We start from the raw sequence: 113,278 nt of genomic DNA, 5'->3' as shown, positions 1-113,278 counted from the left end.
ATTTATTCTACTCCTCGTTCTTAACCGGGTATTCAAGGTCATGTGGATGCCGCTCTACTTATTGGGCGGAGTTCTGATGTGGTTTTTTATGTTCAAATCCGGTGTTCATGCCACCATTTCCGGGGTCCTGCTCGCCTTCGCCCTTCCCTTCTCAGCCAAGGCAGAGGACGAAGAATCGCCTTCTCACCGACTTGAAAATTTTCTGCACAAACCGGTGGCTTTTATGATCCTGCCCCTGTTTGCCCTGGCCAATACGGGGTTTATCATCGGACCCGCATGGCAAAACAGCCTGGCGAGCAGGAACAGTTGGGGAATTATCGCAGGCCTGGTGATCGGCAAACCAGCGGGTATTACCCTGGCGTGCTTCCTGGCTGTCGTAATAAACGTCTGTCAACTTCCCCTCGACTTGAAGTGGCGGCACATTTTCGGAGCCGGTCTCCTAGGGGGAATTGGCTTCACGATGTCCATCTTCATCGCCAATCTGGCCTTTTCCGGCAAGGCGGAAATCATCGATGCATCAAAATTGGCGATTCTTCTATCGTCCCTTGCTGCAGGGACACTCGGTTTTCTTTGGTTGAAACTGTCCAACTCTGAAATTCAGAGTATGGAGTAGCGAACCCACAGGTGATGTTCAGCCCCCGGAGCCAGGGTGATCACGTCCTCAGCCGCGTTGGCATTTTCCACACAGACCATGTGAAGATAGCCTTCCTCTCCCATATCGCCCAATTTTGCCGACTTTTCAATCCAGGGATTCCAGACCACTGTGGATGCGCTCCCGTTCTTGGTAATCCGGATTTGGCGTTTCATCAGAGGATCCTCAATCAGAATATCCTGTGTGGCCCCCAGATAGATACGGTCGGTTTCCTGCGTAAAATTCACCGACCCTTTCTGAACCTTGCGATCCCCACCCTCCACCTTGTCAAGGTAGATGCATTCTTCCAATCCAAGCAAGCGAACGGTACGGACATCTTCCACCCGAAAGTAGGTATGGAGGGCTTGTCCAATGATTATCGGTTGGCTTCCCAAGTTGTGGGTCACAAGATCCACTTCCATGTGAGAACCGATTGTGATCTGGCTCTTCAGGGTGGTGGCATAAGGCCATTGATTTTTTGGAAATGCGGTTTCCGGAAGGAGGAAGGTGAGTTGAGTGGTTCCGTCTGTCTGCGTTTCCACGCGCAATATTTCCCACAGGGCAGTGCGCGCAAAGCCGTGGGCAGGGAAATCCCCTTGCGATTCGTGCGGTCCGAACCATGGCCAGCATACAGGAGCACCCCCCCGGATCGACTTTCCCTTCAAGAAGGAAGCTTCTTTTGACAGCCAGATGACCGGTTCTTCGCCCTTCGGCACCCAACTCGTCAGTTGAGCACCCTGAAGAGCAATGCGCGCAGAGGCCCATGGGTTGTTCACATCCACATGAATGAAACCGTTGGAGTCTTGACAAAAACTCACTTGATTCGGAATACCATGGCGATGATTCAATTCGGCAATACTTTCCACCTTTCCTCCTCAACAAATGGACGGACGATCCTGTTTCAGGGTCATCGTCTCACAATTGGATCCTGAAGACCAGAATTTTGGAAAACCTCTCCCAGACCTACCGAACCGTTCTGGTCTCCGTATCCTAGAGGGCAAGAATCCATTTTTTCCATACCGGTGGCGCGTGGATCCACCTCTATGGCTTATCATAAGCCCCATGGACAAAAAAGAATCTTGGGATGTGATCGTCATCGGTGCAGGCGCAGCGGGCATGATGTGTGCTGCTCAGGCGGGACAACGGGGTCGTAAGGTGTTACTGATCGATCACGGTCGAAAGTTGGCCGAGAAAATCCGTATCTCCGGGGGCGGGCACTGCAATTTCACCAATCTTCACTGTGCACCGGATAATTATCTTTCCCAGAATCCACACTTCTGCCGTTCTGCCCTCACGCGCTTTACTCCCCAACATTTCATTGCTCTGGTGGAACGTTACGGCATCCGCTACCACGAAAAAACCCTGGGACAATTATTTTGTGATGGCAGCGCCCAGCAGATCATCGCCTTGTTACAGAGTGAATGTGGACAGGGGCGGGTAAATTGGCGCATGCCCTGCGAAGTGCAAACGGTGGGCCGAAATGAAGAAGGATTTCAGGTGGCGACGAACCAGGGCCTTTATCAGACCCAGGCGCTGGTCATGGCCACTGGGGGACTGGCCGTCCCAGCCATTGGCTCGACCCCGATGGCTTATCAAATCGCCGAACAATTTGGCCTGACGGTGATCTCGCCCCGTCCGGCCCTGGTACCGCTGGCCCTGGAACCTGAAACCCTGAGACAGTTTGGCGATTTGTCCGGCCTTTCCCTGGAAGTCGAAGTCTCTTGTCGCAAAGGACGTTTTCGCGAGTCCCTGTTATTTACCCATCAAGGAATTTCTGGCCCGGCTGTTCTGCAAATTTCTTCCTATTGGCAAAACGGAGATTTCATCTCCATCGACTTATTGCCAGACAAGGACGCTGAAACCTGGCTCCGCGCCCATGGTTCCAGTCGAGTTCGGATCGATAATTTCCTGGCAGAGGTCTTGCCGCGCAGATTTGCGCAGCAATGGTGTGCCGCCCATAATCTGTCAAAACCACTCTGCCAGTTTACCCCACCGGAACTACGAAAAATCGCGGATGCCCTCGAAAACTGGCGGATCCGACCCTCGGGAACCTTGGGTTATAACAAAGCCGAAGTTACCCTGGGGGGCGTTGCCACGGAGGGCTTATCGTCCAGAACCATGGAATCCAAAGCAGTTCCGGGGCTTTACTTTATCGGGGAAGCCGTGGATGTAACGGGACATCTGGGTGGATTCAATTTTCAATGGGCTTGGGCCAGCGGAAATGCTGCCGGACAGGCGGTATGAATCTTTTGGCTGATTTCCGCACTGACCGAAGAGAATTAGCAGCAAATTTTGGACTTGACCTCCCTTTTCAAGCATAATTGCCTGTCATCGGCAACGATCCAGCCAACATTCCCAATTTAAGAACATGGACAATCCACGTGTCAATCAGTATGTCGTCACGGGGGCAGCACGTCGCGGCGGAGCCGCCATCGTACGATCACTGCATGACGCTGGGTACCGCGTCATCATACATTGCCGTACCTCCTCGCAGGTTGATGCCGACATTCTTTACCATTCCTTGAATGCTCAGCGTGCGCACAGTGCTCGACTCTGGGTGGAGGATCTGTGCAATCCTTTTCCCCCTCCCTTCTTTTGTACGGACATCGATGGCATCGTGGCCAATGCCTCGGATTTTTCCCCGACAGACCTCGATAACTACGAAGACCACCTGGAACGGGATCTGGGCAGCCACCTTTATGGCCATCTACGCCTGATTCGCCAATGTCGTGACTCCTTGGTAAAACGGCAAGGTGCTATTGTCGCCATCGGTGATATTCACTTTCATCGCCCGGCGTCCGGTTACCTGACCTACCACATCGCCAAGAATGCCCTGATGGCCGCAATGCAAGCCCTGGCCGTGGAACTTGCGCCCCAGGTTCGGGTCAACACCGTACTCCCCGGTCACTTTGACTGGCCGCACAAATCCCAGGCGTTTGCCGAAGAAAATCAAAAAAGAATCCTGCATGCAGTGCCCCTGAAGCGCTTGGGCCAGTTTGATGAATTGGCTCGTGCCGTTCGTTTTTTATTGTGCGAAGCCACTTTTACCACCGGCTCCTTTCTGACCGTTGATGGCGGTCTGTCACTCCATATCGAAGGTTAAAATGCCCCTGACCCCTCCCCTTTCTTCTGATTCTCTTACCCGTTTCGTTCTGGAGGGCATTGACCTCGAGTTAGAAATCGGGATCAATGCCTTTGAAATAGGCAAACCCCAGAAGGTCTCTCTCACGGTGAGTGTTGAAGTGCCCGACACCCTCTGCCACATTGCAGATTCACGGGAAGGATTGCTCTCTGGCTACGACTACAACCACGTTTATGATGCCATCAAGCAAGCCATCTCCGAACCTGTGACGCTGATCGAAGTGCTGGCCCAGCGAATCGCCGATCTCCTTTTGCGTAATCCCGAAGTCCGGGTTTGCGAAATCAAGGTAATGAAGTACCGGATGTGGCCAGAAGTGGCTACGGTGTCTGTTTCCATCCGGCGTTCTCAGCCTCTCAGACCTGGGGCCGTATAAAGGAAGGTCGAGAAAGCGCTATCCTTGACAAAAAACAGGGGCCTGTAGGATAATCTCGGGTTCGGGGTGTAGCGTAGTCTGGTAGCGCGCCTGGTTTGGGACCAGGATGTCGGGAGTTCGAATCTCTCCACCCCGACCATAGAGAGTCGACCCGAGCGAGTGCCCGTAGCTCAATCGGATAGAGCACCAGCCTTCTAAGCTGGGGGTTACAGGTTCGATTCCTGTCGGGCACGCCATTCCTATTGAATGACGTCGGCACCCGGAGGGGGAGTGAAATGAAAAGTATCCGGAGTGAATTTTGGATCTTTCTCGAATTGAGTAAACACGATGCTGAGGGTATGTCCAAAACTATCCCTCAACTCCATCCGCGCCAGCGCCTGATCCGTAAATCCCATTTTGACCCATTCAAACCCTGATTCCGTACTTTTGGGTTTGGCCATCACCCATTCCAACCCCTCGCTCTCCCCACCCTCCGTAACCACATACCCTTTCTCCAAGGCATCATCCCCCGCCAGTAAGGCGGCCGGAGTACTGCCCAAACTCTGACTCATTTTTTTTCGGGTCACCTGCTGCAAATCCGGATCCCAGATCCAGAGGGTCTGACCATCTGCCACCAAGGTCTGTGGATAAGGACTACGATACTCCCAACGAAACTTGCCCGGCCGCGAAAACAGGAAGACGCCCCGACTGACGGTTCCTCCCGTATCTCCCTGTCCCTTGAGGTTGCGCTGCTCGAACTGTGCCTCTCCCCGACGCGTGTCGCGCAGAAAAGCATGCAGACGGTCGAGACCGGAGGCGCTGGCCCACCCCATACTTCCCATCCACAAAATTACGCCGAACCACAGTTTCCATTGCTTCATTCCCGCCCTCCTCCCACCAAGACATCCCGACTGCCATTGGTGGCCATACTGGACACCAAACCCGCTTTTTCCATATCTTCAATCAAGCGCGCCGCGCGGTTATAACCAATCCGCAAGTGGCGCTGCACTTGAGAAATCGAGGCTCGCCGCGTTTCCAATACCAATGCCACGGCCTGGTCATACAGAGGATCCTGCTCTCCAGTGGACTGCCCTGGAGCCGTTTCCGGATCCATGCCCTCCTCGATTCCTTGCAACATTCCTTCCACATAGGCCGGTTTGCCCTGCGCCTTCAGATAATGCACGACTTGGTGCACCTCGTCATCGCTCACAAAAGCCCCGTGCAAACGGTGCGGATAACCGGCTCCTGTGGGCATATAAAGCATGTCTCCCTGACCCAGCAACGCTTCTGCACCCATCTGGTCGAGGATGGTGCGTGAGTCTACCCGACTGGAGACCTGAAAGGAGATACGGGTGGGGATATTGGCTTTAATCAGCCCAGTAATCACATCCACCGAAGGACGCTGGGTCGCCAGGATCAGATGAATCCCCGCAGCCCGTGCCTTCTGGGCAATCCGCGCAATCAATTCTTCCACCTTCTTGCCCACCACCATCATCAGATCCGCCAATTCATCGATCACCACCACGATGAAAGGCATCGGTTCCAGTGGCTCCGGAGTATCTGGGGTCAGAGATAAAGGATTCATGAGTGGTTGTCCCTTGTGGAACGCCTCATTGATTTTTTGGTTGGCACTGGAAAGGTTTCGCACTCCCAATTGTGACAAAAGTTTATAACGACGATCCATCTCTGCCACACACCAGTTCAAGGCATGGGCCGCTTCCTTCATGTCTACCACCACCGGTGCCAAAAGATGTGGAATCTCGTCATAAACCGACAATTCCAACATCTTGGGATCCACCAGAACCAGACGAACCTGCTGCGGTGTCGCTTTATACAGCAAACTCAGGATCATGGCATTGATGGCCACGGACTTTCCAGACCCTGTTGTTCCCGCCACCAAAAGATGGGGCATTTTGGCCAGATCCACCACCACCGGATTGCCAGCAATGTCCTTACCCAGCGCCAAGGTAAGGGGCGAAGCCATATCTCCATAGACCGCTGCCCCTAAAATTTCAGAGAGTCGTACGGTTTCGCGCCGCGCATTGGGTATTTCCAAACCCATGCAATTCTTTCCCGGAATGGATTCCACAACCCGGATATTTCCGACGGTCAGAGCACGTGCCAGATCCTTCACCAGATTGATGATCTGACTCCCTTTGACGCCCACTGCCGGTTCAATTTCGTAGCGCGTGATGACAGGACCAGGCAAGGCAGCCAATACCTTCACGCTGACATTAAAATCCGCCAATTTTCGTTCGATCTGGCGCGACGTGAATTCCAGCAATTCCTGGCTCACCGATTCCCGTACAGAATTGGCCTCGTCCAGGAGTTTGAGGGGGGGCAGGGTGGAATCGGGAAGATCCTTGAACAGGGGCACCTGACGTTCCCGTACCGCCTGCATGGAAGGCTCGATTTGGGTAGTGACCGGCAACACCTGCAAAGGCTCGTGATCTTCCTGTAATTTGCGGGCTTCCTGTACCAAGGTCTGGCGTTGCTCACCAGCTCGACGTCCCACGCGCCGATCAATGGCCACACTGCGCTTCGAGTTGAAGCGGCGGAAGAGATTTTCACAGGTCGCTCCCAAGGATTCCGCCAAGTGTAGCCAGGAAATCCCCGTCATGAGTGAAAACCCCAGGGCCCATGCCAACAGCAGAAACATGACCGCCCCACTCAGTCCGACCCCCTGAATGGCCCAACTGGCCAGTTCGCACCCCAGCACGCCACCACCGCCACTACAGGTCCCTTCGCCCATGGCCTGAAGAGGCAACTCGAAATGCATTCCGGCCAGACGCATGGCTTCCAGCCCTGCGCTGGAAACCACCATCAGCAGAAACCCCAGTCCCATCAGAACGAACCAGTACCGAGGTACCGGCGACACAGTTTCTTTTGCCCCGCTGAAGTTCGGTTCGAGTTTGAGATAACGATAGCCTCGCCAGGCCACCCAACCCAGAACGACCACGAACCAACCCGCTGAAAACCCGAACAGATAAAGTAAAAAATCTGCCAACCAAGCCCCCACCCGTCCACCCGCGTTGGCCACATGGGAGATGGAGACTTCCCAGTCAGGGCGATTGACCGCCGATCCCAGGGACCACCCTGGATCGGTCCGATGATAGGTCAACAGGGACAAAGCGAGATAAAGTGCCAGCAATACCACCAGCAACAACAAGGCCTCGCACAACAGACGGGTCAACTTCAGGGCAAGGGGAGAATCACTCATGGGCTGATTATAGCCTTTCTGACTTCGAAACGATTAAGAGTCATCGAAGGGAGGATGGTACAATCATGGGCTGATTTAATTACGGGAGAAGACCATGCCCAAACGCCGTCATTCACGTCTACTGATCCTGGGCTCCGGCCCCGCCGGTTATACTGCGGCAGTTTATGCTGCGCGCGCCAACCTCCAACCGGTATTGATTACCGGGATTGCTCAGGGAGGCCAGTTGATGACCACCACTGAGGTGGACAACTGGCCTGCCGATGTGCATGGTGTCCTGGGACCGGATTTGATGCAACGCTTTCAGGCCCACGCCGAACGTTTTCACACCGAAATCCTCTTTGACCAAATTCATCGGGCGGACCTGAACACCCGTCCCTTCGTCCTGGAAGGGGATGACGGAGTTTACACCTGCGATGCGCTGATCATTGCCACCGGTGCTTCCGCACTTTATCTGGGCCTACCTTCGGAACAAACATTCATGGGACGCGGCGTATCAGGCTGCGCCACCTGTGATGGTTTCTTCTACCGGGGCGAGACAGTCGCCGTGATCGGGGGAGGCAATACGGCAGTGGAAGAAGCGCTGTATCTCAGCAATCTGGCCGCTCACGTCACCCTTGTTCACCGTCGTGACCGCCTTCGTGCCGAACCCATTCTGGTGGATCGACTCATGGAAAAAGTGGCGCAGGGAACCCTGAGTATTCGCTGGGATCATGTACTCGATGAAGTATTGGGAGATGAGTCGGGAGTCACCGGAGTACGTCTGCGCCATACCTCCTCCGGAATCCCTGAAGAATTGACGGTCAAAGGCGTGTTCATCGCCATTGGTCACCGCCCCAACACGGAACTCTTTGTCGGCCAACTGGAAATGGATGGTGGCTACCTGATCACACGTACGGGTCGCACCGGAAACATTACCGAAACCAGTATTCCCGGCGTATTTGCGGCAGGTGATGTGCAGGATTCAGTTTACCGTCAGGCCATCACCAGCGCCGCCACTGGATGTATGGCTGCCCTTGACGCCCAGCGCTATCTGGAAAGTTTGGCCCATGCCGGCTAAGCCACACCCTTGAACGTCAAACCGATCAAAACCTGCGGCATCTGGGTCATCCTGCTGGCGATGATCTGGAGCTTGGGACTGGGGACGCGCGCCCTCACTCGGCCCGATGAAGGGCGCTATGCCGAAATCGGCAGGGAAATGGCCGTTTCGGGAGATTGGGTAACCCCCCACCTGAATGGCATTCCCTACTATGAAAAACCACCCCTGCAATACTGGGCTACGGCATTCAGCATCGACCTGCTGGGGCCTACCCCACTGGCTGCTCGTCTTTGGACCGGTTTGCTCGGCTTTTTGGGAATCCTGGCCAGCGCTTTTTTTGCTCGTCGCCTCTTCGGAACGGAAGCCGGATGGCGTGCGCCCCTACTCCTGGCAGGAACCTTCTATTACACCGCGCTGGGACATATCAACACCCTCGACATGGGGGTTACAGTCTGGATGTTTCTGGCGGTGGGGTGTTTTCTGCTGGCCCAACAGGAATCCTCTCCGCGCTTCTGGATGACCCTAGCCTGGGGTGCCACCGCCGCCGGATTCATGAGCAAGGGTCTCATGGCCTTGGCGCTCCCCGGCGGTACTTTAGTGCTCTACACCCTATTCACCCGTGATCTGAGCCCCTGGAAAAAACTTCACCCATTTCCCGGCCTGCCCTTGTTTTTATTGCTCACCTTACCCTGGTTCTGGCTGGCCAGTCGCGTTCACCCCGAGTTTCTGTGGTTTTTTTTCATACACGAACAGTTTGACCGGTATACCACCACTCTCCATCAACGGGTGGAACCTGTCTGGTATTTTATCCCCATCTTGCTGGCAGGTCTCTTCCCCTGGACTCTGGTGGCTCTGCGCGCCACAGGAAACACCTTGCTTCGCAGCCATGGTCGCCATTTCTCACCCGCCCGATTTCTCGCCATTTATGCCCTCTTCGTCGTCGTCTTCTTCAGTTTGTCCGGCTCCAAGTTACCCGACTATATTCTCCCGGCCTTCCCGGCATTGGTACTGCTCAGCGCCCGCCAACTCAGTTTGCGCCCGGGCCCCTTCCCGCTTAGCCCCCCTCTTCTGCTGACCCTGGGCGGTGCTTTTTTCGGAGTTACTGCGTTACTTTTTAGGTTCCCCACCCTCCCTGAAAGTTTGGGCTGGTCGTTGGGAATGGACCCGGACATGATTCCGGGTTACCAGAATTTTTCTTACTGGATTGCCACTGCTGCCGCACTATCTCTGGTTCTGGGCTACCTGGCCCACCGCCAGCGTGCCCTGCCTGACCACAGTTTGAAAACTGTCGCCATCGGTACGCTGCTCGTCACCCAACTGCTGCTCAGCGGGAGTAACACCCTGGCAGATTTTCAATCCGGGGTCACCCTCGCCCACCGTCTGGGCCCTCGATTCGCAGCGGCCAGCCATCTATACAGTGTGAACACCTACGATCAGACGCTGGATTTTTATCTGCAACGCACCGTCATTCCTGTGGCTTATCAAGATGAAATGGCCTTTGGTCTAAGTCTGGAACCCCAACACTTCATTCCTACCCTGGAAAAGTTCAAACCGCTTTGGGCCTCGGATCTGGGGGCCTTGGCCATTCTTCCTCCACCTTTGTACGACGTCATGAAAAACCAGGGTTTCCCCATGCACCTTCTGTTTCGGGATGCGCACCGTGTTATAGTGGCTCGAACATGAGCCTAGTCAGTTTTTCTCTCATCCTTTCCGGTGTGCTACTCAATGCCGTGGCCCAGTTGCTGCTTAAGGCAGGAACCAACCAGTTGGGGCAGTTTGCATTCACCTGGGAGAACCTCTGGCCCATTGCGCTCAAAATTTGTACTCAATGGCCCATTCTGGCGGGACTGTTCTGCTATGCCGTCAGTGTGGTGGTATGGATTCTGGCACTTTCACGCGTCCCTGTTTCCCAGGCCTACCCCCTGTTGTCCATTGGCTACGTGGTCAATGCTCTGGCGGCGTGGGCGTTGTTGGGAGAAACTCTGACAGGTAGCCGGATTTCAGGCATTGCCGTCATTCTCGTAGGAGTATATTTGATTGTCCGCTCGTAACCTGCCCTATCTGCCCTTTGCCCGCCCCACAATCGATGAATCCATGGTGGAAGCCGTCGGGGATACCCTGCGTTCCCTGTGGATCACTTCAGGGCCTCAGGTTTTGGCTTTCGAAAAAGCCCTGTCCGAGTATCACGGAGGACGCCCGGTCCGGGTCTTTTCTTCGGCCACGGCGGCCCTTGAGGTAGCGGTCCTAACGGCGGGCATCGGCCCCGGCGATGAAGTCATCATCCCTGCCCAGACCTTTTTTGCCTGTGCCAATGCAGTAGCTCGCACGGGTGCCACCCCCGTCTTTGTGGATGTAGACCCCATCACCCGCAATCTGGATCTGAATGCTGCCGAAGCCGCCATTACGCCCCGCACCCGTGCCCTTATGCCAACCCATTTTGCCGGTTGGCCGGTGGCTCCGGAACCCCTCTATGCCTTGGCCCAAGAACATGGACTACGGGTTATCGAAGATGCCGCCCTGGCCATTGGCAGTCGCTGGAAAGGAAAACTCATCGGCAGTTTTGGGGACATGGTGAGTTTCAGTTTTCATCCCAACAAAACCCTCACCACCATCGAGGGAGGGGCACTGATTTTTGCCAGCGAAGAAGAGGCGCGCACCGCCGAGCGTCTGCGCTTCCACGGCATTGTCCGCCTGCCCGACGGGACCCGCGACGTCGTGGTCACCGGCAGCAAATCCAACTTGCCCGATGTCAATGCGCGCCTCGGGTTGATGCAACTGGCCCGTCTCGAGGAATTCATCGCCCGCCGTCATGCCTTGGTCGCCCGCTATTTTGAACGTCTGCACACCGATCCACCCTGTGAACTGCCTTTTCGGGGAGACGAGGGACACAGTTGGAATTTCTTTGCCCCCCTCCTGCCCATCGAGCAGTTGCGCTGGAGCCGCAAGGAAATCATGGACGCTTTGCATCAGGAAGGCATCGGTAGCGGAATCTCCTATGAAGCCTTGCATCTGACCACCCGCTATTCAGCTCTGGGATACCAGGCGGGAGATTTTCCCCATGCCGAGCGCATCGCACGCACAACCCTGACCCTCCCCCTCTATCCCACCCTTACCTTGGAGGAGGTAGACCGGGTCTGCGCAACCCTGGAAAAAATCCTGAAACAGGCTGCCCGATGAATCAAAAACCTGCCCTTTCCGTCGTCATTCCGGTCTATAACGAAGAAACCGGATTGCACCTGCTCTTCGACCGTCTCTATCCAGCCCTCGATGCCCTGCAAATCCCTTACGAAATACTCTTCATCAATGATGGCAGTCGCGACCGCTCCGCTGCCCTGTTGCGCGAGCAATTCCAATTGCGCCCCGAGGTGACCCGCGTCATCCTCTTCAACGGTAACTATGGGCAACACATGGCCATCATGGCAGGGTTTGAACATTGTCGGGGCAAGCGGGTGATCACTCTGGATGCCGACTTGCAAAATCCTCCAGAAGAAATCGTCAATCTTCTTGCCGCCATGAATCAAGGCCATGATTATGTCGGAACCATCCGCCGCACCCGGGAAGACAGTGCCTGGCGCCATTGGGCTTCGCGCCTGATGAATCGCCTGCGTGAAAAGGTCACTCATATCCACATGACCGATCAGGGCTGTATGTTACGGGCCTACGACCAGCGGATCATCCAGGCCATCGTTTCCTGTCGTGAAGTGAACACCTATATTCCTGCCCTGGCCTACAGTTTCTCCTCCAACCCTACGGAAATCGTGGTGGGGCATGAAGAACGTTCAGCGGGGGAATCCAAGTACTCCTTATATAGTTTGATCCGTCTTAATTTTGATCTAATCACCGGGTTTTCCATCCTGCCCCTCCAGTTCTTTTCCTTGCTTGGCATGGGTCTGTCGCTGTTATCCGCCTTGTTTGTCATTTTTCTGGTTCTGCGCCGCCTCATCGTCGGTCCTGAAGCCGAAGGAGTTTTCACCCTTTTTGCCCTTACCTTCTTCCTGATCGGTATTCTGCTGTTCGGTATTGGTCTGTTGGGAGAATACATCGGACGCATCTACCAGCAAGTTCGCGATCGTCCGCGTTTCCTCATCCAGGGCATCCTGGAAGCCCCCTTGCCACCGGAGGAATCTGGCGATGCCTGATAAAGTCAAAAATCCGGTACGTGTTGTGGTGTTTGCCTACCATTCAGTGGGGGTACGTTGCCTCCAGGTGCTCCATCGTTCCGGCCTGGATATTGCTTTGATCGTGACCCACCCGGATGACCCAACTGAAAATCGCTGGTTTGATAGTGTGGCCGAATGGGCATCTCACCAGGGCATTCCTACCCTTACCCCCCCAAACCCCAATGATCCCGCTCTGGTGGAGCGAATTGCCGCCCTTCATACGGATTTCTTTTTCTCTTTCTATTATCGACAGATGCTGGGCGCCGACTTGCTCGCTCTGCCCAAACGCGGCGCCTATAACCTGCATGGTTCGCTTCTGCCCCGGTACCGGGGACGGGTTCCGGTGAATTGGGCGGTCATTTGTGGCGAAACGGAAACTGGTGCCACCCTGCATGTCATGACTCTCAAACCAGACCAAGGCGATATCATCGCCCAGGAAAAAGTGCCCATCGGTCCGGACGACACGGCTCATGATGTTTTCCTGCGCGTCATCGAGGCGGGCGAACGGGCTCTTTCTCGAGTGCTTCCCGCTCTGCTGGCAGGAAAAGCCGTGCATCATCGGCAGGATTTGTCCCAGGGAAATTACTGTGGTGGACGCCGCCCCGAAGATGGAAAAATCGACTGGAGCCAACCTGCCCAGGCCATTCATAATCTGGTGCGAGGCGTGGCCCCTCCCTATCCCGGAGCCTTTACCCTGGTAAACGGGCAACCCCTGCGCGTTCTTAAGACCAGTCTTCATCCCCACCCGGATGCCCTGGCAAGGACTCAGGGCGGGGATGGGCAACCCCTCTACCTGTTACAAGCAGAATGGCGGGGGCAAGGTCTGAACACAGCGCAATTCAAGGCCACGTTTCCCCAAGGCTGCGTACCGGATCCTTGGCCCGCAACAAAAAGCCCTTAAAATACGCCTTTCCCCGTTTATTGGAATGAAGCCTTACCGTATAATGGCGGGATTCTGAAAACAGTCAAAATTTAGATGCCTAATTTTTATATTTGAACAACGGAACCCCCATGAAAAAAATCCTCATCCTTGGCGTCAATGGCTTCATCGGTCACCACCTCAGCCAGCGCATCCTGTCCACCACCGACTGGTCGGTGTACGGAATGGATATGCAGAGCGAACGCGTCAAGGATCTGTTGGACCACCCACGCTTTCACTTCTTCGAAGGGGATATCACCATTAACAAGGAGTGGATCGAGTACCATATTAAGAAGTGTGATGTAGTACTCCCTCTGGTGGCCATTGCCACCCCCGCTACCTATGTTCAGCAACCTTTGCGGGTTTTTGAACTGGATTTCGAAGCCAACCTGCCCATCGTGCGCAGTTGTGTCAAGTATGGCAAACGAATCCTTTTCCCTTCGACCTCGGAAGTCTATGGCATGTGTCGGGATAGCGAATTCGACCCCGACCAATCCGAATTGATCCTGGGCCCCATTGAAAAACAGCGCTGGATCTATTCCTGCAGCAAACAGTTGATGGACCGGGTGATCTGGGGCTACGGCATGCAGGAAGGACTGGACTTCACTCTGTTCCGTCCCTTCAACTGGATCGGTTCCGGACTGGACAGCATCCACACGCCCAAGGAAGGCAGTTCACGGGTCATCACCCAGTTCTTTGGACATATCGTACGAGGAGAGAATATCCAGTTGGTGGATGGAGGTACCCAGAAACGGGCCTTCACCTATATCGACGATGGCGTCTCTGCGCTCATGAAAATTATCGAAAACCCTCAAGGTGTGGCGACGGGAAAAATCTACAACGTGGGCAATCCGAGCAACAACTACTCGGTCAGGGAACTGGCACAAATGATGCTGGATTTGGCGATGGAATACCCCGAATACCGCACCACCGCACAACAGGTCAAACTGGTGGAAACCACCGCCGACACCTATTACGGCAAGGGGTATCAGGATGTCCAGAATCGCGTCCCCAAGATCACCAATACCTGTGAAGAATTGAACTGGGCGCCTGAAGTCGGCATGATGGACGCACTGCGCCGCATCTATGATGCTTACCGCGGCCAAGTGGCAGAAGCACGCGGATTGGTGGACTGACGTTGATGTCGGCAACGCCTTGGGTAGGACTGGTCATGGGAAGCCAGTCAGACTGGACGGTGATGGAAGAGGCCGCCCAAATGCTGACTCGTTTCGAAGTACCCTTCGAGGCACAGGTGATTTCAGCCCATCGCACGCCCGACCGTATGTTTCGCTACGCGGAAGAAGCCCGTGACCGCGGCCTGAACTGTCTGATTGCAGGGGCGGGCGGAGCCGCCCATTTGCCAGGCATGCTGGCCTCCAAGACCACCTTGCCCGTCTTGGGCGTTCCCGTACCTACCCCCTATTTTCAAGGGCAAGACTCTCTTCTGTCCATCGTACAGATGCCCAAGGGAATTCCGGTGGCCACCTTTGCGGTAGGTGCTGCTGGTGCCGCCAATGCCGCTCTTTTTGCGGTCAGTTTGTTGGCTGCACAGCACCCGCACCTGACCGGGCGTTTGAACGCCTATCGCGCCGAGTTGGTTGCACAGGTCACCGCCATGCATCTGCCGCCCGCCCCATGAGTCGACGCAATCGGACCTTGGGTTTGCTGGGTGGTGGGCAATTGGGGAGAATGTTCACCTCGGCTGCCCGCACCATGGGATTTGATGTTTGGGTATTGGACCCCGACCCGGACGCTCCGGCAGCGCATTTTGCCACCCGTCATCTGTGCGCGGCCTTCGATGATGCCACGGCTCTGAAACTGCTGGCAGATTCCTGTCGAGCCGTCACCACCGAATTTGAAAATGTACCCGCCGAGACCCTGTCCGCTCTGGCCAGCCAGGTGATTGTCCGCCCGGGAGCACGCGCCGTATCGATAGCTCAGGATCGCATCCTGGAAAAGACCTTCCTGCGCAACGAAGGCTTCCCCGTAGGTACTTTTGCGCTTATCCCCAACCGGGAATCCTGTGTTAACGCACTGGCCCAGATCAAATTTCCCGCCTTGATCAAAACCGCACGGTTTGGGTACGACGGGAAAGGCCAGGTTCGTGTGGAATCGGCAGAAGAAGTTCAGGAGATCCTGAGCCATAATTCCGATCTCCTGCCTTGTATTCTGGAAGAAATCGTCCCGCTTCGTTTGGAAATATCGGTCATTCTGGCCCGAACTTCCGCCGGTGAAATCAGCCACTGGCCAGTGGCTGAAAATCGTCATCATCAAGGAATTCTGGATATCACCATTGCGCCTGCCCGTATTCGCGACGAACTGGCCGCCCGAGCACGAAAAATGGCCAGTGAAATTGCGGAACGACTGGAGTATGTGGGAGTCATGGCAGTAGAATTTTTTGTAACGGGGATTGACCAGATCCTGGTCAATGAAATAGCGCCGCGCCCTCACAACAGCGGACATTACACCCTCGATGCCTGTATCACCAGTCAATTTGAGCAACAGGTCCGGGTACTCTGTGATCTTCCCCTGGGTAGCACCGAACAGTTGAGACCTGCAGCCATGATCAACCTGCTGGGAGATTTATGGCAGGAAGGAACGCCCCCCTGGACCTTGGTTTTTCAGGAACCAGAAGCCAAATTACATCTCTACGGCAAGGAAAAACCCCGCCCAGGACGAAAGATGGGACACATCACGGTGTTGGGTCCCAGTGCCAATGAAGCACTGGAGCGCGCGCTGCGCCTCAAAAATGCGCTGACCACAACGGCTTCCTGTTCAGTCGCCGTATAAAATCGGTCAGTTGCATAGAAAATTTTCACCCTTTAGAAGAAAGAGAGGAGGTCAAACGGCATCCTCCCCCTGTTCTCCCGTGCGGATCCGTACGGCCTGCTCCACATCGATGACGAAGATCTTACCATCGCCAATTTTACCGGTACGGGCGGAATGGATCACTGCCTCCACTACCTTGTCCACCAGCATATCGGTCACAACCACCTCAATCTTGACCTTGGGCAAAAAATCCACAATATATTCCGCACCCCGGTACAACTCCGTGTGCCCTTTCTGGCGCCCAAAGCCCTTGACCTCTGTAACAGTCAGACCAGATACGCCCACTTCAGAAAGTGCTTCTCTGACTTCATCAAGTTTGAAGGGTTTGACGATGGCCGTAATCAATTTCATAACATACTCCGACGAATTCATTGTTCGAAGTAGTTTAGCAGTCTTTGACTAAATTTTTATAAAATATCTTCAGAAAATAGGTGATGTATGCTATGCCCCCCGATTGCACAATGGGGGGCATAGCACCAAATAATGCTGATTGATATTGAAGACTGGTTCCGTGGCATTGATGGACATGCTGCCTGGAGCCTCATAAGTCGCCGTGCCTTTGCCCGTCACAGACGGGATGGAGGGATCTTCTCCTCCACCCGTGGCAGACACCGTCCCAAGGTCCATGGCCTGAGAATCGGCCAAGGCGGGCAAGGTCCCCAACAAGGATAATACAGAGATCACCGCTTGGTGAACGGCACGTCGTTTAAATTTTGGTTTTATCACAATACTTCCCCCTTTAAAAACTTTTCCCTTGGGGGGTATTGTCGTTACAAATTGTTACAATCCAGAGTAACGCTGATGAAGATTCCGTGAATGATAACCATATTCAAAAGCATTGCCTCGAAATATTCCTCCGCATTAATACCGCACATCGAGTAGGGGACGGAGTTACCCCCGTCGCCCTCTCACACCACCGTACGTGCGGTTCCGCATACGGCGGTTCATTAAACACGCTGAAAGCGTTGCTGTGTGTCCAGCAACGAAACCAACCCCATTTCATCAAAGAAGCATTTTGGATAAGCCGCGTTCATGTGGCTTGCTCCGGCGTTCCACCAAGGGCCACGCCCGTTGCTTGCCGATTTCCACGCACGCGTCTCATCCAGACCTCGCGTTTGTAATCGCTTATTCCGAGTGGCCGGTCGCTTCCATTGCCGCCATAGCAGGCAGCGCAGTTTGCGCCGAATCCATCCGTCCAGTTCCTGCAACACACCTTTTACCTCGGTCAGTCGAAAGTACGATGTCCAGCCACGCAGCACCGGGTTGAGCGCTTCGACCGTTTTGCCGAGATTGCGCGAGGCATTTCCGACAATGATCTCACGCACCTTGTCTTTGAACCGCTTCAAACTGCTGTCGGCGATTTTAAGACGTGCCCGCTTGTGCCAAGTGACACTGTAACCCAGAAACTTCCGCTGCCAAGGCCGCGCGACGGCGCTCTTGTCCCGATTCACCTGAAGTTTTAATTTCTTCTCCAAGTAATCGGTGATTGCCTCCATCGCGTGCTGTCCTGCCACTTTGCTTTTGACGTAAATATTGCAGTCATCCGCATAACGACAGAATCTGTGTCCCCGATGTTCCAGTTCGCGATCCAAATCCGTCAGCAGAATATTCGACAGCAGGGGCGACAATGGCCCGCCTTGCGGCGTCCCTTCTGTTCTCGCGCTGACAATTCCCTCTGACATCATGCCCGCTTCCAAGTAACGCCGGATCAGTTTCAGTACCCGATCATCTTTGACTTGCCGCGCGATCCGTGACATCAAAATGTCGTGGTTCACCCGGTCAAAGAATTTCTCCAAATCGAGGTCAACCACCCAACGGCGGCCATCCCCGATATAGTTCTGCGCTCGTTGCACCGCTTGCCATGCATTGCGGCCCGGTCGGAACCCATAACTGTGCTCGGAGAATTCAGGCTCGAATTCCGGTTGCAGAACTTGCAGCAGCGCTTGCTGGATCAAGCGGTCTAACACCGTCGGGATGCCCAGCGTACGCACCCCGCCATTTGGCTTGGGTATGTCCACTTTGCGAATCACCGCCGGCATGTAGTCGCCCGCCAGAAGTGCTGCCTTGATGCTTGGCCAGTGCTGTTGCAGCCATGCTTTGAACTCGAACACAGTGAGTCCATCGACTCCTGCCGCGCCCTTATTTCGCATGACCCGCTCATACGCTCGCCAGAGGTTACTACGTTCGACCACGGCATCCATCAGCCGCAGTCCTTCCGCTTTCGTTTGCCCATCCGCCGCCGTGCCCATCTCAGCACCCAGCCCGGCCATTGACGAAATCCGTTCGTCTCGCTCCGTTCGGGTATCAGTTCCCTGCTTTGTGGCTTCATCGATTTGCATCGAGGTCGAATGTCCTAATCGCGTTGTTCAATGTTCAGGCCTTCAGTCAGGCATCTTCTCGGTCCGTGCCGCCTCGTCCTTGACCTACTATGCCCTCTGCTGACTTCTGCATGCGCATCCCAACACCTCTCGATGTCGGTAGCACAAGGCACGCATGCAGATCTCCCCGGGTATAACGCACCCACCTTCACGCTTATGCCTGTCGGATTTACGCCGTTGTGTTCCGTACAAGTTTTGGGCTTTGGCGATCCTTGCCGCCTCACCCCACAACGTCGCCTCATATCCGCTTCCTGTTCGTCAGGCCAGCGCTTTGCCTTCGGCTTCCTCCAGATTTCCAGTCACCCAGAACACCCTTGCCGTTCAGCTAACTCTTCCCCTTGTCGGGCGAGTAGAGGACTTTCACCTCCAAGTAAGTGCGCCCTGCCGGGCGCACAAGAAAAAGCCGCCCACAGAGGACTGGGGGCGGCGAAGACCACTTTAGGAGACTGCTACAACACTTTCGAGAAACGTTGATGATCCTGATGCAACCAGAGATATTTATCAAAACTCATGGCCATGGGACGCACGAAGAACCACCCGGCTTTACTGACCTCCAAACCCGCCAACGTACGGGTCAAAAGGCCCTCATGTTCAAATTCCTGCAACCGCTCCAGCGCATCCTGGAAATAGGTTGCAAAGTCGATTCCGTAATTTTGCTCAATGGTCTCAAAAGCAATACGCCCTTGACACATCAAGGACATGATGACTTCGCGCCGCAGAAGATCATCGGATTCCAGTGTCAAGCCTCGCTCCACGGGGAATTTTCCTGCATCCAGAGCCGCATAATAGGCCTCCAGAGTCTTAACGGACTGACTGTAGGCTGCCCCCACCTGGCTGATGGCAGATACTCCGAATCCCAACAGATCCGCCCCCGCATGGGTATGATATCCCTGAAAATTCCGTTGCAACCGTCCATCCCGTTTAACCTTGGCCAGTTGGTCCTCGGGCAGGGCAAAATGGTCCATCCCGATATAATCATAACCATGGGCCATAAAGGCGTGAATTGCCTGATCCATCATCTGCACTTTGGTGGCCACTGCCGGCAAAGTCTCCGCATCGATGCGCCGTTGCGGTTTGAAACGAGCAGGTAAATGAGCGTAGGCGTAAAGAGCAATACGATCCGGCTGGATGGTCAATACCTGATCCACAGTCTTCTGGAAAGATTCCAGCGTCTGGTAGGGTAACCCATAGATAAGATCCAGGTTGATGGAATCGAATCTCAAACGCCGCACTTCCTCCACCAGTGACTGAACCTGCTCAAAGGGCTGAACACGGTGGACGGCTTTCTGGACGCGAGGATCAAAATCCTGCACCCCGAAACTCACCCGATTGAAGCCCAGAGTACGCAAATGTGCCAGTCGTTTCGGCGTAACCGTACGCGGATCGATTTCGATGGAACGTTCCATGTCCGGAAGAAGTTCAAAACGCTGAGCCAGCAGACTCATCAATTGGGTCAGTTCATCATCATCCAGAAAGGTGGGAGATCCCCCACCCAGATGCAACTGGGCCACTTGGCGATGACCTGCACCGATCAAGGGTGCCACCAAATCCATTTCCTGTTCAAGATAACGAAGATATTCCGAAACCTTCCCGTGATCCTTGGTGATTACCTTGTTACAGGCACAGTAGTAGCAAACCGAGGCACAGAAAGGCAAATGGACATACAGGGAAAGCGGCGCATGACCCAACGTCCTTGCACGACTTCCCAAGGCATGGGCTAGGTGCGCACCCCACCCGTCGGGCAGAAAACGATCCGCCGTCGGATAAGAAGTGTACCGCGGCCCCGGAATATCGAAACGCTCCACCAATTCAGGGGAAACGACAAACTCGGAGGTGGGTTTCATACGGTCCATGGGTGCATTATCTCCCCAGCCAATCCCTCAAATGTTGACGAAAATCAACTTTTGGTACGTTACCCCCGGGATCCCGAAAATACGAACGGCTCGGGTTAACCGAGCCGTAACCCCCCGCCAGACAAGGAAAGCGCCACCGCAAAATTACGCCACGGTGGCGAAAGTTCGCCGGCGGAGGGGGAAAGCCGGCTAGAGGACTATGTTAGAAACGGTAGCCAACCCCCACACCAAAGATATAGGGATCCGGATGGAGTTGTAAAAGCGTGCCACCAGTGGCAGCAGAATCCAATCCCACGCTAACCCAGGTTTTCTTGATATCCGCGTTCAACAACCAGTGGTTATCCAGTTTGTAATCTGCGCCCAACTGAACGTCTTCACCCCAGTTATTCTGTTGCAGGCCCAGTGCCCCACCATCCAGCGATGTGTTCATGGTTCTCATGTACATCACGCCCGCTCCCACGTAGGGTACAAAGTTTCCCATCCCGTCGAAGTGGTATTGCAAGTTCAAAATAGGGGGCAACTCCTGGAATCCTCCAATGTACTTACCATTCAGTTGTACCTGATGGCTCAGCGGGTAGGAAGCCACCAATTCCGCAGAAATGTTATGGGTAAAGAAGTAGGAGACATCGACTTCCGGCTGGCTACGATTGGCCGCCTTGATCGAATCGGCTCCAACACCTGCGGCAGCATTAGCATCGTTGCCTTGCTGAGTCTGCACTTCCAGCATCCGAACCCGAACGAGCCAGGGACTGGGCTCACTATCATCAGCAAAGGCGCTGGACGCAGCGAATGGACCGGTCAAAGCGGCCAAGGCGATGGTCGCCACCAGAGTTTTTTTGGTCGAAAATTTCATTACTCCCCTCCTAAGTACGTTGTATGACAGGCATGATTTTTATGCAGTTCCAAGTCCTGCACATGCATGGTAGCGCAGGACACAGGGACGCATTCTGATGCAAATCAATCTTGAATGAAACAATTAGTCACAGGACCGTCACAATCCCGAGAAATATTGTTGCATTTACACAACAAACCGCCGACCAATGAAAAGAAATGAAATCGCAGACCCGGAAGATCTGCTGACCTGCTAATTATGGGTTTCGGTCCTACGCAAGGCCAAGGCGTTTCGATCGAGAATTTTTACCCGTCGTCCCCGTACTTCCAGCACTCCTTCATCATGAAAGCGCGAAAGAAGACGGCTGACCGTTTCCAGTTTAAGTCCCAGATAACTGCCAATATCCTCTCGCGTCATGCGCAGGGTCATCTCCACGGGAGACTGGTGGCGGTGGGCATGGCGATCCGCCAAGTCGATGAGGAAATTGGCCAGGCGCTCCTCCGAACGCATGCTCCCCAGCAACATCATGATATGGTGTTCACGGACGATTTCTCGAGACAAATCCTTGTTGAACCGATGCTGGAGATTGGCCATGACCTGTCCAAGTTCTTCAAACTGGTCAAAAGAGATGGCACACACGGCACTATCTTCCAGAGCAATGGCGTCACACACATGATGATCGCTATGAATGGCCTCCAAACCCAGCAATTCCCCCATCATCTGAAACCCGGTGATCTGCCCCCGACCATCCTCATGAAGCAATACCGTCTTGAAAAAACCGGAACTGACGGCAAAGAGCGAACGAAAAGGATCACCGACACGGTAAAGATAGTCGCCCTTGGGCACAATCTGACGATGATCCATGTGCTGATCGAGCAGATGAACCTCCTCATCGCTCAATCCGGCAGGAAGACACAATTCCCGGATGGTGCAACTACCACATACCGATTTCAAGTCATGAAGATTCATAATGGGAACAATGCCTGATCCGAAAATTATTAATAAAATACCATCAGATTTTGACTTATGTCATTGTACCCTTCCCTATCTTTGAAGGGGAAAGCTTTTATGCCATCCTGTGGCAGAATCGAATCTAACATTCCACAAAAAAACTTGCATCCATGGATGCAAACCCTTATATTGTTCGTGTTCGTACTATTTATCCCCCAGGAGACAATTCATGAAAAAAGCACGACTCATTCTCGCCCTGCTTGCCCCCCTTTCCGCATCGGTGCACGCGGCCATGGATACCTATGCTACCGACCCCCATCACACCTTTGCCCGCTTCTCCTATAACCACCTCGGATTCAGCACCCAGTTGAGCCGCTTTGACAAGGTATCCGGAACGATCATGCTGGACACCGCAGCCAGGAAAGGTGCAGCCGATATCACCATCGATACCCGCTCCGTGAGTACCGGTTCGGATCATTTCAATGAGCATATTCAGGAAGCCGATTTTCTGGACACGGAGAAATTCCCTACCGCCACTTTCAAGGGCGATTCCGTCAAATTTACCGGGGATACGCCCACCGAAATCGACGGGATCCTGACTCTCAAAGGCATCAGCCATCCCGTGGCACTCAAGATCACCTCGTTCACGTGCAAACTCCATCCCATGGTACTCAAGGAAGCCTGTGGTGGCGATGCAGAAACCCATGTCAAACGTTCTGATTTCGGCATGAGCAAATATGTTCCCTACGTGGGTGATGATGTCACCATCACGGTTTCTGTGGAGGCCATCAAACAGTAACAACGGTTCTATCCCCCGAGGCTTGCCCTCGGGGGGATTTCAAACAGACCGCCGTGCGCGCATCAATGCGACTTCGTCCGCACGGCCCAGAGCATAGCCACGACCATCACAGCCACTGCACCCCAGACCACATAAATCCAGGCAGAGTGATCCTCCTCGGCAAAGGGATCAGTCAGTGTCTGTTCAGCATTTGGTGGCAATTGGGCCAGTTGAGTCAGGGAAGCCCCAAAGAGCAGGTTGATTTTTGCCCGGGCATTGATCGCCCACCCATTGGCATCGAGGATCGGACCCAAGGTACGGGAACGCAACTTGAACCATGCCAACAGAAGCGATGGCCCGGAAATCAGAAGCAAAACGCCCAGAAGGACAAACGGAATCTGCCAGAACGCCAAGGAAAATAACCCGACTGCCACCGAAGCCAGAGCAGTACCAATGGCCCCCACCGCCATGCCGATGGCCGCAAAAATTCCCGCAAACTTACCTACGTCAAAAGCCTGTTGTGCCACGCCGGAAGTACCCCCGGCAGCGTTTTTAGTGGTCAAGGTCGCAGAACTGACCAATTTGTCATCAGCAGCCTTGGCTCTACTGGAGGCAAATTTCTCAAACTGGTCGCTGATGGCACGTACCATCTTCTTGTAAGGTGACCAGAACGCTTGACGCAGACTAATGGGTTGCTCGAGGATACGCGTAATGGTGGCGTCCCAATCCTGTCCTTTGGCATCATAGAACACACCGTTTCTTCCCACCCTCAACTGATCAGAATCCCCATCAGTAAATGCAGCCGCAATGGTGGTCTTCTGCCCCGCGCGCGTGCAATCGCAATAAACCAGACAAATGTTCGACGAATTTGCCAACAGTGCATGCTTGGCCGTATCGTTCACCGTGACACACAGTTCACAGGAACGGCTATCCAGATAAAGAGTCCCCGCCTGAAAAATCGCTTGACCCGTACGCGTATAAAAGGCCTTGAATGAAACGAAATTGTTCGCCAGGAGCATGAGATCTCGCACCAGTCGGACCAATTTTTCCAAATCACGAACCGTTTCATTCTCTGTATCCACAGGACCTGCCCCTTGCCAGTCTGCGAATTCTGAAAAAATATCCTTGAGTTGTATCCATTCACTCTCGGCCAGTGTGGTGCGCTCTCCCAATAGTGGAATGACCACCTGGGTCCGAAAAGAAGTCATGGCTCCCGCCCAGACTGGATTGAGCCCTTCGATCAGAGGCAAACACCCCGAACTGTCCACAAGCGCCAGAGGCCACTCCAGTAATACCTCCCGAGCAACACTGGAAGAAGAAAAAACCGCTTGATGTTGCGCCTCTGTAACCAATTCTTCACTTTGCTTTCCTTCAAAGGCCAGAATACGACAGCGCAAGAAATAATCATCCAGTTTATCCGCCACCTTTTTCAGGATCAGGTACCCATCAGGAGTTTTTTCTCCGAGCGGCAAACTTGCAGGGCAGGCGTCTTCCCATGCGGTACGAAGTCGGGCCATGAAACGCGTCTGAGCCTGTTCAACATCGGTGACAGTCAAGGCATCGAATTCGGTTTTGCCCAAGTCCGCAAGCAACCGACGGGCCTGTTCGGCCAGTGCGCAACCTTTCTCATCCTCGCGCAGATGGCTCAGTCTCAAATCCTCCTGGGGGCATGCCAGAATTTCCGGGTCAATCAATCGGTCCGCCGCCCAATCGATGGCAGCCAAAAGTTCAGGGACTCGCACATGCCCATCCTGATCCGTATCGATCAAACTCAGCGTGCGTTCGTCAAATTGCAGTCCCTTGACCGGACAGGACAAAGCGACCCATAACTTTTGGTTCAATTGCTTGAGTTCGAGCAAATCCGAGGCGGTCTCGATTTTGACCTGATCAAATCCACCTGCCCGAAAAAAACGCCAAACCTTGGGGACCTCCACCATACCCGTCTCCATTAAGTTATCCTGACCGGTTCAAGGATTGAGGCATCTCTCCGAAACCCCAATCAGTTCTATCCCATAGAGGGATGTTTGTCGCGCACCATCCGGGCCAGCAATGTCATTACTTCCAAACTGGCTTGTTCGGCTTTTTCCATGGACTGAATGATGTGGTCATGGATATCGAGATCTTCCATCCATTTTCCTTCCATCAGATGACCAACCTCATGAATGTTGTCATGAACTTTGGCATGAGGAGTTTCCAACTGGCGAAAGGCCTGGAGAGAACCGAAATCTTTCCGACCTGCACCGTCATACCACTGCCCCAACCGACAATGGCGATGATCCACCGCCACCGCCTGGGCTGCTGTTGAATCTTCTGTTCGATTGAGCATGACGTAGGCCTGTTGTTTGTAAATGAGGTGATCCACCTTGATCAAGGAGGTAAAACTCAGATCATGAGCGTAAGTTGCATCCTTCAGCGTTTTATTGGCTGAAGCATCGAAAGATGCGAAACGTTCTGCCATCTGACCGATGACGTGTAATGATTGCACTGCGTTCGAGCGCATTTCTTCGGAATCCGCCTGCATCTGATGAGTTTCCTGCTGCAAGGTTTCCATGATCTGACCGATGGACCTCGAAGCATGTTTGGTATTCTCAGCCAACTTTCTCACTTCATCCGCCACCACAGCGAACCCCCTCCCCGCCTCTCCCGCTCGAGCCGCTTCGATCGCCGCATTGAGCGCCAACAGGTTGGTTTGATCGGCAATGGAGGTGATGAGTGCGACTGCTTGACGAATTTCCGTACTGCGTGAATTCAATTGCAGCAAAGTCTGGTTGGCAGAATCCACTCGACGGGCTATATCATCCAAACGTTGGACGACTTCCGCCACCAGTGACTTTCCGACAGTTGCATCGGCGCACGTTTGGGTAGCCTGATCCGTGACCGCGCCCATGCGCTCCGTGATCAGATGCATATCCTCCTGAGTAGAAGCCAGGTTGGGAAGCAAATTACGCGTATTGAGGTCATGGGCCCGTGAAATGAGTCCATGATAAATTGACTTGCGTTTTTGGTCTGCCATAGCAGCCAGCAAAACATTCTGGTTTTCCAATCCCCTTCGAAATCCTCCATGCAACCCTGTGGAAAGAGTCGTACGATAGTATTTACCTTCGATGTTGGCCCGAAAGGTGGTTTCCTGCTCACGAAAGAAAGCACCCAACTGGTCGAGCATATCATTGATATTCCAGCATAGTTCTCCCAGTTCACCCGTATCGTCCACACCCAGAACCCGATTATTGAAGCGTCCCTGAGCGACCTCACGCACTACGACATTGAGTTTGTCGAGCGGACTCATCCATCGGGTCAATATACGCAACGAAAGCCAAGGCAATAACAACGCGGGGAGCAGGAGCACCAACAACCAGGGAGAAACCACCCCAAAGCCCGCCGTCAATACCACCATCAGGCTCACCCAGGCAGCCTGTATCGAGTAAATCAAGGTCATCCTGCCGATCAAGGAGTGGGTCATGGTCCGATATATCCCCAAATAAACAGACAATTAAAGTACTATAGAGGATCAGATCGAGAGAACAAACTCGTCATAACCCACGCCCTTATCCGCCAATATCTTCAACAGCACCTGAGTAGAGGCTTCAATGGCATCCCGCGCGCCCGCCTTTTGTTCAATTTCCAGCAGCGCCTGGTACAGGCCCGCCATCACCTTGACCCCCTCCGCCCTGGGTTTGCGCCGCACGGAAAAATATCCCTCAATTTGACCGGACGGATCAAAGAGCGGAGTAACGTTGGCAAAAACCCAGTAAAAACTTCCGTCCTTGGCCAAATTTTTAACATAGGCATGGCATTCATTCCCCCCGGCAATAACATCCCAGAGCAGTTTGAACACGCATCGGGGCATATCGGGATGACGAATAATATTATGTTGCACTCCTGCCAACTCCTGCCAGGAATAGCCAGAAAACTCGATAAAAATGCGATTCCCGTAGGTAATACGCCCCTTGACGTCGGTCATCGAAACGATAAAGTCATTATCACGCATGACTTTTTCTACCTGTGTCGGAGATAATTTGTTTTTCATGAATCAACCTCTGGTCGGCATGAAAGTTTTGGGATCGTAACGTATTGTCCGTGTGGATTCTAGCATGGTCTTTTTGGAATCCGTGCCGGATCAGGACAGATTTTTCTCATTTTCTGCTATCCTGAGCACTCACCAAAAACTCTATTCGATTGTGTTTTCCATCTTTACCGGATCAGTGTCTCATGCGCTTCAAAAATATTCTTGGTTTCAAGGGTCGCATCCTAAGAATTTACGGTTCCATGATCGACCTCATCGTTGTGTTCCTGATCATGGTGATGCTGATCACCTTGGGGGTTGCGTTGTTCAGCGTTCTGGTGGACCTCTATGATGCACTACGCAACTTGCGACACGAAATCGCCATCCAAACTCTGGTGGAGTCCATTCTGTCTGTTTTCGTCTTGATCGAACTCTTTCGCAGTTTCACTGATTATTTAGAGTTTCATCGCTTGCGTTTGCGCGTCATCTCTGAAGTCGCCATCGTCTTCGTACTGCGCGATGTGTTCATTGGACTCTACAGCCATAGCCTGGAATGGCGTGACATTCTGGCGCTAAGTCTATTGATTGCTGTTCTGGTCGGTACCCGGGTCGCTTCCCTCTTTTTCCCACCTCCTCAGGAGTAAGTATGGCGTCGTTGTTTCGTTGGTTGGGACGTTCCCTGTACTGGATTTGGCGTGGATTGATGGGCCTGGGTCAATTGGGAGTCAGTCTCGTATTTGTGTTTCTTCTGGCCGGCGGCCTGACGACCTATCTGAGCAATCGCATCCCGGCTCCCAAGCCAAAAACCACTCTGGTCATTGATTTGAACGCCCACCTGGTGGAGCAAGCGGCTCCCCGTACCGATAATCTTCTGAGTGCAAGTTTGTTGCATCAAAACGATTCTGGAGATATCGAGTTGCGTAATGTTCTGGAAGCTCTGGATGCAGCAGCCCAGGATCCTGCCATCGATCGCATACTGCTCAAGACCGATGGTCTGCAAGTTTCAGGAATCGCTATCCTGCACGAAGTCGCCCATGCGTTAGACCGTTTCAAAAAAACAGGGAAGCCCGTCATTGCATGGGCTGACCATTACGATCAACGCCAATATTTTCTGGCGGCCCACGCCGACCGTCTCTACCTTGACCCTTTGGGACAAGTACTCTTTCAAGGTTTTGGACGTTACCGCAATTATTACCGTGATGCCCTTGATCGTTTGGGTATCAAGGTCAACTTGATTCGGGTAGGCACATACAAGAGTTTCGGTGAACCTTATGTTGCCAATGGACCTTCTCCAGCCGCCTTGGAGGCGGATCAAACCCTTTACCACGCACTTTGGGCAGATTTTGATCAATCCATAGAAAACGCGCGTCACCAACCCGCTGGCATGATCGACCAATCTATCGATCATCTTCCCCAGGATCTCGCCACGCTACAAGGCAATGCCGCCAAACTGGCCCTTTCCCAGCATTGGGTCGATGCTCTGGTCACCCCCGACGAACTGACCAAATTACTGGAAAAAAATGGCCATGAGGATGACAAGGCCAAGGACTTTCGCCAAATTTCTCTGGATGACTATGTCTCCCGCCTCCCTGATCCCAAAAGTGGGGATGGCATCGCCGTGATCGTCGCCGAAGGAGAAATACAGGACGGAGAAGCACCGGCCGGAACGATTGGGGGAATCACCACCGCAGATCTGGTTCGGGCAGCACGGGAAGACGATCAGGTCAAGGCTGTGGTACTGCGCATTGATTCGCCCGGTGGCAGCGCCCATGCCTCGGAACTGATTCGGCGCGAACTGGCTCTCACCCAGGCAGCGGGGAAGCCGGTGGTGGTATCCATGGGTAATCTAGCGGCTTCCGGCGGCTACTGGCTTTCTTTGTCTGCAGATGAAGTTATTGCCGACCCGGATACGGTAACTGGCTCCATCGGCGTATTTGCCCTGATCCCCACTGCCGATGGTCTCATGAACAAGGCCGGCATTCATACAGGGGGAGTCACCACGACCTGGCTAAGCGACGCCGACAATCTGTTGCGCCCTCTGGATCCACGCTTCACCCAGATCCTGCAAAGCAGCGTGAGTCACCTCTATCAGGACTTCATCCAGCGCACGGCCACTGCCCGCCGGCTTTCTCCTCAAGCCGTCGACACTGTCGCCCAGGGTCGGGTATGGACCGGGACCCAAGCCCTGAACTACCATCTGATCGATCATCTCGGCCTGTTTCAGGACGCCCTGAAGAGCGCCCGTTTGCGGGCACATCTCACGGAAAGTGCCCCTGTTCACTATTACGATCCCAACCCCAGTCCCTGGCAACGGTGGCTCAACCTGATTGGACAAAGTTTGTTACCCAATCCTCTGGTGGCTTGGTTATCTCAGGGAACACTCGCGCTGAATCCTGCCCTGACCATTGCATCGTCCTCCCAAACGCGAACCGACTTGAGTGTCCTGGTCAGCCCACTGCTGAAAGGAACCGCCCCCTTCGTTCCCCTCACCCACTGTTTCTGCCAGATCCCCTGAGCTATGTATATTCACTGGGATAAATCGTACGAAATTGGCAACCCTCTGATCGATACGGAGCATCGTCTCTTGATCATGCTCTTCCGCAAACTGGACGTGGCGATCAAATCGGCAGAACCCGAAGCCACCATCATGCGCATCCTGTTCGAGGTCAAGAAATTTGCGGACTTTCACTTCACCAGCGAAGAGAATCTGATGCATGAGGTGGGCTATCCCGACACCGCCGCCCATGAGGAAATCCATTCGGCCCTATTGGCACAACTGGAGGTCATGATCGGGCGCATAGGCAAGAAAAGAGAAATGCCTGACGATTTGCTTTATTTCCTGAATGAATGGATCCTCCAGCATATTGCTCAAGAAGACCAGAAAATTGCGGACTTTGCCCGTTTTTCCGAGCATCGCCCCCATAGGAGAGTTCACGTACCCCGAGTATATTTGAGCCGCCCCGAGGTTTTCTCCCTCTCTTCTTCCCATGCTGCTCATCCAGAAAAACAGAACAGACCGGACCACACAGAACACGAGTAATAATGGAATTAACCGTTGAATATGGCACATCCATCCTGAGCGAAGTGCGGGGCATGCCCGCCGCGACTTACCGATCATTTCATGTCCTGGTCCAGCGTTCGGATTCACCGCTGTTTCTTCCCATCCGTGCCTTGCAGGTATTGGCCATTCTTGAACACCATGAAATCACCTTTCTCCATCAGGATAACAAACAACAGGCCCTTCTACGCTGGGCTCACTTTCGCCCACAGGACCGTCTGGACCTTCAATCCCCCGTTTATTTCGAAGGACACTACTACCTCCCAGAGGGCGTGGAATTGAAGGTACGGATCCCGGCAGAATTTGAGCGAGCCTTGGCCCAACTCGAAGAAAAAAGCACCATCCGTTCCCTCACACCCTATGTTTCACCGTTCCCTCTGAAAAAATAGCGTTTGCTGCGCCATCTCCCATAAAAACTGCTATACTTGAAAGATTGATAACCCTGCTGATTGAATCCGAGGTCTGAATGCCGAACATCCGCGTCAAAGAAAACGAACCTTTTGATGTTGCCATGCGCCGCTTCAAGCGCGCCGTTGAGAAAACGGGGCTGTTGACCGAGTTGCGTGCCCGCGAATTCTATGAAAAGCCCACCGCCGAACGCAAGCGTAAATTGGCCGCTGCCGTCAAGCGCCGTTACAAGCGTCTACGTAGCCAAATGTTACCGCCCAAGTTGTATTGATTAAAGGACTTTCAATCATTTGACTTCCCCTTCTCGCCGGCACGGGGGTTGGGGTGACAGGGAAGCGAATGATCCCCAACGATTTCATTCAAACCCTGTTGGATCGCACTGATATCGTCGATCTGATCGGGCAATCGGTTCCGCTCAAGAAAGCGGGCGTCAATTACGTTGCCCGTTGCCCTTTTCATCAGGAAAAAACCCCTTCTTTTTCGGTCAACCCCCAACGTCAGTTTTTTCACTGCTTTGGTTGTGGTGCCAGTGGCAATGCCTTGGGCTTTGTGATGCAACATACGGGCGCCGGTTTCGTGGAAGCGGTCCAGCATCTGGCAGATCAAGCCGGACTGACGGTTCCCTCGAGCACAGAACCGGTCCGTCAGGCTCCCTCCAGAAGCGGCCTCGACCTGCTCCAACAAGTTACCCTCCATTACCAGGAAAAACTGACTCAAGTTCCTCATGCTCGGGAATATCTCCAGAGACGGGAGGTAACACCGGAGACTGCACAACATTTTGGTTTGGGCTATGCCCCCGACGCATGGCATGGACTGGAAGAAAAGTTCCCTCAGGTCACCGTCGATACCTGGCTGGCCTTGGGAATGATGGTCCGCAACGAGAATGGCAAGTGTTACGACCGTTTTCGCGACCGCCTCATGTTCCCCATCCATGACCATAAAGGACAGGTCATTGGCTTTGGTGGACGAGTCCTCGATGCCGGGGAACCCAAGTACCTGAATTCACCTGAAACCGAACTATTTGAAAAAGGCAAGGAATTATACGGCTGGCCCCAGGCCCGTCAGGCACTGCGTCAGAACAACCAGATTCTCGTGGTTGAGGGATACATGGATGTCGTCAGCCTTTCCCAGGCAGGGATTGGCAATGTCGTCGCCACCTTGGGGACAGCCACCACAGCCGATCAGGCAAAACGTTTGTTGCGCAGCACGGACCAGATCCTCTTTGCCTTTGACGGCGACAAAGCTGGACGCAAAGCCGCCGAACGAGCCCTGCACCTGATCTTGCCTCTTTTTGAGGAAGGAAAGGAAATCGGCTTCCTGTTTTTCCCGGAAGGAGATGACCCGGATAGTTTCGTGCGCCAGAATGGCCCCGCTGTACTGCGTGCCAAAATTGCCACGGCCCTCCCACTCTCCAATTTCGTCATGGAACTGCTGACCCAAGGACTGATACGCAGCCAACCCGAACATCAGGGCCAATTCCTGCGCCAAGCACGGGAACTTCTGGCTACGCTGACTTCCCCCTGGCTCACCTTCTCACTGAAACGATTGATGGCCGCGTGGTTGGAAATCACCCTGGACCAATTGAATTCATTTCTCGGAACCTCCGCTGCCCCCAGGGTTCAATCACCTCAACCACGGTCTCGCCTCCCTCTCCGGCCGCGCCAGGCCCCCAGTTCCATTGCCCATCAGTTAATAGCCTGTCTACTGGTTGAACCCTCCTTTGCACAGCAGGTCGGCATTCCTGACCCGGATACCCAGACTTCTCCACTTCCGGAAGCACTGGCTCTGCACCATTTGGCCAGTTATCTGCGTCATCAGGACTCCATTCCCAATCTGTCACATATTCTCGAACATTTCCGTGCCCAGGATGAAGAAAAATTGATAGAAGCTGTTCTAAAAAGGGAATTTTTGACCCTACAGGAGACTCCAACGGAGGAACTGGTCGTAGTCTATCAAGATGGTCTGAAGCGCTGGCAGAGTATGGGGCGTCAACAGGAGGCCAAAAGCCTGCTCCAGTTGGCGCAGAGCCGCCCTCTGAATCAACAGGAAAAGGAACGATTGCAGTGGTTGACGCTCAATCGTCTGGCGCAGTGACTGGAAGGATTCTCGATAATAGGCTATAATCCTCTGTTATTTTAACGATTCTGCCTGACAGGAGTACGCCCGCCTATGGCTGCAGATAAACCCGAGACGCGACAATCCGACGTCGACGCGCAACGCACCCGACTTAAAAATCTCATCGTACTGGGAAAGGATCGGGGGTTTCTCACCTACGCTGAAATCAACGATCATCTCCCCGATGAAATGCTCGACTCGGATCAAATCGAGTCCGTCATCGGCATGATCAACGATATGGGTATTGCGGTGTATGACGAGGCACCGGATAGCGAACAGTTGCTCATGTCGGAAGCGCCTCCGCCCATGGCCGATGAGGACGTGGTGGAAGAAGCCGAGGCTGCGCTGTCCACGGTGGATTCGGATTTTGGTCGGACCACGGATCCTGTGCGGATGTACATGCGTGAAATGGGCTCAGTGGAATTGCTGACCCGTGAAGGGGAAATCGAGATTGCCAAGCGCATCGAAGATGGCCTCAAGCACATGATTCAGGCGATTTCTTCCTGTCCTTCCACCATTGATGAAATTCTGGTCCTGGTGGACTCCGTGGTTGAGGGAACTTTACGAATCGACGAAGTCATCGACGGGTTGATCGACAGCGATGGTGCCCTTCTTTCGGACGAGGAGTTGACTGAAGAGGTGGAAATCGACCTCACTCACGATGAGGACGAAGAGGGAGATGAGGATGCCAACGCATCCAATGCCAGTCTCGAACATCTGAAAAACGAAGCTTTGATTCGCTTTTCCCGAGTTCGCGAACTCAATCAGCAATTACAACAGACTCTTGCCAACGCAGGACATGCCAGCGAAGAATATAAATCATTGCAGCAATCCGTCTCGACGGAACTCATGGCCATCCGTTTCACGGCCAAACAAGTGGAATTTTTGTGTAGTAGCCTGCGCCGGTTAGTGGACAGGGTCCGGGCCCATGAACGCAATATCATGCATCTCTGCGTCAGTTCGGCGGGGATGCCACGAAACTACTTCATCAAATCCTTTCCGGGCAATGAGGTCAATCTGCACTGGCTGGCTGATGAAATCAGTGCCAAGCGGAGTCACAGCGCGGCCCTGGAACGTTTCAAGTACGCGATTGTTGAAGAACAGGAACGAATTCTTGCGCTGCAAAGAGAAGTGGGCATCCCCATTCGCGACCTCAAGGAGATCGCGCGCCAGATGTCCACTGGAGAGGCCCGTGCGCGCCGTGCCAAGCGTGAAATGATCGAAGCCAATCTGCGTCTGGTCATTTCCATTGCCAAAAAATACACCAATCGCGGCTTGCAATTCCTTGACCTAATTCAGGAAGGAAATATCGGTCTGATGAAGGCCGTGGACAAGTTTGAATACCGGCGTGGCTACAAGTTTTCCACTTATGCCACCTGGTGGATCCGTCAGGCCATTACCCGGTCCATTGCTGATCAGGCCCGCACCATCCGAATTCCGGTGCACATGATTGAAACCATTAACAAGATGAACCGCATCTCCCGCCAGATTTTGCAAGAAACCGGATTGGAACCGGATGCATCTGAACTGGCACGAAAAATGGAGATGCCTGAGGACAAGATTCGCAAGATCCTCAAAATTTCCAAGGAACCCATTTCCATGGAAACACCCATTGGGGATGATGACGACTCTCATCTGGGCGACTTCATTGAAGACAATGCTACCGTTGCGCCGGCTGACTCTGCCCTGTATGCCAGTTTGCGCGATGCCACCAAAGACGTGCTGGACTCCTTGACGCAACGGGAGGCCAAGGTGTTAAGAATGCGCTTTGGCATCGAAATGAGTACAGACCATACGCTGGAAGAGGTGGGCAAACAATTTGATGTAACACGGGAACGCATTCGTCAAATCGAAGCCAAAGCCCTGCGCAAATTACGCCATCCTTCCCGTTCGGAACGACTGCGTAGTTTCATAGAAAATTCAGAAAATTGAGTTAACCGGGCCTCTAGCTCATGCTTGGTTAGAGCAGCGGACTCATAATCCGTTGGTGCTCGGTTCGACTCCGAGGAGGCCCACCAATAAATCAATAGGTTATAAAGTTTTTTAGATTTTATAAGAAATATTAGTGGGAAATTTTTGACCATTTCACGCCACTTTCCTTCCGATCCTGAATACGGCTTCCGCAAGTCTCTCTGTCGCCAGGTGGCTGTATCGTTTGGTACTGGTCGCAGACCGATGCCCCAGTACCGCACCAACAGTGTACAAATCCACCCCCTGATTGATCATGGCGCTGGCCGCCGAATGTCTCAGATCATGGAACCTCAACCATTCAACTCCCGCCAGCTTTCTTGCTTTCCTGAAATTCTTTTCAATCTGGTCGTAGGATAAATCAACCTTCGCGCTGGCAATCTTTGGATGAATTTGGATCCTTCTCTGATCGCCCTAGCCCGCAAACTGGAGTAGTGGGAGCACAGTCTAAGCATCTCTCGGCGGTCGATGAAATATGACCCCTCGTTTCTGACAACCATCTACAAGGGGGGAACTTCATCGAAAAAAACGGACGGGAAATTTGAGGCATGAGTAGCGCAATCAGCGCCCAATACTTTCCACTTTTGAGAGTTTCTGAGCCTGGTTGATTCCTACATTTCCGAGCAATTCCAGAATCCGACCAAAATTCTGCAATGCAGTCTCGGGCGATGGCTCAAACTGCGCATGAATGATGGCCCCATCCACGGCCAGGGCGATGGCTTGTGCATCCCTGTCTGTGTTGGGGGAGGGCGGCAACAATCCTTGAATGAGTTCGGTCATGTCGCGCTTGTGATGACATGTCATTTCTAATATCTGAGGAAGTACCGTTCCCAGTTCTCCCGTGCTGTTGATAAAGGCACATCCGCGAAAGCCATCACTCTCAAACCAGCTTTTTAAAGTCGGAATCAGCGCCTCCAAATGCCCACCATGACGCTGCAATTCCGCTGCAAACCATTCCATCCAAAGTTGATGCCGGAATTCCAGAAAAGAGAGAATGAGATCGTTCTTGCTGGGGAAATGCCGGTAGAAAGTGACTTTGGTGACGCCGGCTGTGGCAATGATGCGATCGATCCCCGTGGCCCGGATGCCTTCCTGATAAAACAGGCTATGTGCGGTTTGCAGTATGCGGTCGCGAGCCCCCAAAGGAGGCTTTGATTGCTTATCGTTTTTTGGCTTCATGAGCATGATTGTAGACAAGTCTGTCTACATTGACTAGACTTTCGCTTGTCTATATAAAAACTGGAGTCCTCTGATGGAAACAAAACCACCCCTTCCCCCCTTTACGGAAGAGTCTGCCAGACAAAAAGTTCGTCTGGCGGAGGATGCCTGGAATAGCCGTGATCCTGAACGGGTTGCGCTGGTGTATACCGAAGATACGCAATGGCGAAACCGAGCAGAATTTCTGGTCGGGCGTGATCAGGTGCGCAAGTTTCTGACACAAAAATGGGCCCGGGAATTGGACTATCGCTTGATCAAGGAACTCTGGGTCTTTTCGGGGAATCGCTTGGCTGTGCGTTTTGCCTATGAGTGGCACGATGACTCAGGTCATTGGTTTCGTTCCTATGGCAACGAAAACTGGGAATTCAATGAGCAAGGGTTCATGATGCGCCGCTTGGCCAGCATCAACGATCTGCCCATCAATCAGAATGACAGGAAATTCTTCTGGTCATTGGGACGTCGCCCTGATGGGCACCCCGGATTGAGCGAGTTGGGGTTATAGTCTTGGTTGATCCCAGTGAGAAAATATCGTGTATACTCCCCCCAATTCGAAGAATCCCGCGTCGAAGTTTTGCATCAACTGATCCGTTCCCACTCTTTGGGAATTTTGGTAACATTTTCGACTTCCGGGATGGAGGCTGTCAATGGCCAACAGATTTGACCCACTTTTGGTCATTAATTTTGACCCACTCCAGCCCCAGAACCACCGCCTAATTTTTGCCTCAGACGGTAGCTTTCACCACCCAGCATGAATATCTGGGCATGGTGTATCAGTCGATCAACAATTGGAACAGCCACATTTTCATCAATAAAGAAATCTCCTCAGCGTGTCGATGTCGTTTCGGTTCAGCCACCCAGCCAGGTCAGTACCGGCGAAGGCGCTGGGCAGGGTCTTTTCAATGTAATGGCTGTACGGCCGGGAACGGACGGACGGATGGATGGATGGATGGAGTTCCCAACTGGGAGATCTTTTGGCAAAAACAGACACTCCAGCGGGCAAAGTGTTTTGGACAACGATAACGGGTACATCCGCTAATAGTGCGGCATCCATAACTCTGCCGATATTGGTCAGGGAGTGCCGAATATCGGGGTATTCGATGGGCAGGTTGCCGGTAACATATTCGTTCTGCACATCAATGACAAGTAGAGCACGGCGGTGGGATGGCATGGGGATACTCCTTTAGCGAACCCTGACCTTGTCGTCCGTATCAAAGCAGGTGGACCATACAATGTAGTGGACGGGAACACACTTTATGGTGGCGACCACCGTGGATACACAGACTACCCCTTTCTTACCTGCGAGCAAATAGGGGGCATGGTATTTGACGAAAGCAGAAAAAATTTGGCATGATGCATGCCTCTGCAGTTTCCTCCCAACATAAAGAGCAAACCAGTCGACAAAATGCCGTATATAAATATCCAACTCATCAAGGGTGCTACCAGAGAGCAAAAGGCCCAACTGGTCAAGGACATTACCGATTCACTTGTGCGCGTACTTGGTAAGAAGCCGGAACATACCCATATTGTCATTCAGGAAATTAATGAAGAAGACTGGGGATTCGCTGGCCTCCTAACTGATGAATGGAAAAAATTGAAGTAGCCAGCCATCGTTGACCACTAACCATACGCATATCCTTCCTAGATAAATGGGTTGAGCGTGTGGTCAATGTACCACCTTGGAAGTGGAATCCTCCCCGACCTCAGCCTTTGGCTGCCACTCTTGAGAGTTTCTACGCTTCAAAGCCGTTGCACCCCTGCTGAGCCTGATCACAACACACCTACCGGCGGGGTTTCCTGAATTGGACAAGATATGCGATTGTTCCTGCTAGTCGCGGTTAGGTACGTTTCCAGCCATTGATGCGTTCCTGAGAGTGCTAGAAGTTGGGATAGATTCGCTTTTCAATCATCCCTGCTCGGCGACTATCTGTGTTTAAGAAGTTCATCAAGCGCGAGGCCAATGTCTTTAGCGATTTGGCGCAGCAAGATTGGGGAAATATCCCGGCCTTGGTGAAAAGGAACAGTTGTGCAACGACCCGCACTATCGCGGAATTGTTTATGCGATCCTCGTTGGCGGACTTCGGTGAAACCAAGTTTGATCAGAATGGCGATAATTTCACTGGGCTTAAGGACTGGAACGTTGCCCATAAATCAAGCGACTGCGACGTTTTGAACCCCGACAAACTCGGATTCCATGACTGGCTCACCATCTTCAAGTAGCATTTCAATAACATCGTGCAGGTTGTGATTGATTTCATCCAGCGTTTCCCCTTGGGAATGAGCGCCTGGAAAGCCTGGAACAAAACCAACGAACAGGCCTGTTTGTGGACACCGCTCGATCACTGCTGAATAGACTTTCATGCTTCGCTCCAATTAGTGCATCTTGCGATGCCTAGGTGATTATTATACCAGCGGCTAATCAACTGGTATTAATGGGTCGGTTGTAGGGTACTTGTCAGGTTAACCCTCCATGATCAAAAATCCGACATGCCATCCACCCTCAGGCCGAAACGTGTTGGTACTGATGCCAAAGTTTCCGTGTTCGTATTAGGCGATAACAAAAATCAGGGGGAGCAATGAACAAAAAAATCTTATGGTTTTCCCTTTTTGATCCCGAGTTTTTGTTCCCTTACAAAACCAAATTCATGAGCAAGTAGCCCGAATCGATCAGAAGGAGGTTCGCTGGCCCATGAGTTTAAGTGTAGTAGTCGCGATCTGGTCTGACAGTTCCCGGTTTGACTGATGCAACTGTCAGTTCAGATCGTGCAAATGCGCGGCATCATTGAGCCGAAGCACCCTCATCTGCATGTTCGCATCAAAAGTCAGCAGGTTGATACAACAGGGCTCTTGCTGAATCCGCCAGTAGGCAGACAAGGGCAGATCGAGGGCCTGCATCAAAATGACACGATTGACACTGTCATGGGCAACCAGTACCACTGTCTGGCCCCTATGCCGGGCGAATAAAGCACGCAAAGCATCGGTGGTGCGCAAAGCAACGGCTTGCAACGACTCTCCCGCCGGAAATTGCATCCATTGGGGAACCCGCTGCCAACGTTCCAACTCCTCCGGAAATTCAGCCTCCACTTCCGCATGGGTTTTCCACTGCCACTGGCCGTAGTCAAAGTCATCGAATCCCTCCTGAACTTGCGTCAGGATCCCACACTCCCGCGCGACCTCAGCCCCTGTAGCCTGACAACGTTTCCGTGGACTCGTAACGACCGCATCTGGTTGAAACTGCCTGGCGACCGCTTTGGCTAGGGCGGTGGCCTGCTGATGCCCCACAGAAGTCAATTCCAACTCCATGCGCCCTCTGAAACGCGGAGGATCGATGCCTTCGACCTGCCCATGGCGGGTAAGAATAATCTGCATCTCGTTCATCTCCCTCAGAGGTTTTTGAACCATCAATTTACAGTCGGTCAGCCAATAATTTTTCCAACTTTATCTGGTCCACTGTAAATCCGCGAATGCCCTCCGCCAGTTTTTCCGTAGCCATGGCATCCTCATTCATTTCCCATCTGAACTCGGCTTCCGTCAGCGAAGGGGGACGGGGTTTGACTTCTCCCTCAGGTTTCAAGCGCCGCACCAATACACTCCGGGTGTTCTGCAGTTCTTCCAGAAAATTGGGTCCGATCGTCAGCCTGTCACATCCGGCCAGTTCCAGAATCTCGCCGATGTTTCTGAAAGAAGCCCCCATGACCGTGGTGGGATAACCATGTTCCTTGAAGTATTGGTAGATTTTCTGAACCGACAGTACTCCAGGATCTTTCTCAGGTGTAAAAACATCGCCCTTGGCTTTGTACCAATCCATGATGCGTCCCACAAAAGGTGAGATCAGTGTCACACCCGCCTCAGCAGCCGCGCGTGCCTGAGAAAAACCAAACATCAAGGTCAGATTGCAATGAATGCCCTCGTGCTCGAGAATTTCTCCCGCCTTGATTCCTTCCCAGGTTGAAGCGATCTTGATCAGAACCCGCTCATTGCCGATCCCCGCCTCGTGATACAGGCGAATCAGTTTTCTTGCCCGCGCCAGCGTGGCTTGCGTATCAAACGAAAGGCGAGCGTCTACTTCTGTAGAGACACGTCCTGGCACGATTTTGAGTACTTCCAGACCGACATCCACGGCCAACTTGTCCGTGGCATCATGAAGCTGCTGCTCTACCTGGTTGCCCTGCGCCTTTGCCCAACCTATCGCATCATCGATCAGCGGACCGTATTCAGGCAATGCAACCGCTTTCAGCAAAAGGGAGGGATTCGTTGTCGCATCTTCTGGCTGGTGATGCCGAATCGCTTCAATATCACCGGTATCTGCAACAATGGCCGTCATGGACTTCAACTGATCAAGCAGTGTTTCTGCAGTCATTAAGAAACTCCTGATTTATGAATGGGAGTGAATTCGTTGGAAGAGTGAGAGAACTATTCTGTTTTCCAGAACCGGGAAAAAATGAAGGGAAGAATGACGCTTTTTCGCCACGCCTCTCTACCGTTCACTGATTTCCTATACGATGATAAGTCATACTAACCAAACCAGCATCAAATTGTAGAGTATCCTTATTCAGGACTTTGTACCAAACTGTTTCGGTCTCATTGCCTTTTTTGACGGAGACCCCAACTTTTTCCTGACCATTCCCCTCTTTTTCAATTCGGTAGTCACTCACCTTTTCCTCCCTGCTCTCGTCCACACCAAAAGCGGTTGAGGTCGTGATCACAGCGTCCCGTTTGAATTCCAGCGTACTGGAGGCGCCCAGAATGGCTTCTGTTTTCCACTTTCCGAGGAGTGGATTGCTTTCCCCACAGGAAGACAGGGTCAGCGCCAACACCACGTACATGATTGTTTTTTTCACAAAACCTCCATTCCCAAGATTCTCCGTCATGAAAACCAACGCAGAAATGCAGCCGCCGTCAATGCCAGACAGGCCAACCCGGTGGAACCTGCCCAAATCAGCATCCGGCGAGAAGATGACCATGCCCCCCCCCAGACCAGGCAAGAGGTCATCAGTCCTGCTCCTCCACACACACAGGACACTTTGATCATGAGCGCAATCATGGCGATCCCATGGATATCGGGAAGTCGGTGATCCGAACGATACGTCACCCAGCCAAAGGTAGCCCCCGTCAACCCTTGCGCCAACCATGCCAGCAGGACGAAGAGCGCAAAAGTTTGGGAGGGCGAATGACGCAGCAGGGCAACCCGGAATCCATATCCACTCAATCCAACGACCAACAAGGCTCCAAAGTTATGAAGTACTTGAATGAGGGCATATTCGAGCAGGGTGCCCATGCATCACCCTCATTTCACGGTGAAAGAAACACTGCTCTCCACCCCAGTCAAACTGTGACTCGCTGTGGCTTCCTTGATCGTGACCCGATGTTTCCCTGGTCCCAGGTCAGGCAACTGTTCCGAGCACGGACAATGACTCATTTGGTGGCTGATAATGGGTTCATCCTGTTGGTCCACATAGACGTGCAGGTGGTTTCCATTGGGACTGGGATGCACCTGGTACTTCACCACATGGGCACCCGCCGTCCAGATTTCACCTTCCTTGGGTGACAAAATTTCAATACTTGCGCCACCTGCGGCGTAGGATCCCAACGGCAAAACGCAGAGTGCCGCAACCAACATGCCATACATCATTTTTCCTGTTTTATTCATGACTGTCTCCTGTGGGTGGTTATATCATTACGTTTACGGCTTCACCTACCCGAACAAGTGGAACCCAAAGCACGCTCACTTGTCAAGACCAATGATGCGTCGGGGGTCAGCAGTTTTTTCCTGAGGCAACCCTTCTTGATCGGTTATCTGATCGTTCTTTCCCCTGGATGGATTTACTCATCTGATTGAAGCAGTTGATCAAACTTTCAAGTGACCTCTCCCCTGGTTCAACAGGCCTATTCAGACAGTTCCCCCCCCACTGGCTGCTTTTCTGTTCCGAAATCCTGTACCATAGCGGAAAAGGCCCGTCGAACAATAACTCTATTGATTCAATAAGAAATCACGGTATTACCTTGGCTATTGTCAAACCCTCATGAAAAAGATATCCGTCGACGATCTGAGAATCGGAATGTTTGTCCACGAAATCTGTGGGAGTTGGATGGATCATCCCTTTTGGGTATCCTCGTTTGTGATCAGTGACCGAAATGACTTGATCACTTTACAAAAAAGCAGCATCCGAGAGGTATGGATCGATCCCGACAAAGGGAGAGATACGGAACCCTCTGCCCCGGTCGCCTCTCCTTCGCTGGTTCCATCATTATTGATGGAAACAATCAAGGAAGCCAGAGCGATCAAAGTCGCCACTCAAAAAACCAGTTTTGAGGATGAACTGGTTCTGGCACGCGGCATTCATGCCCGGTCTCGCGGCGTGATCCATAGCCTCTTGACGGAAGCCCGCATGGATATCCCGGTCAATCTGACGACTGCCCAGCACCTCGTCGAAGATATCTGCAATTCCGTACTGCGTAATTCAGAAGCGCTCATCAGTCTTCTTCACGCCAAGACCAAAAAAACTTACCCCTATCTTCATGCGGTAGCCGTATGCGCTTTGATGATTGCTCTGGGAAAACAAATGGGGTTTGACAACAATCTGTTGAAACGACTGGGCATGGCCGGACTATTGCTCGATATTGGTAAAACCTTGCTCCCCCTGTCTCTTCTCAACAAACAAGCCCGCTTGACTGACGAGGAATTCGAGATGATGAAATCTCATCCTCTGCTGGGGTACCATCTCTTGCAAAACTTGGGCATCGACGATGAAATCATCCTCGATGTATGCGCCCATCATCACGAAAGGATGGACGGAAAGGGTTACCCGGATTGGTTGCCCGAAGAAAAAATTTCGATCTATGCCAATATGGGCACCTGCTGCGACGTTTATGATGCCATCACTTCGGAACGCAGTTACAAAACCGGGTGGGCATTGGGCCAAGCCATTCGAAAAATGGCCGAATGGCAGGAAGGCCAATTCAATCGCACCGTCTTTCATGCCTTTGTTCGAACGGTGGGACTCTACCCGTCAGGAACGCTCGTCCAGTTAAAATCCGGGCGCTTGGCTTATGTCGTGGAACAACACCCAGACAGCCTGATGACACCGAAGGTCAAGGCGTTCTATTCAACCCGACAAAATGTTTTCATCGAACCGCTCATGCTCGACTTGAGCAAATGCGGTGACACCATTCTGAATGTCGAAGATCCTGCCAAGTGGAATTTCAAGACGTCGCACCTTTGAGGAACCGGACCGAAGATCAATCTGTTATCTGCTGATGAAAAACCAGATCCTCCACGGGCATACCTTCCACCAGATGTTGCTGAACGATCCGCTCGAGATTCTCCGAAGTAACGTTGTAATACCATACCCCATCCGGTTGCACACAGAGAATGGGCCCTCCCTTGCAGGCTGCAAAACATGCCACCCGGGTGCGTTTGACACGCAGCGCCCCTTTGTCGAGTCCTGCCGCCTTGAATTTCTCTCCCAAACTGTCGAAGAGAGTTTGGGACTCCCCTTCCAGGGTACACCGTGGGCCCGTGCACACCAACAGGTGACGTTTGTAGTTCCCGATGGTAGGTTTGACCGGAAAATGATCCACATCCTCACTCATGCGCTTTCTCCTCTGTTTCCATTTTCTTGAATGTCTTCGTTCCTATCGTCGTCAACGCACTGTAAAAACTTTTCCATTCTTCCGCCGACCACTTTCCTTCTCCATTCTTGGTCAAGAGAAAAGACACCACGAAATCCCCATGGGAATCCGTAAAATAGATCCCGGTCTGACGCGTCTCCTGCCATACAAACCAGCCATGGGCCAGGGAGGACACATCTACATGTAAATGAAAATGCTCATGAATCAGATTCAGACGACCTGAATTCAGGGAAAAATCCCGGGCATGAAGCAAGAGTTCCGCAACGCTCCCCCCATGGCGCACCACTGCACGCAACTTCCCCCATTGGCGCATTTCCTGCAAGAGACGTTCGAGTTCCTCTGAGGCAAAATGACGAACCAGAACTCCATTGAGGACATTGTCTTCCACGGTTCCTGCCACGGCTTCCAGAATCTGTGCGAGGGGCGCATCAAAATGGTCTGCCACCTGCCGCAAAGAGTGGTCTGGGTGGGTCTGCAGGTGAATCTGAACGAACTCATGCCATCCCCCCAACCCCAGAGTCAGAGAATGCCCGGCCTGCTCTCCCGGCTTTGTATCCCCCGTCAATCCTTCATATTTATTGGTATACCCCCGGGGCGTCACCATTAATCCAGCGCGCATAAAGGTGCTGCTATTCCCAATCAACACCGTGGTCAGCATGCCGATATCCTGGTCTGCCATGGTTTTCAGGGTAACGAGTTGAATATTCTGGCGGCGACGGTAGGCAGATTTGACTACCGCCACAGGCGTCCCGGGGTCCCGGTATTCCAGCAGCAGACGCTGGGCTTCCACGATCTGCTGGGTGCGCCGACCACTTTTTGGATTGTAGAGGGCGATGACGAAATCTCCTCGCCCAGCCGCCCGCAAACGTTGGGCGATCACCGGCCAGGGCGTCAGGAGATCAGACAGTGAGATGGAACAAAAGTCGTGGGTCAAAGGAGCCCCCACCAGGGATGCACAGGCATTCAAGGCGCTGGCACCGGGAATGACCTCCACCCTGATCTCGCTTTCCGGCGTCCAGCCGGCCTGAAGCAACACTTCATAGGTGGGACCTGCCATCCCGTAAATGCCAATATCCCCCGAAGAAATCAGAGCGACCGTTTTGCCTTGGCACGCCTGTTCGTAGGCTTCGACGCAACGATCGATCTCTTCCGTCATCCCCTTGCGAATAATCTCCTTGCCTACCAGAAGATCCTGCACCAACTTGATATAAGTGGAATACCCAATGACCACATCTGCCTCGGCAATGGCCGCACGCGCACGATAGGTCATATGTTCCGCGGCACCAGGTCCAAAACCCACCATTAAAATTTTTCCTGTTTTCATTCAATTCTCTTCATGAGTGCAATGGACACCGTGGCATGTTTCCGGTCCGCGCCACGATGTTTGAATTTTTCCAGTATCAGACCTTCCAGCCCAACGCCCGCTGCCAATAATGCGGCAGCTTCAGACACCGCCGGAGTCCCCATATACCGGCGCACCGTTTCCGAAGGATTGGGGACCGGGACTTGTGACAGTTGTGCCGCATTAAAAAAAAACAGTGGCCAACCTTTCACTGCAGCCAGTTCCAGCACAGCCACCTCATCGTTCTTTTGGTCGATGGTTGCCAAGCCAACGACGGCATCTTCCGTCAGCCCCGCCTGCTGAAGGCCCAAACTCACCCCTTCCTGCAGGGTAGCGAATGCCACATCCCGATCGCACCCCACGCCCACCATGACTTTCATCTCGCTACTCCAGTGGAGGGCGATACGCGACCAGCCGCTCCTTCAACTGTTCCCATACCGATGCTGAAATTTCACGCCGAGTCACCCAGAGTACGGCTTTGAACGAGCTCAGATCCACCTTCTCGAATTCATCGAACAGGTGAATATTGGAAGGGAGAGGAGTGGGACGCGTCCACCATTGCCGGCTCCCGGCTTCCTGCACGAAAGCGATGGGCTCTCCATTGACCACATGGGCCGAAACCCGGGTAATATTGATCTTGGGGGCCTCCACCTGCCAGCCCAATTCGCGCCCCAAAATATCCACGGGAATGGTTTTCCCCACATCGGATGCAGTGGTCAGGACAACTTCGGCGCCCAGCAGTTCAGCCAGGTGCAAGGCAAAGGCATTGGCTCCTCCCACATGCCCCGACAGAACAGGAATCACGTAGCGGGCCGCATCATCGATCACCACCACCCCAGGGTCTTCATCCTTGGACTTGAGATGAGGAGCCATCAAACGTACCACTGCGCCCAGGGAAATGAACAGGACCAGTTGATCGTAGTTGGAAAACAGGTCTGCCATATGACCACTCAACGCCCCGGACAGGATCTTAACCGGATTGGGCAACGCAGGAGGGATCGCAGGCGCAAATTTTTCCGTCACCACCAGGTGTGCCTCAGGCAATTGAGCAAGTAGGGCAAGAGCGCGAGCCAGGCCATGTTTGGTAATCGCAACAAGCGCGACATGGGGAGCAGTCATATTATTCATGGACAGAAGTATCCGAAAGAGAAGTTTTTTTTCGGCAGCCGCGCAGGATCGTCCCGCGCACCCGCGCCGGATTACGCACCAACATCAAGGACAGATAATTGACTTTTTGCCCACGCAAACGGTTGATTGCACGTTCCACCCGTTCCATCGGGGTGCCCGCCTTTTCGATGAACGCCGCATGGGCCAACAATTCACGCCGTTCGAGCAGGTCCAGAATGTCATCCAGCAAAGGTTTGACTTTGAGCAAAATCAGGGTATCGAAATCCAGCAATAAACGCTCGATCATCTCAATTCCATAACTGGCAGGAATGATGGCAATGGTTTCATCCGTCTCGGCCAAGGGCATACCCACGGTGGCCGCAGCCGCATGGTAGGAGGAAACCCCTGGCAAGGTTTCGATGACCACTTCTGCCTCCAGGGCCCGTACGGTGCGGGACAAGTGGCCAAAGGTGGAGTAGGTCGAGGCATCGCCTTCGACCAAAAATACGACATCCTGTCCCGTCCGTAACCGTTCGAGCACCGCTTCCGCCGCCCGCAACCAATAACCGGCCAAAATTTCCGGATCGTGGGTCATGGGGAAAATCAGCGGACAACTCCTGCCAGGCAACGCCCGTCCAGCGCGCTGGATGATGCCCAGCGCATGACTGTCCGCTCCCTTGCGACGCACCGGATAGGTCCAGTAGAGATTCTCCCGTTGCAGCAACGCCCACACCTGCCGGGTGATCAAACCCGGATCTCCAGGCCCCAGGGAAGCCCCATACAGCCGGCCGAAAGCACTCATACGCCCCCTGCTTCAGACACTGGTTTTTCGGCACAGAGAATCCAGACCGGATTTTCTGCTTGCAGGCGGTGCATTTCCAGAATGGGACGACTCCGCGCTGCCTGTAATTGTGTGACATCCCAAACGGTGGCAGAAGCAGCAAGACACTCCAGAGCGGTTCCCAAATTTTCCAGGGTGGCAAAGTTCATGACCAAGTGCCCACCTGGACTCAGTCTTGCCAGACATATCTGGATCAATTCCCGCAATTCGCCCCCTGAACCGCCGATGAATACAGCATCAGGATCGGGCCATTCTGCCAAACCCGCCGGAGCTTTCCCTTGTACCAGGGTGTAATTGGTCACCTGCAAACTGGCCCGGTTTCTGAGGATGATAGCGCCATCTTCCGTGTTTTTCTCGATGGCATAAACATGCCCCTGAGTACACAACCGAGCTGCTTCCAATCCCACCGACCCCGAACCTGCCCCGATGTCCCAGACCACACTGTCCCGCTGCAAAGCCATCCGGGCCAGGGAAACCGCACGCACTTCGCGCTTGGTGATCAATCCCTTGTCGGGTTTGCGTTGATCAAAGCGCGCATCCTCCAAACCAAACAAGGCATCCTTCGAAACAGCGCAGCGCCGCACCAATACCACATTTGGCTCAGCGAAGCCACGTTGGGACACCACCGTGACATCCATCCAGTCATGAATGCATTCCCCGTCCTGCAAAAGACATTCCGCCACAGCCATCTCAAAATCCCCGGCCACCCCTTCCGCCAACAACATGCGTGCAATCCGTCCGGGCGTATTCTCCGGACTGGTGAGAACTCCCACCAATTTTTCCCGAACGAGCACTTGCAACAACTCATGGAACCCATGCTCGGGACCTGCCCCTACGCTCCATTCGCCCGCATCACGGCTGTGCACGGAGGCAATCCGCAACCCCTGCCAGGGTTGTTTCAAACGGGCACAGGCCACTTGAATCAAGGAAAGATTGGGCAGAATCAGGACAGATGAGCGGCCCAGTTTCTCCACCAGATACCCTCCGACACCATGGCAAAGGGGATCTCCACTGGCCAGAATCGCCACCCGCCGATGTCCCTGCTGGGCCTCAACGACCCACTGGGGCACCTGGGACAAACACCCCGTCAAATCCCTGCATTCGGCATCGTCCCGGATCACCGTCCGAAATAATTCCAGGGTCCGCCTTCCCCCAATGACCAGATCCGCTTCCTGCACGCCCTTGAGGACTGCGGGAGGCAATCCCTCCACTCCGTTGTCCAATACGCCGATCACCAGACAAGGTTCAACCATGCCAATCTCCCCCAGAAACCTGGGCCAATTGATGACCGTCAAAATCACACATCAGCACCTGCAGGGCAAATTTCCCCGGATAACGACCATACAAAGTCTGTATCACCCGTTTCCCCAAAGCCTCATAAAATTCCGTGATCAACCCCAATTCCTCCATTCGTTCACTGGCATAACGCGCCATCTCTGATTGCCGAATGGCGCTGCATACCTCTGCAGAAGCCCCCACCGAGCCTGCAATCTCTGCCAGCAGATCCGTATCCACCGGGTTGCGGTGCGCGTGGGTAATGGTTTCACCCTGGGCGATCTTGGTCAATTTTCCTACCATCCCGCCAATGATGACCCTTGCAATACCGCACTTCACCACCGTATCCAGCGCATATTTCAAAAAATCCCCCATCTGCACGAAACAAGCGGGAGCCAGGTGCGGCAAGACCCCCATGACAAATTTCTCGGTTCTTCCCCCGGTGGTCAGCACCACTGTGTCCTGTCCCTGATTGGCAGCCACTTCGATGCCCTGGATGACGCTGGCACGAAATGCCGCCGTCGAATAAGGATGCACGATGCCTGTCGTCCCCAGAATGGAAATCCCCCCCACGATGCCCAAACGGGAATTTAACGTCCGCTTGGCCAGGATCTCGCCGCCCGGTACGGAGATGCAGACCTCCAGTCCCTGCCGCTCCAGGACTGCCTGCGCCACCTGGCGGACATTGGCCTCGATATTGCGGCGCGGCACCGGATTGATGGCAGGCCCCCCCACTTCCAGTCCAAGGCCGGGCATGGTCACCGTACCCACCCCTGCACCGCCCTTCAGGTGCACGGTACCGGGAAAATCGGGCAACCAGCGGACATCTGCAGTCAATGCGGCCTTATCCGTCACATCCGGATCATCCCCGGCATCCTTGATCACGACCGCATGGGCCGAAGAACCATCCGACTGTCCTTCGGACACAGAAAACCGGACCCGTTCCCCATTGGGCAAATCACATTCCACCACATCCGGAACCGAACCCTGAATCAACCCAAGCACCGCCGCCCGGGCAGCAGCAGCGGAACAAGCGCCGGTGGTGAATCCCTTGCGCGTGCCCTTTGGCTTCTTTTCCATGGACGCGATTCAAAAAGAATCAGTGTGAACTTCAGCCAGAGCCAGCAAGGCGTGGAGTGCAGCCACCACCAGAGTGGATCCTCCTTTTCGCCCTTCTATGAGTATCCAGGGGCAATCCGTGCTCTGACTCAACAAGTTTTTTGATTCGGCCGCAGAGACAAAACCCACGGGCATTCCGATGATCAGAGCGGGCCGAACCTGTTCTTCCCGCACCATCCGCAAAACTTCGAGTAACGCGGTGGGCGCATTCCCAATGGCCACGATACCCCCCTCCAGCAACTGTTGTGCCTGAGCTTTGCGCATGGCCTGGACCGCGCGCGTCGTATGCTGGATTTGGGCTTGGGCGATCACATCTTCATCAGAAATGAACTGATAGGGGTGCATGCCATAGTATTCCAGACGGGGTTTGGACAATCCCACACAGATCATTTCCACATCGGCAACGATGGGTGCCCTGCTTTGAATGGCGTGCAGGCCCGCCCTGATGGCCTGGGGATGGAAATGGGTCAACCCATTGAAGTCAAAATCCGCCGAAGCATGAATCATGCGACGTACCACCTGCCATTGGGCATCGGAGTAAGTATGGGGGCCTGCCTCACGATCCACGATGGCAAAGGAGTCGTGTTCGATGCGTCGTCCTGCATCTGTGAGTTGTTCGGTGATGATCGGAGTTTTCATGGCCCGGATCTATTGTACGGAAGCAACCGCAGAAGGATGGTCGTGCGCATGACTACCCTGTCCATGATCGGCGGAAAATTCGCGGTATTTGCAGCCATCGCATTCCATCATGCGCTGGGCGGTGGGATCCGTCGCCTCTCGGATTCGTTGCTCCAGCAGCACATAGATCTCCTCCTCAAATCCAAAATAACTGGACAAGGCAAAACGCACCTGCGGATATTGTACTTCGATCGCATTGACCTGGCGACGAATACGCTCGATCAGAGTACCGGTGAACAGGTAGAAAGGCAACACGACGATTTGCCGCGCCTCCAGTTTGACCTGCCGTTGGATCACCGATTCCAGACGGGGGTAGGTAATTCCCGTAAAAGCGATATCCACCCAAGGGTGCACTCCCTCTTCGTAGAGCCAGCGTGCCATTTTTGCCACCTCGCCATTGGCTACACGGTCCGAAGAACCCCGTCCCAAGAGAACGATCCCAGTATTGTGCGGATCCGGCATATCCAATTGGGCCAAGGCATGGGCCAGATTGCGTTTGAGAATCGCCAGAATTTTGGTATTGGCTCCCAGATGCGGGCAATAGACAAATTCCACCGCCGGATAACGCAGGCGCGCCTGCTCGAGGTGCTCCGGAATCTCCATTTTTACATGACCTGCGGCATTCAGAATGAGGGGAACGACCACGACCCGCCCACCGCGCCGGGCTGCCTTGCTCAATCCCTCTTCAACCAGAATTTCCGCAAATTCGATGAAACAGACTTCGATGATCCACTGGGGTTGACGGCCGCGCCATTGTTCCGCAAAGAATTCGATTTCCTGATTGCCGCTCTTTTCTCGGGAGCCATGTCCCACCAGCAAAATGGTTTCATTCTTCATGAGAGGTCTCCGGGTTCCTTGTTTGCCTTGCGATAACGGTGGGAAAACGTACCGTCATACAGTTTCGAACGTTTGATCTCGGCCCACCCCCGTGCACCCAAGGCGGGACTGACAATGATCATGGCCTGACTGCCAATTTTTTCCCGCCGACACCGCTCGCGAATATCGGCCAGAGTCCCCCGCACGATCTTTTCTTCTCCCGGCCAACTGGCTTTTTGTACTACCAGAACCGGACTGTCCTCCGCCCATCCTGCCGCGCGCAAGGCGCGCTGGATCTCGGGGAAGAGCGTGATGGAAAGAAAGAGGCATAAGGTACAATGATGCGCGGCCAGAGATTCCAGATCTTCTCCGGCAGGCATGGGTGTGCGTCCAGCCACCCGGGTCAAGATCACGGTCTGGGTAACCTCCGGCAGGGTCAGTGTCTCTCCTGCCGCAGCGGCAGCAGCCAAAGCGGAAGAAACACCGGGCACCACCGCCCACTCGACCTGGGCTTTGTCCAACGCCCGCACCATTTCCACCAATGCGCCATAGAGCCCAGGATCTCCCGTCTGAAGGCGAATCACGATGGCATGGCGAGCCGCCTGTTCGATCAACCAGGCCGTGATCTCCTCCAGTGTCATGTCTTTGGAGTCACGGATTTCACAGTGGCTGGGCGCATAACAGGTGGCGGCTTTATCCACCAAAGACCCTGCATACAAAATGGCGCCTGCCTGCTGCAGCAACTTCACACCCTTGAAGGTCAAAAGTTCCGGATCCCCAGGGCCCGCACCAACAAACCAGACCTTACCCACTCCGGGGTTCCCAATCTTGCCTGAAATGACTCGATGACCCGGACAATGCCCAATACTCAACGTACGAGGGCTTCAACACGGCACTCAAAACAGTGGCGGGAAAGAGATGAATTCCGATGACCTTTGAAAGCAACCAACAGGGTCCAGGTAAATACTGGTTCGATCATGACCAATACCAGATACGAAGCCGCAAAAGCAGCCCAGGCCGAAAATGGCGTAGGAATCTCGCTGAGCGACAGCCAAAATCCCACCATCAAAGTCACGCCACTATAATAAAGCGCATCAAGTTTGAGGAGGGTTTTGAGATCGACTGTTTTCAAACGATGCCCCACCGTAGCATGTAACAGCACCAGGGGTACAGCCAGCGACAGGGTATTCACCCCCAAATGTACGAGATCCGTTGGAACGAACAGGAGCCCTTGGAGCATCAGACCCAGACCAAAGCCCAACAGAGTCGGCACGAAACCAAAAATGAGGTAGATGGGCATGGCCCCAACGAAATGCAATTCCGAGGGTCCAACTGGGAGGTGATACATTTGCATGAACAGGGTGAAAAAAACCGCAGCAATGGCAGTACGAATCACCATCGCGGGCTGGCGTAACAGAGCCAGACTCTGGCTTCCCAAAATTCCAAGCGCGGTCACATTCGCCGCAGCGATTTTGGCGGAGGAAATATAACCTGGTTCGATATGCATGACGAATCCCTTATATGATCAAGACAGTAAGGGAGTGAGGCAGAAACACCGCGTGATCGGCAAACCTCCCGATCTTCAAGCCGCCGCAAAGAACCCAGCCTTCGCTCGACCCGTTACCGCCCACACCCCGTGGCTACAACACATTTCATGGATACAGGCCGGTCTTCTGGCTTACCTTCAACGAAGTACCCACCTTCCCACGTCTTCAACGACGCAGTGGCTCTCAGGTACTCCTCAGGATCACAGCAGCGGGGGCTACGCCGGAATCATGGGGGGTTACCCACATTCACCGAACTTCCCGTTTCACCTCTGGACGCGATAACGCGCACAGCGGCACCTGTATCAAGGGACACAGTATAAACCATTCGCCAAGATCCTCGTAACTTTCGTCCGGGACTTCCCGCCTTACCCAGAGAAGGATTTGATACAACTGGCGCGCTCGGGTTCTGAGATTATGGCGGAGAACAATTTTTCTGCAGATAGTCTGTGAGACTCCACGGAGCAAAGGGAGAAATCGATGAAGAAATGGATCATTCCATGGGCAGGCGCACTGTTGCTCTGTCCTTCCTGGTTATGGGCATGTACCGGGAATTGTGGGGATCAATGGGCAGTATTGACCCCGCGCGGCATGATTGCCAGCCACGAAAAAACCCTGATTTTAACCGCCCTGGGGTTGATGTTGCTGGTGGTGGTTCCCGTCATTGTCATGACCTTCCTGTTTGCCTGGAAATACCGCGCATCCAATCCACGGGCAGACTACGCTCCTGACTGGGATCATTCCACCCTCATCGAGGTAGTGGTCTGGACCATCCCAACCTTGATCGTTGCTGTACTGGGGTATCTCGTTTGGACATCCTCCCATACCTTGAGCCCCTATCGATCCATTGTTTCAAAGCAGCCTCCCCTCGAAGTACAGGTGGTGGCCATGGACTGGAAATGGTTATTCATTTACCCCGAATGGCATATTGCCACCGTCAATCAACTGGTCATTCCCACCGGCGTCCCTGTTCATTTCAGCCTGACCTCCGATGCGGTAATGAGTTCCTTTTTCATCCCTCAACTGGGCGGACAAATCTATGCCATGGCCGGAATGAAAACCCACCTGCATCTGATCGCTGACCAACCCGGAGTCTTTCAGGGCTACAACACCCAGTTCAGTGGGCAAGGGTTTTCCGGCATGATGTTTGAAACCGTGGCAACTTCCCGTGAAGCATTTCTAGAATGGGTTCACCAAGTCAAAACGGGAGGACTGGTGCTCGATCGCATCACCTTCACCGCCCTGGAAAAACCCTCCATCAATGAACCGCCTCGCCTCTACTCCTTGGCGCTGCCGGACCTTTTCGACAACATCCTGTCCCAAGACACCACGCTCAGGACGATGACGATGATGTCTCCTTCCCCTGCACCCATGACTGCCATCGAGGATTAACCCAGTGGAAGAACTCATTTTCGGTCGCCTGACCTTGCGCGAAATCCCCTATGACAACCCCATCATCATGGCGACTCTGGGCGGGTCCACCATGCTCCTGCTGTGTATTGCATTCCTGATCTGGTACCACGGGAAATGGTCCTATTTGTGGAAGGAATGGTTCACCAGCGTCGACCATAAACGGATTGGCATCATGTATGTGGTGCTGGCCCTGATCATGCTCCTGCGCGGCTTTGCCGATGCGCTACTGATGCGTACCCAGCAAGCCCTGGCCGAAGGCAGCGCTCAAGGCTATCTGCCCCCGGACCATTACAATCAGATCTTCAGCGCCCATGGAACGATCATGATCATTTTCGTCGCCATGCCTTTTTTCATCGGCCTGATGAATATCGTCGTACCGTTGCAAATCGGGGCCCGGGACGTGGCCTATCCGTTTCTCAACTCAGTAAGTTTCTGGTTGACCGCCTCCAGCGCCGCTCTGGTCATGCTCTCTCTGGGACTGGGCAATTTTTCCCACGCAGGGTGGTCGGGATACCCGCCCCTCTCGGAAAAACATTATAGTCCCGGACCGGGGGTGGACTACTGGATCTGGGGCTTGCAATTGGGGGGGGTGGGAACCCTCATGACCGGCATCAATTTTTTTGTGACGATCCTGCGCCTGCGTGCGCCCGGCATGACCCTTATGAAAATGCCGATCTTTTCCTGGACCATTCTGGTCACCAATGTACTCATCATGCTGGCCTTCCCTGCCCTCACGGTGGTTCTTGCCCTGCTGGCCCTGGATCGCTATGCGGGAATGCATTTCTTCACCAACCACGGAGGGGGGAACCTGATGCTGTTCACCAATCTGTTCTGGATCTGGGGACATCCTGAAGTGTATATCGTGATCCTCCCCGCCTTTGGCATCTATTCAGAAGTGGCTGCCACCTTTTCCAGAAAGCGGCTCTTTGGTTACACTTCCATGGTCTATGCTTCCGTCGCCATTGCCATGCTTTCCTTCATGGTCTGGCTACACCATTTCTTTACCATGGGGGCGGGGGCCAATGTCAACGCCTTTTTTGGCATTGCCACCATGATCATCGCCATTCCCACGGGAGTCAAGGTGTTCAACTGGCTCTTCACCTTCTACCGGGGGCGGATCGAATTCACCACCCCCGTGCTGTGGACCCTGGGTTTCATCGTCACTTTTTGTATCGGTGGCATGACCGGGGTCTTGCTGGCGGTGCCCGGCGCCGATTTCGAACTGCACAATTCCGAATTTCTCATTGCCCACTTCCATAACATGCTGATCCCAGGTGCACTGTTTGGCTACTTTGCCGGCTATGCCTACTGGTTTCCCAAGGTTTTTGGCTTCAAACTGGACGAAGCCTGGGGCAAACGGGCCTTCTGGCTTTGGATCGTCGGCTTCTACCTCGCCTTCATGCCCCTGTATGCCTTGGGTTTCATGGGTATGCCTCGCCGCCTCCTCCATTATGACAATTCTCATTGGCAACCTTATCTGGTGGTCGCCTTGGGCGGAACCTTGATCATCTTTGGAGGCATTCTGTGTCAAATCCTGCAACTCACCTTCAGCATTCGCAACCGCGCCCAGTTGCGCGATGAAACCGGTGACCCCTGGGATGGGCGTACCCTGGAATGGTCCATTCCCTCTCCCCCGCCTGCCTATAATTTTGCCCGGATTCCCCAAATCCATACCCGGGATGCCTTCCACTCCATGAAAAAGCAGGCACGCCACGCTGAAGAGGTCGATTATGAAGCCATCCTCCTGCCCCGTTCTTCCAGCCTGGGGCCCATCATGGGGGGATTGACCTTCGTTCTGGGTTTCTCTCTGGTCTGGTACCTGTGGTGGTCGGCCATCCTTGCCCTGGCAGGCCTTCTTGGCTGCGTCATTGTCCGCTCCTGGGACGAACACACCGAGGAGGAACTCTCTGCGCAGGAGGTTCGCGCCATCGAGACGGCTTTACGCCACCCCAATGCCTCCGTTTCCTACGCAGAAGGACTCCCCATCCAAAAACTCACTTTTGAGAGACACCCCTTGCCATGATCACTGCCCAGCCCCCCCTCGTCATCGGAAACATCGAGCGGGAACACCCCGAGCATGATTCCGTAGGTCTTGCCACCTTCGGCTTTTGGCTTTACCTGATGACGGACTGCGTCCTCTTTGCTGCACTTTTTGCCACCTATGCCGTACTTCATCAGAATTTTGCCGGCGGGCCAACCGGCAAAGATCTTTTCGATATTCCCTATGTCTTCGTCGAAACCCTTTGTCTGCTTCTATCCAGTACCACCGCCGGCTTTGCCCTGTTGTCCATGCAGCGTCAGGACCGTACTCGCCTGCTCTACTGGTTGGGCTTGACCGTTTTGTTGGGCATGGGTTTCATCGGAATGGAAATCCATGAATTCATCCGTCTCATGAGTGCAGGGAATGGCCCCCAGCGCAGTGGTTTTCTGTCTGCTTTCTTCACCCTGGTGGGGACCCATGGATTGCACGTCACCATCGGTCTGCTCTGGATGATCAACATGATCCTGCAAATAAGGCGCCGGGGAATCACCGTTCCCATCCAGTCGCGCCTGATCCGCCTCAGTCTGTTCTGGCATTTTCTTGACTTGATCTGGATCGGTGTGTTTACCCTTGTTTATCTCATGGGAGTCAGTTCATGAAAACATCTGTCCCCTCCCATGGCTCCCTGCGCTCCTATCTAGGGGGATTTGCCGCCTCCCTGTTCCTGACCCTGGCATCCTTTGGACTGGTTCTCTATGGCCCCCACCTGGAGTCTTCGTTCCTGTTCGGAATACTCGCGCTACTGGCCATTCTCCAGATTACCGTGCAGATTTATTTTTTCCTGCATGTCGACACCTCCTCGGAACAACTTTGGCACCTTCTTCCTCTCCTCTATACCCTCCTCATTGTCATCCTGCTGGTGGGCGGCACGTTATGGATCATGCATAACGCCAACCTGCACATGATGTCGGGGATGGACCCCTAGGGATGAATACCCTCGCATTCAGAATTGCCCCGTCCCGACGGGATCTTTTGTCCCTGATCAAGCCGGGCATCGTGCTGGCCAATCTGGTTTCCGTAATCGGAGGATTTGGTTTGGCCGCTCGAGGACAGGTAACTTGGTCCCTGCTCAATGCCACTCTCTGGGGTGCCGCCCTGATCCTCAGCGCCGGCTGTGTTTTCAACAACCTCATCGACCGGGATATCGACTCCTTCATGCAACGTACCCGACAGCGTCCCTTGGCGCAGGGAAGAATCACCGCCCCTCAAGCCTTGGCATGGGGTACCCTGTTGTTGGGCAGCGGTACCTGGGTGCTGGGATGCCATACCAATCTTCTGACCCTGGCCGTTTCTCTGACCGGAATTTTTGTCTACGTTGGTTTGTATAGCCTGTATTTCAAACGTCATTCCTGGTTGGGGATTTGGGTCGGCAGCATCGCTGGAGCCATTCCTCCCCTGATAGGCTACACAGCAGTCACCCACCATCTGGGACCGGGGGCCTGGTTCCTGTTTCTGATCTTCTGCCTGTGGCAAATTCCCCACGCCCATGCCATTGCTCTCTTGCACCTCGAGGATTATCGTCGAGCCGGACTCCGTCTCTTGCCTCTCACTCATGGAGAAGAAGTAGTGCGCCAGCGTTTGCCCTACTACATTGGCGCCTTTCTACTGGCCACCCTGCTGCCCTTTTTTTACAGCCTGACCGGACCGACCTACCTGCTCGTGATGCTGACTGTGGGTGGAAGTTGGCTGGGCATGACCTGGAAAACCCGTCATCATCTCCACCTGAAATCCTGGGCCCGGGGTCATTTTATGTTTTCGATTCTGGCCATCATGATCCTCAATTTCATGCTGGTGCTCGACCCCGCCATTCTGCTTCTGCGGGGCTCCTGAACAACACGCAACACGGGCCTGTGAGGTCCTTTCCAGGGGGTAAAGAGCTCCATCAAACCTGTCACAGAATGAAACACTTCTGCTGAAATGCTGGGATTACCATAGGGTCCCCTCCCCCCTATCCACAAGAGGTGTTCCATGGCAAAACGTGCTTCGACCCCGCCCCTTCCCCACGATCGCCCAGGACTGGACAAGGTATCGCTCCAGCGCAGCATTTCCAATCACCTGCTCTTTACCGTTGGCAAGACACGGGACAAAGCCTCTCGCCATGACTGGTTCGTGGCCGTTGCCCATGCCGTACGCGACTGCATGGTGGAAAACTGGATTCAAACCCAGGAGCAGTTGCACAAGCACGAAGGAAAACGGGTCTATTACCTTTCTCTCGAATTTCTCCTCGGTCGGATGTTGGTCAATAGCCTTTACAATCTGGGACTGCTCGATACCTGTCGGGAATGTCTGACCGATCTGGGGGTGGACTTCGAATCAATTCGCGCCGTGGAAGAGGATGCTGGTCTGGGCAATGGGGGTCTTGGACGTCTGGCCGCCTGTTTCATGGATTCCCTGGCCACCCTGAACTACTCGGCCTGTGGTTACGGCATTCGCTATGAGTATGGCATGTTCCATCAGGACATTGAAAATGGCGAGCAGATCGAGCGTCCGGATAGTTGGTTGCGTTTTGGCAATCCCTGGGAATTCCGCCGCCCTGAAGTCAGTTACGAAATTCACTTTGGCGGCAAAGTCACCCATTACCGTGAAGAAGACGGCGTAGCCCGTTATCATTGGGTAGATACTGAGGTCGTCCTCGCTCTGGCCTATGATCTTCCCGTACCCGGACATGCCACCCCCACCACCAACAGTTTGCGCTTATGGTCAGCCAGGGGCACTCACGAATTTGATCTGCGCTATTTCAATGAAGGCGATTACATGGAGGCCGTCGCCAACAAAAACGAATCCGAAAATCTCTCCATGGTCTTGTACCCCGATGATTCCAGCATGGAAGGTCGAATGTTGCGTCTCAAGCAACAATACTTTTTTGTCAGCGCCTCCCTGCAGGACATCATACAGCGTCATTTGAACCATCATCCCGACCTGAGCATGCTGGCAGACAAAGTAGCCATTCAGCTCAACGACACCCACCCCAGCCTGTGCATCCCGGAACTGATGCGCCTGTTGCTGGACGTGTATCACTGGGATTGGGATTCGGCCTGGGACCTCACGAACCGTCTGTTTTCCTACACGAACCACACCATCATGCCCGAAGCGCTGGAAACATGGAGCGTCGACTTGATGGAGAAGTTACTGCCTCGCCATCTGCAGTTGGTTTATGAAATCAACCACCGCCTGCTCGAGGAAGTACGCCACCGTCACCCCGGCGACCCCAGCGTGCTGCAACGTCTTTCCCTCATCGACGAAACAGGCGGACGGCGCGTTCGCATGGCCCATCTCGCCATTGTTGGAAGCCATCATGTCAACGGGGTCGCCCAATTACACACCCAGTTGCTCAAATCCACGACCTTCGCTGAATTCGACGCTCTCTATCCCGGCAAGATCCTCAATGTCACCAACGGCATCACCCCCAGACGCTGGCTCAATGAAGCCAATTTCCGTCTTTCGGCCCTGCTTTCGGAGACTTTGGGAGATGCCTGGAAAAACGATCTGTCCCAACTCTCGGCACTGGCCCCCCGAGCCGATGATGAAATATTCCAGCAGCGTTTTCGCGCGGTAAAACAAGCCAACAAACAGGCCCTGGCCGCCTATCTGTTCCAGCGCCATGGCATGACGCTGGATCCGGAGACCCTGTTCGATGTACAGGTCAAACGAATTCACGAATACAAACGACAGTTGCTCAATGTGCTGGGGGTCATCACCCGCTACAACCGCCTGCGTTCGGGACAGGGCGATCACATGGTCCCCCGCACCGTCATCTTCAGCGGCAAGGCGGCCCCTGGTTATGCCGCTGCCAAGCGCATCATCGCCCTGATCCATGCCGTGGCTGAAGTCATCAATAACGACCCTCTGGTCCATGATCGACTCAAGGTCGTCTTCATTCCCAACTACAATGTCACCATTGCCTTGCGTCTCATTCCTGCCGCCGAACTGTCAGAACAAATCTCCACCGCCGGCACCGAAGCCTCAGGAACGGGCAACATGAAACTGGCACTTAATGGTGCGCTTACACTGGGGACCCTGGACGGAGCCAATATCGAGATTGGGCAAGCCGTAGGATGGGATAACTTCTTCGTATTCGGCGAGACTGCCGAACAGATCGCCCAACTTCAAAAGACCGGTTACCACCCTCAGGAATTGGTCCATACCCACGAGGAGTTACGTCAGGTACTGGACATGATCACCCAGGGGTATTTTTCGCCGGATCAACCCCATCGCTTCGCCCCCATCGTGGAAGAACTCACCACCCGCGACCGCTTCTTCCTGCTGGCGGATTACGAAGCTTATATTGCCGCCCAGGAACGGGTGGATGATGTTTACCGCAATCCCACGGAATGGACACGCCGCTCCATTCTCAATGTCGCCCACATGGGGGTTTTCTCCAGCGACCGATGTATTCAGGAATATGCCCGGAATATCTGGCATCTGAACGACTGAACCGCCGGATCCCCGCCGAATCAGGCGGGGTCATGAAAGCGCTTTTTACGCGGGAGAGCCAGATGGGCAACAATATCCGCCATCAACTCTCCCGAGTGGCCTGAACCGTAGATCTGGCTCCCGGCGTAACTCTGTTGCAACTGATAGGTCAGGGCCTGTGCCATGGCCTGGGGTTTCCATGGACTATCGCGCACATTGCTGGCACGTTCCCGTCCGTTCTGACGATCGCCCAGATTCACCACCGGTGTACCCAGAAAAGCGCATTCTCGAATCCCCACACTGGAATTTCCGATCAAACAGCGCGCCTGACGCAATAAACGCAGGAACAGGCGCCCCTCCAGATTGGTGATCATTCCCATGGGTGCAAGGGGATGATCCCGACGAAAATCGGTCACCGCCCGGGAGGTGGCCTCAGATCCCGCATCACTGTTGGGGTTGAAAACCACGAAAGGCAAACCACTGGCACTGACCACCTGCAGGGTCATCATCATGTGGCGATAACTGGACTCATGCTCTGTGGTATCCGCATGCTGCAATACCATGATGAATTCGCCCTCGAGATTGAAATGATCCAATCCCTCCTGTCCAACCAACGCCAACGCCAGGTCATCCAGGGAGATTTGACAGGCTTCCCGTGCCAGGTCAATGGAAGGACACCCTGTTACATAGATACTGTCCGGATGTTCCCCCATGCGCATGAGACGCGCTGCCGCCTGGGCATTAGCCACCAGATGAATATCGGACAATTTGGTCACGGCATGACGCACCCGCTCATCGATATTTCCGGTGATTTCTCCACCTTGCACATGGATCAGGGGAATCCCTAAATAGGATGTAGCCACTGCCGTACCCAGAGTTTCATAACGATCAGCGATGGTGATGACCCAATCCGGACGGGCGATCTCCAGATGGCGCGTCGTAAATAAAATAGTCTGTGCCGTGGTTTCTGCCATACGTCCAGGATCATTCCCCGGAACCAGGGTCTCCCCCTCCGCCGCCACATGGAATCCATCTTCACGGATCAGGTCGGCCACCCGGCCATGTCGGTCCGAAAGTGCGGAACCGGAGCAAAGACAGTGCAATTCAACGTCTTCCTGTTGATTCAAAGCCTGCAGGGTACTGCGAATACGGGAATAACTGGGGCGAGCGGTAATAGCGACAAGGATTTTACGAGGGATGGACATCATTGATTTCCAAGAGATGATCTTTGGGAAGCGCACGGGTCAACACCTGACCGAGAAGGTGATACAAATCTTCATAACCCAACCCGCCTCCCGGCTTTTTGAAAGCCAGATCTGAACGGGTCAGGGAATGACCGGCCGGCAGGTCTTGAGTAGTCACCCAGGATCGCCCAAAAATGGCAGGGTCAAAGCCTAATCGTTCTAGTTGCACTGATTTCAAAACAGGTGAGGTACGCATACTCCAGGCAAAGAGTGCACCGTCCACCAGTGCTTTAAGCCTGGTGGGAGTAAGGGAAGCTGGAACATCCGGTCCGAACATCCGTTCATGCAACGTCAAATGAACTTCCAGTAGTGAGGCGCCCAGATAAGTCGCCACAATCCCTGGAACAGGAGATGCCGAATGGTCGGACAATCCAACCGGAAATGAAGGCTCCGCCTCGAGCAAGGTTTCCAGCAGATTAAGGCCCACTTCCTGCGGAGGGGTGGGATAACGACTGGTACAGTGCATCAGCGCCACAGATGAACCATGACACTGGAATTCTTGCGCCAAGGCCAGCAAACCCTCGGGGGCCATCAAGCCACTGGAGAGCAGGAGGGGTTTGCCGGTACGCCCTACCCATTCCAGCAGTTCCGGGTTATGGATCTCGCCGGAAGCGATTTTCCAAGCCGCCATGCCCAAGGCATCAAGCCATTCACAGGCACGAACAGAAAAAGGACTGCTTAAAAACACCAGGCCATGACGTTCTGCATGAAGTTTGAGTATCTTCCATTGCTCGAACGTAAATTCCATACGCTGCCAGTAGTCATAACGGGAACGATCCTGCAGGCTGAAAGGAACACGCCAAGGTTCGTGCACCGTACTTTCTTCTGCGGCCAAATGAGTTTGAAATTTAACGGCCTGCACCCCGCACTCGGCGGCCACTTCAATAAAAGCCATGGCCTGACCCAAACTGCCTTCATGGCTTTGAGCCACTTCGGCAATAACGAAGGGAGGGTGATCTGGACCGATATCATAGTCAGAAATTCTCATGAAAGGGTCCTGTATGAGTGGTAATTTGTACCAGCAAATTATACCAATGGGCACTTTTGCGATTGTAACAAATGGTTCTTCCCGGTTAAGGTTCCTTTAGAAAAGCGAACATCATGAACCCTCGATCTTAAGTCAGAATTAGACCCTCCGAAGCAAGACGGCCCCCGGTTACAGTACGCAAGAAGATCTCCGCTTATAATGCTTCTTCCTCCCTCTTGACCGATCTTCCTGTGACCCCAACCCCTCAGCCACACCCCTCCCTTTCGGGTTCTCTCTGGATGTTGGTGGCGGGCCTGAACTTCGCTCTGATGGGAGTCTTTGTCAAGTGGGGCGCACAGGATTTCAGTGCTTCGGAACTGGTATTTTATCGTTCACTGTTTGGTATGCTTTTCCTCTTGATCATGGCCCGCCAACCCCTCAGGGCCTATGCCTCTGTACATTGGCTCCGCCATCTGGGGCGCAGTCTGTCTGGACTGATCTCTCTCTGGCTGTATTTTCTGGCCTTGGCCCATTTGCCTCTGGCCACTGCCGTCACCCTTAATTATACCTCTCCCCTTTTTCTGGCAGCCATCCTGCGCTTCACCCAACCCCACGATTCCCGACCCGGATTGCTGGGGCTTCTGGGACTGGGATTCGGGGGGGTGATTCTGTTGTTACAGCCCCATCTGACGCCCCAACAGTGGGGGTATGCAGGGATTGGTTTACTGTCGGGCATGAGCGCCGGATTCTCCTACGCCCAGATTCGTAGCATGGCCCGTCTGGGCGAACCGGACTGGCGGGTGGTGTTTTACTTCACCACCCTCTCCACCGTGGTGACCGGTCTGGCCCTGCCCTTTCAACCTGCCCATGCCTGGTCCCTTCATTCTCTGGGCATTCTGGCCGGATTGGGGCTCTTTGCCACCCTCGGACAACTGACCATGACACGCGCCTACCGCACTGGAATAACCTTGGTGGTTGCCAATCTGGCCTATGGCACCATCGTCTTCTCCACCCTGCTGGGGATGGTTGTTTTTACCGAACGTCCCGCCCTGACAACCTGGCTCGGCATTGGAGTGGTCATTCTGGCCGGGGTAGGGTCGAGCCTTTGGCGCTCGTCACTGCCCGCCAGATCCCTGCCAGCAGTTGCAACGGCGTCGGGGGACAGCCCGCCACCACCACGTCCACCGGAATGACTTGACTGACCCCACCCAAACAGGCATAGGATTTTCCAAACACCCCCCCATCGCGTCCACAGTCCCCCACCGCCACCACCCAACGGGGTTCCGGCAATGCCGCGTAGGTGCGACGCAGAGCCTCCTCCATGTGTCGGGAGACGGGACCGGTCACCAACAACAGGTCGGCATGGCGCGGACTGGCAGAGAAATGTAGGCCCAGCCCCGTCAAGTTGTACTGGGGAGCATTGAGCGCATGGATTTCCAGTTCACAGCCGTTGCACGACCCCGCATCCACATGGCGAATCACCAGGGCCCGTCCAAAGCGCTGCCACAAAGCCTGTTGCCAAGTTTCCAGGTCAGCCTGCGGCCAGGAAAAGGGTTCACTGCGCACTCCATGGCGTAAAATCTCGTTCAAAATATTGGCCATCATCCATCCTGCCCGCTGTAACTCAAGTTAAAGGACTTGTTGATCAAAGGAAAATCCGGCACGATGTTGCCCTGCACCGCATGTTCCAGAACGGGCCAGTTGCTCATGGACACATCTTCCGGATGCCAGCGTCGTACCTGCCCCTGCGCCCCCAGTTCCAGGGCTACGAATACCTCGCCGCGCCACCCCTCCACCCAACCCACCCCGACTCCTGCCCGCAAGGGGGGCGTGTCGTCCCAAAGGCTCGGTCCAGACGGCAAATACTCGATGAAATGACGAATCAGACGCAAGGATTCAAAAACTTCATCAAAGCGCACGGCCACCCTTGCGGCCACATCGCCCTGAGTGCGAGTCGCCATGCGCACTTCAGCCTGTGCATAGGGGGGCGTGGGACAGGACACGCGCAGGTCCCATGCCTGAGCCGAGGCTCGCCCTGCCAGCCCCACCAAACCAAGACGGGCAGCCAACTCCGGGGTCACCCTTCCCGTGCTCACATAGCGGTCCTGTACCCCCGCGTGTTCCTGTAACAATTCCTGCAAACGATGCACTTCCCGCTCCAGAGTCACACCTTCCTCCCGCAGGGATTGACAGTCAGAGACCGTCAATGCCCGGGCCACGCCCCCTAACTGAATCTGGTCATGCAGATAACGGTGTCCCACCAGTTTTTCGTGGGTACGCAAGGCGGTTTCCTTGAGCGCCCAGAACAGGGAAAACCCTGCACTCAACCCCACATCGTTGCATAGGTACCCCAAATCTCCCAAATGATTGACCAGACGTTCCCTTTCCAGCCAGAGGGCACGCAGCCATTCGGCTCGTTCCGGAATCTGACGCCCCAAAATGGATTCCAGCGCCTGAGCCGTCGCCCAGGCACCGGCCACCGTACTGTCGCCAGATACTCTTCCGGCCAGATGGATCAAGGCCGCCGGAGCAAGAGATTCGGCCCGTTTCTCGATCCCCTTGTGGGTATACCCCAATTGAGTATCGAGACGCAGCACCCGTTCTCCCACCACGGAAAAGCGAAAATGCCCCGGTTCGATGATGCCGGCATGCACCGGCCCCACGGGGATTTCATGTACCCCCTGCCCGCTCACCGTGACAAAAGGATAGGGTTCCCGTACCAGAGGTGGGTAAACTTGTCCGTCTTCTCCTTTCCGCAGGGGGAAACGGTCAGCGGGCCAAGCGCTGTGGCGCAACCAAGGGCGACTCTCTGCGGCTCCCTGGGCAAGCAGACCCAGCAGATCATGGGTGGCGCGTTGCAAACGATTGGCATTGGCAAACACATCGTCCAATGCTGGGTAGGTGGGGTCATGGGCGGGAAGAGATACCCGTAGCCAGCGTAGTCCTCCCTGCACCGCCAGGGCCAGATGCAGGTCAAAATTTTCTTCCCCTTCATCACTGCCCCACAGAGAAACCAGGCGCGCACCCTGTTCCTTTTGCGTCAGACAGAGACTCCGCAGATCCTCCCGGGATACCGTTTCCTGCCAAGCCGGCACAACACCAGGCAAGGTCTGCAGGGGAGGCATCGAAGTCATCATTGTCCTAACCCAGCAGCGCTGCAGCCTGACGATACCAGGTCGCCAGGACTGGCGGCAGATAAAGGCCAAGGATCAAGACCAGGGTCAAGTGCAGGAATACCGGCAGGATGGCCGGGGGATGGGGCAGGCGCTGCCCGGTTGCGGGACCGAAGACCATAGGTTGAACCTTGCCAAAAATCGCCGCAAAGGCTACTCCCAAGGCACCCAGCAAAATGGGGGTGGCCCAGGGCTGTTCATGCATGGCCGTGGTCAAGATCAGAAATTCGCTGGCAAAGACGCCGAAAGGGGGCATGCCGAGGATGGCCAGTGCGCCCAGCAATAACCCCCAACCAATGGTGGGACTGGTACGGATCAAGCCCCGAATCTGCGCCATGAGTTGCGTCCCGCTTTTCTGGCTGGCGTGACCCACGGCAAAAAAAATGGCGGATTTGGTGAGGGAATGCATCGTCATGTGCAATAGTCCGGCAAAATTCGCTACCGCTCCCCCCATCCCGAAAGCAAACGTCATCAACCCCATGTGCTCGATGGAAGAATAAGCGAAAAGACGTTTGATGTCCTTCTGACGCATCAGAAAAAGCGCTGCCACGGCCACGCTGAAGACTCCAAACCCCATCATCAGATGCCCGGCGAAAGGTTGGTGCAGAGCGCCGTCCACCAGCACTTTGGTACGTAATATCGCATACAGGGCCACATTGAGCAGCAAACCGGACAGCACGGCAGAAATGGGCGTTGGACCTTCAGCATGGGCATCGGGCAGCCAGTTGTGGAGTGGGGCAAGTCCCACTTTGGTGCCATACCCCACCAGCAAAAATACGAAGGCCAAAGAAACGATGGTGGGCTCCAGTTGCCCCTTGACCTGGGCCAGATGGGTCCAGAGCAAGGCGTTCCCCCCTTCTCCCAGAACTTTTTCTGCAGCAAAATAGAGCAATATGGTGCCAAAGAGGGCTTGGGCGATACCGACACCGCACAGAATGAAATATTTCCAGGCGGCTTCCAGACTGGCCGGGGTTCGATACAAGGACACCAACAATACCGTGGTCAAGGTCGCCGCCTCCATGGCCACCCACAACAACCCCAGATTATTGGTGGTCAAAGCCACCAATAAGGTGAACAGGAAAGCCTGATACATGCCGTGATAAAGACGCAAACGGCTCGCCGAAAGCCGCCCATGCTGCACTTCATTCCCCACGTAGGAGCGCGAGAACCACGCCGTCGTCATGCCCACAAAAGCCGTCAACCCCACCAGAAAGACATTGAAGGGGTCCACCACGAACTGTTCATCCCAGGCACTCACCCGACCCTCCTGTAGCACGCGCACCGCCAGGAACCCTGCAGCCCCCAGAGTGGCAAGGCTGAAAAGAAGATTGACCAGCGGTGCCTGTGCCCGTTGCCCCGTTGCGCCCAGCCAAAGCCCGCCCAGCAACGGAAAACCTAACAGTACCCAAATCTCCATGTCATTCTTCCTTGAGTTTTTCCATGTGGCGGATATCCAGACTGTCGAAGGTTTCACGAATCTGAAAAAAGAAGATCCCAAAAATAAACATTCCCACCAGCACGTCGAGGGCCACCCCCAGTTCCACCACCATGGGCATGCCATAAGTGGCTGAGGTAGCCGCCAGAAACAGGCCATTTTCCAGGGCCAGAAAACCAATGACCTGGGGCACCGCTTTACGGCGCGTGATCATCATCATGAAAGACAGCAACACACTGGCCAGGGCAATGCCCAGGGTATTGCGCAGGATGGTGCTGGAAAAGTGTGAAATAGGCAGAGCCAGATTGAAGGAGAAAACCACCAGACCAATCCCCACCAGCATCGTGGTGGGAATGTTGATCAAGGTTTCCACGTCCCATACCACGTCGAGACGGCGAATCAGGCGATGCAACAGCAAGGGGAGGATCAGGACCTTGATGATCAGGGTCAAGGCCGCCGAATAATACAAATGGGGTTGATGCGTCAGCCAGGCACTGTCCGCAATGGACAAGGTCAGGATCAAACCTTGCCAGGCAAAGAGGTGGATCAAGGTCAGGATGCGGCGCTGGGAAAGCATGGCAAAGGCGATCAGAAGCAATAACGAGGCAAACAGATCGAGTAGTTGCTGTGCAAAGGGAGCCGGGTTCCAGTGACTCATGCTCAGGAACCCAGCAGATAATGCAACAGAATGGCCAATACCGCCAGCAGAAATGCGGTTCCCAGATATTCCGGAACACGAAATAAACGCTGTTTGGCCGAAACGGTTTCCAGTACGGCCAAGCCCGCACCCATCACCGTCAATTTAAGAAGAAACAGGATCAGAGCCCCCAGGATCCCCCATCCCCGCTGACTATCCGTCAGACCAAAGGGCAGGAAAAGCGCAAAGCCAAGGCTGAAATAGATCAATAATTTTAGGGCATTGGCCCATTCGATGAGGGCCAGATGACGTCCAGAATATTCCAGGATCATGGCTTCATGGATCATCGTCAGTTCCAGATGTGTCTCAGGGTTGTCCACCGGGATCCGTCCATTCTCCGCCAGCAGCACCATCAGGAAAGCAACCCCGGCAAAGGCCAGACTGGGATAGAGATAAAATCCGCGTGCAGCAAATCCGGTCACCATGAAACGCAGGGAGGTACTGGCATTGAGGGACGCAATGGTAAAAAACACCATGAGGAGTGCCGGCTCTGCCAGAAAGGACACCAACATTTCACGGCGCGCCCCCAGCGAACCAAAAGCCGTCCCCACATCCATGGCTGCCAGTGCCAAAAACACCCTGGACAGGGACAGCAACCCCACCAGAGCGATCACGTCCACTGCGCCAGCCAGAGGGAGATCGGTGATGACCATGGGAATCAAACTGGCGGTCAAACCCATACACCCGAAAAGAAGATAGGGGGTCACACGGAATAGAGGAGATGCTGTTTCCGCAATCACCACTTCCTTGTGAAACAACTTGAATAACTGCCGATAAGGCTGTGTCAAGGGAGGCGCTTGTCGATTTTGCAGCCAGGCCCGCCAAATCCCTACCCAACCCATCAACAGCGGCGCCAGCAGAACACCCAGGATTTCCTGTCCCCCTTGAAGCAACCAGTTTACCAACGTCATGGCCGGCTCCCTGTCACGAGTGCCAGCAAGGCCATCAGGGTGGTAAAACTGAACAGCAGATAGGTGGAGATACGCCCCTGCTGCAACACCCCCACCCATTTCACCAGACGGGCCACGCCCCGCACCAGCGGCAAATAACAGAGAGCCCAAAGTGGATCGCGTACCTCGCTGTGGTAGTGCGGATGAGAATCAAAGGGGCTGGGAATCTCCCGTGACAGGCCAAAGAATGATTCGAAAATCTGCTTGATCGGTTGGCCAAACCCATCGGCACTATCCTGCATGCGCGCAGTCTGGAAAGGATAGCCGCAGTCCCAGGCCGGTGCCCGTCGCCACCGACCATGAAAAAACCGGCGTACCCCCAGAAAGGTCAAACCCACACTCACCCCAATGACGGCAAACAGGATCAGCGGACTGTAACTCGCTCGGTTGGCAGAAACCGGGGTGACCCATAACCAGCCGTGTCGGGCAGCACTGGCACCCAATCCCTGCCCCACCAGCGCATGGGTCACCGTATCCAGTTGCAGGATGACCGAACTGGGAAATAGGCCCAACAGCACACAACCCAAGGCCATCCACCCCATTCCGAAACGCTCCCAAACACCGATATCCTGTACCTCACTCAGCACCAGACCCCGCGCCTGCCCCAAAAAAACGATGCCATAAAACTTGACCATGGCAAAACCCGCCAGGGCCCCGACCAATGCCAGCACTGCGGCCCCCAGAGGCAGTACCATATTGAGCCAGGGCTGCGGCAGATCAGGACGCAGCAAATAGGCCTGCAACAACAGCCACTCCGAAACAAACCCGTTGAAAGGCGGCAATCCGGCCAGTGACAGAGCGCCCACCAAACTCAATCCCGCCACCCAGGGCATGACACGGATCAGCCCCCCTAATTTGGCCATGTTCCGTTCCGCCGTGGCATGCAACACCGATCCCGCACCCAAAAACAATAATCCCTTGAAAAAGGCATGATTGAGGGCGTGATACAACACCGCCGCCAGGGCCAGGGCAGCAACGGTTTCTTGCCCGGCTCCATGAAACAACAAGGTCAAACCCAATCCACTCAGAATCAGCCCCATGTTTTCCACGGAAGACCAGGCCAACAAACGCTTGATATCAGATTGGACAGCGGCGAAAAGCACGCCGAAGAGTGCCGTCAAGGAACCCAATCCCACCAGAAGCGCCCCCCACCACCACAAGGGCTGTCCAAGTAGATCGAAAAGTACCCGTAACAAGCCATACAAGGCCATTTTGAGCATGATCCCGCTCATCAGCGCCGACACCGGAGAAGGTGCAGCGGGATGGGCTTCAGGCAACCAGGTGTGGAGTGGCAGCAAGCCGGCCTTGGCACCAAACCCGATTAACGCCAGAATAAATGCCGTACTCGACCAGAAACTCGTCAAAGAATGATGCCGGAGCGTGGCAAAGGCATAATCACCGCCTGTGCCACTTTGTAACAAGCCGAAACACAACAGCAAGGCAATAGCGCCCAGATGCGCCATCAGGAGATACAGAAAACCCGCCTCACGAATTGCCGGAATCTCATGATCGGTGGTCACCAGAAAATAGGAAGAAAGCGCCATGCTTTCCCAGGCCACCATGAAGAAATAGGCATCATCCGCCACCAGTACCATCCCCATACTGGCGAGAAAAAGCGCATAGAGCAAAATCAGGCGCTGAAAATCGCCTGGTTGAGTTTCTGCCATGTGCCGAAAGTATCCCGTTGCATAAGCGCTAATCCCACTCCCTGCCAAGCCCAGCAGCGTCAGAAAAAACGCTGACAGAACGTCGAGACGCAAATGAAAGGGCATCCCCGGCAAACCGATGGGCAGTACCAAAGTCTGTGCTCCTCCCTGCAGGGCCCAAAGCCCCGCCCCTGCCATGAGGGCAGATAACCCGGCAATCAGGGGAAACAACAGGCACCGCCCCAGGCGGGCAGGCAGCACCAGTCCCAGCAGACCCAACCCGCTCAACCCTGTGAGAATCAGTCCAACGAGATCGAGGGGCAGCAAGGACATGGGTTCAGTCCTGGGATAAACGGCTGCGCGGCATGCGCGCCAGTTGCTCGGAAGAACCCCGGGTGTGGATGAATTCCCGGATCATCTGGCGCACCACCTGGGAAGGTGTCAAATCATGCAAACGACAGATCTCCTCAAAAATTTCTTTTTTGACGGGATCGATTAGGACACTCAAACGAGCCGTGCGATTTTCCATGACCTTTGCAATGCGAATTAAATTTGCTTTTAATAATATTTGATTGTAACAAAAAACCCCTTTCTCAACTCCCGACAACTGGAACAACCTTACTCCTGTTCTCCACTGGCCGTCAAATTCGGCAAATGATCCCTCCTGGATTACAATGGCAAGGACGGAAACATTGGAGGCTTCAACCATGATATTGAATGATCGGGTCATTTTGGTCACCGGTGCCAGTTCCGGACTGGGACGCCATGCCGCACGCGCACTGGCGACTGCGGGGGCCACCACGGTCCTGCTCGGCCGCAATGAATCCCGCCTCGATGGGGTATACGATGAGATCGTCTCTGCCGGACACCCCCAACCGGTGATTCTTCCCTTTGATCTGGCCCAAGCCGACGATTCTCGTTTCGAGGCCCTGGCGGTCACCCTGACCCATGCCTTGGGCAGACTCGACGGAATTCTGCATAGTGCCAGTCAATTTATAAAGTTAAGCAAACTTTCCCAACAAAGACTGAATCATTGGGAAAAGGCTTTTACCACTAACCTGTTCGCGCCCTTCGCCCTCACGCGCGCCTGTTTACCTCTGCTGGAGGCAGCACCAGATGGTGCGGTTCTATTTACCGCCGAACAACATGGCCTGTCCCCGGATGTCTACTGGGGGGGATTTGGACTGAGCCAGGCCAGCCTGATTGCCTTGGCACGACTCTTTGCCCAGGAGCACCGGGATGACTCCGACCTGCGCTTCAATGTCCTGATTCCAGGCCCCGTCGCATCCCCGATGCGCCATCGCACCCATCCCGGTGAAGTGCCGGAATGTCTACCGAACATTTCATCTCTCATGCCTCATTACCAGTACTGGCTGGGTCCGGATAGTCGCGGACGAAGCGGCGAAATCATTCAGATCGAAAGTGACTACGACCCATCCCGATAAGCCTGAACCGCTTCTTCGACCCGTTCCACTGTAATGAGACGAATCCCGTCGGGTACCTGCCGAGGGGCATTGGCACGGGGTATCAGAGCCACCGCAAAACCCAACTTTGCAGCTTCGCGCAAGCGCTCCAGACCACGCTGAACGGGGCGTACCTCCCCCGCCAACCCTACTTCACCAAACACCACCCAACCAGGCGGCAGGGGACGATTGCGCAAACTGGAGACAATGGCCAACAGGATGGCCAGATCCGCAGCAGGTTCGCCAATCCTCACCCCAGCCACGGCATTGACGAAGACATCCTGGTCCCCACAGGACACCCCAGCATGACGATGTAGCACCGCCAGGAGCAGGGCCAGACGATTTTGCTCCAGTCCCACCGTGAGCCGACGCGGAATACCCATCCGACTCTCATCCAGCAGCGCCTGAATCTCCACCACCAGAGGGCGGGTGCCTTCCAGGGTCACCGTGGCGCAAGAACCAGATACCGGTTGTGCATGACGGGACATGAACAAGGCGGAAGGATTGCTGACTTCGCGCAAACCCGTCTCGGTCATCCCAAAGACACCCAATTCATTCACCGCCCCAAAACGGTTCTTGGTCGCGCGAATCAAACGATAACTGGAACTGCCATCCCCCTCGAAATACAGCACTGTGTCCACCATATGCTCGAGGATACGCGGACCAGCCAAGGTGCCCTCCTTGGTGACATGCCCCACCAGGATCATCACCGGACCGCCACTCTTGGCCAGGCGCGTCAGTTGGGCCGCACAGTCACGCACCTGGGATACCGAGCCCGGCGCAGCTTCCAGCGCATCACTGTACAGGGTTTGTATGGAGTCGATGACCACCAGTTGCGGCTGGCGCTCCCGAATCACCGCTTCCACTGCCTGCAAGCGCGTTTCGGCCAACAGATCCACCGCAGCCCCCGACAGTTGCAGACGACGCGCCCGCTCTGCCACCTGCTCTGGGGATTCTTCCCCTGTCACATACAGGACACCGTGCTGTTTTCCTACCTGAGCCAGGGATTGCAACAAAAGGGTGGATTTGCCGATCCCCGGATCCCCGCCCAGCAATACCACCCCTCCCGGTACGAATCCCCCGCCCAGAACCCGATCGAATTCCGGCAGCCCAGAGGACAAGCGCTGCAAGGATTCGGCCTTGACTTGATGGAGGGACTGAACCAAGGAGGGCGGGGTCAGGGAAGAGCGTTGAGCACTCCCTTTCCCTTCCCCGGTCCGAAATTCGGCCAGGGTATTCCATGCCTGACAATGGGGGCATTGGCCCTGCCAGCGCGGAGATTCCCCGCCGCATTCCCGACAGACGAAGACACTTTTGGCGCGGGCCATGGAGGAATGCTCAGAACGGGCGGCCCGAGTACGTCTGGGCGAAATTTTCGAAGCGGGTGTAATGGTTCAGGAAGGTCAGTCGCACCGTCCCGATGGGACCATTCCGTTGTTTGCCGATGATGACTTCTGCCGATCCCTTGTCCGGACTGTTCTCGTTGTAGACCTCATCCCGGTAGATGAACAGGATTACATCGGCATCCTGCTCGATGGCGCCTGATTCACGGAGATCCGACATGACCGGCCGCTTGTTGGGACGCTGTTCCAGACTGCGATTCAACTGCGACAGCGCAATCACCGGGACTTTGAGTTCCTTGGCCAGAGCTTTGAGAGAGCGAGATATTTCAGAAATTTCCGTGGCCCGATTTTCCCCTGCACCGGAACTGGACATCAATTGCAGATAATCGATGACCAACAACCCCAATCCCCCATACTGACGGTGCAAACGACGCGCCCTTGCGCGCAGGTCCAGAGGATTCAAGGCGGCGCTTTCGTCAATCTCCAAAGGAGCCTGACTCAAATCTCCCAAGGCACGAGTCAGACGACTGAAATCCTCGGGTTGCATACGACCCGTACGCAAACTTTGCTGATCGATACGTCCATGCAGACTCAGCAAACGCAGGGCCAACTGTCCCGCCGACATTTCCATACTGAAAATCCCCACGGGCAATTTGGGGCCCAAGGCAACATGCGCCGCCATGTTCAGTGCCAGAGCGGTTTTTCCCATGGAGGGACGACCAGCGATAATAACCAGATCTCCGGCCTGCAAACCGGCGGTCATTTTATCCAGATCCACAAATCCGGTGGGAACTCCGGTCACCGGATCATGGTTGCCTGCCCGGTAAAGTTCATCGATACGCGTAACGGTTTCTGCCAGGGAAGTACTCAGGGGACGAAATCCCTGGGCACCCCGAGAACCATGTTCGGCTATATGAAAGATTCTGGCTTCAGCTTCATCCAACAGGGTACGAGCGGAACGTCCCGTGGGGGTAAAAGCACTTTCGGTGATTTCTGTCCCTGCTTGCACCAAACTGCGCATCAGGGCACGTTCCCGAACGATTTCGGCATAACGTCGAATATTGGCGGCACTGGGCGTATTTTGGGCCATGGCCGCCAAATAAGCCATGCCGCCCACTCCTTCCAGTTCCTGGCGTTGACCCAGCAGGTCGGAGAGCGTCAAAAGATCCGCAGGTCGATTCTGCTCCAGCAGCAGCAGAATGGCACGGTAGATGCGCCGATGATCCTCTCGATAAAAATCAGAATCGGCGATCAAATCGCCGATCTTGTCCCACGCCTGGTTATCGAGGAGCAGCCCGCCTAACACTGCCTGCTCCGCCTCGATGCTATGAGGCGGAACCCGCAGAGAATCCAGCGTGCTATCCATGTGGGGAAATTACTCGGCCACAACCACCACCGTAATGTCCGCTGTCACATCGCTGTGCAGGGACAAAACAACGGTATGATCCCCGATCATCTTGAGCGGACCATTGGGTAACCGAACTTCAGACTTATGGGTGTCAAATCCTTGAGCCTGCAGGGCAGTGGCAATATCATGATTGGTGACAGAACCAAACAGACGTCCGTCCACCCCGGCTTTCTGGGCGATCTGCACCCGCAGTCCGGTCATTTTTTCAACCCGTGCCTGAGCCTGGGCCAACAATTCGGTCTGTACCCTTTCCAGTTCCGCACGGCGTGCCTCAAAGGCTTCCTTGTTATGGGTCGTGGCACGCTTGGCCTTCCCCGTGGGAATCAGAAAATTACGTGCATAGCCTTCCTTGACCTTGACGATATCGCCCAGTTGGCCGAGGTTGACCACTTTTTCCATGAGGATGATTTCCATTATCTTTCCTCTCCTTAGTGCAGGTCTGTGTAGGGCATCAGTGCCAGAAAACGGGCACGCTTGATGGCGGTACCGAGTTGGCGCTGAAAACGGGATTTGGTGCCAGTGATACGGGCAGGAATGATCTTGCCGTTTTCATTGACAAAATCTTTCAGAATTTCCACATCCTTGTAATCTACCCATTCGATCTTTTCCACGGTGAAACGGCAGAACTTACGACGGCGGAACATTCCCCCGCGATTGCCCCCCCGAGTATCCTTTTTGGCATCCTTTTTATTCGCTCTCATGATCTCTATTTCCTTCAATCAATTGGTAAGTGTTGGCCCTCAAGACCAACTGTCGGCTCTGACGACTGGGGGGAGCCAAAAAGCCCCGACACACCAACCGCTGCCCGACGCAAACTGTACTGAGACGGTGCGCCATGTCCCCGGCCACCCAGACTCTGATCTCGAATTCCGTAACCACCTCATGCCCAACTTCCTGCTGGGTCGACCGATGGTGCAGAATCATCTCGATAACGGACAAGCCACTGGGCGTATAACGCAGGGGTTCGACCTTCACCACCGCGCCGCTCACTACGACGATATTACGGTTCAACGAGGAGTCACGACTTCCGCACTTTCCACTTCACGATCTTCACGGGGGGCCCGTTTCTCTTCCCGCAACATGGGTGAGGGAGTGGTCACCGCATCCTTCATCAGAATGGTCAGATGGCGCAACACCGCGTCGTTGAAGCGGAAAGCATTTTCCAGTTCGGTCAGAACTGCAGGTTCGCACTCCACATTCATCAACACATAGTGCGCCTTGTGAATTTTCTGGATGGGATAGGCCAATTGACGCCGCCCCCAGTCTTCGAGACGGTGAATGGTTCCGCCGCCCTGGGTGATCAGACCACGATAACGTTCCACCATGGCTGAAACCTGTTCGCTTTGATCTGGGTGAACGATAAATACAACTTCATAATGCCGCATAACATCTCCTTATGGATGAAATCGCCTGGAGCGACTCAATCGAAGAAACTCATTTTCTTCGACAAGGGGTTGAGGGAGGCTGGATTCTATCTCATTTTCCCCAGCGCATCAACCGGGATCCGATGCGCTGCTGTGCGGACGACGTCGCCGCGTTTCATACAGACAAATCCCCGCCGCCACCGAGACATTGAGGGATTCCACCGAACCCAGCATGGGAATGCGCACACGCTGATCGCAGGCCTCACGGGTGAGACGCCGCAAACCGCTTCCTTCCGCCCCCAGTACCCACACCATGGGTTGCGCCACGGCGGTTCCTTCCAAATCCGTTTCCGCCTGATCATCCGTTCCCACCACCCAAACACCATGGTCCTGCAAATCACGCAGGGTACGCACCAGATTAGTCACGGTCAGGTAGGGCACGGTATCCGCAGCGCCAGAGGCCACCTTGGCCACCGTGGCCGTCAGGGCAACGGAACGGTCACGCGGCGCCACCACCGCATGTACCCCCATGGCATCGGCCACCCGCAGACAAGCTCCTAGATTATGCGGATCCTGTATCCCGTCCAGGGCCAGAATCAGAAGGTCTGCTCCAGCTTCGTCCACCACCGTATCGAGATCGAGGGCCGCATGGATGGGGCTCACCTCGGCCACCACCCCCTGATGACGGCGAGTCCCCGCCATGCGGTCGAGCCTTTCGCCTGCCACCATGCGAGGATGATGACCCGCTGCCGTAACCTGGGCAAGAAACTCGCGCAAACGCGCATCCTGGCGCTCGCCATCTACATACAGGGTATGAATGGAAGTGGGGTGATGACGCAAACGACTGGTCAATGCATGAAAACCGTACAACAACTGAAATTTTGACATCACACTCTCTCACATCGACCAAAGGTCGATTATAACTTGCCGCTCTTACCCTCCACCCCATGGGCCAGAGTTTCGAACGACCTCTACAGGTTTTCGCTCAGCGTTTGCGCTTCGCACGGGTCGGCTTTCCCGCAGGAATTTCTTCCTCTGCCGGCACGAAATCGATCTTGAGGGTTTCCATATCGACGCGCACCAGGCGCACCCGCAGACGATCTCCCAAGCGATAGCGCTTACCCGTGCGTTCACCCAGCAATTGATGGCGAGCTGCATCATGATGAAAATAGTCCGAACCCAGTTCCGAGATGTGTACCAACCCTTCCACATAGACCTCATCCAGCGCTACGAACAACCCAAAGTGCGTCACCGAACTGATGGAGCCATTGAACACTTCTCCCACCCGATCCTTCATGAAGAAACACTTGAGCCAGCCTTCCACCTCACGCGTCGCTTCATCGGCCCGTCGTTCCGTGTAGGAACAGTGAATCCCAATGTCCTTCCAGGGCGTGCGTGGCGTATAGGCATGTCCACCCAGCACGGCTCGAATGGCGCGGTGTACCAGCAGATCGGGGTAACGCCGGATCGGCGAGGTAAAGTGAGTATAAGCATCGTAGGCCAATCCGAAATGACCGATTTTCTCCGGGCTGTACTGCGCCTGTTGCAAGGAACGCAGCAGGACGGTTTCCAGCAGGCGTTGATCAGGGCGACCTGCAATGCGCTGGATCAGTTGCGCATAGTCTGCTGCGCGAGGTTTCTCTCCGCCGGGCAAATGCAGACCGAATTCCCCTAAAAAGTCTCGCACTGCCTGGATGCGCTCGGGGGCGGGAGACGCATGGATCCTCAGAAGGGTGGCATGGTGGTGCCGATCCAGAAAGTCTGCCGCACAAACATTGGCCGCCAGCATGCACTCTTCGATCAGGCGATGGGCATCATTGCGTTCCACCGGTTCGATAGTTTCGATCTTACCGAAATCATCGAAGATCATGCGGGTTTCCGCGCTGGAAAAATCAATGGCGCCACGCTTCTGGCGAGCAATCAGGAAAGCCCGAAAAACCCCATCCAAAGCCAGCAAATGGGGCACCAAAGGGCGCCGTGCCGGCGGTGGAGCCTGGGGATGCGCCAGAATGCCTGCCACTTCGGTATAGGTGAGACGTGCTTTGGAGTGCATCACCGCAGGATAAAAACGGTACCCCAGTACTTCCCCCTGAGAAGAAACCTGCAAATCACAGACCATGCACAAACGATCCACCTCGGGATTGAGAGAACACAATCCGTTGCTCAGAACCTCAGGCAACATGGGAATGACCCGGCGCGGGAAATACACGCTATTACCCCGAGAATAGGCCTCCTGGTCCAGAACATCACCCGGTTGTACATAGTGCGATACGTCTGCAATGGCCACCACCAGACGAAATCCTTCACCCTGACGTTCCGCATACACCGCGTCGTCAAAATCCCGTGCCGTCTCCCCATCGATGGTGACCAAGGGCAAAGCGCGTAAATCTTCCCGCCCTTCCAGATCAGTCGGCATCACTGCATGGGGCAGACGGGCCACCGACTCTTCCACTTCAGGCCCGAAAACATGAGGCAAATCATGCTTGCGCAGGGCAATCTCCACTTCCATGCCGGAGTCGGCGTAGCGCCCCAGAATTTCCGTGACCCGGGCCACGGGTTCAGACTGACGACTGGGTTGGGACAGTAACTCCACCATGACCACTTGTCCGGGTTCTGCTCCTCCTTCCTGCCCCGGCGCCACCAGAATATCCTGGTGGATACGCCGGTTCTCCGCCACGGCAAAGAGCACCCCATGCTCCTTGGCAAGACGGGCCACCAAATGGGTATTGACGTGCTCCAGCACCTCCACGATCACGCCTTCGGGGCGGCCCCGATGATCCGTTCCCACCGGACGTACCATGACACGATCGCCATGCAGGACCCGCGTCATTTCCTTGGGGCTGAGAAAGATATCCGGGCCGTCGTCCTCCCGCAGTGCAAAACCAAAGCCTTCCGCATGAGCTTCCACCCGCGCCCGCACCAAATCCAGTTTGGCTGGCAGGCACAGCGCATTCTTGCGGTTGCGCATCAACTGGCCTTCCCGTTCCATCGCACGCAACCGACGCCCAAAGGGATCCCGCTCCTGACTCCGGATGGACAACAGCCGCTCGAGGTGTTCCACCGTCAGAGGTATCCCTTCCCGTTCCAGAATCAGCAGAATATATTCACGACTGGGCAAAGGCTCGTCATATTGGGCTTGTTCCCGCTCCAAAAATGGATCCTGGGCACGGAGTGATTTTTCGGTTGACAAAGTTTATAGATCCTATAGAATGCGTGGGCTTGTAGGGCCGAGATGGCGAAATTGGTAGACGCACCAGGTTCAGGTCCTGGCGGTGGCAACACTGTGGAGGTTCGAGTCCTCTTCTCGGCACCAAAAATTGTGGGAAAATTCCCGAAACGAACTATACCATATCGACCTTAGCCGGTCTGCAGGTTTTTGGCGAGATTCGCACAATGTCTCATCAGGACCAGGTTCTGAAATCCTACTGCACCACCCGTGAAGCCTCGAAACGACTGGGGGTTTCCCTGCGTACGGCGCAACTTTGGGTGGAACAGGGAATTCTCGAAGCATGGAAAACCCGTGGCGGACACCGTCGAATCTGCCGGACCTCCGTGGAAAATCTGGTCTCGAAACGGGAACAAAATCCGCTTAGTATCGCCGCAGGCGCTCCCTTTGAAATCCTGATCGTGGAAGATGACGAGGCCCTGCGCACATTGTACCTGGCCCAAGCTCGACTGTGGCCGATGAAACTACATCTGCGTTCAGCACGCAACGGTTACGATGCGCTCATTCAGATGGGACAGCACGCCCCGGATCTGCTCATCACCGATCTGCTCATGCCCGGTATGGATGGATTCGAAATGCTCCATACCCTCCCCACCATTCCCAGCCTCACCTTCATGAGTATTTTAGTGGTCACCGGTCTGGATCCGCAGGAAGTGGCACAACACCCAAAATTTCCCAAGGGCGTCCCCATCCTTCCCAAACCGGTCCCCTTCGACCAGATCCAGGACCATGCACACCGTTGCCGGATCTCGAAAACCCGCGATTTTCCCGGTGTCCACCCCCTAAGTCAGGTGCGCTGAACGCACCTGAACCTGATCAGTCCACCTCTGTCCGGATCTGACGCAAAAAGACCCGATGCTGGTCCAGCAACGTCTGCAACCGTTGCGCAGAACGAGCGATCAGCAGGAGGTATTCCCGCTCCTCAGAAGCGCTCCCTCCCCCTTCCTGCAGGAGGGCGACAAACCCCTGGATTGCAGCCAGGGGGGTACGCAATTCATGATCGAGCGAAGAAGTCAGTTGACTCTCAGGCATCATAGGGGTGACGCAGAACGATGGTTTCACGCCGATCCGGGCCAGTGGACACTACGTCGATGGGCACTTCGCAAATCTCCACCAAACGTTCCAGATAACGGCGCGCATTGAGCGGAAGCTGATCGTAGTGTTCCATACCCATGGTGGACTCACTCCAGCCAGGCATTTCCTCATACACCGGCTGACAACTCTCCAGGAGTTCTGCCCCCAAGGGCAAAATATCACAGGATTGTCCATCTGCCAGCCGATAACTGGTACAGATCCGGACGGTTTCCAACCCATCCATGACATCCAGCTTGGTTACACAAAGACCGGACACCCCATTGATCTGGATGGCGCGTTTGAGAGCCACGGCATCAAACCAACCCGTACGACGCGCCCGCCCCGTCACAGCGCCAAACTCGTGTCCCCGTGTCGCCAAACGACGTCCCACCTCATCATCGAGTTCCGTGGGAAACGGGCCAGAACCCACGCGGGTGGTATAAGCCTTGGTAATTCCCAACACGTACTCGAGTTGTTGTGGACCCACGCCACAACCCGGTGAAGCAGCGCCGGCAACGCAATTACTGGAAGTCACAAAGGGATAGGTACCATGATCAATGTCCAGCAAGGTTCCCTGAGCCCCTTCAAACAGCAGGTTATGTCCGTTCCGTTGAGCGTCGTGCAAACATCGCGACACATCGGTCACGAGGGGACGTAGCCGATCTGACCACTGGAGAGCCTCATCCTTGACCTTCTCCAAATCCAGCGCTTCCTTTCCAAAATACCGGGTCAGAACAAAGTTATGGTAATCCAGTACCTCACGCAATTTTGTCTCGAGACGGGCAGGATGAAATATGTCCTGAACCCGCAATCCGCGCCGCGCCACCTTGTCTTCATAGGCCGGGCCGATCCCTCGTCCTGTGGTACCAATGCGCCCTTCTCCCCGCGCTTCCTCACGCGCCTTGTCGATGGCCACATGGTAGGAAAGTAAAAGGGGGCAGGCCTCACTGATCAAAAGGCGTGAGGAGACATCCACCCCCGAGGTTTCCAGCATCTGAATCTCGCGCATCAGGGCAGTGGGTGACAAAACCACGCCATTACCGATATAGCACGTCACCGTATCCCGCAGAATCCCGGCTGGAATCAAACTGAGTACGGTTTTACGTCCACCGATGACGAGGGTATGACCCGCATTGTGCCCCCCCTGGAAACGCACGACTCCCTGAGCCCGATCCGTCAGCCAGTCCACCAGCTTGCCCTTGCCCTCATCGCCCCATTGGGTTCCCACCACTACCACATTGCGTGCCATGCGCGCCTTGCTCCCTTGTTTATTGGAATGTTTTCAACCGGGGCAGAAGCGCCTTGAGATCCAAACTGAACCCCACGGCTGGACGCGCCTGCCCAAAACTCTCACCGATATCATCATACCGCCCCCCCCGCGCCACGGCCTCGGCAAATCCCGGACAATAGACAGCAAAAACCAGTCCGCTATGGTAATGGACACCGTGCAATTCTGCCAGATCGAAAGACAAGGCCGTATGGGCGGGCAAATGTTGTTGAACGGCATCGAGGGGGGCCAACATGGATTCCAGATCGGCCCATCCCGCCAATGCCTGACGCGCTGCTTCCAGAACCTGTCCGGGTGAACCATTGAGCTCACCCAGGGCAGAAAAACGCCAGTTCCACGGGGCTGGCAAAGCATGCGCCCAACGTTTCAAGGAAGGTACATCCCGTTGTTGCAAAATCTCGGTCACCTGCGCAGTCTGACTGCGATTCAATCCGGCCTGTTCGACCATCCGCCGAAACAGGGCCACCTGTCCCACATCCACACGCACTTCCTTCAGACCCAGTTGCTCCAGACAGGCCAATAGCAGGTTCAAAATTTCAAGATCGCCTTCCAGACCAACCACGCCATACAGTTCCGCCCCGACCTGAAAAGGTTCCCGGGAACGGGTCGGTGCCTCTGGATGGGTATGCACCACGGCCCCCGCATAACACAACCGATTGACGCCCTGATGATTCATGCCATGGGCATCGATGCGTGCAGCCTGCAATGTCATGTCAGAGCGCAACCCCAATTGACGCCCGGAAAGAGGATCCACCAAAGAAAAAGTCAAAGGCCCCAGTTCTTGCCCTGCCTCCACTGCCAGGGACTCCACAAATTCCACCAGAGGTGGAATGACGAGTTGATAACCCCGTCCCCGCAAGGTATCCAGCAACAGACGACGCGCGCCTTCAAGGCACCAGGCGGATTCTGGCAATAAATCTTCGATATGATCAGGCAACAGCCAGCGATAGGTCATGATTCTCCTTTCCGAAATAGGGGCCCTAGCCCGTCACCCAGACCACACATTGAAACAGGATAACCCCCAGCACGATGGCGCCAAAACCAAAGGAACGAACTTGACGGTCGCTCATCTGGCTCAGCCGGATCACCGTTTGACGCCATCGTTCGGGAACCAGAAAAGGAAGAATCCCTTCCAGTACCAAGACCAGTGCAAAGGTTCTCAGCAACACTTCCATGGTCAGTGCTTGAGGGGCGCTGAACCCGCCCCTGCGGGAGAATTGAAATAACGAAAAAAAGGCGCAGCAGGATCGAGAACCAATACATCTGCCTTGCTCTTGAAGCCTTGCTGATAAGTTTCCAGGCTACGGTAAAAAGCGTAGAACTCGGGGTTCTTTCCATAGGCCGCACTGTAGAGGGCGGCCGCTTTGGCATCCCCGCCCCCCTTGATTTCCTGGGCTGTACGAAAAGCATCGGCCAAAATCACCTCGCGCTGACGATCCGCATCGGCCCGAATCTTTTCCGCCTCGCCTGCACCGGTGGAGCGCAACTCGTTGGCCACCCGCTTGCGTTCCGCTTCCATGCGCCGATATACCGATTCCGTCACCTCCGGGGGTAGTTCGACACGGCGAATGCGCACATCCAGAACGTGCACCCCAATCTGTTGGGCATCTTTTTCCGCCCGCTGACGCATGGATTCCATGACGGATTCACGATCCCCCGATACCGCTTCATGCACCGTACGTTTGGCAAAGGCTGCACGCAGGTCATCATTGATCGTTTGAGTCAGGCGAATCTTGGCACGCTGTTCATCGCCGCCCACGCTCACATAGTACTGTTTGGGGTCATCGATCTTCCACTTGACGAAATAATCCACCAGCAGAGGTTTCTTCTCAGCCGTGATAAACCGCTCCGGATCATTGTTGTCCAAAGTACGGATACGGTTATCGAACAAACGTACGTTCTGAATCAGGGGAAATTTGAAGTAGAGACCCGGCTGGGTCCGGACGGCCACCACTTCGCCCAATTGAAAAACCACCGCATACTGAATCTGGTTGACCGTATACAGGGATCCAGAAAGCAACAGAGCCAATCCGGCAATAAAAACAATGCCCAAGCCCCAATTCTGTTTCATGGCCGTACCTCCCGTTCCCGATTGCGCATGGCATCACGTCCGCGCAAGTCATTCTCGGGTGGGGTCTCCTGAGGAGAATTGGCTGTCCCTGTTCCCACCGGGGATGGGGTACCTGCGCCGCTTGAATCGGAACCCGCCAAATTGGCCAAGGCACTGGCCTGGATCAATTTATCCAGAGGCAGATACAATAGACCCGTCCCCGATTTCTGGTCAGCTACAACCTTGCTGGTGTTAGCCAATACTTGTTGCATCATGTCCTGATAGAGGCGCTGGCGGGTGACTTCCGGCGCCTTGAGGTACTGCACCAATACCTGGTTGAAACGACTGGCATCGCCTTCAGCCCGTGCCACGACGCGCTGTGCGTAAGCTTTGGCCTCTTCGTTCAAACGGGAAGCCGCACCCCGTGCGCGGGGAATGACATCGTTGGCATAGGCCTGCCCTTCGTTATTCTGTCGGTCACGGTCCTGTCCGGCTTTGACTGCATCATCAAAAGCCGCCTGAACGGGTTCGGGGGGCTGGGCATTCTGCATGTTGACCTTGCTGATGGCAATACCGGTATGATAACGATCAAGGATCTGCTGTATCAATTTTTCTGATTCTGCTGCAATCTGGGAACGTCCTTCATACAGCACATAGTCCATCTTGCTGCGTCCCACCACTTCACGAATGGCAGTTTCAGCGGCCTGAACCACAGCCCCATCAGGATTGCGGTTATTGAACAGAAACTCCTTGGGATCCTTGATGGTGTACTGAATGGCATACTGATTGTCGATGATATTTTCGTCATCGGTCAGCATGAGAGATTCATGCAGGACCTTGGACTTGAGGGTATTTCGGTACCCCAGTTCCACCGTACGTACCTGCGCCACATTGAGCGGACTCCCCACCGCTTGTGCCTCGATGGGATAGGGCATGTGCCAGTGAGGGCCAGGCCCTGTCAGTTCCTGAAACTTGCCAAAACGGAGGATGACCCCTACCCGCCCCGCATCCACGATGTAAAACCCTGACAGCAGCCAAATAACCGCTACCACCGCCACTCCAATCAGGACCATGCGTTCGGGCGTTGGCAAGGGAATCGAGGGCATTCCCTTGCCGGGACGAGGAGGTGGCGAACCGGTTCCCGCCCCTCCCTTTTTGAAACGACGTAAAAACTGCCGCCACACCTCGTCAAGATCGGGTGGCCCCTGATTGAAAATCCACCAACGGAAATTTTTATGTGCCATGACTATCCTGTGTTTCCTGAAGGACCGGTAATTCACCCGGCCTGCCTGGGGACTGGCACCGTTCCAGAAAAGCTTGCCTGATCTCATTCAGGCCCATGCCTGTGAGCGCACTGGCCCAAACCGCCGAGATTGTACCACAGGCATCCCGTTCTATCCGCCCGCCTTCCTGGGCCAGTAAGTCCACCTTGTTATAAACGCGTAACTGAGGGACCTGATCTGCACCTATCTCCGCCAATACGAGATTGACCGCCTCGATCTGGGCCTCACGCTCGGGATCGGCATGATCCACCACCAGCACCAGTAGATCCGCCTCCCGTGTCTCTTCCAGAGTGGCACGAAACGCATCCACCAGAGTATGGGGCAAACGGCGCACGAAACCTACCGTATCGGAGAGGGTAACCTGCAGACCCGGCGCGAGATACACGCGCCGGGTCAAGGTATCCAAGGTGGCAAATAACTGATCTGCCACATAACTGTCACCCTGTGTCAGGCGATTGAAGAGCGTAGACTTGCCCGCATTGGTATACCCCACCAGAGAGACATTCAGTACCCCAGCCCGTTGTCGCGCACGGCGCTGCAACTGAACGGTACGGCGCACCTTGACGAGACGGGATTGCAGGGTTTTGACGCGCACTGCCAGCAAACGGCGGTCCGTCTCCAGTTGGGTTTCTCCTGGTCCGCGCAGCCCGATTCCTCCTTTCTGCCGCTCCAGGTGTGTCCAGCCCCGCACCAGGCGCGTGGACAAACGCTTCAACTGAGCCAGTTCCACCTGTAACTGACCGGTGTGGCTACGTGCGCGCTGGGCGAAGATATCCAGAATCAAACTGGTCCGATCAATGACTCGACAACCCAGGCGCTGTTCCAGATTGCGCTCCTGCACAGGGGACAGTTCATCGTCCACGATAACCAGTCCGATAGCCTCGGCCTGAACCCGTGCCGCCACTTCCTCGACCTTGCCCGACCCCAGGAAAGTGGAGGGATCGGGACGCTCGCGGCGGCCCTCCATCCAGCCCACCACTGTAAGACCGGCGCTTTGTGCCAAGCGCTGCAACTCGTCCAGAGAGAACTCTACAGGGCCACGTCCCAGAACCAGGCGGACCAGCAGCACACGTTGGGCATTGGCTGATACCTCCTCAGACACACGTTCCAGGCCACCCTGCCCTGCCTTGGTACGCGCCGAGGCACGACCCCGACCCAGAAGTGGGCCCAAATCCGTCATGAAGTTAATCTTCGGCGCCGGGTTCCGGGGTATGGAGGGTGATGCTCCGCGCCGGGACGACTGTGGAAATGGCGTGCTTATAGACCATCTGGGTCGTGGTATTTTTGAGCAGTACCACATATTGATCAAAGGATTCCACCTGTCCTTGCAACTTGATGCCATTGACCAGATAGATGGAAACGGGGACATGCTCCTTACGGAGTGCGTTCAGAAACGGGTCTTGTAACAGTTGCCCTTTGGCGCTCATCATGATTCCTTGTAGGGTTTGGTTGTATTGTCAGCGAAACAGCCCTCTCACCGAGAGGTGGACTGCACATTCTACCGGATTCGAGCCGTTACCGGGCAAAGAGTTCCCCTTACCCGGTTCAATGGGTCAGAAAAAATCGTAGGGCAAAACGGAAAGGAATTTGGTAGGCGCGATTGGATTCGAACCAACGACCCCCACCATGTCAAGGTGGTGCTCTAACCAACTGAGCTACGCGCCTACGGATCGTGTTTCAAGCCTGCTCATTATAGGGCATCCCGATTATCCCGTCCAGTCACTGGAGGAAAATCCCGTTTCAGGTGTTGGCAGTAACGAAAAATCAGTCCTCTCCCGACAACACGATCCTGCAGGCTCACCTCACCCCCCAAACGCTGAGCAGCCTCGCGGGCAATGGTCAACCCCAATCCGCTGCCGGCCACATTGGATCCCATCACCCGGTGAAACGGCTCGAATACCCGGAGTTTTTCATCCTCTGGAATACCCGGACCGGTGTCCTCCACCTCGAACACACCGTAGGGCCCCTCGATTCTGATTCGCAAGGTCACTTCACTGCCCTCCGGGGCATAACGCAAGGCATTGTCCAGAGCATTGCGCAGAATGAGGGGCAGCAACTGGGGATCCGAAATCACTTCCAGGGTTTCTGGACACTCCAGTCCCAGGTCCATGTGCCGAGCCTCGGCCAGCGGCATCAAATCGCTCACCAACGTGCGCCCTAACTGGAAACAGGAAACCGGAATCCATTGTGTCGACCCCACCTGACTGCGCGCATGGCTCAGCAACTGTTCCACGAGTTGGCAGGTGCGCACAATGCCTTCCTTGAGCGGTTTTATCCGTCCGGACAAAGAGATCGGCGCAGATTGCTCCAGATTCTGAACCTGAAGCAGCAAGGCCGTCAACGGACTGCGCATCTCATGGGCAGCATCGGCAATGAAACGACGCTGCGCTTCCATCAACGTACGAATGCGTGCCAGCAACCGATTGATGGAGAGCATGAAGGGCACGACTTCAGCCGGAATGGCTTGGGCACTCAGAGGTTCCGGTTGCTCCGGCGACTGGTGATCCAGTTCTCGGGCCAGGCGCGGCAAGACGGCCAGTTCCCGACGGACCACATGCGCCACCAGCAGCATCAGCAGCAGCAGCAGCAGCAGCAGGGGCACGAGGGTCCAGAGGGCGCTGTGCAGCGCCAGATCGTCCCGCGCATCAATGACCTGGGCCACTGCAATCTTGCCTTGGGTACCCGGACGAATGAATACCCGCCATTCCCCTTCCGGACCCTGAACAGTATGAAATCCCGCAGACAAATCGGAGGAAATCCAGGGAACCTGCCTGGATGGCAACACGCTGACCAAAATGCGGGTCTCCGGATCGATGTCACGGTCGATGGGAAGCCCCAGTCCGCTGTTCTGACGTAGAAATTCCGTATCCACCAGGGCAGCGATCTGACGCAGGGTATCATCCTGAAAATCTTCGCCTTCGTCATAGGCAAAACGGAAGGAAACCATCCCGGTCAGCACGCCCGTCACCAGGATCGTCACCCCCAGCGCGCGCAACAACTGTCCCTGCAGTGACCGCTTCATCGGCGTTCCACACGCCAACCCGTCCCTCGAACATTGCGAATGACATCCGCCCCCAATTTGCGCCGTACCCCATGAATCAGAAAGTCTACGGCATTACTTTCCACCTCTTCGTTCCAGCCGTAAATCTGTTCTTCCAGTTCATGGCGGGTCAAAATATGTCCGGGGTTCAGAAGCAGTGCCTGTAGCAAGGCAAACTCCCGTGCACTCAGAACCACTCGAACCTTCCCCCGCCCGGCTTCGCGCGTGGCCGGGTCGAGGGTCACGTCGCCATTGCTCAGAAGGGGCGAGGCCTGTCCTCCCTGACGGCGGATGACAGCACGCAGACGGGCCAGCAATTCATTCAAATCGAAGGGTTTGATCAGATAATCATCGGCGCCGTAATCCAAACCGGCAATCCGATCCTCCACGGCATCCCGGGCCGTGATGATGATGACAGGCAGGCGCTGCCCCGCCAGACGCAGGCGTCGCAAAACCTCCAGTCCATCCCGGCCAGGCAGCCCCAAATCCAGCAGCACGGCCTGATAGTCACTGTGCTGCAAGGTCCCCGACACCGCCAACCCATCAGAAATCCGATCCACGGCGTAGGCATGGTCGCGCAGGGCCAAAGACACCGCTTCGGCGATCATGTCGTCATCCTCCACCAACAGGATACGCATCAGGGGTGCGGCTTCCGCTTCAGTTCAAAACGGTGTGACGTCAAAACATAAAACAGGAGGGGCATTACCACCAGCACCAAGGGCAACTGCACCATCATCCCGGAAATGATCGCAATGGCCAGGGGCTGCTGCATCTGCGCCCCCTCTCCCCAAGCCAGCGCCAGAGGAAGCAGGATCAGAATAGCCGCCAGGGTGGTCATGGCAATAGGACGCAAGCGATTCTTCCCGGCTGTGATCAGGGCCATTTGCCGGTCCAAACCAGGATCGAGACTGCACCATTCGGAAAAGTAAAAGATCGCCACTTCCGTGACGATGCCCACGATCATAGTCATCCCCATCATGGCCGAAATGTTGATTTCGATGCCCGTCAGCCACAATCCGATCATAATGGACGCCAAGGACAGAAGGGGCATCAGCATGACCACCAGGGCGATACGAAAACGCTCGTAAAGCGCCAGTAACAACAGGAACACCAAGGCCACCGCCGCCAGGAAAACCTGCACCAGACCCTTGAACGCCGCTTGCTGTTGCTGATACAACCCGCCCAACTCATAGTACCCCCCCACCGGCAAGGTGACAGAAGCCATGACCTTTTGCACTGCGCGCAGGGTCGATCCCATGTCACGCCCACTGATGCGCGCCGTCACTGCAACCATTCGCTTCAGGTTATCACGATTGATTTCGGGTTGCCCATTGACGCTACGCAGGGTAGCAATCCTCCGCAAGGGAAAGAGATGACCATCCGGTGCGCGCAGCATCAGTCGTTCCACCTGATACACATTGGTTCGAAGGGGCTCCGGGATCCACACCCGCACGTCGATCATTTTATAACTGTTTTGCACCTGAGTCGCCACCACCCCGGAAAGTTGGGCCGACAATAGCCCCGTCACCATGGCAGGATCCACCCCTTCCAGAGCAGCCCGATCCCGATCCACATGAATTTCCAGGGCATCTCCCGCCGGATTGATGCCATTCTTGACATCCACCACCCCGGGGATTTTGCTGATGGCCGCTGCGGTTTTCACGGCGACACCCTGCAAGACCTCCGGATCATCGGAATACAATTTGATCTCGATGGGTTCGGGTACCGAGGTCAGGTCCCCGATCATGTCCTCCATCAACTGGTCCAATTCGATTTCCAGGCCCGGTACCTGCGTTTCCACCTCGTGGCGAACTCGATCCATGACCTGTTCAATGGGCTGGCGGGGTTGGGCTTTGAGACGGATGAAGAAATCACCTTCGTTGGCCTCGGTGACCCCGCCACTCAATTGCGTTCCGGTGCGCCGGGAATAGGTCTCCACGTTGGGGTCCGCCTTGATGATGGCTTCCACTTGGCGTAACAGGCGGTCGGTTTCAGTCAGCGAAGTTCCCGGTGGAGAACGATAATCGAGAACGAAGCCCCCTTCATCCATGGTGGGCATGAACCCCGAACCCAGCCGCTCCCAGGCCAGGCCCCCGGCTCCCAACAGCGGCAGAATGAACAGCAGAACCCTTGAGGGGTGCCGAAACAACCCGCGCATCAGGGCATCATAATGATCATGCACCCAGCGGGTCAGACGCCCCCCTTCTTCCTGAAACGCATCCCGGTGACCAAGAAAAATATCCGCCAGCAGAGGAACAGCCAGCCAGGTTACCAAAAAGGACAGGAACAAACAGATCACCATGGTCAGGGACAACGCCTTGAAAAAGGCGCCTGTCACCCCGTCGAGAAATGCCAGAGGAATGAAGATGATCATGGTAGCTGCAGAGGAACCCACCAGAGGGGCCGCAAACTCCCGCGCCGCGCTCATCACCCGCTCATGGGTCAATTCGTGGCTGGAGCGCAGACGACGGACGATATGTTCCAGCATGACGATGGCATCATCGATGATAAGTCCCACTGCGGCAGCTATTCCGCCCAGAGTCATGATATTGAAACTCATGTCCAGCACTCTGAGCAGGATCATGGAAGTCGCCAAGACAGCGGGAACCACCAGCAAGGCAATGATCGTCACCTTGAGATTGCGCAGGAACAGAAGGAGGATACCCGCTGCCAGAGCCACGCCGATGAAAATCGCGTCGCGCACACTGGCAGCAGCCTGCAACACCAGTTGACTCTGGTCGTACCAGCGCGCCAGTTTAACTCCGGGCGGCAGATGAAACGCCCGAATACGCTGCTCGATGGCGCGGGAAATCTGTACACTGTTGCCCGAAGGTTGCTGATAGACATTCAGCAAAACAGCTTCGCGCCCATCAGCGTTGACCCGAATCCACTGAGGGGTGGTCCCGATGGAGACCACGCCCACATCCCCGACCCGCTCCACTCCACCGGGACTGCTCAACAGTACGGTCTGACGGAGGTCCGCCAAGGTCTGCAGGCGCGTATCGGAAATCCCCAGATATAACTTGTAATGGTCCTCCAGGCGACCGATGGCCGAAATCACGTTGGCTGCTCCCAGGATCCGCGCCACATCCGCCACGGTCAGGCCACAGGCCTGCAACCGACCCGGATCAAGGGTGACCCGGTACTCCTCCTGGGCCCCCCCTACGGTCTGAACCCGTGCCACTCCTTCCACCCCCGACAAAAGTGGACGCAACTGATATTGCGCCAAATCATGCAGCGCCGTAAGGGGCACCCGATCCGATGTCAGACTGTAGGCCATGAAGGGAAAGACCGTCGGATCCATGTGACGGGTCAGCATGGTGGTCCCGGCAGGCAGGGTGGACAGAATCTGCGCAATGGCCGCATCGATCTGCATGGTCGCCACGGTCATGTCGCGCCCCCAGGGAAAGTTCACCGAAACTTCTGCCGTGCCCCGACTGGTGGTAGAACGAACCGACAGTACCCCTGGCACCCGGCGTACCATTTCCTCCACCGGAATGGTCACCTGCATGGCCATCTGTTCGGCCGGTCGATCCCCTGCATCGAGGGTCACTTCCACCCGAGGAAAATCCACCTGGGGAAAGAGGGTGACCGGCAATCGAAAGGCCGTCACACTCCCGGCAATCACCAGTGCCAGCAAAAAAAACAGCAGGGACCGCCGGTGGGCGCGTACCCATTGACCCCAGTTCATCGTCCAGTCCCACGCACGGCCATGCCGTCGGCCAATTCATAATTGCCCTCCACCACCACCGGCAAGGTTGGGTTCAGGGCCCCTTCCACCCCGGTCATGGTACCGTTTTCAAAGGCAGTCACGGCCACCCGATGGGCATGACCCTCCTGTACCTGAAAAAGGTACGCCTCCCCCGCCTCATCGCGCAGCACCGCAGAGCGCGGTACGGTCCACAGGGTTTGGGTCCGCACCTCCAGTGTCGCGCGCACCTTCATACCCAGAACCGGATCAACCCCAGGATCCAGTCGAACCCACAGGTCCACCCCCTGGGTCTGGGCATTGATCATGCCCTGGAGGGCCACCACGGTTCCGTGCCAGGATTGTGGTGGCCCGAAGAGCGGCGTCAGGGTGACCGGCATGCCCTCGCGCACTTGTCCGGCTTCCTCCACGGGAAGTGTCAGTTGAACTTGAGGCTGCGCTCGTCGCGCCAATTGCAAAATGGTGGTCCCCGCTGGAATGCGTTCGCCCTGTGCCACGCTTTGAGTCAGAATCACACCCTCAAAAGGGGCGCCAACGGTCACCCGTTCACTGCCTGCCCCCAACCGATCCTGGGCCCGCAAGGCACTTTCGGCATCGCGTAGTGCCTTGCGGGCGGCCTCCAGTTGGCTGACCGTAACCAGTTGTTGCTCGTACTGCCGTTGAAGACGGGCATATTCGTTGTGCGCAAAGTCCCACGTGGTCTGCGCCTGGGTATGACCCACTACGCTGGTCGGGTCCGTTACGAACTCGAAAAGAGGTTCCCCCTGGGCCACCCTCTGTCCGGGCGTCACCCGTACCTGATCCACCATCCCGGCACGGGGCAAGGCAATGCTTTGAGTATTGCGCGGTGTCGAAGTTACCGTACCATAGCCCGTTACCGTAAAACTCATGACTTGACGCTGCAAAGGCTGGGTACGAATTTGTACCACGCCTTCTTCTTCCCCTTGGGCAGTGACGACGCTCAGAACCATCGCCAGCATCCACAGTCTGGTTACGAACCGATTCATTTCAACTCCTTGTAGGGAAACTCGCCTCCCACCAGCGTCTCGAGTGCCACGCGCTCTTCCTGCATGGCCTGTTCGAGCGTAATTTTTTCTGTCAATTTAACCAGGCGCGTTTCCTGCACCAGTGCGTTGGCCGACAAATCCACCGTCCCCGCTTGCAAGGCCAGCGCGGACTGTCGGGCAACCTGGGTTTGCAAGGCCAGGTTCTCGTCGAGGGCACGGAGCGTGTGTTCCAGTTGGGCCAAATCTGACAACAACTGAGCAATTTCCTGTTGTGCCGTATTGATGCGCAGTTGATATTCATCGTGCAGTCGCTGGCGGGTGGCCTTCTCAATGGCGATCACTCCGCGGTTGCGATTGAAGATAGGAAGATTGGTGCTCACGGCGTAACCATGATAATTGGTGCCATTATTGTCACGGGCCTTGAGCAAGCCGAAATTGATGGCCGGAAACTGACCCAGAATGGCTTGCCACAAACGCTGATCCTGGGCATCATAGCCCGCCGCCAGGGCACGTAAATCAGGGCGACGTTGAGGGAGAGTCGGCAGTTGGGCGCGCACCGCCGCCGCATCGAGAATCGGTACCCTGGCCTCGCCCACCAGATTCAGCACCGTTTCCGGGGCCAGACCGAGCAAGGCATTCAGAGCCATCCGATTCTGGGACAGCACCAATTCCGTATCGCTGATCTGACGTTCGATCCCCTGCAGCACCGTAGCATCCACGCTCAGCACCGTCACAGTCAGGTTCCCCTGAGCCAGAGCGCCTTCTTCACGGCGCTGAAGTTGTACCGCAATCTGTCGGCTTTCCTGCAGAGTGTCCCGCAAACCTTCTTCGGCACGAATGCGCACGAATAATAGCCGGGCCTGACCCACCACCTGCCACTCCTGCCAGAGCAAGGCCAGATCCGCCTTGCGCGCTTCTGCATCAGCAGTGGCCTGGCGCGCATGATGCAACACCAGGGCACTCAAGTCATAATTGAGTCCCACATCGAAAGCAATGACATTTTCTCCCGGCGTACTGGTCTCGGGAATCTGCGGCGAGTAATAGAATTGGGGATCGGGCAACAATCCGGCATCGAAGGCTTGAGCCCGCGCAATACCCAAATCGTCACGCACCAATTTGAGATCGGGGTTATTGACCACCGCCAGGGTAGCCACTTCCGTCATGTCCAAACCATCGCGAGGATCGAAGGGATGGGCAGCCAATTCGGGGAAGGGCAAACTTTTGGGATCCACCTGGAGACGGGGCAACCCTTTGGGCCAGGTTGGCGTGCTCACCAAAGGTTCGGGCTGATAAAAGGTGCACCCTGCCAACAGGGTCAACCCCAGAAACCACCCACTTTTGCTCCCTCTCCCCACGCTTTTCTCCCGTCAAAGACCCGGTGATACCCAGGCTACTGACCCTCAGGATAGCGTAGAAGAATTAGGCTTGGATTAGCCCCCGTGCCAGATCGCGTTGCAAGTCGGTCACCGCTTCCAATCCCACGGACAGGCGCAACATGCCGGGCGTAATGCCCGCTGCCTGACGCACTTCCTCGCTCAATCGACCATGAGTCGTGGTACTCGGATGGGTCAGTGTACTTTTGGTGTCTCCCAGATTGCCCGTGACAGAAATCAGACGCAGGGCATCGATGATGTGCCAGGCCGCCCCTTGCCCACCTGCCACTTCAAAGGTCACCACGGCCCCCCCTTTGCCACCCTGCTGACGCAGGGCCAGATCATGCTGGGGATGAGAGGGCAACCCAGGATACAGCACACGCGTCACAGCCGGCAAGGTCTCCAGCCATTCGGCCAACACCTGAGCACGGGCGCATTGGGCTTCCATGCGCAAGGCCAGGGTTTCCATTCCCTTGAGGCAGACCCAAGCGTTGAAGGGACTCAGGCTCGGACCCGCCGTGCGCACGAATTGATAAATCGGACTGTCCATGACCAATGCCTGGGAACCCAGGATCGCCCCGCCCAATACTCGTCCCTGTCCATCCAGGTATTTGGTGGCTGAATGAACCACCAGATCCGCGCCCAGTTCCAGGGGGCGTTGCAGGATGGGCGTACAAAAACAGTTGTCCACCACCAGGTGGATTCCATGGTCGTGGGCCACCGTGGCCAAACCAGCCAGGTCCACCAGTTCCATGGTGGGATTGGCGGGGGTCTCCACGAAAAACAAACGGGTTTCGGGACGTACGGCCCGGTCCCAGGCGTGCAGATCGCTCAGAGGTACAAAGGTGCTGGTAACCCCGAAACGCGCCAAAATGCCGGTCAGCATTTGCACTGTGGACCCAAACAAACTGCGCGCGGCCACCACGTGGTCCCCGGCTTTGAGCAACCCCATGAATACCGTAAGGATGGCCGACATGCCACTGGACGTTGCCAGACAGGCTTCGGCCCCTTCAAGCGCAGCCAACCGCTCCTGAAAGGCGGTCACCGTGGGGTTGGTAAAACGGGAGTAGATCATGCCCGGTTCACGATTGGTAAAACGATCTGCCGCCTGCTGCGCATCATCAAAGACGTAACTGGAGGTCAGATAAAGTGCTTCGGAATGTTCGTTAAAGGCACTGCGGTGAATCCCCGAACGGACGGCACGGGTTTCCAGGGCCCACTCATCATCTGCCTGGGGAGAAGCATTTTCTGTCGTCATTGCCCGCCCTTCCCTACGCCGCAGCCGTTGTGCGCAGGTTGAAATCCAGATCCAGTTGCTGGGTTTGATCCTCTTTCTCATCCTCGCGTCGATTTTCCAGCACTTGCAAGTAGGCCTCGTCCACATCTCCCGTAACATACCAACCATTGAAACAGGAAGTATCGAATTCACGAATTCCATGGCTGGCCCCATCCATGGCCAGCACCAGATCTCCCAGATCCTGATAGAACACCCGATCTGCCCCGATTTCCCGCGCAATGGCCTCATCATCCCGCCCCGTGGCCAGTAATTCGCGCCGCGTCGGCATGTCGATGCCGTACACGTTGGGAAAACGCACGGGAGGTGCTGCCGAGGCAAAGATCACTTGTTTTGCGCCACAGTCTCGCGCCATCTGAACGATTTCCCGGCTGGTGGTGCCCCGTACGATGGAATCATCCACCAGCAGAACCGATTTGCCGCGAAATTCCTGGGCTATGGCATTCAATTTCTGACGAACGGAACGTTTTCGCTCCGCCTGACCGGGCATGATAAAGGTGCGTCCTATGTAGCGGTTCTTGATAAACCCCTCGCGATAGGGCACACCCAATGTGGTGGCCAGTTGCAGGGCACTGGGTCGACTCGTGTCGGGAATGGGAATGACCACATCCACCACCAGGTTCGGTGCCAATTGACGAATCCGTTGCCCCAGCAGTTCTCCCATTCGCAGACGGGTTTCATACACGGAAATCCCATCCATGACCGAATCAGGCCGGGCCAGATAGACGAATTCGAAGATACAGGGCACCTTGTGTGCCTGCGGGGCACAGAGGAGCGTATGCAAGCGCCCGTTCTGATCGACGAAAAGAGCTTCGCCAGGTTCGACATCGCGCATCAAGGTGAAGCCCAACGCATCCAGCGCCACGCTTTCCGAGGCCACCATGTACTCCATACCCTGGGAGGTTTCATGAGATCCAATCACCAACGGACGAATGCCGAAAGGATCTCGAAAAGCCAGCAAACCATGACCCGCAATCAGGGCCACTACGGCGTAAGCGCCACGGCAGCGTTGATACACACGGGTCACCGCCGAAAATATTTCCGGGGTGCTCAGACGATGCCCCTGAGCCACTTCATCCAGTTCATGGGCCAGCACATTAAGCAGAACTTCCGAGTCTGAACTGGTATTCACATGGCGTCGATCCTCTTCAAACAATTCGGCGCGCAGAACAGCGGTATTGGTCAGATTGCCGTTATGCCCTAGAACGATGCCAAAGGGAGAATTGACGTAGAAGGGTTGAGCTTCTGCGGAGGAAACAGCAGACCCTGCCGTCGGATAACGACAATGGGCGATGCCCATATTGCCCAGCAAAGAGCGCATGTCGCGGGTACGAAAGACATCCCGTACCAGACCCAGCCCTTTATGCATGTGAAAGGTGTTGCCCTGCGCCGTCGTAATGCCTGCGGCATCCTGACCGCGATGCTGCAGGAGCTGGAGAGCGTCGTACAATAACTGGTTGACGGGTGAGTTCGCCACGATACCGACGATTCCGCACATGAGCCCTGTCCTCGCAGAGTATGACAAGACGTCATTTTAGCGGATTTATGCGGGCTCGGCTGGGAAAACACACTGCACGGATTTTGCCCCGAAGTCCCCAGCCACCGGAACGGGGGGGAATGCTAAAATGAACGGCCCGCCTTTTTCCGAGAGTCTGCTCCTTGATCAACGATATCCTGCACAGTCCCCTCTGGACCTACTTCGCCACCTATACCTGGTTAGACCTGTTGCTGACAGGAATACTGCTGGCTTCCATCCTGTTCGGCTGGACTCGCGGCATGGTGAGGGAATTTTTCAGTCTGGTCAGTTGGCTGCTGGCCTTCTGGGTGGCCCACACCTGGAGCGAAAAGTTATCCCATGCCTTGCACCCCTGGATCTCCCAGGAGGTCCTGCGCTGGGTCCTGGCTTTCCTGTTGATTTTTGCAGGGGTTCTGATTCTGGTCCGGTTGATCAGTACCCTGCTCCAACGCATCGTCAAAAAAATCGGGCTGGGTTCTCTGGACGGCCTGCTGGGCGCACTGTTCGGTCTGCTGCGCGGAGGATTGCTCCTCCTAGCCCTGCTCCTGCTGGCCGGGTTGACCCCCCTGCCCCGTCAGGCCGACTGGAAAGAATCGCGCCTCCTGCCCTATGCCATGCCGGGCGTCCACCGGATTCTGAGTTGGTTGCCCCCTGCCCTGTCCCAACTCTTTCACTATTGAGGCGAGGATACCCGCATACCCTGCACTCCCAACTGATTCAGCCGTTGCAGGGCAGAACTCAGGGCAGATTCGCTGGGGAAGGGGCCAATGCGTACCCGCCAACGGGGGGTCCCCGCAGACTCTAGGGAGTCGATGTGGGGTGGAAATCCCAATTTGAGCAATTTTTTTTCCAGTTGAGTCACCCGTTCCTGATGGGCAAATACCCCCACCTGAATCCAAATTTCTGTTCCTGCTGCTGCAACTTCTGATTTGTTGGCTTCTCCCCTCGCTATGGCGGGAAGGGCGTCCACCGTTTTGGACTTGACGGTCTCCGGTTTTCTCACTGGCGTTTGGGTGATGGGTTTCTGTACGGGAACCGCTGCCGAAGGAGTAGTCTCTTTTTCGACAGACAAATCCACCAGTTCTTCCGTGGTCACCACGGGGTTCGTTGCAACGGAGGATCTCACCCCGACACTTCCTGAGGCGGTTCCTGCCGGCGGTGTAGAACCGTAAAGTTGCGGCACCACGGGGACAGCGGGCGCAATGGAAGGGGTTGGGCTAACGTTTCCCTCTTTGGGCGCACGCGCCTGATCGAGCAGCAGGGGAACGCCCACAGCCGTCAACGATGCCAGCACCCCCACCCCAATCAGGCGCTGGCGATGACGCTGACGCATCAACTGAAGGTCGGGATTGTTTTCCATGCAGTCAAAGGGCAGATACTTCCTCGGGATCGATGGTCAGAATACTCAATAGATTGGCAATGCGAGTGCGCTGCTGACGTCGATCCATAATCATGTCGATGGCGCCCTTGGCCAGCAAAAACTCGGAACGCTGAAACCCATCGGGCAATACCTCGCGTACGGTCTGCTCGATCACCCGCGGTCCGGCAAAACCGATCAGGGCATTGGGTTCGGCAATCACCACATCCCCGATCATGGCAAAACTGGCCGATACTCCGCCCATGGTGGGGTCTGTCAACACCGAAATGTAGGGCAGACGTGCTTCGGCCAAACGAGTCAACGCGGCACAGGTCTTGGCCATCTGCATCAGGGAAAGCAGTCCTTCCTGCATGCGCGCTCCCCCACTGGCCAGAAAACACACGAAGGGGCATTGGGAATCGAGGGACGCCTGGACCGCGCGCACAAAGCGCTCCCCCACCACGGACCCCATGGACCCCCCCATGAACTCGAACTCGAAGGCCGCCACCACGATGGGCATTCCCTCAAGAAACCCCTGCATCACCACCAAAGCATCTGTTTCAGCCGTATTGGTTTGAGCCTCGCTCAGTCGTTCGGTATAGCGCCGACTGTCCTTGAATTTAAGGGGATCGATGGGCACGATTTCCGCGCCCAGTTCCACTCGTCCTTCCGGGTCCAGAAAACCATCCAGACGAATGCGTGCCGTAATACGCAGATGGTGCGCACACTTGGGGCAGACATGCAGGTTGGCCTCGAGATCCGTACGATAGAGTACCGCCTCACAGGAAGGGCACTTGACCCATAATCCTTCAGGCACCGATCCCTTGACATTTTTCTTGTCCCGCTTGATGCGCGGGGGCAATAGTTTCTTGAACCAACTCATTGGGCACCGTCCATGGCAAGACGAAATTGGCGCATCAGCGCCTCTGCTCGGCGGGGCACCTCGGTCGGTGTACTGGCCTCGATTTCTTCAACCAGACGGGACCCGACCACCACCGCATCTGCAACTTCCGACAAACGTCGGGCCGTAGCCCCATCGCGAATACCAAAACCCACCCCCACCGGAACCTTGGCATAGGAACGAATGCGAGCAACCTGAGTGGCCACCGCTTCCACCTCCAGATGTCCCGCACCGGTCACGCCCCGCAAGGAGACATAGTACAGATATCCCGTGGCAAGTTGTGCGATTTCACGCATGCGCTGCTCCGTCGTGGTGGGTGACAACAAAAAGATGGTATCGATCCCAACCAAGGTCAGCGCAGCTTTCAGGTGGCGTGCCTCGAGGGGGGGATAGTCCACCACCAGCACACCATCCACGCCGGCGGCCCGAGCCTGTAAGGCAAAGGCATCCAACCCCAGGCGTTCGATGGGATTGGCATACCCCATCAATACCACCGGGGTCATACCGTCTGTTTGACGAAACTCGGTCACCACGGCCAGCACATCGGTCAGGGTCACTCCGTTCTGCAAGGCACGCTCGCTGGCGCGCTGGATGGTGGGACCATCGGCCATGGGGTCGGAAAAAGGAATCCCCAGTTCCAGGATGTCGGCGCCCCCGGACACCAAGGCCTGCATGGTGGGAACAGCCGACTCCAGCAAGGGGTCTCCCACGGTGAAAAACGGGATCAAAGCCTTCCGGTTCAAACCGGACAAGTGTGCAAAAGTGGATGCAATTCGCGACAAAATCAACCTCTCCTAAAGATGCAAACCACTGCGTTCGGCCACCGTCGCCATATCTTTGTCTCCACGCCCGGACAGGTTGACCAGAATGATCTGATCCCTCCCCAGCGCAGGGGCCATTTTCATGGCTTGAGCTACGGCATGACTGGATTCCAGAGCCGGCAGAATTCCTTCCAGGCGACACAGGGTATGGAAGGCTTGAAGTGCTTCCTCATCGGTGATGGCCACATAGGACGCCCGGCCGTTGTCCTTGAGCCAGGCGTGTTCCGGCCCCACGCCTGGATAATCGAGCCCCGCCGAAATGGAATGGGTTTCGATGATCTGACCGTGCGCGTCCTGCAGCAAATAAGTGCGGTTTCCATGCAAGACCCCAGGCACTCCGGCAGACAGGGAAGCGGCATGACGTCCGCTGGACAAGCCGTCACCCCCGGCTTCCACCCCGATCAAACGAACCGACTCCTGCAGGATATACGGGTAAAAAATCCCCATGGCATTGGACCCCCCGCCCACACAGGCCAAAATTACATCGGGCTGACGCCCCACCAACTCGGGCATCTGAGTCAAACACTCGCGCCCCACCACGGCATTGAAATCGCGCACCATGGTGGGGTAAGGATGGGGACCTGCCACCGTACCGATGATATAGAAAGTATCATCAATATGGGTGACCCAGTCACGCATGGCTTCGTTCAAGGCATCCTTGAGAGTTTTGGAACCACTTTCTACAGGCACCACCTGGGCGCCCAATAACTTCATGCGGTAGACATTCTGGGCTTGGCGCCGCACGTCCTCTGCCCCCATGTAGACCACGCATTCCATGCCATAACGCGCCGCCACGGTGGCCGTCGCCACCCCATGCTGACCAGCACCGGTTTCGGCAATAACCCGCGGTTTACTCATGCGCCGGGCCAGCATGGCCTGACCAATGGTATTGTTGACCTTATGGGCACCGGTATGGTTGAGATCCTCGCGTTTCAGATAGATCTGCGCCCCCCCCAAATGTTCGGATAACCTTTTGGCATGATAAATCGGGCTGGGGCGCCCCACATAGTGATGCAACTCATGGGCCAACTCGGCCAGAAATTCCGGGTCCTGGCGGTAACGCTCGTATTGCGTCTTGAGTTCCTCGATGGCGGCCATCAAAGTTTCGGATACGAAGGTCCCCCCATAGGGACCAAAATACCCTTCCTGGTCCGGCAAATCATACACGTTCATCACTTCTCCCTGTCAAAACCATCGGCCTTCGCCACCGCTTCCAAAAAATTCTGCACGCGCAGGCGATCCTTGCGTCCTGGTGCCCTCTCCACGCCACTGCTCACATCCACAGCCCAAGGATGTACGGTCCTGACTGCTTCCCCTACGTTATGGTCAGTCAAACCACCGGACAGCACCAGAGGGCAGGGTAACTGACGGGGCAACACTGACCAGTCGAAGGTCTGCCCAGTACCGCCAGGGATCCCCGGAACGAAAGCATCCACTAGAATCCCCTGAGCCTTTTCATGGCATGCCGCGAATTGTACCAAATCAAAGCCCTCGTGAACGCGCGCTGCCTTGATATAAGGCACCCCATAGCCTGCACAGTCCTGTGCCGACTCTTCGCCATGGAACTGGAGGCAGTCCAAAGAAACCGTCGCCAGAGTCTGTTCAATGGTATCTCGGGAGGCATCCACGAACAGTCCCACCACGCTGACAAAGGGGGGCAAAGCCGCCCGGATGGCCTGCGCCCGATCCAAATCGAGGGCGCGAACACTGGGAGGGTAAAATACCAATCCCACCGCATCTACCCCGGCCGCCGCCACTTCCAGCGCGTCCTCCACCGTGGTCAAGCCACACACCTTGACGCGGGTTCTCATTCCTGGCGCCCCCTCGGCAAATTCCATGCTTCATCATACTCCACTGCGCTCAGACAAAGGCCCTCCGGCGCAAAGGTCGGCGCAGCCCGGCTACGATCACCCTGCCGTAATAATTCCGCCATCCATTCCGGGGACGCCGCACCACTGCCCACCTGGATCAGGGCACCCACCAGATTGCGCACCATGTGCTGGAGAAAAGCATCCGCCTGAAAAGTAAAATGAAATTCTTCTCCCACCCTCTCCACTTCAGCCCGCAACAGCGTCTTGATCGGCGTTTTGGCTTGACACTCCGCCGCGCGAAAAGCGCTGAAATCATGGGTTCCGAGTATCCATCCACACCCCGCGCGCAATTTGTCCAGGGTCAGGGGACGATGCGTCCACCCCAACACGCCGCTGGCATAAGCCGGACGTACCGGATGACTGAGCAGGCGATAACGATAGGTGCGTGAACGGGCCGAAAAACGCGCATGGAAAGGTTCAACCACCGGCCAGGCCCATAGAACCGCAACCGTAGACGGCAAATGGGCATTGGTGCCCCGCACCCAGGCCTGAAGGGAACGCCCCACGGACGTATCAAAGTGAACCACCTGACCGGTGGCATGCACCCCACGGTCGGTACGCCCCGCCGCAATCACGCCAATAGGTTCTCCCGCCACCGCCGCCAGTGCACCTTCCAGCACGCCTTGCACCGTCAGGTCCCGGAGCTGACGCTGCCAGCCATGAAAATCACTGCCCTGATACTCCACCCCCAAGGCAATTCGCCCCATCACTCAACGATCCAGCAAAAGACGCAACATGCGGCGCAGCGGTTCGGCAGCCCCCCACAACAATTGATCGCCCACCGTGAAGGCCCCCAGATACTCGGGCCCCATGGCCAGGGTATGCAACCGTCCCACAGGAACTTGCAAGGTGCCACTCACCGCCGCAGGGGTCAAAAATCGTTCGCTGGCTTCACGTTCGTTGGGAATGACCCGTACCCATGCATTGGCCTCGGCAATCCGCGCCTCCACCTCGGGCAATGGCACAGAACGACGCAACTTGATGGTCAGTCCCTGGGAATGGCAACGCATTGCCCCCACCCGCACACACAAACCATCCACGGGAATACTGCCCGGACTCCGGAAAGGGGGCAGACCCAGGATCTTGTTACACTCTGCCCCACCCTTCCATTCCTCTTTGCTTTGGCCATGTTCCACGGGCACATCGATCCAGGGAATCACACTTCCGGCCAGGGGAACCCCACGAAAATTCCCGGTGGGCAACGTAGCGGACCGCAGGGTTTCAGCAACCTGGCGGTCGATATCGAGAATGGCCCCTGCCGGATCATCCAAGGCCGTAGCCACTGCGCCGTACAGCGCGCCCATCTGCTGAAGCAATTCGCGCATGTTCTGGGCTCCGGCCCCGGATGCTGCCTGATAGGTCATGGCCGAGACCCACTCCACCCATCCTGCCTGAAAAAGCCCACCCAGAGCCATCAGCATGAGACTAACGGTACAGTTGCCCCCCACGAAATCTCGCACCCCTGCCGCCAATCCCTGTTCGATGACCGGGCGGTTCACCGGATCGAGAATGATCAAGGCATGCTCCTTCATGCGCAGCGTGGACGCCGCATCGATCCAGTACCCAGTCCAACCACGGGCGCGCAAGGCTCCATGCACCTGCTGAGTATATTCCCCACCCTGACAGGTGACGATGATATCAAGAGCCGCCAGGGCATCGATATCATGGGCATCCTGCAGCGTCGCTGCCGTCCCTCCGAAATTCGGGCTCACCTCCCCCGCTTGCGAAGTACTGAAGAAATGTGGTGTAAAGTGCGCGAAATCTCCCTCTTCGCTCATGCGCTGCATCAGCACCGACCCCACCATCCCCCGCCATCCCACCAGCCCAACGGTTTTCATGAATAGTCTCCTCAGTGGGCACGCAGGGCCGTCGCCACTGCATCGCCCATTTGACCTGTAGACACGATTCCTTCGCCGGCCTGGGCAATATCAGCCGTCCGGATACCTTGGGCCAGTACGGAACGCACAGCCTCTTCGATCCGTTCTGCCAGATCGAATCGATGCAGGGAGTAACGGAACATCATGGCAACCGACAGAATCTGGGCCAGAGGATTGGCCTTGCCTTGCCCGGCAATATCCGGGGCACTACCGTGAATGGGTTCATACAAGCCCTGGCCACGGGCATTCAGGGAGGCCGAGGGCAACATGCCGATGGACCCCGTCAGCATGGATGCCTCGTCGGAGAGAATATCCCCGAAAAGGTTGCCAGTGACGATGACATCAAACTGACGGGGATGACGCACCAGTTGCATGGCCGCATTATCCACCAGCATGTGACTCAAAGTCACCTCGGGATACTCGGGAGCGATTTCCGTCACCACGTCACGCCACAGTTGCGTGCATTCCAGTACGTTCATCTTGTCCACGGAACAAAGCCGCCGCTGGCGCCGCATGGCCGCCTGAAAACCCCAGTGAGCCACACGCCGGATTTCCGATTCGGAATAGACCATGGTATTGAATCCTTCCCGTTCACCCGCCCCATTGGTACGGATCCCGCGCGGCTCACCAAAATAGATATCACCCGTCAGTTCCCGCACGATCAGGATATCCAGGCCGGAAACCACCTCGGAACGCAAAGTGGAAGCCGCCACCAGTTCGGGAAAGACCTGGGCGGGGCGCAGGTTGGCAAACAGGTCCATGGCCTTGCGCAAACGCAGCAACCCCCGTTCAGGACGCTGTTCCCGTGGCAGGGTATCGTACCGTGGACCGCCAATGGCGCCAAACAGGACGGCATCGGCCTGTTCACAGAGAGTCAAGGTGGAGGGTGGCAGGGGATCGCCGGTCTGGTCCACCGCCGCCCCCCCCACCGGGGCCACGTCCAGTTCCAGGGAAATTCCCTCGGCGCGCAGAACTTCCAGTATCTTGATGGCCTCGGCCACGATCTCGGGTCCAATGCCATCTCCAGGCAATACGGCGATTTTCATGATTCCTCCTGAACGGACCCTGTTAAGGCCCCACTCCACTGTCGAAACCGGATATTATCGCATAGCCCGCCCGTTCAGGGCTCAAAACTCAGGGATAGTCCTGGCGCGTGGGACGAATCAGGATATCGCTGACATGAACATGGGGCGGACGACTGAGGATATAGTGAATGGCCTCCGCAATATCTTCTCCCACCAGAAGAGGGCCGAAGTTACCCTTGAATTTGTCGACCATTCCTTCCGAATACCCCGCTCCCTCCTGAAAACCACTCAGTACCAGGCCGGGTTCCACCAAACTGACGCGGATGCCCTGTGGCCCTACTTCTCGACGCAATCCCTCCACCAACGCGTGCACGGCAAACTTGGTGGATCCATACACGGCGCTGAAGGGGGAAACATGGCGCCCCACCACGGAACCGATCACCACGATGTCGCCGCCCCGGCGGGGATAGTCCACCTGCGGACGCAGATGATGGGCCGATTTTTGCATGAGAGACAGGGTGGCCGTCACATTCAATTTCAGAATTTCTTCGAAACGGGATAGATCAACCTCGGTCACAGACCCTCCCAACCCGCGCCCGGCGTTGACCACCACGGCACTGGCAAGTTGTCCGAAGTAGGCCTGGGCAGCACTGAACAACTGCACCTGCACAGCCTCCTCTGTAATATCTCCGGCCACTCCATGAAAACGCGGCCCCCACTGACGTTCCAGTTCCTGCAATTTGGCCGCATTGCGCCCATTCCCCAGCACCCCATAGCCTTGGGCAATGAGGGTACGGGCCGTCGCCTCACCGATGCCAGAAGTGGCACCGGTCACAATCACGATTCGGGAAGGAGAATTCATCAGATATATCTCATCAGGGTGCAAAAAATTGGTAAGTGGCCGTATAGGTCACCTTGCTGATCTTACCCTCTTTCCCTACCGTACATCCCTTCACCGGTCCCAGGCCACCGCGCGTATGAATTTGCCGGATGCTCGTCACCTGCGCCAGTGGGCCCTTGCCCACCGCATCGCCTCCCTTCCACAATACCCAGGGAATGTCTTCGGTTTCCTTGGGCGCAGGCGCACTGGCCATGACCACCACCCCGGCAATGGCACTACCCTCCTTCGTACTCCAGCGCGGTCCCTTCACCAGACTGGCCAGTGCATTCCCTGTCCCGTCATAGAGATCGGCCACCGGCCCCTGTGCTGTCCAGGCATAGCCATTGTCACCACTTTTTTCACAGACGTAAGTCTGCACACCTTCCCCCATGGCCTGCAGAATCATTTTCTGATCTGGCGGGGGTGTCAGGGATGCCGGCATCTTGGCGTCCTGTTTCGTGGCACAGGAAGTCAGGGTCAAGAAAACCAGCCCAAGCAGGGAGAAAGATTTTGGAAACCGTACACACCGCATGACATTTACTCCCACAGAACTCAAAGAAGGGCAGTATAAAATGCCAACACCCTTTCTGTCACGACTGGACTCCAAGATCCCAGGATTTTTGCCCAGGGGTTTGCGTCAGACGGATAACTGATAGAATCCACCCTCGTCCAAACGGGTTTGATAGGATCGAGAATGATAGTTCTGGGGATTGAAACCTCCTGTGATGAAACCGGAGTGGCTCTGTATGACGGCGCAAGAGGACTGAGGGCGGAATCATTGCACTCCCAGATCGCCCTCCATGCGGCCTATGGTGGGGTGGTTCCGGAACTGGCCTCGCGGGATCATATTCGTCTTCTGGTCCCACTCATCGAGCGCACTCTGAATGAAGCCCAGGCTGACTTGGCGGATCTGGATGCCATTGCCTATACGGCGGGCCCCGGGTTGGCCGGTGCGCTATTGGTGGGTGCCTCGGTAGCCAGCGCACTGGCGCGCAGTCAACATCTGCCCGCCTATCCGGTGCATCATCTCGAAGGCCATCTCCTTTCCCCTTTTCTGGCCACCGATCCTCCTTCCTTTCCCTTCGTTGCACTTCTGGTTTCCGGCGGACACAGTCAATTCATGGCCGTGGAAGGTTTGGGACGTTACCGCCTACTGGGAGAAACAGTGGACGACGCCGTGGGAGAGGCCTTCGACAAAACGGCTCAACTGCTGGGATTACCCTATCCTGGGGGACCCGCACTGTCCCAGTTGGCCCGTCAGGGAGATCCGGAACGCTTTCATTTACCCCGTCCCCTCCTTCAAAGTGGCGACTTGCAACTCAGTTTCAGTGGTTTGAAAACTGCCGTTGCCCAACGAGTACGCCGTCAATCCCCTGCGGATTACCCGGATATCGCCGCCGCTTTCGAAGCAGCGGTGGTGGATGTACTGACCCATAAAACCCGTCTGGCCCTGCGCATGACCGGCTATACCCAATTGGTGGTGGCGGGGGGGGTAGGGGCCAACCAACCCCTGCGTCAAGCCCTGCGTGCACAACTGGAACCTGCCGGCATCCGGGTTACCTTTCCCCCGGCGCATTTGTGTACGGACAATGGCGCCATGATTGCTTATGCGGGCTACTGTCACTTGCAGAATCCCGCGCTCTGGACCCGCTATCGAGATTCGCTCTCCCCCGGCTTCACCATTCATCCGCGCTGGGACCTGGCTGCCTACGCGACCCATCTCTGACAGGGTTCGGATCAGCCCCCCGCGCTCCGCAACCACAAACCGAGCAAAGAGGATCACGCAGCAAACGCACGGTGCGAAATTCGCTACTCAATCCATCCAGAAGCAGAACGCGTCCCACCAGAGGGTTACCCACGCCCGTCAATACCTTGATCGCCTCCCCTGCCTGCAGGGTTCCCGTCGTACCAGCCAAAGGGGAAAAAACGCCCAACAGGGCACAGCGTTCCTCTTCTTCCAGCCAACTCTCCGGCGGATAGAGACAGGCATAGCAGGGGGTATCTTTCTGTCGAAAATCAAACACGCTGATCTGGGCTGAAAACCGAATGACAGCCCCCGAAACCAAAGGGATGCCGTGCTCCTGGCATGCTCGGTTGAGGGCAAAACGGGTGGCAAAATCGTCACAACAATCGAGAACCAGATCCACCCCCCCAAGGCGATCCCCCCATGCCTCGGGGGCCACTTTCCGGGGATCGACACGAACGTCAATCGTGGGATTGAGTTGCTGCAAGCGCTCGGCGGTGGCCTTCACCTTTAAACGGCCCACGTCCGAACTGGCAAGGGCAATCTGGCGTTGCAGGTTGGTCAGATCCACCACATCCCCATCACAAAGGGTCAGAGTACCGACTCCCGCTGCCGCCAGATAAAGGGAAGCCGGCGAACCCAACCCGCCCACACCGACGATCAGGACATGGGCACGGGTCAACCGTTCCTGCGTTTCTGCTCCCCACGGTTCCAGCAACAAGTGCCGACTGTACCGTAACAGTGCCGAATCTTCCACTTTCCCCTCCCGCACGAAGTTCAGTGCGGTTTGGCCACCTCTTGCTTGAGGTAGGCCCGAGCAGCATCCAGTTGAGGATCCGGCAACTCATCCCCCTTGGCTCCTGGTTTATGTACAGGTTTCCCTGCTTTGTCTGACGCTGGGGTCGCCACAGGTTTTTGGTCGACAGCCGGAGCCGCTGCAGGAGTTTCAGGTAAGGCGGTGGGGGCACCACTCTCGGCAGGTTTGACAGCGGCATCCCCAGGCTTCATCCCGTCGGTGGGATTGGAAAGATGTCCTGTCAGATCTGACTCATGGATTCCCAGGGTGGCTTCCACTGCATCCGCATCGTCGGCCATCACCTTGTCAGGTTCAATTCCCTTGGCCTGAATGGAGCGTCCATTGGGTGTAAAATAACGGGCCGTGGTCAATTTCAGAGCCGTATTCCCGGACAGAGGCAAAATCGTCTGTACCGATCCCTTACCGAAGGTACGCGTCCCCAGGATGAGTGCCCGATGGTGGTCCTGTAAAGCACCGGCCACGATTTCCGAAGCCGAAGCCGATCCGCCATTGACCAACACTACCAGCGGCAACTTCTTGATACCCTTGGGCAGATCCAACAAGTAGTCTTTTTCGCTCGCATCGCGCAGGTAGTTTTCAGGAGTTACCGTCAAATGCATCTTGGCATCGGCTACCCGACCTTCGGTGTAGACCACCAGGGACTCTGGAGGCAGAAATACGCCCGCCACCCCCACAGCCGAGTTCAGCAATCCCCCGGGATTGTTGCGCAGGTCCAGGATCAAACCTTTGGGCTGATCCTTGTTGTCCTTGTAGAACTGTTCAACGGCGTTGGCCAGATCCTCGCCCGTATGTTCCTGGAACTGGCTGATGCGAATCTCGCCGTAGCCTGGGTCGAGTTCCTTCAACTTGACACTCTTCATCTTGATGATGGCCCGTTTCAGGGTGATCACCAACGGTTTGGGTTCGTTCTTGCGCAGAATGGTGAGAGTGATGGGGGTATCGGGTTTGCCGCGCATGCGTTTGACCGCATCATTGAGGGTCATGCCCTTGATCGCCGCGTCATCCAGTTTGATGATGTAATCCCCGGATTTGATGCCCGCCTTGGACGCAGGCGTGTCATCAATGGGGGTGACCACCTTGACCAGACCATCTTCCATGGTGACCTCGATTCCCAACCCACCGAACTCTCCCTGGGTCCCATCCTGAAGTTCTTTATAGGCTTCCTGATCAAGATAAGCCGAATGGGGATCCAATCCTGCCACCATGCCGGTGATGGCTTCCTTGATCAATTTATGATCGTCCACCGGCTCGACATAATCGCTTTTGATACGTCCAAAAATTTCGCTGAAGACACGTAGATCTTCAATAGGCAAGGGACTCCCGGCAGGCGTGGCCGCCTTGTCGGCCACCGCCGAAAAATTGAGGGTCAGGGCAAACCCGAGCAGGGCCCCCAACAGGATCAAACCCAGTTTTTTCAACGGCCCCACCATAATTTTTTTCCTTTTTCAAACGCAAAATTTAAGGGAAAGTCCCATCAGGGATTCCCGACCCAGCGCATGGGATCAATGGGTTTCCCTTGATAACGAAGTTCGAAGTATAGCCCTGATTCATTATTCTCACCGGTGTTTCCCGAACTGGCCACCACACTCCCGGTCTGAACCTTTTCACCCACCCGGGCAAAAAAACTCTGCGCGCCACTGTAAAGACTCATGTAACCGTCGCCGTGGTCAATGATCAACAAATTACCAAATCCTCTCAACCAGTCTGCATAAACCACCTGCCCCGCTGCTACCGCCCGTACCTCTCTGCCTGCGGGCGCATGGATGAATACCCCTCGCCAGGTCAGCCCGGTTTCTGCCCGTGGACTGCCAAAGCGGTTTTTAAGTTCCCCTGCCATGGGCAAACGCAGGTGACCGCGCAAATGAGAAAACGCACTTTCATCCTTCCCCGCTTCTGGAACCTGATCGATGGTGGCGACGGTACTTTCTCCCGCAACCGGGGCCAGATGCCGGTGCAAAACCGCCCGGTGCGAAACGGTGGCCGCATGGCGGCGGGCTTCACGGGCCAAACGATCGATCAATTGGGTCAGACGAGTTTCATCATGACGAAGGGATTCCAGATTTTTACGTTGGCTGTCGAGACGGTTGGAAAGTGACGCCATCAAAGCCGCCCGCGTTGCATTTTCTTCCTTCAGACGCTTTTGCTGAAGGGCCATTTCCGTCTCGACTCGAGCCAGAGCCTGCATCTTTCGTTCGCGATTTCGGGTAATCTCTTCCAAAGTCTGGAGGTTACCGTTCAACTCGTTGATCTTCGAAGTTTGATGACGCGCCAGCACATCCACATAATAAGTCTGCCGTGTCCATTCGTCGGGATGGATCACCCCCAGCGCTTCGGGGAGAGGGGTACCTGCCTGCCAATAATATCGATATTGAATCCAGCGTTCCAGGCTGCGTTGCTGACGCAACACATCGGCCTGGGTATCTTCGGATTGAAGATGCAACCCCCCCAGTTCGGCCTGCAATTGGGTCTGCTGAAGTTCCAGTCGATGCAACTGACTGGTCGTGGCACTGATGGTTTGTTCGGTACGTTGTAACTCTTCCCGGACCTTCTGACGAGATTCTTCCGTGGTGGCAACGTCTTTCTCCACCTGATGGATCCGTTTTTTGAGGTCATGCAGGTCCCGGGTAGGACTGGCCTCTCCTTTTCCTGCCCACAAAGCCAATAAAATCAGTTCGCTCGTCAGTACTGCCCGAAAACACCTACGGAGTACTGGTTTCACCACATCCTCAGGACTGCAGACGACCCTGATTGGCCACAGCTTGGGTCAATACCGCCACTTTGTCGGGGTCACCGAGGTAATAGTGATCAAGCACGGCACCTTGGTCATCCAGTTCATAAATCAAGGGAATCCCCGTGGGAATATTGAGTTCCATGATCTCCTCCCGGGTATGACGCCCAAGATGCTTGATCAGCGCCCGCAGGGAATTACCATGGGCCACCACCAGCACCTGTCGGCCGGACTGAACCATGGGTGCCATGACCTGTTCCCAGAGGGGAACCACCCGCGCCACCGTATCTTCCAGGGTTTCCCCCGCCACGGCCTTTAGGGCCTCCGTGTGCTCATAGCGAGGATCATGGCGCTCTGAACGGGGATCCGACTCCGCCAACAAGGGGGGGGCGGTATCATAACTGCGCCGCCATACCAGCACCTGCTGTTCACCGTATTTTGCTGCGGTCTCGGCCTTGTCCAAACCTTGCAGGGCACCATAATGGCGCTCGTTCAACCGCCAATCCGGAACCGTGGGGATCCACATCCGTTCACAGACTTCCAGTCCCAGCCAAAGGGTCTTGATGGCCCGTTGCAGTACGGAGGTATAGGCAATATCGGGCAGCAACCCTGCATCCTTGATCAATCGACCGGCCTCCACCGCCTCTAGCAACCCGGCAGGGGATAATTCCACATCGGTCCAGCCAGTGAAACGATTTTCCAGATTCCAGACACTTTGTCCATGACGCAGCAACACCAACTTTTTCATAGTCAATCCTGACACTCTTCTCGACGAAACCTCTCCATTCTATCAGAAAGCCCCGGCTTTCTCAGCAGGGGAATTCCATGCGTGGAAGAGCGCTCAATAGATGACCTCCACCGGATCGAGACTACGCCATAACACCCAGGTCACCACACTCCGCCACGGACGCCAGCGTTCCGCATACGAGACCATGTCTGGCACGGGAGCCTCCTTCAGTCCGGAAAAATGAAGGCGCAGCGCACGCTGCAACCCCAGATCCGCCACCGGAAAAACGTCTGGGCGACGAAGATAAAAGATCAGGAACATCTCCGCACTCCACCGCCCGATTCCATGTACCCGTGTGAGAAGTGCGTGTACCTGCGCATCGGAAGCGGCACGCAACTCCGCTTCCGTCACCAACCCCGTACTGAAATGCCGTGCCAGATCCTTGAGATAATCCACTTTTCGCGAGGAATACCCGCATTGGCGCAATTCTTCGAGACTGAGGTCCCGAATCGCAGCGGGTTCCACGGCGCCGAGAGCAGAGAACCGTTTCCAGAGGGAATCGGCCGCCCGAACCGATATCTGCTGACCGGTGATGGCGCGCGCCAAGGTCTGAAAGGCGCTCCCCGCCTCCGTCCATGTCGGTCGGTCGTAACGAGCCATCAGAACGTCCAGGGGCACATCGATTCCCTTCAAAGCCTGTATTGCCTTATCCCAAACCCCTTTCTGATCAAGACGTACGGGGGAATCTTCTGGCCCGGCAGGGAAGGGAGAATTCATGGAATTTCTCATCATCAGAGGTTCTTTTACACATGAAAACACGGATCTCAGTAAAATGGGGGAATTTTTGGATATCCGAAGGAAATGACCGTGCTGGATTTTCTATTGCAACACGTCGCGCTGGTTGTGCTGGTTCTGGCCAGTGGCCTGATGCTGGTGTGGCCCGAAGTCCAATCCCTGATTGCCCAGGAAAAATCCGTGACTACCCTCCAAGCCATCCAACTACTCAATCAGCGCCATGCCCTCGTCATCGATCTGCGCCGGGAAAAGGATTTTGCCCTGGGTCATCTACCCAATGCCCGCCACTATCCCACCGATGAACTGAACGCGCACATATCAGAACTGTCCCAGTGGAAAGAACGTCCCGTTCTATTGGTGGCCTCCGCCCAAAGCACCGGAACTGCCCGTCAAATTCTGCTCAAGGCGGGCTTTGTGGATATTTTCGTTCTCAAGGGAGGAATGACGGCATGGGTCGAGGCAAACCTGCCCATCGCCCATCCTTCTTCTCCGCAGTGAGTACCCCAATGCCCCATGTTCAAATGTATTGCACTGCGCTTTGCCCTTATTGCGTTATGGCTGAAAAATTGCTGACGCACAAGGGTGTCACTTCCATCGAAAAAATCCGCATTGATCTGGACCTCGCCGAGCGTGATGCGATGATTCATCGTACCGGGTGCCGCACCGTTCCGCAAATTTATATTGGCCAGACCCATGTGGGGGGATTTGACGATCTCGCCGCACTGGACCGTCAAGGCCTGCTCGATCCCCTGTTAGACAATGCCTGAACTTTCATTTTTTTATTGACCTCACGCCAGGACTATGCACCATGACCCAAAACGGACAAACCAACACGCCCATGTTTTCCATTGAAAAGATCTATCTGCAGGATTCCTCTTTGGAAATGCCTCTTGCCCCCAAGATATTCCTGGAACGGGAGACTCCGCAAATCGAGATCCAACTCACCAACGATAATCAATCCATCGAAGAAGGGCTTTATCAGTGCACCGTTACCGTCACCGTCACTGCCAAAATCACTGATAAAACCTTGTTTCTGGTGGAAGCCAAACAGGCGGGGATTTTCCGCATTCTCAACATTCCGGCGGAAGACATGCCCATTCTGATGAATGTGACTTG

At 55.3% G+C, this 113,278-nt stretch carries 116 protein-coding genes, 5 tRNA genes, 3 pseudogenes and 1 riboswitch (2 of these 125 running past the window's edge); of the genes and pseudogenes, 42 read left to right on the top strand and 82 right to left on the bottom strand.

Features of this window, described 5'->3' with window-relative positions; all coding sequences use genetic code 11:
- Positions 1–613: the 3' portion of a Na+/H+ antiporter NhaA gene (nhaA, locus tag HO274_RS13135; RefSeq protein WP_273120356.1), read on the top strand. The gene continues 563 nt to the left of window position 1, outside the view; only the last 613 of its 1,176 coding nucleotides appear in the window; its start codon lies off the left edge, out of view; it ends in the stop codon at positions 611–613.
- Here the strand turns inward: nhaA and HO274_RS13130 are convergent.
- Positions 598–1,497, bottom strand: coding sequence for a D-hexose-6-phosphate mutarotase (locus tag HO274_RS13130; protein WP_273120354.1), 900 nt, complete (start codon positions 1,495–1,497; stop codon positions 598–600). The genes nhaA and HO274_RS13130 overlap by 16 nt on opposite strands.
- Positions 1,498–1,693: 196 nt before the next feature.
- On the opposite strand from HO274_RS13130, the gene HO274_RS13125 reads away from it, so the two are divergent.
- The 5 genes from HO274_RS13125 (at position 1,694) to HO274_RS13105 (ending at position 4,382) form a co-directional block, all read left to right on the top strand.
- Complete coding sequence (locus HO274_RS13125; protein WP_273120352.1) at positions 1,694–2,875, top strand: BaiN/RdsA family NAD(P)/FAD-dependent oxidoreductase; 1,182 nt, start codon at positions 1,694–1,696, stop codon at positions 2,873–2,875.
- A gap of 124 nt (positions 2,876–2,999) precedes the next feature.
- A complete protein-coding gene (locus tag HO274_RS13120; RefSeq protein ID WP_031595752.1) occupies positions 3,000–3,734 on the top strand; it encodes an SDR family oxidoreductase in 735 nt (244 codons plus the stop codon).
- Position 3,735: 1 nt separating this feature from the next.
- On the top strand, positions 3,736–4,146 hold the full coding sequence (locus HO274_RS13115) for a dihydroneopterin aldolase (RefSeq protein ID WP_031595751.1): 411 nt from the start codon (positions 3,736–3,738) through the stop codon (positions 4,144–4,146).
- Between the two features lie 62 nt (positions 4,147–4,208).
- Positions 4,209–4,285: transfer RNA gene (locus tag HO274_RS13110), tRNA-Pro, on the top strand.
- A gap of 20 nt (positions 4,286–4,305) precedes the next feature.
- Positions 4,306–4,382, top strand: a tRNA-Arg gene (locus tag HO274_RS13105).
- Between the two features lie 3 nt (positions 4,383–4,385).
- On the opposite strand, the gene lolA is transcribed toward HO274_RS13105, so the two are convergent.
- On the bottom strand, positions 4,386–5,006 hold the full coding sequence (lolA, locus tag HO274_RS13100; RefSeq protein ID WP_031595750.1) for an outer membrane lipoprotein periplasmic chaperone LolA: 621 nt from the start codon (positions 5,004–5,006) through the stop codon (positions 4,386–4,388).
- Positions 5,003–7,345: a DNA translocase FtsK gene (locus tag HO274_RS13095; protein ID WP_051861899.1), complete on the bottom strand. Its 2,343-nt coding sequence runs from the start codon at positions 7,343–7,345 to the stop codon at positions 5,003–5,005. Before HO274_RS13095 ends, lolA begins: the two co-directional genes overlap by 4 nt.
- 94 nt (positions 7,346–7,439) lie before the next feature.
- Between HO274_RS13095 and trxB the strand changes: the two genes are divergently transcribed.
- From trxB to HO274_RS13050, 9 genes are all read left to right on the top strand, one after another.
- Positions 7,440–8,402 (top strand): thioredoxin-disulfide reductase, encoded by a 963-nt coding sequence (trxB, locus tag HO274_RS13090; protein WP_031595747.1) that lies wholly within the window; start codon positions 7,440–7,442, stop codon positions 8,400–8,402.
- A gap of 9 nt (positions 8,403–8,411) precedes the next feature.
- Positions 8,412–10,064: a glycosyltransferase family 39 protein gene (locus HO274_RS13085; RefSeq protein WP_273120349.1), complete on the top strand. Its 1,653-nt coding sequence runs from the start codon at positions 8,412–8,414 to the stop codon at positions 10,062–10,064.
- Complete coding sequence (locus HO274_RS13080) at positions 10,061–10,432, top strand: SMR family transporter (protein ID WP_031595745.1); 372 nt, start codon at positions 10,061–10,063, stop codon at positions 10,430–10,432. Before HO274_RS13085 ends, HO274_RS13080 begins: the two co-directional genes overlap by 4 nt.
- Positions 10,419–11,558, top strand: coding sequence for a DegT/DnrJ/EryC1/StrS family aminotransferase (locus HO274_RS13075; RefSeq protein WP_273120347.1), 1,140 nt, complete (start codon positions 10,419–10,421; stop codon positions 11,556–11,558). Before HO274_RS13080 ends, HO274_RS13075 begins: the two co-directional genes overlap by 14 nt.
- Positions 11,555–12,520, top strand: a complete 966-nt coding sequence (locus HO274_RS13070) for a glycosyltransferase (protein ID WP_035417009.1) — start codon at positions 11,555–11,557, stop codon at positions 12,518–12,520. Before HO274_RS13075 ends, HO274_RS13070 begins: the two co-directional genes overlap by 4 nt.
- Positions 12,513–13,442: a formyltransferase gene (locus HO274_RS13065; RefSeq protein WP_273120345.1), complete on the top strand. Its 930-nt coding sequence runs from the start codon at positions 12,513–12,515 to the stop codon at positions 13,440–13,442. The genes HO274_RS13070 and HO274_RS13065 overlap by 8 nt, the downstream gene beginning before the upstream one ends.
- Positions 13,443–13,552: 110 nt before the next feature.
- Entirely contained in the window at positions 13,553–14,596 is a 1,044-nt protein-coding gene (locus tag HO274_RS13060; RefSeq protein WP_051861894.1) for a bifunctional UDP-4-keto-pentose/UDP-xylose synthase, read from the top strand.
- Between the two features lie 5 nt (positions 14,597–14,601).
- A complete protein-coding gene (gene purE / locus HO274_RS13055; RefSeq protein WP_031595737.1) occupies positions 14,602–15,099 on the top strand; it encodes a 5-(carboxyamino)imidazole ribonucleotide mutase in 498 nt (165 codons plus the stop codon).
- Positions 15,096–16,250 (top strand): 5-(carboxyamino)imidazole ribonucleotide synthase, encoded by a 1,155-nt coding sequence (locus HO274_RS13050; RefSeq protein WP_273120342.1) that lies wholly within the window; start codon positions 15,096–15,098, stop codon positions 16,248–16,250. Before purE ends, HO274_RS13050 begins: the two co-directional genes overlap by 4 nt.
- 51 nt (positions 16,251–16,301) lie before the next feature.
- Here HO274_RS13050 and HO274_RS13045 read toward each other — a convergent pair whose 3' ends face one another.
- From HO274_RS13045 to HO274_RS13020, 6 genes are all read right to left on the bottom strand, one after another.
- The gene (locus tag HO274_RS13045; protein WP_031595733.1) at positions 16,302–16,640 is read right to left on the bottom strand and encodes a P-II family nitrogen regulator; all 339 of its coding nucleotides are present in this window, start codon (positions 16,638–16,640) and stop codon (positions 16,302–16,304) included.
- 90 nt (positions 16,641–16,730) lie between these two features.
- Complete coding sequence (locus HO274_RS13040; RefSeq protein WP_273120340.1) at positions 16,731–17,015, bottom strand: hypothetical protein; 285 nt, start codon at positions 17,013–17,015, stop codon at positions 16,731–16,733.
- Positions 17,016–17,236: 221 nt separating this feature from the next.
- Complete coding sequence (gene ltrA / locus HO274_RS13035) at positions 17,237–18,628, bottom strand: group II intron reverse transcriptase/maturase (RefSeq protein WP_273120338.1); 1,392 nt, start codon at positions 18,626–18,628, stop codon at positions 17,237–17,239.
- 488 nt (positions 18,629–19,116) lie between these two features.
- Positions 19,117–20,511, bottom strand: coding sequence for an oxygen-independent coproporphyrinogen III oxidase (hemN, locus tag HO274_RS13030; RefSeq protein WP_420537415.1), 1,395 nt, complete (start codon positions 20,509–20,511; stop codon positions 19,117–19,119).
- Between the two features lie 211 nt (positions 20,512–20,722).
- A complete protein-coding gene (locus HO274_RS13025) occupies positions 20,723–21,373 on the bottom strand; it encodes an OmpW/AlkL family protein (RefSeq protein WP_273120335.1) in 651 nt (216 codons plus the stop codon).
- Positions 21,374–21,604: 231 nt separating this feature from the next.
- Positions 21,605–22,321, bottom strand: a complete 717-nt coding sequence (locus tag HO274_RS13020) for a helix-turn-helix domain-containing protein (RefSeq protein ID WP_273120332.1) — start codon at positions 22,319–22,321, stop codon at positions 21,605–21,607.
- 211 nt (positions 22,322–22,532) lie between these two features.
- On the opposite strand from HO274_RS13020, the gene HO274_RS13015 reads away from it, so the two are divergent.
- On the top strand, positions 22,533–23,102 hold the full coding sequence (locus HO274_RS13015; RefSeq protein WP_031595727.1) for a YceI family protein: 570 nt from the start codon (positions 22,533–22,535) through the stop codon (positions 23,100–23,102).
- A gap of 62 nt (positions 23,103–23,164) precedes the next feature.
- Here HO274_RS13015 and HO274_RS13010 read toward each other — a convergent pair whose 3' ends face one another.
- The 3 genes and pseudogenes from HO274_RS13010 to HO274_RS13000 all read right to left on the bottom strand — a co-directional run bounded on the left by HO274_RS13010 (position 23,165) and on the right by HO274_RS13000 (position 27,108).
- A complete protein-coding gene (locus HO274_RS13010) occupies positions 23,165–25,030 on the bottom strand; it encodes a hypothetical protein (protein WP_273120330.1) in 1,866 nt (621 codons plus the stop codon).
- Positions 25,031–25,086: 56 nt separating this feature from the next.
- A pseudogene (locus HO274_RS13005) lies at positions 25,087–26,364 on the bottom strand (methyl-accepting chemotaxis protein); the annotation flags it as partial.
- 225 nt (positions 26,365–26,589) lie between these two features.
- Entirely contained in the window at positions 26,590–27,108 is a 519-nt protein-coding gene (locus HO274_RS13000; RefSeq protein WP_031595722.1) for a PAS domain-containing protein, read from the bottom strand.
- Between the two features lie 182 nt (positions 27,109–27,290).
- On the opposite strand from HO274_RS13000, the gene HO274_RS12995 reads away from it, so the two are divergent.
- The 8 genes from HO274_RS12995 (at position 27,291) to HO274_RS12960 (ending at position 34,683) form a co-directional block, all read left to right on the top strand.
- Positions 27,291–27,728, top strand: a complete 438-nt coding sequence (locus HO274_RS12995) for a phosphate-starvation-inducible PsiE family protein (RefSeq protein WP_031595720.1) — start codon at positions 27,291–27,293, stop codon at positions 27,726–27,728.
- 2 nt (positions 27,729–27,730) lie between these two features.
- Positions 27,731–29,599: a signal peptide peptidase SppA gene (gene sppA, locus HO274_RS12990; protein ID WP_273120325.1), complete on the top strand. Its 1,869-nt coding sequence runs from the start codon at positions 27,731–27,733 to the stop codon at positions 29,597–29,599.
- Positions 29,600–29,602: 3 nt separating this feature from the next.
- Complete coding sequence (locus tag HO274_RS12985) at positions 29,603–30,124, top strand: bacteriohemerythrin (protein WP_273120323.1); 522 nt, start codon at positions 29,603–29,605, stop codon at positions 30,122–30,124.
- Positions 30,125–30,126: 2 nt separating this feature from the next.
- Complete coding sequence (locus tag HO274_RS12980) at positions 30,127–30,531, top strand: hypothetical protein (protein ID WP_273120320.1); 405 nt, start codon at positions 30,127–30,129, stop codon at positions 30,529–30,531.
- Positions 30,532–30,608: 77 nt separating this feature from the next.
- Positions 30,609–30,821, top strand: coding sequence for a 30S ribosomal protein S21 (rpsU, locus tag HO274_RS12975; RefSeq protein ID WP_031595712.1), 213 nt, complete (start codon positions 30,609–30,611; stop codon positions 30,819–30,821).
- Positions 30,822–30,889: 68 nt separating this feature from the next.
- Positions 30,890–32,644 carry a DNA primase gene (gene dnaG / locus HO274_RS12970; RefSeq protein WP_273120316.1) on the top strand — a complete coding sequence of 585 codons (1,755 nt, stop codon included), beginning with the start codon at positions 30,890–30,892 and terminating at the stop codon, positions 32,642–32,644.
- Between the two features lie 75 nt (positions 32,645–32,719).
- The gene (rpoD, locus tag HO274_RS12965; RefSeq protein ID WP_273120312.1) at positions 32,720–34,597 is read left to right on the top strand and encodes an RNA polymerase sigma factor RpoD; all 1,878 of its coding nucleotides are present in this window, start codon (positions 32,720–32,722) and stop codon (positions 34,595–34,597) included.
- A 7-nt stretch (positions 34,598–34,604) separates the two neighbouring features.
- Positions 34,605–34,683: transfer RNA gene (locus HO274_RS12960), tRNA-Ile, on the top strand.
- 67 nt (positions 34,684–34,750) lie between these two features.
- On the opposite strand, the gene HO274_RS13660 is transcribed toward HO274_RS12960, so the two are convergent.
- Together HO274_RS13660 and HO274_RS12955 are read right to left on the bottom strand one after the other, a co-directional pair.
- Complete coding sequence (locus HO274_RS13660; RefSeq protein ID WP_420537414.1) at positions 34,751–35,014, bottom strand: tyrosine-type recombinase/integrase; 264 nt, start codon at positions 35,012–35,014, stop codon at positions 34,751–34,753.
- Between the two features lie 180 nt (positions 35,015–35,194).
- Positions 35,195–35,812 (bottom strand): TetR/AcrR family transcriptional regulator, encoded by a 618-nt coding sequence (locus HO274_RS12955; RefSeq protein ID WP_273120309.1) that lies wholly within the window; start codon positions 35,810–35,812, stop codon positions 35,195–35,197.
- A gap of 73 nt (positions 35,813–35,885) precedes the next feature.
- Between HO274_RS12955 and HO274_RS12950 the strand changes: the two genes are divergently transcribed.
- Positions 35,886–36,353, top strand: a complete 468-nt coding sequence (locus tag HO274_RS12950; RefSeq protein WP_273120307.1) for a nuclear transport factor 2 family protein — start codon at positions 35,886–35,888, stop codon at positions 36,351–36,353.
- A 173-nt stretch (positions 36,354–36,526) separates the two neighbouring features.
- On the opposite strand, the pseudogene HO274_RS13655 reads toward HO274_RS12950, so the two are convergent.
- Both HO274_RS13655 and HO274_RS12945 read right to left on the bottom strand, forming a co-directional pair.
- Positions 36,527–36,673 (bottom strand): annotated as a pseudogene (locus tag HO274_RS13655) (ATP-binding protein); the annotation flags it as partial.
- Between the two features lies 1 nt (position 36,674).
- A pseudogene (locus HO274_RS12945) lies at positions 36,675–37,019 on the bottom strand (isochorismatase family protein); the annotation flags it as partial.
- 234 nt (positions 37,020–37,253) lie between these two features.
- Here HO274_RS12945 and HO274_RS12940 point away from each other — a divergent pair.
- A complete protein-coding gene (locus tag HO274_RS12940; RefSeq protein WP_420537413.1) occupies positions 37,254–37,451 on the top strand; it encodes a 2-hydroxymuconate tautomerase in 198 nt (65 codons plus the stop codon).
- 320 nt (positions 37,452–37,771) lie between these two features.
- On the opposite strand, the gene HO274_RS13650 is transcribed toward HO274_RS12940, so the two are convergent.
- The 7 genes from HO274_RS13650 to HO274_RS12910 all read right to left on the bottom strand — a co-directional run bounded on the left by HO274_RS13650 (position 37,772) and on the right by HO274_RS12910 (position 41,498).
- Positions 37,772–37,996, bottom strand: coding sequence for a type II toxin-antitoxin system HicA family toxin (locus HO274_RS13650; RefSeq protein WP_420537367.1), 225 nt, complete (start codon positions 37,994–37,996; stop codon positions 37,772–37,774).
- Between the two features lie 3 nt (positions 37,997–37,999).
- Entirely contained in the window at positions 38,000–38,209 is a 210-nt protein-coding gene (locus tag HO274_RS12935; protein ID WP_273120270.1) for a type II toxin-antitoxin system HicB family antitoxin, read from the bottom strand.
- Positions 38,210–38,599: 390 nt separating this feature from the next.
- Positions 38,600–39,217, bottom strand: a complete 618-nt coding sequence (locus HO274_RS12930; protein WP_031595021.1) for a histidine phosphatase family protein — start codon at positions 39,215–39,217, stop codon at positions 38,600–38,602.
- A 37-nt stretch (positions 39,218–39,254) separates the two neighbouring features.
- Positions 39,255–40,208 carry a transaldolase gene (tal, locus tag HO274_RS12925; RefSeq protein ID WP_031595022.1) on the bottom strand — a complete coding sequence of 318 codons (954 nt, stop codon included), beginning with the start codon at positions 40,206–40,208 and terminating at the stop codon, positions 39,255–39,257.
- Positions 40,209–40,332: 124 nt separating this feature from the next.
- Positions 40,333–40,689, bottom strand: coding sequence for a hypothetical protein (locus HO274_RS12920; protein WP_150112325.1), 357 nt, complete (start codon positions 40,687–40,689; stop codon positions 40,333–40,335).
- Between the two features lie 26 nt (positions 40,690–40,715).
- Complete coding sequence (locus tag HO274_RS12915) at positions 40,716–41,126, bottom strand: hypothetical protein (RefSeq protein ID WP_273120265.1); 411 nt, start codon at positions 41,124–41,126, stop codon at positions 40,716–40,718.
- Between the two features lie 9 nt (positions 41,127–41,135).
- On the bottom strand, positions 41,136–41,498 hold the full coding sequence (locus HO274_RS12910; RefSeq protein WP_051861725.1) for a hypothetical protein: 363 nt from the start codon (positions 41,496–41,498) through the stop codon (positions 41,136–41,138).
- 373 nt (positions 41,499–41,871) lie between these two features.
- On the opposite strand from HO274_RS12910, the gene HO274_RS12905 reads away from it, so the two are divergent.
- Positions 41,872–43,071: an HD-GYP domain-containing protein gene (locus tag HO274_RS12905; RefSeq protein ID WP_273120263.1), complete on the top strand. Its 1,200-nt coding sequence runs from the start codon at positions 41,872–41,874 to the stop codon at positions 43,069–43,071.
- Positions 43,072–43,087: 16 nt separating this feature from the next.
- On the opposite strand, the gene HO274_RS12900 is transcribed toward HO274_RS12905, so the two are convergent.
- From HO274_RS12900 to HO274_RS12850, 11 genes are read right to left on the bottom strand one after another with little or no spacing between them, the layout of a single operon-like run.
- Positions 43,088–43,441 carry a (2Fe-2S) ferredoxin domain-containing protein gene (locus tag HO274_RS12900; protein ID WP_031595030.1) on the bottom strand — a complete coding sequence of 118 codons (354 nt, stop codon included), beginning with the start codon at positions 43,439–43,441 and terminating at the stop codon, positions 43,088–43,090.
- Positions 43,434–44,804 (bottom strand): precorrin-3B C(17)-methyltransferase, encoded by a 1,371-nt coding sequence (gene cobJ / locus HO274_RS12895; protein WP_273120261.1) that lies wholly within the window; start codon positions 44,802–44,804, stop codon positions 43,434–43,436. The genes HO274_RS12900 and cobJ overlap by 8 nt, the downstream gene beginning before the upstream one ends.
- Complete coding sequence (locus HO274_RS12890) at positions 44,801–45,202, bottom strand: cobalamin biosynthesis protein (RefSeq protein ID WP_273120259.1); 402 nt, start codon at positions 45,200–45,202, stop codon at positions 44,801–44,803. The genes cobJ and HO274_RS12890 overlap by 4 nt, the downstream gene beginning before the upstream one ends.
- 4 nt (positions 45,203–45,206) lie before the next feature.
- Complete coding sequence (locus HO274_RS12885) at positions 45,207–45,950, bottom strand: cobalamin biosynthesis central domain-containing protein (RefSeq protein ID WP_062188070.1); 744 nt, start codon at positions 45,948–45,950, stop codon at positions 45,207–45,209.
- The gene (gene cobI, locus HO274_RS12880; protein WP_273120254.1) at positions 45,943–46,731 is read right to left on the bottom strand and encodes a precorrin-2 C(20)-methyltransferase; all 789 of its coding nucleotides are present in this window, start codon (positions 46,729–46,731) and stop codon (positions 45,943–45,945) included. The genes HO274_RS12885 and cobI overlap by 8 nt, the downstream gene beginning before the upstream one ends.
- Positions 46,728–48,023, bottom strand: a complete 1,296-nt coding sequence (gene cbiE, locus HO274_RS12875) for a precorrin-6y C5,15-methyltransferase (decarboxylating) subunit CbiE (RefSeq protein WP_273120251.1) — start codon at positions 48,021–48,023, stop codon at positions 46,728–46,730. Before cbiE ends, cobI begins: the two co-directional genes overlap by 4 nt.
- A complete protein-coding gene (locus HO274_RS12870) occupies positions 48,016–49,125 on the bottom strand; it encodes a cobalt-precorrin-5B (C(1))-methyltransferase (protein WP_031595037.1) in 1,110 nt (369 codons plus the stop codon). The genes cbiE and HO274_RS12870 overlap by 8 nt, the downstream gene beginning before the upstream one ends.
- A gap of 9 nt (positions 49,126–49,134) precedes the next feature.
- Positions 49,135–49,803 (bottom strand): precorrin-8X methylmutase, encoded by a 669-nt coding sequence (locus tag HO274_RS12865; RefSeq protein WP_031595038.1) that lies wholly within the window; start codon positions 49,801–49,803, stop codon positions 49,135–49,137.
- 9 nt (positions 49,804–49,812) lie between these two features.
- Positions 49,813–50,679, bottom strand: a complete 867-nt coding sequence (locus HO274_RS12860) for a sirohydrochlorin chelatase (protein WP_273120246.1) — start codon at positions 50,677–50,679, stop codon at positions 49,813–49,815.
- A complete protein-coding gene (cobM, locus tag HO274_RS12855) occupies positions 50,676–51,524 on the bottom strand; it encodes a precorrin-4 C(11)-methyltransferase (RefSeq protein WP_411463566.1) in 849 nt (282 codons plus the stop codon). The genes HO274_RS12860 and cobM overlap by 4 nt, the downstream gene beginning before the upstream one ends.
- A 2-nt stretch (positions 51,525–51,526) precedes the next feature.
- Positions 51,527–52,165 (bottom strand): energy-coupling factor ABC transporter permease, encoded by a 639-nt coding sequence (locus HO274_RS12850; protein ID WP_273120242.1) that lies wholly within the window; start codon positions 52,163–52,165, stop codon positions 51,527–51,529.
- 139 nt (positions 52,166–52,304) lie between these two features.
- A riboswitch (cobalamin riboswitch) is annotated at positions 52,305–52,521 on the bottom strand.
- Positions 52,522–52,682: 161 nt separating this feature from the next.
- Between HO274_RS12850 and cyoA the strand changes: the two genes are divergently transcribed.
- From cyoA to HO274_RS12820, 6 genes are all read left to right on the top strand, one after another.
- Positions 52,683–53,594, top strand: a complete 912-nt coding sequence (gene cyoA, locus HO274_RS12845) for a ubiquinol oxidase subunit II (protein ID WP_273120240.1) — start codon at positions 52,683–52,685, stop codon at positions 53,592–53,594.
- A gap of 16 nt (positions 53,595–53,610) precedes the next feature.
- Positions 53,611–55,638: a cytochrome o ubiquinol oxidase subunit I gene (cyoB, locus tag HO274_RS12840; protein ID WP_420537412.1), complete on the top strand. Its 2,028-nt coding sequence runs from the start codon at positions 53,611–53,613 to the stop codon at positions 55,636–55,638.
- Positions 55,635–56,255, top strand: a complete 621-nt coding sequence (gene cyoC / locus HO274_RS12835; protein ID WP_273120235.1) for a cytochrome o ubiquinol oxidase subunit III — start codon at positions 55,635–55,637, stop codon at positions 56,253–56,255. The genes cyoB and cyoC overlap by 4 nt, the downstream gene beginning before the upstream one ends.
- Positions 56,252–56,581 (top strand): cytochrome o ubiquinol oxidase subunit IV, encoded by a 330-nt coding sequence (gene cyoD / locus HO274_RS12830; protein WP_031595050.1) that lies wholly within the window; start codon positions 56,252–56,254, stop codon positions 56,579–56,581. Before cyoC ends, cyoD begins: the two co-directional genes overlap by 4 nt.
- A 2-nt stretch (positions 56,582–56,583) precedes the next feature.
- Entirely contained in the window at positions 56,584–57,486 is a 903-nt protein-coding gene (gene cyoE, locus HO274_RS12825) for a heme o synthase (RefSeq protein ID WP_051861729.1), read from the top strand.
- Positions 57,487–57,624: 138 nt separating this feature from the next.
- A complete protein-coding gene (locus tag HO274_RS12820) occupies positions 57,625–60,090 on the top strand; it encodes a glycogen/starch/alpha-glucan phosphorylase (protein ID WP_273120230.1) in 2,466 nt (821 codons plus the stop codon).
- A 20-nt stretch (positions 60,091–60,110) separates the two neighbouring features.
- Here the strand turns inward: HO274_RS12820 and neuC are convergent, their stop codons facing one another.
- Both neuC and HO274_RS12810 read right to left on the bottom strand, forming a co-directional pair.
- Positions 60,111–61,277 (bottom strand): UDP-N-acetylglucosamine 2-epimerase, encoded by a 1,167-nt coding sequence (gene neuC / locus HO274_RS12815; RefSeq protein WP_273120228.1) that lies wholly within the window; start codon positions 61,275–61,277, stop codon positions 60,111–60,113.
- A complete protein-coding gene (locus HO274_RS12810; RefSeq protein WP_273120226.1) occupies positions 61,258–62,301 on the bottom strand; it encodes an N-acetylneuraminate synthase family protein in 1,044 nt (347 codons plus the stop codon). Before HO274_RS12810 ends, neuC begins: the two co-directional genes overlap by 20 nt.
- Before the next feature lie 230 nt (positions 62,302–62,531).
- Between HO274_RS12810 and HO274_RS12805 the strand changes: the two genes are divergently transcribed.
- A complete protein-coding gene (locus HO274_RS12805) occupies positions 62,532–63,473 on the top strand; it encodes a DMT family transporter (RefSeq protein ID WP_197456412.1) in 942 nt (313 codons plus the stop codon).
- Here HO274_RS12805 and HO274_RS12800 read toward each other — a convergent pair.
- From HO274_RS12800 to HO274_RS12770, 7 genes are read right to left on the bottom strand one after another with little or no spacing between them, the layout of a single operon-like run.
- Positions 63,358–63,882, bottom strand: coding sequence for an NADH-quinone oxidoreductase subunit B family protein (locus HO274_RS12800; RefSeq protein WP_082783201.1), 525 nt, complete (start codon positions 63,880–63,882; stop codon positions 63,358–63,360). The two genes, HO274_RS12805 and HO274_RS12800, sit on opposite strands and share 116 nt — an antisense overlap.
- Positions 63,882–65,417, bottom strand: coding sequence for a hydrogenase large subunit (locus HO274_RS12795; protein WP_273120224.1), 1,536 nt, complete (start codon positions 65,415–65,417; stop codon positions 63,882–63,884). Before HO274_RS12795 ends, HO274_RS12800 begins: the two co-directional genes overlap by 1 nt.
- 4 nt (positions 65,418–65,421) lie before the next feature.
- Positions 65,422–66,870 (bottom strand): hydrogenase 4 subunit F, encoded by a 1,449-nt coding sequence (locus HO274_RS12790; protein ID WP_273120222.1) that lies wholly within the window; start codon positions 66,868–66,870, stop codon positions 65,422–65,424.
- A 1-nt stretch (position 66,871) separates the two neighbouring features.
- The gene (locus HO274_RS12785; RefSeq protein WP_031595063.1) at positions 66,872–67,546 is read right to left on the bottom strand and encodes a formate hydrogenlyase; all 675 of its coding nucleotides are present in this window, start codon (positions 67,544–67,546) and stop codon (positions 66,872–66,874) included.
- 2 nt (positions 67,547–67,548) lie between these two features.
- A complete protein-coding gene (locus HO274_RS12780) occupies positions 67,549–68,496 on the bottom strand; it encodes a respiratory chain complex I subunit 1 family protein (protein WP_273120219.1) in 948 nt (315 codons plus the stop codon).
- Entirely contained in the window at positions 68,493–70,514 is a 2,022-nt protein-coding gene (hyfB, locus tag HO274_RS12775) for a hydrogenase 4 subunit B (protein WP_273120217.1), read from the bottom strand. The genes HO274_RS12780 and hyfB overlap by 4 nt, the downstream gene beginning before the upstream one ends.
- 4 nt (positions 70,515–70,518) lie before the next feature.
- Positions 70,519–70,710: a hypothetical protein gene (locus HO274_RS12770; protein WP_051861743.1), complete on the bottom strand. Its 192-nt coding sequence runs from the start codon at positions 70,708–70,710 to the stop codon at positions 70,519–70,521.
- Positions 70,711–70,888: 178 nt separating this feature from the next.
- Here HO274_RS12770 and HO274_RS12765 point away from each other — a divergent pair, with 178 nt between their 5' ends.
- Positions 70,889–71,626 (top strand): SDR family NAD(P)-dependent oxidoreductase, encoded by a 738-nt coding sequence (locus HO274_RS12765; protein ID WP_273120215.1) that lies wholly within the window; start codon positions 70,889–70,891, stop codon positions 71,624–71,626.
- Here HO274_RS12765 and radA read toward each other — a convergent pair.
- The 8 genes from radA to rnr form a co-directional block, all read right to left on the bottom strand.
- Positions 71,608–72,972, bottom strand: a complete 1,365-nt coding sequence (gene radA / locus HO274_RS12760) for a DNA repair protein RadA (RefSeq protein ID WP_273120213.1) — start codon at positions 72,970–72,972, stop codon at positions 71,608–71,610. The two genes, HO274_RS12765 and radA, sit on opposite strands and share 19 nt — an antisense overlap.
- A gap of 10 nt (positions 72,973–72,982) precedes the next feature.
- Positions 72,983–74,353, bottom strand: a complete 1,371-nt coding sequence (gene dnaB / locus HO274_RS12755) for a replicative DNA helicase (protein ID WP_031595073.1) — start codon at positions 74,351–74,353, stop codon at positions 72,983–72,985.
- A gap of 9 nt (positions 74,354–74,362) precedes the next feature.
- Entirely contained in the window at positions 74,363–74,809 is a 447-nt protein-coding gene (gene rplI / locus HO274_RS12750) for a 50S ribosomal protein L9 (protein WP_031595075.1), read from the bottom strand.
- A 14-nt stretch (positions 74,810–74,823) separates the two neighbouring features.
- Positions 74,824–75,096: a 30S ribosomal protein S18 gene (rpsR, locus tag HO274_RS12745; protein WP_031595076.1), complete on the bottom strand. Its 273-nt coding sequence runs from the start codon at positions 75,094–75,096 to the stop codon at positions 74,824–74,826.
- Positions 75,083–75,406 carry a primosomal replication protein N gene (gene priB, locus HO274_RS12740; protein ID WP_051861737.1) on the bottom strand — a complete coding sequence of 108 codons (324 nt, stop codon included), beginning with the start codon at positions 75,404–75,406 and terminating at the stop codon, positions 75,083–75,085. The genes rpsR and priB overlap by 14 nt, the downstream gene beginning before the upstream one ends.
- Positions 75,403–75,780 (bottom strand): 30S ribosomal protein S6, encoded by a 378-nt coding sequence (gene rpsF / locus HO274_RS12735; protein ID WP_035416863.1) that lies wholly within the window; start codon positions 75,778–75,780, stop codon positions 75,403–75,405. The genes priB and rpsF overlap by 4 nt, the downstream gene beginning before the upstream one ends.
- Positions 75,781–75,888: 108 nt before the next feature.
- A complete protein-coding gene (gene rlmB, locus HO274_RS12730) occupies positions 75,889–76,647 on the bottom strand; it encodes a 23S rRNA (guanosine(2251)-2'-O)-methyltransferase RlmB (RefSeq protein ID WP_031595079.1) in 759 nt (252 codons plus the stop codon).
- 97 nt (positions 76,648–76,744) lie between these two features.
- Entirely contained in the window at positions 76,745–78,949 is a 2,205-nt protein-coding gene (gene rnr, locus HO274_RS12725) for a ribonuclease R (protein ID WP_273120208.1), read from the bottom strand.
- A gap of 36 nt (positions 78,950–78,985) precedes the next feature.
- On the opposite strand from rnr, the gene HO274_RS12720 reads away from it, so the two are divergent.
- Positions 78,986–79,072: transfer RNA gene (locus HO274_RS12720), tRNA-Leu, on the top strand.
- 80 nt (positions 79,073–79,152) lie between these two features.
- Positions 79,153–79,785 carry a response regulator gene (locus HO274_RS12715; protein WP_051861741.1) on the top strand — a complete coding sequence of 211 codons (633 nt, stop codon included), beginning with the start codon at positions 79,153–79,155 and terminating at the stop codon, positions 79,783–79,785.
- A 16-nt stretch (positions 79,786–79,801) separates the two neighbouring features.
- Here HO274_RS12715 and HO274_RS12710 read toward each other — a convergent pair whose 3' ends face one another.
- The 16 genes from HO274_RS12710 to purF form a co-directional block, all read right to left on the bottom strand.
- Positions 79,802–80,020, bottom strand: a complete 219-nt coding sequence (locus HO274_RS12710) for a histidine kinase dimerization/phospho-acceptor domain-containing protein (RefSeq protein ID WP_082783414.1) — start codon at positions 80,018–80,020, stop codon at positions 79,802–79,804.
- Entirely contained in the window at positions 80,010–81,308 is a 1,299-nt protein-coding gene (locus HO274_RS12705; RefSeq protein WP_031595083.1) for an adenylosuccinate synthase, read from the bottom strand. The genes HO274_RS12710 and HO274_RS12705 overlap by 11 nt, the downstream gene beginning before the upstream one ends.
- Before the next feature lie 19 nt (positions 81,309–81,327).
- Positions 81,328–82,302: an ATP phosphoribosyltransferase regulatory subunit gene (locus HO274_RS12700; RefSeq protein ID WP_273120203.1), complete on the bottom strand. Its 975-nt coding sequence runs from the start codon at positions 82,300–82,302 to the stop codon at positions 81,328–81,330.
- A gap of 25 nt (positions 82,303–82,327) precedes the next feature.
- A complete protein-coding gene (locus tag HO274_RS12695; protein ID WP_031595086.1) occupies positions 82,328–82,522 on the bottom strand; it encodes a DUF2065 domain-containing protein in 195 nt (64 codons plus the stop codon).
- A gap of 2 nt (positions 82,523–82,524) precedes the next feature.
- On the bottom strand, positions 82,525–83,418 hold the full coding sequence (gene hflC, locus HO274_RS12690; RefSeq protein ID WP_031595088.1) for a protease modulator HflC: 894 nt from the start codon (positions 83,416–83,418) through the stop codon (positions 82,525–82,527).
- Positions 83,415–84,641, bottom strand: a complete 1,227-nt coding sequence (gene hflK / locus HO274_RS12685) for an FtsH protease activity modulator HflK (protein WP_031595089.1) — start codon at positions 84,639–84,641, stop codon at positions 83,415–83,417. The genes hflC and hflK overlap by 4 nt, the downstream gene beginning before the upstream one ends.
- Entirely contained in the window at positions 84,631–85,860 is a 1,230-nt protein-coding gene (hflX, locus tag HO274_RS12680) for a GTPase HflX (protein ID WP_082783415.1), read from the bottom strand. Before hflX ends, hflK begins: the two co-directional genes overlap by 11 nt.
- 4 nt (positions 85,861–85,864) lie before the next feature.
- Positions 85,865–86,107: an RNA chaperone Hfq gene (gene hfq, locus HO274_RS12675; protein WP_031595092.1), complete on the bottom strand. Its 243-nt coding sequence runs from the start codon at positions 86,105–86,107 to the stop codon at positions 85,865–85,867.
- Positions 86,108–86,268: 161 nt separating this feature from the next.
- A tRNA-Val gene (locus HO274_RS12670) sits at positions 86,269–86,345 on the bottom strand.
- Between the two features lie 25 nt (positions 86,346–86,370).
- A complete protein-coding gene (locus HO274_RS12665) occupies positions 86,371–87,702 on the bottom strand; it encodes an ATP-binding protein (protein WP_051861742.1) in 1,332 nt (443 codons plus the stop codon).
- Entirely contained in the window at positions 87,699–88,358 is a 660-nt protein-coding gene (locus HO274_RS12660; protein WP_273120197.1) for a response regulator, read from the bottom strand. Before HO274_RS12660 ends, HO274_RS12665 begins: the two co-directional genes overlap by 4 nt.
- Positions 88,358–91,411 carry an efflux RND transporter permease subunit gene (locus HO274_RS12655; RefSeq protein ID WP_273120194.1) on the bottom strand — a complete coding sequence of 1,018 codons (3,054 nt, stop codon included), beginning with the start codon at positions 91,409–91,411 and terminating at the stop codon, positions 88,358–88,360. Before HO274_RS12655 ends, HO274_RS12660 begins: the two co-directional genes overlap by 1 nt.
- Positions 91,408–92,436: an efflux RND transporter periplasmic adaptor subunit gene (locus HO274_RS12650; protein ID WP_273120192.1), complete on the bottom strand. Its 1,029-nt coding sequence runs from the start codon at positions 92,434–92,436 to the stop codon at positions 91,408–91,410. Before HO274_RS12650 ends, HO274_RS12655 begins: the two co-directional genes overlap by 4 nt.
- Positions 92,433–93,791 (bottom strand): TolC family protein, encoded by a 1,359-nt coding sequence (locus HO274_RS12645; RefSeq protein WP_035417492.1) that lies wholly within the window; start codon positions 93,789–93,791, stop codon positions 92,433–92,435. Before HO274_RS12645 ends, HO274_RS12650 begins: the two co-directional genes overlap by 4 nt.
- A 64-nt stretch (positions 93,792–93,855) precedes the next feature.
- Positions 93,856–95,067 (bottom strand): O-succinylhomoserine sulfhydrylase, encoded by a 1,212-nt coding sequence (locus HO274_RS12640; protein WP_031597546.1) that lies wholly within the window; start codon positions 95,065–95,067, stop codon positions 93,856–93,858.
- Between the two features lie 13 nt (positions 95,068–95,080).
- On the bottom strand, positions 95,081–96,601 hold the full coding sequence (gene purF, locus HO274_RS12635) for an amidophosphoribosyltransferase (protein WP_031597545.1): 1,521 nt from the start codon (positions 96,599–96,601) through the stop codon (positions 95,081–95,083).
- A 161-nt stretch (positions 96,602–96,762) separates the two neighbouring features.
- Here purF and HO274_RS12630 point away from each other — a divergent pair, with 161 nt between their 5' ends.
- Positions 96,763–97,299, top strand: coding sequence for a CvpA family protein (locus HO274_RS12630; RefSeq protein ID WP_273120188.1), 537 nt, complete (start codon positions 96,763–96,765; stop codon positions 97,297–97,299).
- Here the strand turns inward: HO274_RS12630 and HO274_RS12625 are convergent.
- The 10 genes from HO274_RS12625 to HO274_RS12580 all read right to left on the bottom strand — a co-directional run bounded on the left by HO274_RS12625 (position 97,293) and on the right by HO274_RS12580 (position 105,883).
- Positions 97,293–97,979, bottom strand: coding sequence for an SPOR domain-containing protein (locus HO274_RS12625; RefSeq protein ID WP_273120186.1), 687 nt, complete (start codon positions 97,977–97,979; stop codon positions 97,293–97,295). The genes HO274_RS12630 and HO274_RS12625 overlap by 7 nt on opposite strands.
- A gap of 4 nt (positions 97,980–97,983) precedes the next feature.
- Positions 97,984–98,859 (bottom strand): acetyl-CoA carboxylase, carboxyltransferase subunit beta, encoded by an 876-nt coding sequence (gene accD / locus HO274_RS12620; RefSeq protein ID WP_031597540.1) that lies wholly within the window; start codon positions 98,857–98,859, stop codon positions 97,984–97,986.
- A complete protein-coding gene (gene trpA / locus HO274_RS12615; protein ID WP_062187457.1) occupies positions 98,856–99,659 on the bottom strand; it encodes a tryptophan synthase subunit alpha in 804 nt (267 codons plus the stop codon). The genes accD and trpA overlap by 4 nt, the downstream gene beginning before the upstream one ends.
- Positions 99,660–99,671: 12 nt before the next feature.
- Positions 99,672–100,865, bottom strand: a complete 1,194-nt coding sequence (gene trpB / locus HO274_RS12610) for a tryptophan synthase subunit beta (protein WP_420537411.1) — start codon at positions 100,863–100,865, stop codon at positions 99,672–99,674.
- Positions 100,866–100,870: 5 nt separating this feature from the next.
- The gene (locus tag HO274_RS12605; protein ID WP_273120180.1) at positions 100,871–101,536 is read right to left on the bottom strand and encodes a phosphoribosylanthranilate isomerase; all 666 of its coding nucleotides are present in this window, start codon (positions 101,534–101,536) and stop codon (positions 100,871–100,873) included.
- Positions 101,506–102,276 carry a tRNA pseudouridine(38-40) synthase TruA gene (gene truA / locus HO274_RS12600; protein ID WP_273120177.1) on the bottom strand — a complete coding sequence of 257 codons (771 nt, stop codon included), beginning with the start codon at positions 102,274–102,276 and terminating at the stop codon, positions 101,506–101,508. The genes HO274_RS12605 and truA overlap by 31 nt, the downstream gene beginning before the upstream one ends.
- 3 nt (positions 102,277–102,279) lie before the next feature.
- On the bottom strand, positions 102,280–103,407 hold the full coding sequence (gene asd / locus HO274_RS12595; protein ID WP_273120175.1) for an aspartate-semialdehyde dehydrogenase: 1,128 nt from the start codon (positions 103,405–103,407) through the stop codon (positions 102,280–102,282).
- A gap of 11 nt (positions 103,408–103,418) precedes the next feature.
- Entirely contained in the window at positions 103,419–104,492 is a 1,074-nt protein-coding gene (leuB, locus tag HO274_RS12590; RefSeq protein ID WP_273120173.1) for a 3-isopropylmalate dehydrogenase, read from the bottom strand.
- A gap of 88 nt (positions 104,493–104,580) precedes the next feature.
- Complete coding sequence (locus tag HO274_RS12585; protein ID WP_273120171.1) at positions 104,581–105,333, bottom strand: SDR family oxidoreductase; 753 nt, start codon at positions 105,331–105,333, stop codon at positions 104,581–104,583.
- Positions 105,334–105,346: 13 nt separating this feature from the next.
- The gene (locus HO274_RS12580; protein WP_273120168.1) at positions 105,347–105,883 is read right to left on the bottom strand and encodes a DUF3455 domain-containing protein; all 537 of its coding nucleotides are present in this window, start codon (positions 105,881–105,883) and stop codon (positions 105,347–105,349) included.
- Positions 105,884–106,045: 162 nt separating this feature from the next.
- Here HO274_RS12580 and tsaD point away from each other — a divergent pair, with 162 nt between their 5' ends.
- Positions 106,046–107,077 carry a tRNA (adenosine(37)-N6)-threonylcarbamoyltransferase complex transferase subunit TsaD gene (gene tsaD, locus HO274_RS12575; protein WP_273120165.1) on the top strand — a complete coding sequence of 344 codons (1,032 nt, stop codon included), beginning with the start codon at positions 106,046–106,048 and terminating at the stop codon, positions 107,075–107,077.
- On the opposite strand, the gene HO274_RS12570 is transcribed toward tsaD, so the two are convergent.
- From HO274_RS12570 to HO274_RS12550, 5 genes are all read right to left on the bottom strand, one after another.
- The gene (locus HO274_RS12570) at positions 107,028–107,852 is read right to left on the bottom strand and encodes a HesA/MoeB/ThiF family protein (RefSeq protein WP_273120162.1); all 825 of its coding nucleotides are present in this window, start codon (positions 107,850–107,852) and stop codon (positions 107,028–107,030) included. The two genes, tsaD and HO274_RS12570, sit on opposite strands and share 50 nt — an antisense overlap.
- A 20-nt stretch (positions 107,853–107,872) precedes the next feature.
- On the bottom strand, positions 107,873–109,342 hold the full coding sequence (locus HO274_RS12565; protein ID WP_273120159.1) for a S41 family peptidase: 1,470 nt from the start codon (positions 109,340–109,342) through the stop codon (positions 107,873–107,875).
- A gap of 44 nt (positions 109,343–109,386) precedes the next feature.
- Positions 109,387–110,631, bottom strand: coding sequence for a murein hydrolase activator EnvC family protein (locus HO274_RS12560; protein ID WP_062187438.1), 1,245 nt, complete (start codon positions 110,629–110,631; stop codon positions 109,387–109,389).
- 7 nt (positions 110,632–110,638) lie between these two features.
- Entirely contained in the window at positions 110,639–111,388 is a 750-nt protein-coding gene (gpmA, locus tag HO274_RS12555; RefSeq protein WP_337954666.1) for a 2,3-diphosphoglycerate-dependent phosphoglycerate mutase, read from the bottom strand.
- A gap of 93 nt (positions 111,389–111,481) precedes the next feature.
- On the bottom strand, positions 111,482–112,144 hold the full coding sequence (locus HO274_RS12550; RefSeq protein WP_273120157.1) for a DNA-3-methyladenine glycosylase family protein: 663 nt from the start codon (positions 112,142–112,144) through the stop codon (positions 111,482–111,484).
- Positions 112,145–112,228: 84 nt separating this feature from the next.
- Here HO274_RS12550 and HO274_RS12545 point away from each other — a divergent pair, with 84 nt between their 5' ends.
- The 3 genes in view from HO274_RS12545 to secB are tightly spaced (at most 41 nt apart) and all read left to right on the top strand, a layout consistent with a single transcriptional unit that may run on beyond the window.
- Complete coding sequence (locus tag HO274_RS12545; protein ID WP_273120155.1) at positions 112,229–112,660, top strand: rhodanese-like domain-containing protein; 432 nt, start codon at positions 112,229–112,231, stop codon at positions 112,658–112,660.
- Positions 112,661–112,668: 8 nt separating this feature from the next.
- Positions 112,669–112,929, top strand: a complete 261-nt coding sequence (gene grxC / locus HO274_RS12540; protein WP_031597518.1) for a glutaredoxin 3 — start codon at positions 112,669–112,671, stop codon at positions 112,927–112,929.
- 41 nt (positions 112,930–112,970) lie between these two features.
- Positions 112,971–113,278: the 5' portion of a protein-export chaperone SecB gene (gene secB, locus HO274_RS12535; RefSeq protein ID WP_031597517.1), read on the top strand. 157 nt of this gene lie beyond the right edge of the window; only the first 308 of its 465 coding nucleotides appear in the window; the start codon lies at positions 112,971–112,973; its stop codon lies beyond the right edge, outside the window.

It is taken from the genome of Ferrovum myxofaciens (assembly GCF_013181415.1).
GTDB classification, from domain to species: Bacteria; Pseudomonadota; Gammaproteobacteria; order Burkholderiales; family Ferrovaceae; genus Ferrovum; species Ferrovum myxofaciens.
The sequence above is the reverse complement of the archived record's forward strand: the minus strand, read 5'-3'. Positions and strand labels throughout refer to the sequence as shown.

Excerpts from the sequence above, each read along its gene's own strand:
- HO274_RS13125 (WP_273120352.1), top strand. The coding sequence starts at position 1,694 with ATGGACAAAAAAGAATCTTGGGATGTGATCGTCATCGGTGCAGGCGCA.
- HO274_RS13120 (WP_031595752.1), top strand. The coding sequence starts at position 3,000 with ATGGACAATCCACGTGTCAATCAGTATGTCGTCACGGGGGCAGCACGT.
- HO274_RS13115 (WP_031595751.1), top strand. The coding sequence starts at position 3,736 with ATGCCCCTGACCCCTCCCCTTTCTTCTGATTCTCTTACCCGTTTCGTT.
- lolA (WP_031595750.1), bottom strand. The coding sequence starts at position 5,006 with ATGAAGCAATGGAAACTGTGGTTCGGCGTAATTTTGTGGATGGGAAGT.
- HO274_RS13095 (WP_051861899.1), bottom strand. The coding sequence starts at position 7,345 with ATGAGTGATTCTCCCCTTGCCCTGAAGTTGACCCGTCTGTTGTGCGAG.
- trxB (WP_031595747.1), top strand. The coding sequence starts at position 7,440 with ATGCCCAAACGCCGTCATTCACGTCTACTGATCCTGGGCTCCGGCCCC.
- HO274_RS13080 (WP_031595745.1), top strand. The coding sequence starts at position 10,061 with ATGAGCCTAGTCAGTTTTTCTCTCATCCTTTCCGGTGTGCTACTCAAT.
- HO274_RS13070 (WP_035417009.1), top strand. The coding sequence starts at position 11,555 with ATGAATCAAAAACCTGCCCTTTCCGTCGTCATTCCGGTCTATAACGAA.
- HO274_RS13065 (WP_273120345.1), top strand. The coding sequence starts at position 12,513 with ATGCCTGATAAAGTCAAAAATCCGGTACGTGTTGTGGTGTTTGCCTAC.
- HO274_RS13060 (WP_051861894.1), top strand. The coding sequence starts at position 13,553 with ATGAAAAAAATCCTCATCCTTGGCGTCAATGGCTTCATCGGTCACCAC.
- purE (WP_031595737.1), top strand. The coding sequence starts at position 14,602 with ATGTCGGCAACGCCTTGGGTAGGACTGGTCATGGGAAGCCAGTCAGAC.
- HO274_RS13050 (WP_273120342.1), top strand. The coding sequence starts at position 15,096 with ATGAGTCGACGCAATCGGACCTTGGGTTTGCTGGGTGGTGGGCAATTG.
- HO274_RS13045 (WP_031595733.1), bottom strand. The coding sequence starts at position 16,640 with ATGAAATTGATTACGGCCATCGTCAAACCCTTCAAACTTGATGAAGTC.
- ltrA (WP_273120338.1), bottom strand. The coding sequence starts at position 18,628 with ATGCAAATCGATGAAGCCACAAAGCAGGGAACTGATACCCGAACGGAG.
- hemN (WP_420537415.1), bottom strand. The coding sequence starts at position 20,511 with ATGAAACCCACCTCCGAGTTTGTCGTTTCCCCTGAATTGGTGGAGCGT.
- HO274_RS13025 (WP_273120335.1), bottom strand. The coding sequence starts at position 21,373 with ATGAAATTTTCGACCAAAAAAACTCTGGTGGCGACCATCGCCTTGGCC.
- HO274_RS13020 (WP_273120332.1), bottom strand. The coding sequence starts at position 22,321 with ATGAATCTTCATGACTTGAAATCGGTATGTGGTAGTTGCACCATCCGG.
- HO274_RS13015 (WP_031595727.1), top strand. The coding sequence starts at position 22,533 with ATGAAAAAAGCACGACTCATTCTCGCCCTGCTTGCCCCCCTTTCCGCA.
- HO274_RS13010 (WP_273120330.1), bottom strand. The coding sequence starts at position 25,030 with ATGGAGACGGGTATGGTGGAGGTCCCCAAGGTTTGGCGTTTTTTTCGG.
- HO274_RS13000 (WP_031595722.1), bottom strand. The coding sequence starts at position 27,108 with ATGAAAAACAAATTATCTCCGACACAGGTAGAAAAAGTCATGCGTGAT.
- HO274_RS12995 (WP_031595720.1), top strand. The coding sequence starts at position 27,291 with ATGCGCTTCAAAAATATTCTTGGTTTCAAGGGTCGCATCCTAAGAATT.
- sppA (WP_273120325.1), top strand. The coding sequence starts at position 27,731 with ATGGCGTCGTTGTTTCGTTGGTTGGGACGTTCCCTGTACTGGATTTGG.
- HO274_RS12985 (WP_273120323.1), top strand. The coding sequence starts at position 29,603 with ATGTATATTCACTGGGATAAATCGTACGAAATTGGCAACCCTCTGATC.
- HO274_RS12980 (WP_273120320.1), top strand. The coding sequence starts at position 30,127 with ATGGAATTAACCGTTGAATATGGCACATCCATCCTGAGCGAAGTGCGG.
- rpsU (WP_031595712.1), top strand. The coding sequence starts at position 30,609 with ATGCCGAACATCCGCGTCAAAGAAAACGAACCTTTTGATGTTGCCATG.
- dnaG (WP_273120316.1), top strand. The coding sequence starts at position 30,890 with ATGATCCCCAACGATTTCATTCAAACCCTGTTGGATCGCACTGATATC.
- rpoD (WP_273120312.1), top strand. The coding sequence starts at position 32,720 with ATGGCTGCAGATAAACCCGAGACGCGACAATCCGACGTCGACGCGCAA.
- HO274_RS12955 (WP_273120309.1), bottom strand. The coding sequence starts at position 35,812 with ATGAAGCCAAAAAACGATAAGCAATCAAAGCCTCCTTTGGGGGCTCGC.
- HO274_RS12950 (WP_273120307.1), top strand. The coding sequence starts at position 35,886 with ATGGAAACAAAACCACCCCTTCCCCCCTTTACGGAAGAGTCTGCCAGA.
- HO274_RS12940 (WP_420537413.1), top strand. The coding sequence starts at position 37,254 with ATGCCGTATATAAATATCCAACTCATCAAGGGTGCTACCAGAGAGCAA.
- HO274_RS13650 (WP_420537367.1), bottom strand. The coding sequence starts at position 37,996 with ATGGGCAACGTTCCAGTCCTTAAGCCCAGTGAAATTATCGCCATTCTG.
- HO274_RS12935 (WP_273120270.1), bottom strand. The coding sequence starts at position 38,209 with ATGAAAGTCTATTCAGCAGTGATCGAGCGGTGTCCACAAACAGGCCTG.
- HO274_RS12930 (WP_031595021.1), bottom strand. The coding sequence starts at position 39,217 with ATGCAGATTATTCTTACCCGCCATGGGCAGGTCGAAGGCATCGATCCT.
- tal (WP_031595022.1), bottom strand. The coding sequence starts at position 40,208 with ATGACTGCAGAAACACTGCTTGATCAGTTGAAGTCCATGACGGCCATT.
- HO274_RS12915 (WP_273120265.1), bottom strand. The coding sequence starts at position 41,126 with ATGGGCACCCTGCTCGAATATGCCCTCATTCAAGTACTTCATAACTTT.
- HO274_RS12910 (WP_051861725.1), bottom strand. The coding sequence starts at position 41,498 with ATGAATAAAACAGGAAAAATGATGTATGGCATGTTGGTTGCGGCACTC.
- HO274_RS12905 (WP_273120263.1), top strand. The coding sequence starts at position 41,872 with ATGAAAAAGATATCCGTCGACGATCTGAGAATCGGAATGTTTGTCCAC.
- HO274_RS12900 (WP_031595030.1), bottom strand. The coding sequence starts at position 43,441 with ATGAGTGAGGATGTGGATCATTTTCCGGTCAAACCTACCATCGGGAAC.
- cobJ (WP_273120261.1), bottom strand. The coding sequence starts at position 44,804 with ATGAAAACAGGAAAAATTTTAATGGTGGGTTTTGGACCTGGTGCCGCG.
- HO274_RS12890 (WP_273120259.1), bottom strand. The coding sequence starts at position 45,202 with ATGAAAGTCATGGTGGGCGTGGGGTGCGATCGGGATGTGGCATTCGCT.
- HO274_RS12885 (WP_062188070.1), bottom strand. The coding sequence starts at position 45,950 with ATGAATAATATGACTGCTCCCCATGTCGCGCTTGTTGCGATTACCAAA.
- cobI (WP_273120254.1), bottom strand. The coding sequence starts at position 46,731 with ATGAGTGCTTTCGGCCGGCTGTATGGGGCTTCCCTGGGGCCTGGAGAT.
- cbiE (WP_273120251.1), bottom strand. The coding sequence starts at position 48,023 with ATGGTTGAACCTTGTCTGGTGATCGGCGTATTGGACAACGGAGTGGAG.
- HO274_RS12870 (WP_031595037.1), bottom strand. The coding sequence starts at position 49,125 with ATGGAAAAGAAGCCAAAGGGCACGCGCAAGGGATTCACCACCGGCGCT.
- HO274_RS12865 (WP_031595038.1), bottom strand. The coding sequence starts at position 49,803 with ATGAAAACTCCGATCATCACCGAACAACTCACAGATGCAGGACGACGC.
- HO274_RS12860 (WP_273120246.1), bottom strand. The coding sequence starts at position 50,679 with ATGAAGAATGAAACCATTTTGCTGGTGGGACATGGCTCCCGAGAAAAG.
- HO274_RS12850 (WP_273120242.1), bottom strand. The coding sequence starts at position 52,165 with ATGCATATCGAACCAGGTTATATTTCCTCCGCCAAAATCGCTGCGGCG.
- cyoA (WP_273120240.1), top strand. The coding sequence starts at position 52,683 with ATGAAGAAATGGATCATTCCATGGGCAGGCGCACTGTTGCTCTGTCCT.
- cyoC (WP_273120235.1), top strand. The coding sequence starts at position 55,635 with ATGATCACTGCCCAGCCCCCCCTCGTCATCGGAAACATCGAGCGGGAA.
- cyoD (WP_031595050.1), top strand. The coding sequence starts at position 56,252 with ATGAAAACATCTGTCCCCTCCCATGGCTCCCTGCGCTCCTATCTAGGG.
- cyoE (WP_051861729.1), top strand. The coding sequence starts at position 56,584 with ATGAATACCCTCGCATTCAGAATTGCCCCGTCCCGACGGGATCTTTTG.
- HO274_RS12820 (WP_273120230.1), top strand. The coding sequence starts at position 57,625 with ATGGCAAAACGTGCTTCGACCCCGCCCCTTCCCCACGATCGCCCAGGA.
- neuC (WP_273120228.1), bottom strand. The coding sequence starts at position 61,277 with ATGATGTCCATCCCTCGTAAAATCCTTGTCGCTATTACCGCTCGCCCC.
- HO274_RS12810 (WP_273120226.1), bottom strand. The coding sequence starts at position 62,301 with ATGAGAATTTCTGACTATGATATCGGTCCAGATCACCCTCCCTTCGTT.
- HO274_RS12800 (WP_082783201.1), bottom strand. The coding sequence starts at position 63,882 with ATGGCCAATATTTTGAACGAGATTTTACGCCATGGAGTGCGCAGTGAA.
- HO274_RS12795 (WP_273120224.1), bottom strand. The coding sequence starts at position 65,417 with ATGATGACTTCGATGCCTCCCCTGCAGACCTTGCCTGGTGTTGTGCCG.
- HO274_RS12790 (WP_273120222.1), bottom strand. The coding sequence starts at position 66,870 with ATGGAGATTTGGGTACTGTTAGGTTTTCCGTTGCTGGGCGGGCTTTGG.
- HO274_RS12785 (WP_031595063.1), bottom strand. The coding sequence starts at position 67,546 with ATGAGTCACTGGAACCCGGCTCCCTTTGCACAGCAACTACTCGATCTG.
- HO274_RS12780 (WP_273120219.1), bottom strand. The coding sequence starts at position 68,496 with ATGACGTTGGTAAACTGGTTGCTTCAAGGGGGACAGGAAATCCTGGGT.
- hyfB (WP_273120217.1), bottom strand. The coding sequence starts at position 70,514 with ATGTCCTTGCTGCCCCTCGATCTCGTTGGACTGATTCTCACAGGGTTG.
- HO274_RS12770 (WP_051861743.1), bottom strand. The coding sequence starts at position 70,710 with ATGGAAAATCGCACGGCTCGTTTGAGTGTCCTAATCGATCCCGTCAAA.
- HO274_RS12765 (WP_273120215.1), top strand. The coding sequence starts at position 70,889 with ATGATATTGAATGATCGGGTCATTTTGGTCACCGGTGCCAGTTCCGGA.
- radA (WP_273120213.1), bottom strand. The coding sequence starts at position 72,972 with ATGGCCCGCGCCAAAAGTGTCTTCGTCTGTCGGGAATGCGGCGGGGAA.
- dnaB (WP_031595073.1), bottom strand. The coding sequence starts at position 74,353 with ATGGATAGCACGCTGGATTCTCTGCGGGTTCCGCCTCATAGCATCGAG.
- rplI (WP_031595075.1), bottom strand. The coding sequence starts at position 74,809 with ATGGAAATCATCCTCATGGAAAAAGTGGTCAACCTCGGCCAACTGGGC.
- rpsR (WP_031595076.1), bottom strand. The coding sequence starts at position 75,096 with ATGAGAGCGAATAAAAAGGATGCCAAAAAGGATACTCGGGGGGGCAAT.
- rpsF (WP_035416863.1), bottom strand. The coding sequence starts at position 75,780 with ATGCGGCATTATGAAGTTGTATTTATCGTTCACCCAGATCAAAGCGAA.
- rlmB (WP_031595079.1), bottom strand. The coding sequence starts at position 76,647 with ATGTCAAAATTTCAGTTGTTGTACGGTTTTCATGCATTGACCAGTCGT.
- HO274_RS12715 (WP_051861741.1), top strand. The coding sequence starts at position 79,153 with ATGTCTCATCAGGACCAGGTTCTGAAATCCTACTGCACCACCCGTGAA.
- HO274_RS12710 (WP_082783414.1), bottom strand. The coding sequence starts at position 80,020 with ATGATGCCTGAGAGTCAACTGACTTCTTCGCTCGATCATGAATTGCGT.
- HO274_RS12705 (WP_031595083.1), bottom strand. The coding sequence starts at position 81,308 with ATGGCACGCAATGTGGTAGTGGTGGGAACCCAATGGGGCGATGAGGGC.
- HO274_RS12700 (WP_273120203.1), bottom strand. The coding sequence starts at position 82,302 with ATGACCTATCGCTGGCTGTTGCCTGATCATATCGAAGATTTATTGCCA.
- HO274_RS12695 (WP_031595086.1), bottom strand. The coding sequence starts at position 82,522 with ATGGAAGTGTTGCTGAGAACCTTTGCACTGGTCTTGGTACTGGAAGGG.
- hflC (WP_031595088.1), bottom strand. The coding sequence starts at position 83,418 with ATGAAACAGAATTGGGGCTTGGGCATTGTTTTTATTGCCGGATTGGCT.
- hflK (WP_031595089.1), bottom strand. The coding sequence starts at position 84,641 with ATGGCACATAAAAATTTCCGTTGGTGGATTTTCAATCAGGGGCCACCC.
- hflX (WP_082783415.1), bottom strand. The coding sequence starts at position 85,860 with ATGACGGATTTGGGCCCACTTCTGGGTCGGGGTCGTGCCTCGGCGCGT.
- hfq (WP_031595092.1), bottom strand. The coding sequence starts at position 86,107 with ATGAGCGCCAAAGGGCAACTGTTACAAGACCCGTTTCTGAACGCACTC.
- HO274_RS12665 (WP_051861742.1), bottom strand. The coding sequence starts at position 87,702 with ATGAAGCGGTCACTGCAGGGACAGTTGTTGCGCGCGCTGGGGGTGACG.
- HO274_RS12660 (WP_273120197.1), bottom strand. The coding sequence starts at position 88,358 with ATGCGTATCCTGTTGGTGGAGGATGACGACATGATCGCCGAAGCGGTG.
- HO274_RS12655 (WP_273120194.1), bottom strand. The coding sequence starts at position 91,411 with ATGAACTGGGGTCAATGGGTACGCGCCCACCGGCGGTCCCTGCTGTTT.
- HO274_RS12650 (WP_273120192.1), bottom strand. The coding sequence starts at position 92,436 with ATGAATCGGTTCGTAACCAGACTGTGGATGCTGGCGATGGTTCTGAGC.
- HO274_RS12640 (WP_031597546.1), bottom strand. The coding sequence starts at position 95,067 with ATGACGACAGAAAATGCTTCTCCCCAGGCAGATGATGAGTGGGCCCTG.
- purF (WP_031597545.1), bottom strand. The coding sequence starts at position 96,601 with ATGTGCGGAATCGTCGGTATCGTGGCGAACTCACCCGTCAACCAGTTA.
- HO274_RS12625 (WP_273120186.1), bottom strand. The coding sequence starts at position 97,979 with ATGGAAAACAATCCCGACCTTCAGTTGATGCGTCAGCGTCATCGCCAG.
- accD (WP_031597540.1), bottom strand. The coding sequence starts at position 98,859 with ATGAGTTGGTTCAAGAAACTATTGCCCCCGCGCATCAAGCGGGACAAG.
- HO274_RS12605 (WP_273120180.1), bottom strand. The coding sequence starts at position 101,536 with ATGGAATTTGCCGAGGGGGCGCCAGGAATGAGAACCCGCGTCAAGGTG.
- truA (WP_273120177.1), bottom strand. The coding sequence starts at position 102,276 with ATGGGGCGAATTGCCTTGGGGGTGGAGTATCAGGGCAGTGATTTTCAT.
- asd (WP_273120175.1), bottom strand. The coding sequence starts at position 103,407 with ATGAAAACCGTTGGGCTGGTGGGATGGCGGGGGATGGTGGGGTCGGTG.
- leuB (WP_273120173.1), bottom strand. The coding sequence starts at position 104,492 with ATGAAAATCGCCGTATTGCCTGGAGATGGCATTGGACCCGAGATCGTG.
- HO274_RS12585 (WP_273120171.1), bottom strand. The coding sequence starts at position 105,333 with ATGAATTCTCCTTCCCGAATCGTGATTGTGACCGGTGCCACTTCTGGC.
- HO274_RS12580 (WP_273120168.1), bottom strand. The coding sequence starts at position 105,883 with ATGCGGTGTGTACGGTTTCCAAAATCTTTCTCCCTGCTTGGGCTGGTT.
- tsaD (WP_273120165.1), top strand. The coding sequence starts at position 106,046 with ATGATAGTTCTGGGGATTGAAACCTCCTGTGATGAAACCGGAGTGGCT.
- HO274_RS12565 (WP_273120159.1), bottom strand. The coding sequence starts at position 109,342 with ATGGTGGGGCCGTTGAAAAAACTGGGTTTGATCCTGTTGGGGGCCCTG.
- gpmA (WP_337954666.1), bottom strand. The coding sequence starts at position 111,388 with ATGAAAAAGTTGGTGTTGCTGCGTCATGGACAAAGTGTCTGGAATCTG.
- HO274_RS12550 (WP_273120157.1), bottom strand. The coding sequence starts at position 112,144 with ATGAATTCTCCCTTCCCTGCCGGGCCAGAAGATTCCCCCGTACGTCTT.
- HO274_RS12545 (WP_273120155.1), top strand. The coding sequence starts at position 112,229 with ATGACCGTGCTGGATTTTCTATTGCAACACGTCGCGCTGGTTGTGCTG.
- grxC (WP_031597518.1), top strand. The coding sequence starts at position 112,669 with ATGCCCCATGTTCAAATGTATTGCACTGCGCTTTGCCCTTATTGCGTT.